The following is a 90,860-nucleotide window of genomic DNA, read 5'->3' as shown; positions in this document are numbered from 1 at the left end:
GTGCTTATGCGAGCTCAGGGGAGACAGCTCGCCATGATCTTGCGGTGCTGGAGAAGCGGGGGCTTCTGGTCCGTTCCGAGAGTGGCAAGCAGTTCGTCTGGCAGGCGACGCCGGACTTACTTGAGAAATTGCAGGGTGAAGCGTAGGCCGGTTTGCGTTCGCTCCCTGTATCTTGCAGGAACGAAACTTCGAGTTTTCTCCAAGTTCAAATTGAACTTGGAGAAAACTTGAAGTTGCCGTTAGACCAGCGCTGAAATGGTCGATTCTGCGTCCTTGACGCGAAGCTTTCCGGACATGAGCTGGGGGAGCAGTGCGTCGCGGGTGGCGGAGAGTGTGAGATTCTCAGCTAAATGCGCATGTTCCATTTCGGTGAGTGCCACCAGACGTTTACTGAGTCTCGCCTGATCACTTAGTTTCGGAAGCCGTACCCGAAGTTTGCCTAGTTCAGTACGAGAAAGTTCTGTTTGGCCAGTGCTTCCTTCTCCCATTTCGATGATGACGTCTTGCAGGCTCATTAGACCCAGACCGGCGACGGCAGGGTCAACTTTGGAATTATCGAAGCGGACGATCGTGACGTGCGAATCCACCGTTGTAATCGCCTCCGTGGTCCATCGAGCAACTCGACCGAGGGTACCTTGCCCTGTGGAGTTGATGAGGACGTCATTCGCCAGAAGAACCTTGTCTCTACGGACTTTGGCAGTTACTGTTCGTCGACTGGGGCCAAGGTCTACGCGTTGGCCGCGAATACACTTCTGATTCAAAACCATCATTGTGTCCGCGCCGTCGGCATACTTAGGAGTTACTCCGCGGCTGAGGAGTGAAGTGATGTCAGAAAGCAAAAATTCGTCGGATGCCTCGTGGACCGCTTGCTTGAACAAAGTCAGGGAAAGCTGCGCGGACGTCTCTCCGAGTTTGGTGTTGGCGGCGATCTTGTCGTCGAGGGCGCCCAGGACTTCTGCGATGGCTTGCTGCTGTTGAAGGTCCGGTAGCTCAATGGTAATACCCCGGAGAGACGTCAGAGGCTGTCCAATTCCCGGGGTCCCAACCGTAGATGCGCGCATCAATAACTCGCGTTCTCCCGGACCGCGGAAGTAGTACAACACATATTTTGGATCTGCTTTCGATGAATCGACGGTTAGTTTCATCATGCTGGACGAGAGCAACATACGGCGTTCCCCGACTAATCCAACTCGTCCGATTGCTCCTCTGTGCGGGAACACCAAGTCGCCTTCATTCAACATTGATGATGAAAGTTTTTCAGCGGTCTCATGTGAAACGAAAACCAAGTCCTCCTCATCGAGGTATGGGCTGGCCTTGATATTTTGCCCTCTAACAACCGCCACTCCGGATGTCGTGTAGAGGTCAGCTTTGAGATTCGAGCCGAAAGGACCGATTGCTATCGAACGTGCTGTTGGGGCGGCGATATCTTGAATTTTCACGATTTTACGTGTCATGAAACCCTCCCCAACTGCTCGCGCACTACTGCCGCCAGGCGCGCGGACTCGTCGAACTGGGTGAAGAGTTCGGCGGAGAGACGGGCGATCTTTTCCTCGATGGGCTCGCCGTCGTCCTCAACCTCGGCGGCACCTACGTAACGGCCCGGGGTGAGGGCGTAGTCGGCGGCCTTGATCTCTGCGAGGGTGGCGGACTTGCAGAAGCCTGGGATGTCTTCGTACTCCTTGGTCTCGGCAGGCTGGACCAGCGAGGTCTCGACAGGCTCGACCGGCGGCGTGCCGCGCCAGGCGTGGAAGGTGTCGGCAATCAACGCGATATCTTCATCCGAGAGGGCACGCTCGGCGCGGTCCACCATGTGCCCCAGGTTGCGGGCGTCAATGAACAGGACCTGGCCCGTGCGGTCAACGGAGCCAGCAGCTCCAGCAGACTTGTCCTTCGCGAAGAACCATGTGCACACGGGGATGCCGGTTGAGCGGAACAGCTGGGTGGGCAGGGCCACCATGCAGGAGACCAGATCTGCCTCGACCAGCTGTGCGCGGATTTCGCCCTCGCCGCCGGAGTTGGAAGACATGGACCCGTTGGCCATGACCACGCCGGCAGTGCCTCCGGGCGCCAGCTTCGAGATGATGTGCTGGATCCAGGCATAGTTCGCGTTGCCGGCCGGCGGGACACCGTACTTCCAGCGCGGGTCGGACTCGCTCCGTGCCCAGTCCTTGATGTTGAACGGCGGGTTCGCCATGATGAAATCGGCCTGCATATCCGGGTGCTGGTCGCGGGCAAACGTATCGCTCCAGCGTGAGGCCAGGTTGCCGTTCAAGCCGTGAATGGCCAGGTTCATCTTCGCCATCCGCCAGGTGCGCTCGTTGAGCTCCTGGCCGTAGACGGAAATCTCCGAACCCTCCTTATTGTGGGCCTCGAGGAACTTCTCCGCCTGCACAAACATGCCGCCGGAACCGCACGCGGGGTCATACACGCGGCCGTGGTCCGGCCGCAGCACCTCCACCAGCACACGCACCACGCCGGCCGGCGTGTAGAACTCGCCGCCGCGCTTGCCCTCGGCGCGGGCAAACTTCTCCAGGAAGTATTCGTACACCTCACCCAACAGGTCGCGCGCCTTCGTGGCGCCCTGGCCGGTGAACTTGGCCGAGTTGAACAGGTCCAGCAGCTCGCCCAGGCGTCGCTGGTCGATGTTGTCCTTGTTGAAGATCGTAGGCAGTGTGGCAGCCAACGACGGGTTCGCGCCCATCACGTAAACCATCGCATCATCAATCAGCTCACCAATGCTCTTGGCATGCTCATCGAGTGAAGCCTGAGTGCCCTTGGCGTTCTGCGCCAAATACTGCCAGCGGGCACGCGCCGGCACCCAGAACACGCCGCGGCCCGTGTACTCGTCGGTGTCGTCAATAAGCTGCCCGATCTGGTCCTCGTTCAGCCCCTCCGTCAGCAGCTCGGTGCGGATCTGCTCACGCCGTTCGTCAAAGGCGTCCGAGACGTACTTCAGGAACACCAGCCCCAAAATGACGTCCTTGTACTGGGAGGCATCCATGGACCCGCGCAGCTTGTCCGCGGCCTTCCAGAGAGTGTCCTTCAGTTCCTTCATGGTGGACGGGGCGGCGTCCACTTTCTTCTTCGGGGGCATGATTCAGCTTTCTTTACGTTAATTCGATCGTAGCGTCCACAACGAGGGAGCCGGCACTGACGCCGTCCCGCAGGAGCGCTGTGAGTTCAGTGAGCTGCTCCAGCCGGAGCCGGGCAGCAGCTTCTTCTTGTTCAAGCCGGGCCAGAACGGGGCGCAATTGCTGCGCCGTGGCATGCGGCACCAGGCGCAGCACCCAGCTCCGCCAATTCTTGGACCCGGCGGCATTGATGTCCGCGGCCAGCAATTCCGGCATCAGGCCACCGGGGTCGGCGCCGCTGATGCGCAGCACCCGTGCCGGATATTCGACGACGGATCCGCCTTCCACGTCCACCATCGCCGCCGGGGCGGGAGCCGTGGCGAAAACGACGTCGCCCGGCTCGCTCAGGCGGGCCTGCGGATGGTTGGCGGCCAGCACCAGCCGGTCGATGCGCCGCTCCGCGCCGGCGCCTGTTGCGGAAGTCTCCCCGAGCCCAAGTTCCGGCAGCCCCAAGACCCGGGCGCCGCCGTCGTCCGCGGCAGGAAGCCCAGATGCAAGGCGCACACCCTTGACGTAGCGCAGGTGCCCCCGGGCCAGCAGGTCCTCCACGGAGACGGTGGACGGGGAACCGTGCCCCAACGACACGCTCAGCGGCAGCACCGACGGGGTGGTTGCCGGGGAGTTGAGTTGGGCCAGCAACGCGTCCGCCCGCACCGCCTGTTCAGCGGCATCCGTGCCGGGGCCCCGCTCCGGCGCCGGCCCGACCAGCGCGCCGCGGCTGGCCAGCAGCCGGGGCGTGGGAACAACGCGGGCAAAGCGCATGGTGTGGGCGCGGATGGTGGCGGCCGACTCCATGGAAACGGCGAGGTCGCCCACCAGGTCCTGGACGGCGTCGGCGGTCAGGGCAGTTCCGGACAGGTCCGCCACCATGGTCCAGCGCTCGGCAATCGGCACCGAGGCGTGTGCGGGACCGAGCACCCACAGGGCCAGTGCCTGCCGCGTCTTCGCGGGGACCAGCCCGGGCGGGAGGCGCACAACGGCCCGCACGCGGCCCGAACGCAGCAGGTCCGAGCGCACCTCGGCGGCCTTCACATCGTCGAGGGCGTCCGTGAGCACCGACGCGGGCGCCATGACGACGCCGCGCTGCGAATCGTCCATCTGCAGCACGGTGTTGTCAATGTCCGCCAGGATGTCCGGCGCGGCCAGGTCCGGGGCGCCGGGCGGCGGGTAGGACGCCACATGGACGGCCGGCTCCCCGACCGTGAACTGGCCGGTGCCCGTCACCGTGAGGGCCCTGCGCCGCGCGCCGTGGACCAGCAGGCGGCGCAGGGCGGTCCGCGACGCCTGGTCCCGCCCGCTGCGCGTGACGAACACGGGGTCCGCGTCCTCCGGCAGCCTGTCCAGGACGGCCACGAGCAGGTCGCTGCCGCCAGCGGTGGGATCGACAAACACGGGCCATCCGGTGTCGCCGTGCCCGGCCAGTTCGACGGCGGCCCTCGCCGCCAGCTCGACGGCCGCTTCCGCGAGGGCCGTGTCCGCGTAGCCTCTCAAGCCCGCCCTAAAGCGCTCGCGCAGGAGCTGTTCCAAGGCGGCTGCGGGGGAGTAGGCGGCATCCACCAGCTGGTCGGCCCGGGCGGCCCATTCCTGGGCGTCCTGGCCCAGGCCCTCGATTTCCGAATAGAGGAAGTCGTCGTCGGGGTCCGCCTCGTCCGCGGCGTCGAGCAGTTCCCCGGGGCCGAGCGCGGCCAACGGGCCGCCCGCCAGCCGGCGCAGGGTGATCAGCGCGGTTTGGGCGGCAAAGGATGCCTCCGGGTCCGTCCGGGCCGAGTCGTGCCGGGCAAACGACGCCATGTCCGCCCGGGCATGCGGGTTGTTGCCGTGCTGCGTTGCCTCCAGCCAACCGCCCACCTCGCCGGCGTCGAACAGCTGCTGGCCGCGGTTCACCTGGACCGGGTCCGGGAACGGGGTGGGCGTGTCCCTGCTGCGGCTGCGCCACATGGACACCACGGGTCGCTTCACACGGGTGAGGGCGGCAATTTCCGCCAGCGAGATGCGCAGGGTCGTGGCCGGTTCGCTCATGTGCCCTCCTTTTCATCCGCAGTATCGGTGCTTGTACAGCTTATGCCGTCATCCACAGTCTGTGAACAACATGTTGATAAGTCCCATTATCAGTTGTTATTTAAAATCTGGTCCACCAACGGGCCTAGCGTGTTCCTGTCAGCAAGGAACAGCATCCGAAACATTGGGGGAACCGTCATGGACAGCACAATCGAAGGCACAGAGCCGGGCCACGAGCTCGTCTTCAGCACCTACGGCCACGTGCTGGGCCTGGCCAACGGAGTGCTGTTCGGCGCTGGCCAGCCGGCACGCCGGCCCCAGGTGGCTGTTGCCGCACCGAAGGCGCGACTTGGCTGCCCGGACGGCGGGTCGGGGCAAGGTCCCGGCGACGATGCCCCGGTTGTTGACCCGCCGCTGCCGCAGGGTGGCCGTTCATTGGGGGACGGCCACCCTGCACCAACACACCTCTTGCCGAGGCTCCACGCTGGGGCGCCGGACGAGACCGGTGCTTGCACTTTCGAAGAACTGCAGGCCCCGTCACTGGGGGCCGGGCAGCACCACCCATCATCGCGCACCGATTCGTAGGGGAATTGCCATGACAGAAAAAACCAGCCCGCAAGCGGCGGGCCCCGTGCCTCCCGCGAAAGGGGAGTCCGTTCCGGCTGAGACGATGACGCCCAAGAGCGGCCCCGCCTCTAAGGGAAGCCCCGCACCCAAGGGAGCGGGCCCCAAGGGAGGACCGGCACCCAAGGGAAGTCCGACCAGGAAAACTGGCCCCGCACCAAAGGGGACCACCCGGCGCACGTGGAAGACGAAGGCGCTCGTGCTCGGTGCGGCCGCCGTCGTACTTCTGGGTGCGGGCACCTGGTTTGGCAGCAGCCTCCCGGACCCCACCGCCAGCGATGCCTATGTGCAACTTGCGCAGGACAAGGCCGGCGTGGATGAGGCGTTGAATAACTCAAGGTCCGCCTACCGCCAGCTCGATGGCCAGTTTGCAGCCTTGCAAAGCCAAATCAAGGGGCGCGAGGATGCGGTTGCGGAGCGTGAAAGTGCCGTGAGCGCTGCCGAAAAGAAGGTCGGGGAGGACCAGGCGGCAGTGAAGAAGCGCGAGGACGCCGTCTCCGGGGCCGAGAAGGAGAAGGCCAAAAACACCATTGGTGAAGGCACCTGGGCCGTCGGGCGCGACATCGCCCCCGGCACGTACGTGAGCACCTCGGCCGTCGATTCCGACTGCTACTGGGCCATTCTTGCCGGCGGCAGCAACGGCTCCGACATCATCGAAAACGACATCCCCGGCGGCGGGCGTCCATCCGTGACGCTCAGTGCCGGCCAGGACTTCAAGACCTCCCGTTGCGGGACCTGGACCAAGCAGTAGCCCGGTCCGAACCATTGCCGCCACCGCGGCAGCCAACATACCCTGACGCGGCCCACCCACCGCGTCCACGAAAGGAAACAACCATGACTCACACCATCAAGCCGGGGACCCCGTTCCTGCAGCCCGTACCACTGCCGGGCGTCACCGGCACCAAGTCCTTCGTCACCACCTGGGTCCTGTCCCTGCTGCTTGGCGGCCTGGGCGTCGACAGGTTCTACCTGGGCAAGGCCGGCACCGGGATCCTCAAGCTCGTCACCCTTGGCGGCCTGGGCATCTGGACGCTCGTGGACCTCATCATCACGCTCGCCGGGAAGCAGACGGACAAGCGGGGGCAGCTGCTGGCCGGCTATGCGAAGCACAAGGTTCTTGCCTGGATTGTCACCGCCGTGCTGCTGGTGGTGGGCGCCGTGTCCGGTGGCACCGCCGGATCCGGTGCCGGAACACCTGCCGCTGGACCTGTAGCACCGGTGGCGCCTGCCGCTGCTGCGCCCGCTGCCCCTGCGCCCGCTGCCGCTCCGGCCAAGAAAGAAGCCGCCCCGGTTGCCAAGAAGTGGACCACCGTGGCGACGCTGAGCGGCACGGCCGACAGCTCCAGCCAGGTCTTTGAGCTGACGGGTGGCGAGGCGCAGCTGCGTTACGACTTCAAGGGTGGAGCCGACACGGTGGTGGCCGCCGTTTACCTGGAGCCCGAAGGAAAGGACATTGCCAAGGACGGCGCGTTCCCCCTTGTCATGCTGAGCAAGCCGGACGCGAACGTGACGGCCCTCCACAAGTCAGCTGGCAAGTACTACCTCGACGTGCGTGCGGCCAACATCGATTCCTGGACCGTGACGGTCGAGGAAAAGCGCTAGCCGGGGACGGGGACGGGAAGGGACGCCGTTCTACCGGTGTCCCTTTCCGCGATCGGCGTCCGGAGCCGTGATGAGCCGACCGATACACGTGCCGGATCTCGATGCTCGATCACCGGAAGGGTCAGTCGCCGCGGAGCCTGTCCATGTCGCGGCGGTCCTTCTTGGTGGGGCGGCCGGTGCCGCGGTCGCGTTGCGGGAGGCCGAGCGCTGGCAGCACGGGGCGCGGGGGAGTGTGGTCGGTGAAGCAGTGGGATGCGGCCTCGGCGCCGACGCGCTTGTTGATCAGGCGGCGCACCTCCAGGATGCGTTCCCAGCCGGACTCGCGGACGCGGACGGTGTCGCCTGGTACCACTGTCTGGGCGGCCTTGGCATTGACGTCGTTGAGCTTCACATGCCCGGCACGGCAGGCCGCCGTCGCCACGGAGCGTGTCTTGTACACGCGGATGGACCACAGCCACGCATCAATACGGACCGAGGCCGGTGCGGTTTTTGGAATGCTCATGATGGCATCCACTTTAGCGCCGACGGCGTCCCGTTCTGCGCCGGGCGGGCCTGCGGTGGTGCGAATGGCGGCTCACTTGTTCACATTTGATTGCTTAAATCGTAATAGGAAAGCAGCTATTACTGTTTGTGGTTGCCGCTGGTCCTCTTCTGCGCCGCGGTCCTTACGACGGCGGCGCAGGTTTTGACTGGCCACCCCGACCCGCCCGGGCATCGCGCCAGCGGGCACTCAACGGCGATGTTCGCCGGAAACATCCCCGTTAAGTGCCCGTTCGAGGAGTCAGTCCTGGTGGCTGAAGGCGGCGTCGAAGGACAGCTCCGACGGCGCGAAGTTGAACTTCTTCAGGGCGGCCAGGGCTTCGGGCGCGCCCTGGAGCCTGTCCATGCCGGCGTCCTCCCACTCGACGGAGATCGGGCCGTCATAGCCGATCGCCGTCAGCGCGCGGAACGCCGATTCCCACGGCACGTCGCCGCGGCCGGCCGAGACGAAGTCCCAGCCGCGGCGGGGATCGCCCCAGGCCAGGTGCGAGCCCATGACCGTGTTGCGGCCCGTCAGGCGCAGCTTCGTGTCCTTGCAGTCCACGTGGTAGATCCGGTCCTTGAAGTCCCAGATGAAGGACACCGGGTCGATGCCCTGCCACATGAAGTGCGACGGGTCCCAGTTCAGCCCGAACGCCTCCCGGTGGCCGATGGCCTCCAGGGTGCGCACCGTGGTCCAGTAGTCATAGGCGATTTCGGACGGGTGCACCTCGTGGGCAAAGCGCACGCCGCATTCGTCAAAGACGTCCAGGATCGGGTTCCAGCGGTCGGCAAAGTCCTGGTAGCCGGCGTCGATCACGGCCGCCGGGACGGGCGGGAACATGGCCACGTACTGCCAGATCGAGGAGCCCGTGAAGCCGACCACTGTCTTCACGCCCAGGGCCTGGGCCAGGCGGGCCGTCAGCTTCATTTCCTCGGCCGCGCGCCGGCGAACACCCTCGGGCTCGCCGTCGTCCCACACCCTGGTGCCGACGATGGCCTGGTGGCGGAAGTCGATGGGATTGTCGCAGACGGCCTGGCCCTTGAGGTGGTTGGAGATGGCCCACACCTTCAGGCCGTACTTCTCCAGCAGGGCCAGCTTGCCCTCGACGTATCCGGGCTCGTCCCAGCGCCACGGGTCAAGATGGTCCCCGGAACAGGCGATTTCCAGGCCGTCGTAGCCCCATTCGGAGGCGAGGCGGGCCACTTCCTCGAACGGCAGGTCGGCCCACTGGCCGGTGAACAGGGTATACGGGCGGGGCATGGTTAACTCCTAGACGCGATGGATGAGGGTGCGGGTTCGGCAGGCTGGGTCTCGACGGGCTCGGTTTCGACAGGCTCAACCGGCGTTGTGGCGCCGCCGGCTGCGGACGAGGACTCAATGGCGGCCAGGACGCGTTGGACGCCCAGCCCCTCCTCGAACGACGGCGAGGGGTCGGTGCCGCCGTCAATGGCCAGCAGGAAATCGCGGATCTGGTGCGGGAAGCTGTGCTCCCACCCCAGCACGTGCCCCTGCGGCCACCAGCCGGAAACATACGGGTGTTCGGGCTCGGTGACCAGGATGCGCCGGAAGCCCTGGACCTCCACCGGTTCCGTGCCGTCGAGGAAATACAGCTCGTTCGGGTTTTCCAGGTTGAACGTTATTGACCCGGTTGTGCCATAAACCTCCAGCCGCAGCGCGTTCTTTTGCCCCAGCGCCACCCGCGACACTTCCACGCTGGCCATGGCGCCGCCGGCCAGGGACAGCCTGGCCCAGGCGGCGTCGTCGACCGTCACGGGTTCCGGACCATCCGGGCCGGGCCGTTCGGTGACGAAGGTGTGCAGCATGCCCGAGGCCGCCGTGACGGTGTCCCCGAGCAGGAACTGGACCTGGTCGACGGCGTGGGAGGCGATGTCCCCGAGCGCACCCGAGCCGGCAGATTCCTTGCGCAGCCGCCACGTCATGGGCGATTCGCCGTCCACCAGCCAGTCCTGCAGGTACGACGCGCGGACCTGGCGGACGGTGCCGAGCCTTCCGTTCGCGATGAGCCGGCGGGCCAGCGCAAGCGCGGGGAGCCTGCGGTAGTTGAAGCCCACCATGGAGCGCACCCCGGCTGCCCGGGCGGACCGGGCGGCGCGAACCATGGTCTCCGATTCGGCCAGGGAATTGGCCAACGGCTTCTCTACGAGGACGTGCTTGCCCGCGGCGAGGGCCGCCGTCGCAATTTTCGCGTGCAGCCAGCCGGGGGCACAAATGTCCACAATGTCGATGTCGTCCCGGGCAAGGACCTCCCGCCAGTCCGTCGCGGATTCCCGCCAGCCGTACTTGGCGGCAGCCGCGGCCACGGCCTGCGCGTTCCGGCCCACCATGACCGTTTGCTCGAATGCCGGGACGTCAAAGTGGCTGGCCACGGTGCGCCAGGCGTGGGAGTGGGCCTGGCCCATGAAGGCGTAGCCAATCACGGCCACGCCCAGCGGACGGGTGCCGGCCGGAACTTGGAGGGAGGTCATCGGGGGATTCCTAGAGGGTTGCCTGGGTGGGGTCCCAGTCAGCGGGAAGCGGTGCGGAGGCCGGGGCCGTGCTGTCAACGGTGACAAATTCGCCGCTGTCCACCGACTCGGCGATCGAGACCATGGCGTCCAGCACGTGGTAGGCAAGCTCGCCCGGTGCCCGGTGGGGGACGCCGGAACGGAGCGAACGGGCCAGGTCCAGCACGCCCATGCCGCGGCCGTTGGACGGGCCCTCGGCGGCAATCGTGGACCATTCCTCCTCGCCGCGCCTGCACAGGCGGATGTCGCCGTCGAAGTTGTTCGGGTCCGGCAGTGAAATGGTGCCCTCGGTGCCGGTGATTTCCACGAACCCCACACGGGCCCTGGGGGACTCAAAGCTAAAGACGCTGTGCGAGGAGGCGCCGGACTCGAACTGGGCGATGGCGCTCACATGGGTGGGGACCTCGACGTCGAACACTTCCCCGGCCTTGGGCCCGGAACCGATGGTGCGGGTGGGGAAGGCGGTGGAACCGACGGCGGCCACCTTGGCGATGGGGCCGAACGCCTGCACCAGCGCGGTGAGGTAGTACGGGGCCATGTCGAACAGCGGGCCCGCACCGGCCTGGAACAGGAAGGCCGGGTTCGGGTGCCAGGATTCGGGGCCGGGGGACTGGAACATGGTCAGCGCGGTCAGGGGGGTGCCGATTTCCCCGGCGTCGATGAGCCGGCGGGCGGTCTGCAGGCCGGCGCCGAGGAAGGTGTCCGGGGCGCAGCCGAGCCGGACCCCCGCAGCCCGGGCTTCCTTGAGCAGGGCCAGGCCGCTTTCGCGGTCCAGCGAGAACGGCTTTTCCGTCCATACGTGCTTGCCTGCGCGCACGGCCGCCGTGGCGACCTCAACGTGGGCCGCGGGGATGGTCAGGTTGACCACGATCTCGACGTCGGGGTGGCCCAATGCCGCATCCACCCCGCCGGAGGCCGCGATGCCGTATTCGGCGGCCCGTGCGGCGGCGGCTTCCTCGAAGAGGTCGGCGACGACCAGGACCACGACGTCCGGGAAGGTGGTCAGGTGGTCCAGGTACTGCTTGCTGATGTTGCCGGCGCCGATGACGGCGACGCCGACCGGCCCGCTTTTGGTGGCAGTCATGGCGTTCAGGCCTTTCCGCGGTTGAGGAAGGCAAGGCTTTGGGCGATGCCGTCAAAGATGTCCCCGGCGTAGTCATCAAACTCCACGACGCCGACCTCCAGTGATTTTGCCGCGTCAATGACGTCCCAGACGGGTACCTCGCCCTGGCCTGCCGGCAGTTGGGCCTTGGTGTCCATGGTGAGGGGGCCGTCCTTGATGTGGATGAACTTCACGCGATCGCCGAGGCGGGCCAGCACGTCCACGGCATTGGCGCCGCCCACCGAAACCCAGTAGGTGTCCACTTCCAGGACCACCTCCGGGTCCAGCAGCGTTTCAAGGTACTCCAGGGCCGTGGTGCCGTTTATCCTGGACTCCAGCTCCCAGGAGTGGTTGTGGTAGCCGACGCGGATGCCGTATTCGGCGCCCTTCTTCGCCGCGGCGTTCAGGGCCGCGGCCGTCTTTTGGATGTCCTCGGCGTTCTGCCACTGCTCGGCCGGAATGAACGGATCGATGACCGTGGTGATGCCGAGCGTCCGGGCGGCGCGGAAAATCCCGTCCTGGTCGTCCTTGAGCAAGGGCGCGTGGCCGGACGGGGCGGTGATGCCGTTCTCGGCAAATGCGGCGGCCAGTGCGTCGGCGGTGGCCACAAAGTTGTACGGCTCCACCTTCGTGAAGCCAAGTTCCGCCACGCGGGCAATGGTGCCGGGCAGGTCCTCCTCGAGGGGTTTGCGCACGGTGTACAGCTGCAGTGAATACGTCACGGAGGGTCTCCTCGAAAGGTGCAATTGGTTGTTCTTCTCCAAGCTAGGGGAACTTTTGACGGCCGTCAAGCAAAAGTTGGGAAGAAATTCCCCAACTTGGAATTTCGTCGGATAGAAGTGTGACAGAAGGGGGCCAGTGTGTTATTTGTTGTGGATGCCGCACTCACCAGCCCTGCCCACCCCAGCCACCGCCGGCGGTGCCCCGGGCGCCGGCACCTCCCGGGCGGGCGACGTCTTCCAGCTCCTGCGCGACGGCCACGCCAGGACCCGGGCGGAACTGACGGAAATCACGGGGTTGGCCCGCTCCACGGTTGCGGCGCGCATTGACGCCCTGGCCGGCTCCGGCCTGATCGGGCCCGCCGGCGAGGCGGTCTCCTCAGGGGGGCGCCCGCCGTCGCGCTTTGCCTTCCAACCCACGGCCCGCGTGGTCCTGGCCATCGACGTCGGCGCCACGCACGTGCTCATCGGGCTCACCGACCTCAGCGGCAAGATCCTCGCCGAGCTGCGCGAATCCATCGACATCTCCACCGGCCCGGTCCCCGTGCTGGACGCCGTGCTGGAGCATTCCGGGCAGCTGCTCGCCCAGTCCGGCCGGCACGAACGCGAACTGGTGGGCATCGGCATCGGCCTGCCCGGGCCAGTGGAACATTCCACCGGACGGCCCGCGAGCCCGCCCATCATGCCCGGCTGGGACGGCTTTGACGTTCCTGCCTACGTCCAGCGGCGGTTCAAGACCAACGTGCTGGTGGACAACGATGTGAACATCATGGCCCTCGGCGAACGGGCCACCTATTGGCCCGACGCTGAAAACCTGCTCTTCGTCAAGGTCGCCACCGGCATCGGAGCCGGCATCATCAGCGGCGGGCTGTTGCAGCGCGGGGCCGACGGGACGGCCGGGGACATCGGGCATATCGGCGTCCCCCGCGGCGGCGACGTGCTGTGCCGGTGCGGCAACCACGGCTGCCTGGAAGCCCTGGCGTCCGGACCTGCCGTGGCAGCCTCGCTGGCAGCCGCAGGCGTCCCGGCGGCCACCGGCGAGGACGTCCTGGAGCTGGCCCGGCGCGGAAACCTCGCGGCCATCGCGGCCATGCGCCAGGCCGGCCGGGACGTGGGCGACGTGCTGGCGGCCTGCGTCAACCTGCTCAACCCGTCGGTCATTGTCATCGGCGGCGGGCTCTCCTCGGCCGGGGAGTACCTCATGGCCGGCGTGCGGGAAATCGTGTACCAGCGGTCCCTGCCGCTCGCCACGGCGCGGCTGCGCATTGTCCAGTCCATGGCCGCCGACCACGCCGGCGTGTTGGGCGCCGGGCGCCTGGTGATTGACCACGTGCTCGCCCCGTCCGGCGTCGAACGCCTGCTGGCGCAACAGCAGCCGTCATGAGCGGGTCCGGCCCGGCGGGAAAGGTGACCATTGCGGGCCTGGCCCAGCGCCTTGGCATGTCCAAGGCCTCCGTTTCCTACGCGCTGAACGGCCAGCCCGGGGTCAGCGAACCGACCCGCGCCCGCGTCCTGGCGCTCGCCGCGGAGCTGGGCTGGTATCCAAGCTCCAGCGCCCGGGCGCTCTCGCAGTCGCGCAGCGAGGCCGTCGGGATCGTGCTGGCGCGGACCCCGGAGGAGGTGGGCTCCGAGTCGTTTTACATGAACGTCCTGGCCGGGATCGAGGCCGTCCTCAGCGAGCACGACATGAACCTGATGCTGCGGATGGTCACCCCCGCCCCGCCCCCGGAGCCGCGCCGCGACCTGGACGTCTACCGGCGGTGGGCGGGGGAGCGGCGCGTGGACGGGGTCATCGTCTTCGACCGCTTTGCCGACGATCCCCGCCCCCAGCTGCTGGCGGGGCTGAGCCTGCCGCACGTGCTGGTGGGCGCCGCCGAGGACGCCGGCCCCACGCCGTTTGGCGCCAACACCACGGTGGACCAGGGCGCGGATGCGGCCACCGTGGTGGAGGCGTTCCACGCGCGCGGCCACCGGCACATCGCCTACGTCTCCGGCCCGCCGGGGCTCACGCACGAGGCGGCCCGCCGTGCCGGCATCCATTCCCATGCCAGCCGGCTGGGCATGACGGCCGTGTTCAGCACCTCGGACTACACCGCGGACGACGGCGGCAAGGCGACCACCGCCGTCGTCGCCGGCCTTGCGCCGGGGGCCCCTGAGTTTCCCACCGCCATCGCGTACGGCAACGACCTCATGGCCATTGGCGGGCTCCGGGCGCTCAAGCGGCTCGGGATTGCCGTCCCGGGCCAGGTTTCCATCCTGAGCTGGGACGATTCGATCCTGTGCCAGCTCAGTTCGCCGGCGGTCGCCGCGCTGGCCCGGAACACCATGGAGCTGGGGCGTCGTTCGGCCGCCCTGCTGCTGGAAACCATCGCCGGGCACCAGACCGCGAACGTGGCGATGGCCGCCGGGGTGCTGCACGGGCGGGAAAGCCTCGCCAACGCCGCCCTTTGAACCCCGCAGCTTCATAACAAAGCGGTAACAATCCGATTTTGCTGAACCGGTTCAGTTAGGCTGGTCACAGGAAATACGTCTGCCCGGACACACTTAAATCCCTGAATTTTCAAGGTTTTTCGCCAATATTGCAGCCATGTAGGGCGTCCTCTGTTGGGAGATCTGATGGATGTAGTTCAATAGGCCGAAAATTAACCTTCAACTTTTGATTGACGCTCGGCATAAGTTCGTCTAGCTTTGGATTCACGATGAGAAACGGGTCCGCCCGAGACACCTAGGAACCAACTTTTCGGGTATCCCACGACAATGACAAGGAAGTCGCGAAAGTGAAAATTCGTACTTTTGCCGCAGCAGCGGCAATCGCAGCCCTGGCGGTCACCGCCACCGGCTGCAGTGGTGGCACCACCAATTCCGGCTCCACGGGCGGCTCAGGGACCACGCTGACGTACTGGGCCAGCAACCAGGGGACCAGCCTTGAAAATGACAAGGAAGTGCTCACCCCGGAGCTGAAAAAATTCCAGGATGAGACAGGCATCAAGGTCAACCTGGAAGTCATCGGCTGGAACGACCTGCAGACCCGCATCCAGACGGCAGTCACCTCCGGCCAGGCTCCCGACGTGCTGAACATCGGCAACACCTGGGCCGCCTCGCTGCAGTCCACCGGCGCGTTCATGCCGTTCGACTCCGCCGCGTTTACCGCGATCGGCGGCAAGGACAAGTTCGTCAAGACCGCCATGGACACCGGCGGCGTTCCGGGGCAGGACCCCACCTCGGTGCCCCTGTATGGTCTGGCCTACGGCCTGTACTACAACAAGGCCATGTTCAAGGATGCCGGCTTGACCCCTCCCACCACCTGGGAGGAAATGGTCACCGACGCCAAGAAGCTGACCACCGGCTCCGTCCACGGCATGACCCTGGCCGCCGGCAGCTACACGGAAAACTCACACTTTGCCTTCATCAACGCGGCGCAGAACGGCGCGGAGTTCTTTGACGCATCCGGCAAGCCGACCTTCACTTCCGACGGCGTCGTCAACGGCATTGCCCGCTACCTGGACCTCATGCAGACGGACAAGGTGGTGGATCCCGGCAACGCCCAGTACGACAACGGCACCAAGGCCATCAACGACTTTGCCAACGGCAAGGCTGCCATGGTCCTGAGCCAGAACAACGCGAACAGTTCCATCGCCTCCCAGGGCATGAAGGACAACCAGTTCGGCGTGGTGGCTTTCCCGGCCCCCGCGGGTGGCAAGGACATCGCCACGATGGTTGCAGGCATCAACATGTCCATCTTCAAGAACACGAAGAACAAGGACGCGGCACTGAAGTTCGTGAAGTTCATGACCAGCAAGGACACGCAAAACACGCTCGACAAGTCCTTTGCCGCACTTCCCGTCCTGGCCGGTGTCACCCCGACCTTCACCACGGACTCCGCCTTGGCCAAGACGTTCGAGGACATTTACGCGAACAAGTCCAAGCCCCTCCCGCTGGTTTCTGCCGAGGACCAGTTTGAAAGCACCGTGGGCAAGGCCATGAACCAAATGTTCGCCACGGTCGCCTCCGGCGGCACCGTTTCCAAGGCTGACATCAAGGCGGCGCTGACCACGGCCCAGCAGGCAGTGGAAGCCGCCGGCTGATCCCCCACGCACCTGGTCCGGCCCGCAGCCGGGACGGACCAGGGGCATCCGGGCCCGTGGGCCCATCCAGCGGTGACGAAGGGGCGGGGCCCGCATCGCCGGCCCCGCCCCTTCCCCATTTCCACACTTCCGAAGAAAGGTGAGTGCCGCAGTGTCTGCAACCACCACCACCCGCAAGTCCGGAGCCGCCGACAAGGCGGCCAGGGGCGGGAAACGCAAAACCCGCAAGGCCGGCTGGTGGCTGCCGTACGCGCTGCTGGCCCCCGCCGTCGTCTTCGAACTGGTCATCCATGTCATCCCGATGGCCACCGGCATTTGGATGAGCTTTCTCAAGCTCACCAAGATGTACATCTCCAACTGGGGCAATGCACCCGTCACGGGACTGAAGAACTACCAGATCGCACTCGATTTCAACTCCGCGATCGGCGCCGGGCTGCTCAAGTCCTTCCTGATCACGGCCGCCTTCACCATCCTGGTGGTCGGCATCTCCTGGGGCCTGGGCATGGCGGCCGCGGTGGCCCTGCAAAAGTCCTTTTTTGGCCGCGGCTTCTTCCGCACCCTGTTCCTGATTCCCTACGCACTGCCCATGTACGCCGGCGTCATCGCGTGGAAGTTCATGCTGCAAAAGGACAACGGGGCCATCAACCACTTCTTCTTTGACAACCTTGGCCTGCCGGGTGCCAGGCCCTTCTGGCTGATCGGCGACAACGCCTTCTGGGCCGTTGTCATCGTGGCGATCTGGCGGCTGTGGCCGTTTGCCTTCCTCATGCTCATGGCCGGGCTGCAGTCGATCCCCAACGACGTCTACGAGGCCTCGGCCGTGGACGGCGCCAAGCCGCTGCGCCAGTGGTCGTCCATCACGCTGCCCATGCTGCGTCCGGTCAACATGGTGCTGCTGCTGGTGATGTTCCTGTGGACTTTCAACGACTTCAACACCCCGTTCGTTCTGTTCGGCGGTTCCCAGCCCCCGGCCGGCGACCTGATTTCCTTCCACATCTACAACGCCTCGTTCCTGACCTGGAACTTTGGTTCCGGTGCGGCGATGTCCGTCCTGCTTCTGCTGTTCCTGCTCATTGTCAGCGGAATCTACCTGCTCTTCATGAACCGGAGGAAAGACCGTGCGTGAAACCACCGGTGCCAAATCCTTCAGGATCGCCACCATCGCGATTCTGAGCATCTTCACCATCGTGCCCATCTGGGTCATGGTCATCTCCGGGCTCAAGCCGTTGAAGGATGTCCAGGGCGCGTTTTCCTGGTGGCCCAAGACCCTGACCATCCAGCCGTACATCGACATGTGGCAGACCGTTCCGCTGGGGAACTACTTCGTCAACTCGGTGATTGTCTCCAGCGTGGCCACGGTTTTGTCGCTGATCATCGCCATCTTTGCCTCCTACGCCATCTCCCGGTACAACTTCCGCGGACGCTCGGTGTTCTCCACCACGGTGCTTTCCACCCAGATGCTGCCCGGCGTGCTGTTCCTGCTGCCGCTGTTTTTGATCTTCGTGAACATCAACACGAACTTCGGTGTCCAGCTCGTGGGCACCCGCACCGGCCTGATCATCACCTACCTGACGTTCTCGCTGCCGTTTTCCATCTGGATGCTGGCCGGCTACTTCGACGGCATCCCGCGGGAGCTGGACGAGGCGGCCAAGGTGGACGGCTGCGGCCCCATGCGGGCCCTGATCACGGTCATCCTGCCCACCGCGCGGCCGGGCCTGGTCGCGGTGGCCATCTACAGCTTCATGACCAGCTGGGGCGAGGTGCTGTTCGCCTCCGTCATGACCACCGACGCCAACCGCACCCTGGCCGTGGGCCTGCAGCTCTACTCGACGCAGACCAACGTGTACTGGAACCAGATCATGGCAGCCTCGGTGGTGGTCTCCATCCCAATCGTCATCGGCTTCCTGCTCCTGCAGAAGAACTTCGTGGCGGGCCTGACGGCCGGCGCCGTCAAGTAGCCGCTGCCGCACCGCCGGACGACGACGGCGTGCCAAGCTGGCGGGGGCGTGGTAAATTTCACCCGTCCCGGACAGCTTGGCACGCCGTCGGCCGTGGACGCTAGACCGCGCAGCCGTCCGGACCGCACACCTCGGCGCCATCGGCGCTGGCGGCGGCCACCATGGTCAGCGGATTCGCTTCCTGCCATGCCTCGTTGAGGGCCTGGGCGAACAGTTCGGACGGCTGGGCGCCGGAGATCCCGTACTTCCTGTCAATCACAAAGAACGGCACGCCCTGGACGCCGAGCGCGCGGCCCTCGGCAAAGTCGTGGCGGACGTCGTCGGCGTATTTGCCGGTGTCCAGCGCCTCGTTGATGGCGGCGGCGTCCAGCCCTGCGGCGGTTCCGGTGCGGACCAGGAACTCGCGGGCGCCAATGTCCTCGCCGTGCTCAAAGTGGCCCGAAAGCAGGGCTTCCTTGACGGCGTCGGCCTTTCCGTTGGCCGCAGCCAGGTGGATGAGTTGGTGGGCGTTGAAGCTGTTGGCGACCACCACGTCGTTGAACTTGTAGTCCAGGCCCACGCCGGCAGCCTGCTCGGTCACATGGGCGAACATGCCCGCGACCTGGCCAGGGTCCATGCCCTTGCGCTCGGAAAGGTAGCTGATCTCGGTGCCGTCGTAGTGCTCCGGGAGGCTGGGGTCCAGCTGGTAGCTGCGCCACTGCACCTCCACGGAATCCTTGTGCGGGAACCCATCCAGGGCAGTTTCAAAGCGGCGCTTGCCGATGTAGCACCACGGGCAGGCGACGTCGGACCAGATTTCAATCTTCATAATTGCGGCAACGGGGAACGGGAGGCGGTTATTCCGGAGGGCCCGCCGCCCGGGGCATGACAAGGCCCGACCACCGGATGGGGTGGTCGGGCCTGTCGGTATTCTGGCTGGGCCGCCGGGACCCGGATTTCGGGCGGTCAGTGGCGACGTGTCCGGCAGGCCAGCCAAGACTTGTGAAACTATGCGGCGGCGAGCTCGCGCTTGCGGGCCGGCTCCTGCGCGGGGGTTTCGTGCAGGTAGTTGGCGTAGGCGGAGAGCGTCAGGAAGGTGGGGAACTCCTCGCCCAGGGCCACGGCCTCGAAGATTTCCAGCGCGTCGTCGAAGCGGTCGGCATCGAAGCGGGGCATCCTGGCGAATTCCTCCTCCAGCATTTCCTGCACCCAGTCGAAGGTGATGAGTTCGCCCTGGTCGGTGATGGCCTGGCTGTGGATCCACTGCCAGATCTGCGAGCGGGAGATTTCCGCGGTGGCGGCGTCCTCCATGAGGTTGTTCAGGGCGACGGCGCCGTGGCCGCGCAGCCAGGACTCGATGTACTGGATGCCCACCCAGATGTTGTCCCGGATGCCGTCCTCGGTGATGGTGCCCTGGGTGCCGGCCACGTCCAGCAGGGCGCGGTCGTCCACTTCGACATCCTCGCGCAGGCGGCTGATCTGGTTCGGGTTCCAGCCCAGCGTGTCGTCAAAGACCTCCATGGCCACGGGGACCAGGTCCGGGTGGGCCACCCAGGAGCCGTCGAAGCCGTCGCCGGCCTCGCGGGTCTTGTCCGCGCGGACCTTTTCCATGGCGTTGGCGTTGGCTTCCGGGTCGCGCCGGTTGGGCACGAAGGCGGACATGCCGCCGATGGCCATGGCGCCGCGGCGGTGGCAGGCCCGGACCAGCTGTTCGGTGTAGGCGCGCATGAACGGTGCCGTCATGGTGATCTGGTTGCGGTCCGGGAGCACAAAGCGCGGGCCGCGGGTGCGGAAGTTCTTGATGACGGAGAACAGGTAGTCCCAGCGCCCGGCGTTCAGGCCGGCGGCGTGGTCGCGCAGTTCGTAGAGGATCTCCTCCATTTCGAAGGCCGCGGTGATGGTTTCGATCAGGACGGTGGCGCGGATGGTGCCCTGCGGGATGCCCAGCAGGTCCTGGGCCTGGACGAAGATGTCGTTCCAGAGCCTGGCTTCGAGGTGGTTTTCAATCTTCGGCAGGTAAAAGTACGGCCCCTTGCCCTGGGCGATGAGCCGGTGGGCGTTGTGGAAGAAGTACAGGCCAAAGTCCACGATCCCGCCGGCCATCGGCTTTCCGTTGATGAGGAGGTGTTTTTCCGGCAGGTGCCAGCCGCGGGGGCGGACCACGATGGTCGGCATGTCCTCGGCCGGGTTTAGGCGGTACTCCTTTCCTTCGGGCGTGGTGAAGTCGATGCGGCGTTCCAGCGCGTCGATCAGGTTGACCTGGCCGCGGATCACATTGCCCCAGGTCGGCGTGGACGCGTCCTCCATGTCCGCCAGCCACACCTTGGCTCCGGAGTTGAGGGCGTTGATGGCCATCTTCGCATCGACCGGGCCGGTGATTTCCACGCGGCGGTCCTCCAGCCCGGGGGCCGGCGGGGCGACCCGCCAGCGAGGGTCCTCGCGGATGCCGGACGTTTCGCGCAGGTAGCGCGGGTCGCTGCCGCTGAGGATCTGGCGCCGGCGCACCTGGCGGGCCTGCAGCAGCTCCTGGCGGCGCGCCGTCGTCGCACGGTTCAGGGCCGCGATGAAGTCCAGGGCCTCCGGGGTCAGGATCTCATCCTGGCGGTGGATGGGCGGTGCCGTCAGGGTGATGCCGTTGATCGTGAATCCGTTCAGGCTGTTGGTTGAGTTCATGGTGTTTGCTCCAAGTCTGGTCCATCTGTGTTGCAGCTGTTGGACGAAAACCCGCCGTTTCGGGTCGGATCGGTCCACCAGCTGCAACACAGATGAGGGGGAAAGCTGTTAGTGGAACTGCTGGGCTTCGGTGGAGCCTGCCAGTGCGAGGGTGCCGCTGTTTGGGTTCAGCGCCGTCGCCACCAGGTCGAAGTAGCCGGTGCCCACTTCACGCTGGTGCTTGGTTGCGGTGTAGCCGCGTTCTTCTGCGCCGAATTCGCGCTCCTGCAGGTCGACGTAGGCGCTCATGCCGTTGCGGGCGTAACCGTGGGCAAGGTCAAACATCGAGTAGTTCAGGGCGTGGAAGCCAGCCAGGGTGATGAACTGGAACTTGAAGCCCATGGCGCCGAGCTCGCGTTGGAACTTGGCGATGGTGGCGTCGTCCAGGTGCTTTTTCCAGTTGAACGACGGCGAGCAGTTGTAGGCGAGCATCTGGTCGGGGAACTGCGCGTGGATGCCTTCGGCAAACTTCTTCGCATGTTCCAGGTCCGGGGTGCCGGTTTCCATCCAGATGAGGTCGGCGTGGGGTGCGTAGGCCAGGCCGCGGGTAATGCACGGTTCGATCCCGTTGCGCACATTGTAGAAACCTTCCGCGGTCCGCTCCCCGGTGAGGAACGGCTTGTCGCGGTCGTCAACGTCGGAGGTGATCAGGGTGGCGGCCTCGGCGTCCGTACGGGCAACAATAACAGACGGGACGCCGGCGACGTCGGCGGCGAGCCGGGCGGCGTTGAGCGTGCGCACGTGCTGGGCCGTGGGGATCAGGACCTTCCCGCCCAGGTGCCCGCACTTCTTTTCGCTGGCCAGCTGGTCTTCCCAGTGCACGCCGGCCGCACCCGAGGTGATCATCGACTTCATGAGCTCGTAGGCGTTCAGCGGCCCGCCAAAGCCGGCCTCGGCGTCGGCCACGATCGGCACCAGCCAGTCCTCCACGCTCTGCTTGCCTTCGGAAAACTCGATCTGGTCGGCACGGAGGAGGGCGTTGTTGATGCGGCGGACCACCTTGGGCACCGAGTCCACGGGGTACAGGGACTGGTCCGGGTAGGTGTTGCCGTTGGAATTGGCGTCGGCGGCGACCTGCCAGCCGGAGAGGTAGATGGCCTTCAGCCCGGCCTTGACCTGCTGGACGGCCTGGTTGCCGGTCAGGGCGCCGAGCGCGTTCGTGTAGCCTTCCGGACCGGCGTTGCGCAGCTGGTCCCAGAGCTTTTCCGAACCGCGGCGGGCCAGGGTGTGCTCCTCCTGGACCCGGCCGCGGAGCCGGACGACGTCGGAGGCCGGGTAGGAGCGCTCGATCCCCTCCCAGCGGGGGTTGGCCTCCCACTCGAGTTCGAGGGCCGCGGCTGCCTCAGCGTTGGTCTGTTCCGGCGTCTTTGCGGGTTCAAATGCTGCAGTCATGGGGAAAGCTCCTTTGCTGGAATCCTTGGTCCTTCTTCTTGAAATCAACTATTCAGGGCTTTGCAAGGGCTTTCCAGAGAAAAAGGGTGGAAAGATTTGCACTTCTTCCCGTATTCTCAAGAAATGAACAATGCGGGCTGGAATCTGGGCGATGGGGCCCCACGCGACGGCAAGGGGGACGGCGAAGTGGACCTGATAGCGCTGGGCCGCCGGGTCCGCCACCTGCGCAAGAAATTGGGCATGACGCTCGACGACCTCAGCGCCAAGGTGGGGTCCGCGCCGTCGCAGCTGTCCCTGATTGAAAACGGCAAGCGGGAACCCAAACTCAGCCTGCTCCAGCACCTGGCCGGGGCCCTCGGCGTCAGCCTGGACCAGCTGCTCGGGGCGGAGCCGCCCAGCCGCCGGGCGGCGCTGGAAATCGAGCTGGAACGGGCGCAGCGCGGGCCCCTGTACCAGTCGCTGGGACTGCCCACGGTCCGCGTCAGCTCCCGGCTTTCCATGGAAATCCTGGAGTCCCTGGTGGGGCTGCAGCACGAGCTGGAACGCCGGCTGGATGAACAGTCCGCAACGCCCGAGGAGGCGCGGCGGGCCAACTCCGAACTGCGCGGGGAGATGAAGGCCCGCAACAACTACTACCCGGAGATTGAGCGCCAGGCCCAGGACCTGCTGGACAAGGTGGGGCATGACCGGGGCCCGCTGTCCCACCACGTGGCGGCGGACATTGCCGAGCACCTGGGCTTTGACCTGCACTATGTGGGGGATTTGCCGCATTCCACCCGCTCCGTGACGGACCTGAAGAACCACCGGATTTACCTCACGCACGGCCAGCGCTCCGACCACGACCCCCGCTCCGTGCTGCTCCAGGCGCTGGGCCACTATGTCCTGGGGCACCAGACGCCGCGCGACTATGCGGATTTCCTGCGCCAGCGCGTCTACACGAACTACTTTGCCGCCTCCCTGCTGATGCCCGAGCACGCCACGGTGGACTTCCTGAAGGAAGCGAAGGCCGCCAAGGAGCTGGCCATCGAGGACATCCGGGACGCGTTCGCCGTGTCCTACGAGACGGCCGCGCACCGCTTCACCAACCTGGCCACTGAGCACCTGGGCATCACCACGCACTTCCAGAAGGTGCATGAGTCCGGGATCATCCACAAGGCCTACGAGAACGACGGCGTGAACTTCCCCGCCGACCACACCGGCGCCATCGAGGGGCAGGCCGTGTGCCGGTTCTGGACGTCACGGGCCGTCTTTGACGTGCCGGACAAGTTCCGGGCCTTCAACCAGTACACGGACACCGCGGTGGGCACCTATTGGTGCACGGCCCGCACGGAACGGCACTCCTCGGGGGAGTACTCGTTGAGCATCGGCGTCCCCTACGAGCACGTGAAATGGTTCCGCGGGCGTGACACCAAGGAGCGCTCGCAGTCCAAGTGCCCCGACCCGGACTGCTGCCGCCGCCCGCCCGCCGAGCTGTCCGCGCAGTGGGCCGGGAACGCCTGGCCGTCCACCCGTGCGAACTCGCACCTGTTGGCAGCGATGCCGCAGGGTGCGTTCCCGGGCGTGGACGAGACCGAGGTGTACACCTTCCTGGCCGCGCACCAGGGAGCGTGACCGGCTCCGGCTCCTGCGCGCCGTTGGCTGCCAACCCTGCGCGGCACCGGGACCCGACGCCGGCCCGGGCGTCGGGGAATGGTTGCCGAATGGTCGCCCGACGTTCACCCCGCGGGCGCCAAGGCGGCATGGTGTGCGACGTACCGTGGAGGTGTCAGTCAGCAGCACAGGCTCCCTGCAGTGAGGAATTCCTTCGTGACCGAGATCCAGTACCCCGTTGTTTTGACCGTGCAGGGCCCTGACGCCGACGATGCGGCCGTTGTTGATTCCAACGTGTCCGTGGTGAACGCCATGTTCGAGGCGCTGCTCAACTCCGGGGAGATGGCCCCCAACGCCCTGTGCAGCTATTTCGTTGACTTTTACCTGACCCAGGCGCTCGACGGCGGATTCGCCCAGTACGTCATCATGTCCCCGGACCGCGAAGAACTCGACGCCTACATCCGCGAAGGGCTGGAGGGCATGGGCGCCGGGCAGCACCTGGAGCTCTTCAACCGGACCACGGCCTACTTCGACTCGCTGTCCGAAGCGGACTCCGAAGCCTACCTGGACGGCGACCTCGACGAGGACTACGACGTCGCCGACGTTCGCAGCGAGGGTGTCCAGCACATGGAAGCCCTCGACGGGGCCTTCGAGGACCTCCTGGACACCGAGGACCTCACGGCGCTCAGCGCCGCCTGGCTCAAGGGACAGGAAGGCCTGCTCCTCCTCGACGCGGACGGGCTTGCCGCCCACATCGCCGGGCGTGCGGCCCGGATCCCCAACCTGGCGCAGCGCCAGGCCGAGGCCGAGGAAGCCGGGCTGGAGAACATTCCCGAGTTTGAGGCCGTCATCCGGGAACTGTGCAGCACGGCCGGCTACGAGCTGGAAAAAGTCACCATGGGGGACCCCAACTTCGAGCACAAGGGTCAAACCGTCCCGGCCTGGCACTTTGGCACCGACCACGGCGACTTCATCATGGTCGAGGAGGAGGACGAGGCCTTCATGATCGATCCGAAGACCAGGGAAGTCATCGCCACCGTTGAATTTGACGACGAAGACGGGTTCGCCCAAGCCTAGGAACAGCCGCCCGCAACGGGCCCGCACCCTTGACCGCCGCCCCGATCCGCAGCATGCTGGCAACTATCGGCCGGCAGCGGACCGGGGACGGAAAGGGTGCCATGAACGTCAATTGCCACCGCTTCAACGGCAGGGCGGCCATAGTCACGGGCGCCAGCAGGGGGATCGGCCTGGCCATCGCCCGGAGGCTGGCCACGGAAGGGGCCCGCGTGGCGATCACCGCCCGCGGCGCGGACCAGCTCGCGGACGCCGCGGCCACTTTCCCGGCCGGCAGCGTGGTCACCTTTGCCGGGCACGCGGACGACCCGGCGCACCGCGCGGAGGTGATGGACGGCGTCGAACGTGAACTGGGCGGGCTGGACATCCTGGTCAACAACGCTGGCATCAACCCCGCCTACGGTCCGCTGGAAACCGTCGACATGGACGCGGCGCGCAAGATTTTCGAGCTCAACGTGCTCGCCACGCTGGCCTGGACCCGGGCCGTGCTGGACCGCCCGGGACTGGGATTCCGGGAGCGCCGCGGCAACGTAGTGAACGTGTCCTCCGCCAGCGGCGTGGTCCCGGCGGCGGGCATCGGCCTGTACGGCATCAGCAAGTCCGCCGTCTCCCACCTCACGCGCACGCTGGCCCTTGAACTGGCGCCGGCGGTGCGCGTGAACGCCGTGGCGCCGGCCGTGGTCAAGACGCGCTTTGCCCGGGCCCTGTATGAGGGGCGCGAGGCGGAAGTGGCCGCCACGTATCCCCTGAAGCGCCTGGGCACGCCCGACGACGTTGCCTCCGCCGTCGCCTTCCTCGCCTCCCCGGACGCGGACTGGGTCACCGGCCAGGTGCTCACGCTCGATGGCGGCCTGCTCGTCGCCGGCGGAATAGGCCAGGACCGGCAGTGATGGGGCAGCACGCGGGGCCGTCCCGGCCGGCCGGCCCGGGGCCCGCCGAAGCCGAGGAGCTGCGCCTGCGCACCCGCGAGTTCATCCGCGGCACCGTCATCCCGGCGGAGCCGCGTCCCGGGCAGGCCCTGAACCTGACAGTGCGCCGGGAGCTCGGGGAGGCCGCCAAGGCCGCCGGCGTCTACGCCCCGCACGCGCCCCGCGAATTTGGCGGGCAGGGGCTGCCCTTGGAACATTGGTCCCCCATATTCCAGGAGGCAGGGTATTCCCCGATCGGCCCGGCCGCGCTGAACTGCATGGCGCCGGACGAAGGCAACATGCACATGCTCAACCTGCTTGGCACGGCCGAACAAAAGCGCCGCTATCTGGCGCCGCTGGCGGCCGGGCAGATCAGTTCCTGCTTTGCCATGACCGAGCCGCACCCGGGGGCCGGGTCCGACCCGGGCGCACTGGCCACGACCGCCGTGCACGACGGCCGCCACTGGACCATCACCGGCCACAAGCGCTTCACCAGCGGCGCCACCTTTGCCGGCTTCGCAATCGTCATGGCCCGCACGCCGGAAACCGTAACCGCTGGTGCCGGCACCCCGGATACCGGGCCGGCCGGTGCCGGGAAGGACGCGGCGCCCGCCGGCGCCACCATGTTCCTGGTGCCCATGGACTCGCCGGGGGTCCGCGTCGGCGCGGCCATCCACACCATGGACAAGTACCTGCCCGGCGGCCACCCGCACGTGCACTTCGACGGCGTCCGCGTGCCGGACAACGCCGTGCTGGGCAGGGTGGGCCTGGGCTTCCGGCATGCCCAGCTGCGGCTTGGCCCGGCGCGGCTGACCCACTGCATGCGCTGGCTGGGGCTGGCCCGCCGGGCCCTTGACATTGCCTTGGACCGCGCCAACACCCGCGAGATCTTTGGTGGACCCATTTCAGGGCTGGGCATTGCGCAGGAGCTGATCGCCTCCTCCGTGATCGACCTTGAAACCTCCGACGCCATCATCGGCCGGTGCGCCGTGCTGCTCGGCACCGATCCGCAGGCCGGGGCCGCACTGTCCTCCGTGGCCAAGGTGCACTGTTCCGAGGCCGTCTACCGGGTCATCGACCGGGCCGTGCAGCTGTGTGGGGGAGACGGGGTCTCCGACGGGCTCCCCCTGGCCCAGTACCTGAACGAGGTCCGCCCCTTCAGGATTTACGACGGCGCCACCGAGACGCACAAATGGGCCATCGCGCGCCGGGCCTCCGCGGCCAGGCGCCGCGAGGTGGAGGGCGGCGAACCGTTCCAGGGCGCGGCCCGCATTGACGCCGGGGACTTCCCGTGACCGGCGGCGGGGACGTGGCCCGGACGGCGGCCGAGGCGGAGCGGATGGAAGTGCCGCCGCTGCTGGTGGTGGACCGGCTGGAGGAATACCTGGACGCCTCCGGGATCGGCACCGGGCCCCTGCACTGGCACCGCATTGGCGACGGACAGTCCAACGTGACGTTCCGCATCAAAAGGCGGGGTGCCGACGTCGTCCTCCGGCGCGGGCCCCGGCCGCCGCTGCCGCCGTCCACCCACGACATGGTCCGGGAGGCGCACCTCCAGCAGCTGCTGGCGCCGTGGGGCATTCCGGTGCCGAAAATCCTCGCCGTCTGCGCGGACACGCACGTCCTGGGCGGGCCGTTTTACCTCATGAAGTTTCTGGACGGCGACGTGGTCACGGACACGGTTCCGGCGCACCTGGACGGTCGCGGGCAGCGGCGCGCCACCAGCGAGGCCGTCGCGGACATGCTGGTGCGGCTGCATTCGGTGGATGGCGGCAAGGGCGCGCTTGCCGGGATCGGGCGGCCGGAGGGATACCTGCGGCGGCAGGTGGCGCGCTTTGCCGGGCTGTGGGACGCCGGGGCCGTCCGGGACCTGCCGCAGGTTGCGGAGCTGGCGCAGTGGCTGGAGGCGAACCGGCCCGCCACGCAGCGCACCGCCCTGGTCCATGGCGACTACCGGGTGGGGAACCTGATGTTCCGCCGCTCCGGGCCCGTGCGCGTGCAGGCCGTGCTGGACTGGGAGATGGCGACGCTCGGCGACCCCCTGGCCGACCTGGGCTACCTGACCGCCACATACGCGCAGGCCGGATCACCCGGGACGCTGATGGAACTGACCTCGGTGACGGCGCAGCCCGGGTACCTCACGCGGGAGGAGCTGGTGGAACGGTACAACCAGCATTTCGGGCTGGACCTGTCCGCGTTGCCCTGGTATCAGGCGCTGGCGCTGTGGAAGGCCGCGATCTTCTGTGAGGCGATCTACGCCCGTTGGCAGCAGGGCGGGAGGGACGACGGCGGGCCCTCCCTGGGTGCCGTGCTGGAGGAGGGCGTGCCGCGCCTTTTGGAGGCAGCCGCCGGGTTCGCGCAGCGGCTGCCGTAGGGCGTCAGCTGCCGCCCTGGGCCAGGCTTTGGAGCACGTATTCGAGCTGTTGGGCCGTCATGGCGCCGGGGTGGCGGACCAGCAGTGTCCCGTCGGCCCCAATCACCGCGGTGAACGGCAGCCCGGGCACCTGGTACGCGCCAGAGGCAGTGCCGGCGGTGTCGCTGAGCAGGGGGTAGCTGATGCCGTATTGGGCGGCGAAGGCGGCGGCCCTGGCGGGGTTGTCGGCGACGTCGATGCCGACAAAGTTCACGTTTTTGCCCAGGTCCTTGAAGGACTGTTCCATGGCGGGCATTTCCGTGGTGCACGCCGTGCAGGTGCTGGCCCAGAAATTGAGCACCGTCACCTTGCCCTTGAGCGCGCCCAGCGACGTGCTGCTGTGCGGGTGGGACAGTTGCGGCAGCGTGAAGCCCGGCGCGGCGGCGTTGAGGGAGGCTGCCGTCCGGCCGGCCTGGGCCGCAGGGGAGGGACCGCCAACGTGGATCGCGGCGGCATGGGACAGCAGGTCCACCGCGGCCTGGGCCATCGCGTGGCCGTAGAGATCGGTGTTGGCGGATGAGGTGCCAAACTGCCCCAGGGCGGCCTCCTTCCCGGACGGGTCGATGAAGAAGAGTTCCGTGCCGTGGACCACGTCCCGTGTCTTGGGGTTGAGCTCAATCGGCACGCCGTAGTTCGCGGCCGTTTTGGCCAGCTGGTCCGGGCTGCCGGTGGCAAAAACCCAGTTGGACGCGCCGGCCAGGCCATGGCCGTCCGTCCATTCCTTCACGGCCGCCGTCGACGGGTAGTAGGGGTTGGCATTGACGGATAGGAACACCACGTCCTTGGCATGTGGGCCCAGGTCCTTGTTGGCGGCCACCACGTCCTGGGCGAGCAGGGTGCACAGGTCCTGGCACCGGTCGTCGTTGAAGGACAGCACCACTGACTTGCCGCGGTAGTGGGACAGCGTGACGTGCCTGCCGTCCTGGTCGGTCAGCGAGAGGGCCGGGGCCGTGGGCAGCGGCCGGGCCTGCGGGTCCAGCTGGAGCAGGGTGGAGGCGGCCGCATTGATGCCGGGCTCGACGGCGGCCGCCCCCTGGGCTGCCGGGGCGGCGGGCGGGGTGTTTGGCACCAGGCCCGCGAGCAGCAGGACCACCACCACGGCCATCAGGAGCATCAGGCCGCCCACGCCCCACAGGACCGCCCTGCCGCGGGTGCGTGGCGCGGCGGCCGGTGTTGGTGTTTCAGGCATGGGGGTTTCCTTCCGAAGGTTCCGCCCCGCGGGCTTCCCGGGGGCTGGTCCAGTTTTTGCGGGCGACGGCGGCGACGGCGGCGAGGACTGCCGCGAGCAGGAGCAGGGCCATGAGGGCCATGTGGCCCGCGATGAATGAGGTCACGTCCCCCTGCACGGCGGAGACGGTGCCGAAGGGGCCGGCGGCCAGGGAAAAGTGGAGCAGCTCGGCCGTCCAGTAGTAGGCGAGGTAGAGCCCTGACACGGCGAGCACCGTCCCGGAGACGACGGGCAGGAAGCGCCCGGCCTGCCGGAAACGGCGCATCAGCCCGGCCCCCGCGACCGCCGTCGCCACGGCGGCACCGGTGACAAACAATCCCATGCCCAAGGCATAGGCAAGGTAGCAGCCCAGGCCGGCCCAAAAACCCAGCCGGGTGAACGAGCCGCCCACGGCGGCCAGGAACAGGGGGAGGGCGCAGCTGAGGGAACCGATGGCGTAGGCGATGCCGAACATGAACGTCGCAGCGAACGTCCGTCCGCCCGGTGCCAGCCGGGGCGCGGGCAGCCGGAGGTAAAGGGGGCGCCCGCAAAGCGTTGAAATGCCCAGGGCCGCCATCAGTGCGCCCGCCGCCACCATGAACCACGGCAGCCATCCCGAGGCCAGTGCGGCACCGGAGACCAGGACCAGCCCGAGCGTGCCAAAGACAGCCGTGAAGCCGCACGTGACCCCGGCGCCGGAGACCAGGCCGCGGGCGGCCCGGGCCGCGCGGCCGGTGCCGCCGCCGTCGGGCCTGCCGGTGAACAGGGCCAGGTAGGCCGGAAGCAGCGGGAACCCGCACGGGTTGACGGCGGCCACCAGGCCCAGGGTGAAGGCGTAGCTGGTGGCGGCCGCGACCGCCAGCGGGCTCACTGCGGCCCCTTGTCCCGGGAGGCCAGGCCCTGCAGGTAGCTGTTGTAGTCCTCCAGGTCCACGTCCCCCACGCGGGCGGCCCGGCGCTCGGCGGCCGCCGTCTTGCGCGCATCGGAGCGCTGCCACTTGGAGACCAGGACGCCGAGCACCAGCAGCGTGGGGAATTCGGTAAAGCCCCAGGCGATCCCGCCGCCCGTGCCCTGGTCCGCCAGCGGCATGATGTTCCAGCCCGGCATGGGCGTGGCATAAAAGTGCACCAGCAGCGTGGTGGACATCATGACCACCACGCCGAAGAACGCGTGGAACGGGGTGGTGGCGGCCAGTTCCAGCACCGGGACGACCTCCCCGGAGATGCCGCGCAGCCCCCGGCCGGTCTGGCGCGGGGAGGGGTCCACACCCAGAATTCCCCAAAAGTACAGGAAGCCGATCATCAGGAAGTGGATCAACATGATGTTGTGCCCCCACCAGGTGCCCATCAGGTAGTCGAAGGCGGGGGTGAAATAGAGCCCGTACAGGCTCATGACGAACAGCGCGAACGTCACCACGGGATGGGTGAGGATGGAGGCCGGCACCGAATGGAGGACGCGCAGCAGGCCGCGGCGCACCGTGCCGCGGCGGCCGTGGCCGGCCGGCAGCACCCGCAGCAGCAGGGTGATGGGGGCGCCGAGCACCAAAAAGACCGGGCAGAGCATGTTCAACGCCATGTGCTGGACCATGTGGATGCTGAAGAGCTCCATGCCGTAGCCGTCAATGCCGGTGCCCGTGACAAACAGGATGCTCGCCACGCCGACAAGCCACATCAGGGTGCGCCCCACCGGCCATGCCACCCCGCGGCGGCGCAGCACCAGCAGTCCGGCGCCGTAGCCGAGCAGCAGGACCACGGCCAGGACGGGCAGCACGGGGATCGGCTGCGGATGCCAGGCCAGCACGTTCGCCACGGTGGGTGGGGCGGTGGGCATCCACATGGGCCCGGCCATGACTGCGTGGGGGTTTCCCATGCCGGGCATGGGCGGCATGCCGGACAGCAGCTGCACGCTCAAAGCCCCGCTATCATCAGCTCGGCCGCGGAGGGTTCCCCGGCAGCCCGGGCGAAGACTTCAAAGCCGGTCTTGACCGCCTCGCGTTCCGTGGGGGAAAGCGTGCCCAGGAGCGTGGCGATCTCCGTGCGGCGGGCTTCCGTCACGGTGCTGTGGACGTTCCTGCCGTGTTCGGTGAGTGACATGATGACCTCCCGGCGGCTGGCCGTCCCCACCTGCCGGGTGATCAATCCGGCCGTCACCATCCTGTCGGCGAAGCGGCTGAAGCTTGATTGGTTGGCGCCGAGCCTGCCGGCCAGGTCCCCCATGCGGAGCGGGCCAAAGTCGGAAAGCACCACCAGCACCCTGAACTGGGGCAGCGTCACGGTGTCCATGACGGTGGCCAGGGACCGGGCAATCACGCCCAACAGCGCCCGTGAGGCCGTCAACGTTTCAGCGATCGCGTCTCCGGGGGCGGAAGGAGGGGTGCTAGCATGCATAATTGCAGTATGACATATATTGTACGACCGCATGAAATTTAATCGCATGAAATTTAGGCGTGAGCCATGAAGTGAGGATTCCCTGCATGTCCAACGGCATCGGCACACCCCGACGCACCCTTTCAGCTGCCTGGCGGACCATTTGGCGGCCCGCTTCGGAAGGCGGCTACCAGTTGATCAGCGTGGCACTGGTGGTGGGTGCAGGGGCCGGGTTCGCCGCCGTCGCGTTTCGCTGGATGATCTCCGCGGCCACCCTGTTTTTTTCCGGGCACCTTGACTATTCGGCGGTCCAGGGCCACCCGGCACATCCGTGGCTGCCTTGGCTGGGCCCGTTTTTTGTCGTCCTCGCCCCCGCCGCGGGCGGGCTGGTCTACGGGCCGCTGGTCCAGCGCTTCGCGCCGGAGGCCCGCGGCCACGGCGTCCCCGAGGTCATGTATGCCGTCAGCCGGCACGGCGGGCGGATCAAGGGCCAGGTGGCCGTGGTCAAGGCCCTGGCCTCGGCCATCTGCATCGGGTCCGGGGGGTCCGTTGGCCGTGAAGGGCCGATCGTGCAGATCGGCTCGGCCCTGGGATCCTGGCTGGCCCGGGTGTTCCGGATGCCGGATGCCAGGGTGCGCACCCTGGTGGCCTGTGGCGCAGCGGGAGGCATTGCGGCGACCTTCAACGCCCCCATTGCGGGGGTCTTTTTTGCCCTGGAGCTGCTGCTGGCGGACTTCGAGGCCGGCTCCTTCGGCGCGGTGGTGCTGGCCTCCGTGGCCGCCTCCGTGGTGGGGCGGACGTTCCTGGGCGACAAGGCCTTCCTGCAGCTTCCGCCCTTCCATCTGGGCGGCGGCTGGGAGTACCCGCTGTTTCTGCTGCTGGGGCTGCTGGCGGCCCTGGCCGGGGTGGGGTTCACCCGGGTGCTGTACGGGATCGAGGACGCGTGCGACTTCGCGGCACGCCGCATCCCCAACTGGCTCCGGCCCGCCGTTGGCGGGCTGTTGCTGGGGCTGCTCCTGCTGGCCCTGCCGCAGATGTACGGGGTGGGGTACCCCGTGTTGCAGGCCGGCGTGGACGGCCGCTATGCGGTGGGCTTTTTGCTGCTGCTGTTGGTGGGCAAGATCGTGGCCACGAGCCTGACCATAGGGATCGGCGGCTCGGGCGGCGTGTTTGCCCCGTCCCTGTTCATCGGCGCCATGCTGGGTGCCGCATTCGGGGAAGTTGTGGGGATCATCGATCCGGCGCTCCACGGCCAGGTGGGGACGTTCGCGCTCGTGGGCATGGGCGCGGTCTTCGCCGGGGCCGCGCGCGCCCCGATCACCGCCGTCATCATCATGGTTGAGATGACCGGCGAGTATTCGATCATCCTGCCGATCATGTTCGCCATTGTGGTCTCCGCCGGGGTGTCCAAGCTCCTGTCCCCGGACACCATCTACACCCTCAAACTCAGCCGCCGCGGCGTGGACCTCACCCGGCACCCCGGGACCGAACTCATGCAGGCCACCCGCGTGGACTCCGTGATGGATGCCGGCCGCCGGTCCCTGGACGGCAACCTCAGCGCGGCCCAGGGCTCGCACCTGCTCCTGGCCTCCGGCAGGCACAGCCTGCCCGTCACGGACGACGCCGGCCGGCTGGCCGGCGTCGTCACCCTCCAATTGCTGTCCGAAGCGCTGGCGGGAAGCGAGGACCGACAGGGGCCGGCGCTGTCCGCGCTCGCCGAGCACGTTGCCACGGCGGCCCCTGCGGCCACCCTGGACTCCGTGGTTGATCTGGTGCTGGACTCCCCGGCAGGCGGCGGGCTGCCCGTCGTTGATGGCGGGGTCCTGAAAGGCTGGCTCAGCCAGGAAGCCGTCCTGCGGCTCCTGGCGCGGGCCGGGGCCTGAACCGGGCTGATGCCGGGGTCGGGCCCATGCCGTCGTCACGCGGCAGGCGCCCCGCGGCGGCGACTTCCCGCGGCGGCGTCCGGCCCTATGCGCCCGTCTGCGCCTTGGTGCGCCGCTGCAGGGCGGCCAGCACCGCCACCAGCACAACGATGGCCGCGGCCCAGCCGAGGCTGACCGGTGCGGTGCCCCAATCCAGTCCGCCCCGGGCATGGGAGACGCCCATCCAGTCGGCGAACGACGCCCCGAGTGGCCGGGTGACAATGTAGGCAGCCCAAAAGGCGGGGATGGCCTTCAGCCCGAACTTCCAGTACGCAAGCGCCGGAACGGCAATGGCCACGGCAAAAAGCACGCCGGAGCCCAGGTAGCCCAGCTGCAGGGTGACGGCGGTGAGGTCGCCGGCAGCCGTGCCCAGGGCGAAGGTGGCCAGCACGGCAGCCCAGTAGAACATTTCGCGCCGGGGCGAGTGGATGCTGTGGATGGACAGCGTTTTTTCCGTGCGGTGCCACAGGAAAAACACCGCCGCCAGAACCACGGCGTAGAAGATTGTCGAGGCCACGTAGGGGATGCCCAGGCCCACGTGCAACACGTCGGCGGCCATGGTGCCGAAAACGCTGACCATGGCCACGGCCAGCCAGTACACCCACGGGATGTACCGCTTGACGGAGAACTGCAGTGCCAGGGCGGCCGCGAAGCACACGGCGCCGATCCCCACGGCGATGACGGGATCGATCGTGTGGGCGAGGTAGTCGCTGGTGGTCTCACCCATGCCGGTGGTCAGCACCTTGATGACCCAAAACAACGCCGTCACTTCAGGGACCTTGGAGACCAGGCTGCGGACCCCCCGGTCCGTCGCGGCGGGCAGGGTTGTATTCGGTGAAAAATCCTCAGGCATGCCATGCATTCTCCAACCGTCGGCTGGGAGGTTGCCGGGAAGGGCTGCCGGAACATAAGTAAAACCAGTTTTAGTGCACGCATAAAACCGTTTTTCAAACACTGTGAGCTGGCGCACGATAGTGGAAGAAAAGCGATCCACACCATCGTCGCAGCCGGTCGGGCTGCAGATACAGGAGGCAGGCAATGAGCCGGCAAGTCCCAGACCTTACGCCCCGGGTGGTCACGCTCGGCACCGCCGGCGGCCCCCGCTGGTGGACGGGCGAAAACGCCGGGAAGCGCTCGGGGATCGCGACCGCCGTCGTGGTCGGGGAGGCCACCTACCTCGTGGATGCGGGGCACGGGGTGGGCCGGCAGATGATGCTGGCCAACCTTCCCGTCAGTTCCCTGCGCGGCATCTTCGTCACACACCTGCACTCGGACCACACCATCGACCTGGGCTCCCTGGCCATCTTCGGCCTGTTCACCTTCGGGGCCGGACAGCACAAGATCCACCTGGTGGGACCCGGCGACCGCGGCGCACTGCCCCCGGTCTCCGCCCGGGCCACGGTGCCGCCGTCGCCCGTGTTCCCGGACAACCCGACGCCGGGCATCACCGGCATGTTCAACCACCTGATGGCCGCCTACGCCACCGACCTCAACGACAGGATCCTGGACAGCCTGCGCCCGTCGCCCTTTGACTACTTTGTGCCGCAGGACATCGCCATCCCGGCGGAGGCCGGCTATTCGCCCAACGGCAACCCCACGCCGCAGGGGATGGAACCGTTTGAAATTTATTCGGACGAGCTGGTCACGGTCACGGCAACGCTCGTGGAGCACCCGCCGATCGCCCCGGCCTTCGCCTTCCGCTTCGACACCGCGGCCGGCTCCGTGACGATCTCCGGGGACACCGCGCCGTGCGAAAACCTGGTCCGGCTGGCGCGCGGCACCGACCTGCTGCTGCACGAGGCCATCGACTTTGACTGGGTCAACAAGACCTACGGCGGTTCCTCCGACGGGACAGGCCGGGCATCCGGGGACCACCACCGCAAGTCCCACACCAGCGCCGCGGAGGCCGTGGAGCTGGCAACCCGGGCAGGGGCCGGGGCCTTGGCCCTGCACCACCTGGTTCCCGGGACCACACCGCTGTCCGTCTGGCAGCAGGCAGGGGCCGATTTCGCCGGGGACTATTACGTCCCCGACGACCTTGACTCCATCCCCTTTGGCCACAGCGCCCCCGCCACGCGCACAATGGAAGAAATGGTTTCCGCGAGATGACTATGACAAGCAACAAGACCAACCCCCGCCAGGGACATGCCGTGCGGGAAGACAGCCTGAACACCTCCGCCATGCGGCGGATCCTGGCATCAAGCTTTATCGGCAGCGCCATTGAGTTTTACGACTTCGTGCTCTATGCGATGGCGGCCAGCCTGGTGTTCAACAAGGTCTTCTTCGCCAACATCCCGCCCGCCGTGGGGTTGTTCGCCTCCTTCGGCACCCTGGCCGTGGGGTACGCCGCCCGCCCGCTGGGCGGGGCCATCTTCGGCCACTTCGGCGACAGGCTCGGCCGGAAGGGCTGCCTGATTGTCTCCATGGTGATGATGGGCCTGGGCACCGCATCCATCGGGCTGCTGCCCACGACGGCGCAGATCGGACTCGCTGCGCCCATCCTGCTGGTGGTGCTGCGCCTGATCCAGGGCATCGCCGTCGGCGGGGAATGGGGTGGCGCCATGCTGGTTGCCCTGGAACACGCCCCGTCCAAGCGCCGCGGCTTTGCCGCCAGCTTCGCCAACATGGGCGGGCCCGCCGGCGCCGTCATGGCCACGCTGATGGTCTCGGCCTTCTCGGTCATGCCCCGGGCACAGTTCCTGGCATGGGGCTGGCGCGTGCCGTTCCTGGTCAGCCTGGCGCTCGTGGCCGTGGGCCTGGTGATCCGGTTGAAGGTGGCCGAGACGCCGCTGTTCCTGGAACTGGAGAAAACGGCGGAAAAGAAGCGCGTGCCGCTGCTGGAGGTCTTCACCAAGTACCCCAAGAACCTGATCCTGGGCACACTGGCGGGCATGAGCTCCTACACCGTGCAGGGCCTGATGACGGTCTGGGCCATTGCCTACGCGGTGGACCACGGTGTCAGCCAGACCGGCGTGCTGAACGTCAAGGCCGTCGGCGCCATGCTCACGATCGTGGGCATCTGGTTCGCCGCCCGGCTCAGCGACAGGTTCGGCCGCCGACCCGTCATGCTCGCCGGCATGATTGCCGGCGCCGTGCTGGCCTTCCCGATCCTCTGGCTCCTGCAGACACACACCCTGCTGGGCTTCGCGATCGGCCTGTTCCTGGCCAACGGCATCATCCAGGGCGTCATCTTCGGCCCGTTCGGCGCGTACGTGGCGGAGCTGTTCCCCACCCGCATCCGCTACACCGGCGCCTCGCTGACCTACCAGTCCTCCTCCACGCTGGGCGCCGGCTTCACGCCCCTGATCGCCAGCAGCCTGGTCCTGCTGGCCGGCGGCTCGCTGTGGCTGGTGGGCGTGGCCTGGGCCCTGGCCTTCGTGGTGGCGGCCGTGTGCGTCATGGCCACCAAGGAAGGCCGCACCGCGGACCTCAGCGGCGACATGCGCTGACCCATTCACCCGGGTGCGATCTCCCCTGACGACGGCGGCGGGTGGCCTTCCAGCGGAAGGCCGCCCGCCGCCGTCGTCCGTGCCCCGCGACGTCCGCCCTCCCCACGGACGCTCGGTTGCAACCGGGGGTGTTTTTGCGGACGCTCCCGCGCAACCGGGGGTGTTTTTGCGGACGCTCGGTTGGTGGTGCAGGGCCGGGCGCGGCCCCGGGTCTCGACGCGCTCGCAGGGCTCGCTGCCCGGCCGGCGGGGTGTGCCGGGTCTTTACGGGCTGACCGGCGGGGTGTAGGCGGCGCAGTAGTCGATGAGTGCCTGGAGCTTCCGGCCGGGCTGTTGCTTGGCAGGGAAGGCAAAGCAGATGTCGCTGTGGCCGATGGGACCCTCGATGGGCAGGGGGATGACCGGCAGGCCCTCATAGCTGGCGTTGTGCGGCGGGCGCTGGACCAACACCGTGTAGCCCAGGCCACGGGCCACCATGCCGCGGACGGCCTCATAGCTGGTGGACCGCCAGGCAATTTTCGGGTCCAGGCCGGACGCACGCAGGTTCGGCAGCTGGTTTTCACGCACTGTGGGGATGTCCAGCAGGACCATGTCGTCATCGGCCAGCTCCGCCAGCCGGACGGCGGAACGCCCTGCCAGGCGGTGTGTGGCACCCACCAGTACATAGGGCCGGCCGCCCCTGACAACCTTGTACTGGGCCCCGTCGATGACGTGCCGCGTGTGGGTCAGGACGGCGTCGAGCCTGCCCTCGAGCATGTCCAGCTGGAGACGTCGCGGCGGGCCTTCAGTAATGGACAGGACCAGGTGCGGGTTGGCTGCGGCGAAACCGGCCGTAATGGGCGGCACCCAAAAGGCCGCCAGCGTGCTGTAGCAGCCGATGTCCAGCGGCCCGGCCAGCATGTCGGGGGACTCGGCCGTGGTGGCCTGGAGCTCGTCGGCCTGGCGCAGCAGCATCCGGGCCTCGGAAAGGAACCTGCGCCCCGCGCTGGTCAGCGTGATGCCCTTCGCCTTCTGCCGGACCGCCAGCTGGACGCCGAGGGCCTTTTCCAGCTCCGTCAAGGCCAGCGACAGCCCGGCCTGGGAGACGTGGGTTGCCTCTGCGGCCGCCCGGATCGAGCCGTGGTCGGCGATGGCGACAAAATGGAGCACCTGCCGGAGGGTGTAACGGAACATGGTCGAATCCTATCCGCACCGCAGGGCCCGTACACGGCGCCAACGTCCCCTGGAACCGCCGAAACACCCGTCCGCCCTGGCGACGTTCAGCTCACAGGCTTGCGTGAGTTGACGCACACAATTATGCTTAGTGTGCACTATTAGAACTGCATGTTCAAATAGCGAATTAACGATTTTTGGTGGCGCAGCCGCCGCCACCTTGCAGCGAGGAGATTCTTGTGCAGTTCCACCACCATGGATACGTATCCGGTGACCCGAGGGTCAAGCCGGCCGCCGGTGTCGGCATTGACCGCCCCGAGGAGCTTCCGGATGAGGTGGACGTGCTGATCGTGGGCTCGGGGCCGGCCGGCATGCTCACCGCAGCCCAGCTCTCCCAGTTCCCGGACATCACCACGCGCCTCGTGGAGCGTCGCGGTGGCCGGCTGGAGCTCGGCCAGGCCGACGGCATCCAGGCCCGCAGCGTCGAGACCTTCCAGGCGTTCGGCTTTGCCGAGCACATCACCGCAGAGGCCTACTGGCTCACGGAAATGAACTTCTGGCGCCCGGACGAAAAGGAACCGACCCGGATTGTGCGCGGCGGCCGCGCCGTCGACGACACGACCGGCATCAGCGAATTCCCGCACCTGATCGTCAACCAGGCCCGCGTGCTCGACTACTTTGCCGAGGTCGCCAAAAACTCGCCCACCCGCCTGGTCCCCGACTTCGGCTGGGAATTCCAGGGCCTGGAGGTCACCGGCGAGGGCGACTACCCCGTCAAGGTCACGCTGGTGCGCAGCGCCGGCGAGGACGAGGGCACCGAGCGCATCGTCCACGCCAAGTACGTCGTTGGCTGCGACGGGGCCCGCAGCAAGGTCCGCTCGGCGATCGGCTGCACCATGGGCGGCGACCAGGCCAACCATGCCTGGGGCGTCATGGACGTGCTGGCCCAGACCGACTTCCCGGACATCCGCACCAAGTGCGCCATCCAGTCGCACGACGGCGGATCCATCCTGTTGATCCCCCGCGAGGGCGGCTACCTCTTCCGCATGTACGTGGACCTGGGCGAGGTGCCCGAGGGCGACCGCGGCGCCGTGCGCAAGACCAGCATCGAGCAGATCATCGCGAAGGCCAACGAGATCATGCGCCCGTACACCGTGGATGTGCGCAGCGTTGCCTGGCACAGCGTCTACGAAGTGGGCCACCGCCTCACCGACCGGTTCGACGACGTCCTGGCGCAGGACCGCGGCACGCGCAGCCCCCGCGTCTTCATCACCGGCGACGCCTGCCACACGCACAGCGCCAAGGCCGGCCAGGGCATGAACGTCTCCATGCAGGACGGCTTCAACCTCGGCTGGAAGCTCGGCCACGTCCTTGAAGGACGCAGCCCCGCCGCGCTGCTGGACACCTACTCCACCGAGCGCCAGGTGGTGGCGAAGAACCTCATCGACTTTGACAAGGAATGGTCCACCATGATGGCCAAGAAGCCCGAGGAGTTCGCCGACCCGTCGGAGCTGGAGGACTTCTACGTGGCCACCGCCGAGTTCCCGGCAGGGTTCATGACGCAGTACACGAGCTCGATGCTCACGGCCTCACACGCCCGCCAGGAGCTGGCCACCGGGTTCCCGCTCGGCAAGCGTTTCAAGTCCGCACGCGTCTCCCGCGTCTGCGACACCAACCCCCTGCACCTGGGCCACCTGGCCACGGCCGACGGCCGCTGGCGCATCTACGTCTTCGCCGACCAGGCCCAGCCCGGGGCCGCCTCGCCCACCACGGACCTGGCGCAGTGGCTCGCAAACGCCCCGGAATCGCCGCTGGCGGCCACTCCCGAAGGGCTCGACGCCGACGCCTGGTTTGATGCGAAGGTCATCTACCAGCAGAAGCACGAGGACATCGACATCAACGCCGTGCCCGACGTGTTCAAGCCCGTGGTGGGGCCGTTCCGGCTCACCAACCTTGAAAAGGTGTTCGGCATTGTGGAAGGCGATGACATCTTTGATGTGCGCGGGCTGTCCCGCGACGGCGTTGTCGTCGTCGTCCGCCCGGACCAGTACGTGGCGGACATCCTGCCGCTGACCGCCACTGCGGAGCTGGGCGAGTTCTTCGCACAGATCCACTCGGGCGCCCGCGTGTAACAGCGTTTCGCAGCAAAGGTACGGCCCCGCAGTGATGCCACTGCGGGGCCGTACCTTTGCCGCCTGCGCCCCCGGCTGGTTACGGGCGGTTCCGGGCGGCGCCCCGACAAGGCGGGCGGGCACGCATTGCCTTATTTGGTGCCCGCCCGCTCATGTTCGGCACGGCCGGCGGCGTCCAGGGCGGCGAACGTTTCCCCGTCCAGCCGCAGGGCGGCCGCGCCAAGGTTTTCTTCCAAGTGCGCCGGGGATGACGTACCGGGGATCGGAAGCATGGCGGGGGAGCGCTGGAGCAGCCAGGCCAGGGCCACCTGGGATGGCGTGGCACCCAGCCGCTGCGCCGCCTCCTCGACAGCACCGCCGGCCCCGGCCAGCATTCCTGCCGAGATCGGGGCCCACGGGATGAAGGCAATGCCGTGTGCCTCCGCGTAGTCCAGCACATCCTCGGAGGACCTGTCGGTGAGGTTGTAGCGGTTTTGCACGCTGGCCACGGTGAAGTACCCGGCCGCGGTTTCCAGCTCCGCGACGGACACCTGGGAGAGGCCCAGGGCCCTGACCTTGCCTTCGTCCTGGAGGGCGCGCAGGGTCCCGAACTGCTCCTCCACCGGCACCTTGGGGTCGATGCGGTGCAGCTGGAACAGGTCCAGGGTGTCCACCTTGAGCTTGCGCAGGCTCAGCTCCACCTGCTGGCGGAGGTACTCGGCACGGCCCAGCGGAACCCACTTGTGCGGCGCAGGTCGGGCCTGGCCGGCCTTGGTGGCAATGTGCAGCCCCGCCGGATAGGGGTGGAGTGCCTCGGCGATGATGCGCTCGGAGACGTCCGGGCCGTAGGAGTCGGCGGTGTCGATGAAGTCGACGCCCAGCTCCACGGCCCTGCGGAGCGTGGCGACTGCCGCCGCATGGTCGGCGGGCTCGCCCCAGATGCCGTCGCCGGTGATCCGCATGGCACCGTAGCCCAGCCGCTGGACAGTCCCGAGGTCCTTGATGTCGATGGTGGCCGCCACGGCGGCCTGTGTGTTTTGGCTCATATTCGGGGCAACCGGCGCCGGACGGGCAATATTCCGGCAGCGGCCCTTAAAGCTGCGCAATGCCGTCACGTGGACCCTGCGCCACGTGGGAAGTGGCGCAGGGCCGGCAGCGCGCGGTGCGCCGCCCCGGGGCTACCCGAGGTCCACGACGTCGAACTCGAGCAGGTCCATGCCGCTGGCCACCGGGGCCTGGGCGGAGTGGTCGTGGCCGGAGCGCTGGGCGCGCCAGTTCTCAAAGTCTTCACGGGTGGCCCATTGCGTGTAGACGAAGTAGCGGTCCTCCCCGGCGACGGGGCGCAGGAGCTGGAACCCCTCGAACCCGGGGGCGCCGTCCACCGAGTGCTTGCGCGCGGCGAAGCGCGACTCGAGTTCGGATCCGGCCTCGACCGGGACCTTCAAGGCGTTGATGACAACAATGGACACTTCTGCTCCTTCCGGGCCCGGAATGCCCGGGCCGAGTGTCCTTCCACGCTACCGCAGCGCACTCGGGAACAGCGCTGCCCCCGGCCGGGGACGGCGCTGTTGTGGCGGCAGCCCGTTGTTTACGCGTACGGATCCGCGATGCCGATGTACTGCGTGGTGGTGTATTCGGCAATGCCCTCGGAACCGCCTTCACGGCCCAGGCCCGAGTGCTTGACGCCGCCAAACGGTGCAGCGGCGTTGGAGATGACGCCGGCGTTGAAGCCCACCATGCCGAATTCCAGCTGCTCGCTGACCCGCAGCAGCCGCGAGAAGTCACGCGTGTAGACGTAGGCGGCCAGGCCGTATTCGGTGGAGTTGGCGATCCGGATGGCGTCGGCCTCGTCCTTGAACGTGGTCACCGGGGCCACGGGGCCGAAGATCTCCTGCCCCAGGATGGCGGCGTCGTTGGGCACGTTGCCCAGGACGGTGGGCTGGTAGAAGTACCCGTCACCGGCCACGACGTCGCCGCCGGTCAGGACTGTGGCGCCGTCCGCGACGGCCGCGGTCACCAGCGCGTGGATGCCTTCGCGTGCCTTCTGCTCGATCATGGGCCCGACGTCGGTGCCGGCCTCCGTGCCGCGGCCCACCGTGAGTGCGCCGATGCGTTCGGCGAGCTTGGCGGTGAATTCCCCGGCCACGGATTCGTGCACCAGGAAGCGGTTGGCGGCCGTGCAGGCCTCGCCCATGTTGCGCATCTTCGCCGCCATGGCGCCGTCGACGGCCGCCTCAAGGTCGGCATCCCCGAATACGATGAACGGGGCGTTGCCGCCCAATTCCATGGAGGTGCGCAGCACGTTGTGGGTGGCGTCGGCCATGAGCTGCTTGCCCACGGCCGTGGAGCCGGTAAAGGAAATCTTGCGCAGGCGCGAATCCTTCAGCAGCGGCCCCGAGATCGCCGCGGCGCTGGAGCCGGAAACCACGTTCAGGACGCCGTCGGGCAGCCCGGCCTCCTGCATGACCTGCGCGAACAGCTGGGCCGTGAGCGGGGTCAGCTTCGCGGGCTTGAGCACCATGGTGCAGCCGGCGGCGACGGCGGGGCCCACCTTGCGGGTGGCCATGGCCAGGGGGAAGTTCCAGGGCGTGATGAGCAGGCAAGGGCCCACGGGCTTGTGCTGGACCAGGATCTTGTTTTTGCCTTCCGGCGTGGTCACGTAGCGGCCGTAGTCTCGCACGGCCTCCTCCGAGTACCAGCGCAGGAATTCGGCGCCGTAGGCCACTTCGCCGCGGGCCTCGCCCAGCGGCTTGCCCATCTCCAGGGTCATCAGCAGGGCAAAGTCCTCGGCCCGCTCGGTGACGAGCTCGAAGGCCTTGCGCAGGATCTCCCCGCGCACCCGCGGGGCCGTGCGGGCCCAGCCGGCCTGTGCTGCCGACGCCGCATCGAGGGCTGCGAGGGCATCCTCGCTCCCGCCGTCGGCGATGGAAGCGAGGACCTTTCCGGTGGCGGGGTCGTGGACGTCCAGGGTCTTGCCGCTGGCGGAAGCCTGCCACTGGCCGTTGATGAGCAGCCCGGTCGGGACGGACGCGAGCAGCCCTGCTTCGCGGTCAACTGTGATGGTCATGCGTGAGCTCCTTGAAGATTGTGTGTGTGGGGCGGGAGTTGACGCTGGTCGAGCTTGTCGAGACCTTGGTTTCCACAAGCGGGGGTTTCCACAAGCGGGGGTTTCGACAAGCGGGGTTTCGACGGGCTCAACCAGCGCTGGTCAGTAGCTGGCGGTGGGTCCGGTGCCGGCCGCCGGGACATAGCCGGCGGCGAGGGCTTCGCTGCCGCGCGCCAGCATGGCCACGTCGGCGCCCACCAGGATGAAGTCCACGCCGGCGGCCAGGTAGCGGCGCGCGGTGGCCTCGGCAAAGGCGTTCACGCCCACCGGCTTGCCGGCCGCCTTGGCCGCCTTGATGCAATGCTCGACGGCGGCCACGACGTCAGGGTGTTCCTGCGCTCCCAATACGCCCATGGAGGCGGCGAGATCGGAGGGGCCGATGAAGACGGCGTCGATCCCGTCCACGGCGAGAATCTCCGACACGTTGTCCACGGCCTCGCGGGACTCGATCTGGACGATCACGGTGATGGTCTCCGAGGCCCGGGCCAGATAGTCCGGGATGCGGTTCCACCGGGCCGAGCGGGCCAGCGCCGAGCCGACGCCCCGGACGCCGCGCGGCGGGTAGTGGGCGGCGGAGACGGCGGCAGCAGCGTCGTCGGCCGTGTGGACCATGGGGATCAGCAGCGACTGCACGCCCAGGTCAAGGTACTGCTTGATCAACACGGTGTCGTTGACGGGCGGGCGCACGACGGCGGTGACGGGGTAGCCGTTGACCGCCTGCAGCTGCGCGAGGATGCCTTCGAGCCCGTTGGGGCTGTGTTCGGCGTCGATGAGCAGCCAGTCCAGCCCGGCGCCGGCACAGATCTCGGCCACCAGCGGGCTGCCGGAGCACACCCACATGCCGGCCAGCGGCCGCCCGGCCCCGGCCAGGGCGTCCTTGAACGACGGGTCCGGCGTTACACGAACTGGCATGTGATGGTCCCCAGCTTTCCATAGTCGGCAAAGACGGTGTCGCCCTCGTTGACCCACATGGGGCGGGTGAAGGAGCCGGCGAGGATGAGCTCGCCGCCCTTGAGCGAGTCGCCGTGCGGGGCGATCTTGTTGGCCAGCCAGGACACGCCCGTCGCCGGATGGTTCAGCACGCCGGCCGCCACCCCGGTCTCCTCGATGGCCTGGTTCTTGAACAGGATGGCCGAGACCCAGCGCAGGTCCAGGGCGTCCGGCTTCACCGGGGTGCCGCCCACCACCATGGCGCCCATGGCGGCGTTGTCGCTGATGGTGTCCACAATGGTCCGGCCCTCCATTTCGATCCTTGAGTCGAGGATTTCCAGCGCCGGCACCACGTATTCGGTGGCGCGCAGCACGTCAAAGAGCGTGGCGTCGGGGCCGCTGATGTCCTCCTTGAGCAGGAACGCCAGCTCCACCTCGATGCGCGGGTGTGAATACTGCTTCCACTCAACCGTGCAGCCGTTTTCCAGGATCATGTCCTTGAAGATGATCCCGTAGTCCGGCTCCGTGATGCCCGTGGCGTACTGCATGGCCTTGGACGTCAGGCCGATCTTGTGGCCGCCCAGCACCCGCCCCTGCGCTTCGCAGCGCTCCCTCCACAGCTTTTGCACCCGGTAGGAATCCTCCACCGTCATCTCCGGGTACCGCGCCGTCAGCCGGGGAACGGGCACGCGGCTCTTTCCGGCATCGACCAGTTCATCGGCAATGGCGGCAATGGTGTCATCGTCAAGCATGTATGTCTCCTCTAACGTTTTAAAGGCCGAGCGGTGCGTGCCGGGAGCCGGCGGGGCAAATGCCCCGCCGGCGACGGCACGCATGGGCTAGAGCTGGGTGCCCATCTTGAAGCCGATCTCCTCGGCCGGGTCGCCGTTCATCGCGTCGCCCGGGCCGCGGGTGTAGGAGAAGCCGTCAGCGCCGACCGTGACCGCCATTTCGGACGCGTCGGTGCGCTTGATGACGGGCTGCGGCTTGCCGTCCAGGTCCAGCACCAGGGAGGCCTCCGTGTACCAGCTAGGGACGACGGGGTTGCCCCACCAGTCGCGGCGCTGGTTGTCGTGCACGTCCCAGGTGACGGTGGGGTTGTCCGGGTCGCCGGTGTAGTAGTCCTGCGTGTAGATCTCGATGCGGTGGTCGTCCGGGTCCAGGATGTACAGGTAGAAGGCGTTGGAGACGCCGTGGCGGCCGGGGCCGCGCTCGATCCGGTCGGAGATGCGCAGGGCGCCCATCTTGTCGCAGATGGCGATGATGTTCGCCTTTTCGTGCGTGGCGAAGGCAATGTGGTGCATGCGGGGGCCGTCGCCGCCGGTCAGGGCGGTGTCGTGGACGGTCTGCTTGCGGTGCATCCAGGCGGCGTAGGTGACGCCGTCGGAGTCCTTGATGTCCTCGGAGACGCGGAAGCCCAGGTCCTCGAGGTACTTGCGGCCGCGGGGGACGTCCGGGGTGACCTGGTTGAAGTGGTCCAGGCGGACCAGTTCGCCGGCGGAGTAGAGGTCGTAGCGGCGGGTGAGGCGTTCCACGTGGGTGGTTTCGTAGAAGAATTCGTAGGGGAAGCCCAGCGGGTCCTCCACGCGGACGGCGTCGCCGATGCCCTTGACGAAGCCGTCCTTGCGGCGCTCGGTGCGGCAGCCCAGCTCCTTGTAGTAGGCCTCGGCGGCATCCACCTCGGCCGGGGACTTGACCCGGAAGGCGGCGGCGGCAATGGCGGCCACCGGGCCCTGGCGCAGCACCAGGTTGTGGTGGATGAACTCCTCCAGGGAGCGCAGGTAGATGGTGTTCCCGTCTTCCTCGGTCACGTGCAGGCCCAGCACGTCGACGTAGAACTCGCGGGACTTGGCCAGGTCGGTGACCACCATTTCCATGTAGGCGCAGCGGACAATGTCCGGGGCCGGGATGGACGGGGTGGGGATGAAGTCGGTCATGGTGTTCTCTCCTTCGAGCGGTTGGGGTGGGGGTTAGGCGTCGATCACTTCGGCGGCGTCCTCGGCCTTGCCGAAGACGGGGTTGTGGACGGCGCCGAGATTGATGTGGACGGCCTGCTGGTCCGTGTAGAAATCGATGGAGCGGTAGCCGCCCTCGTGGCCCAGGCCGGAGGCCTTCACGCCGCCGAACGGGGTGCGCAGGTCGCGGACGTTGTTGGAGTTCAGCCACACCATGCCCGCTTCAACGTCCTGGGCGAAGTTGTGTGCCCGCTTGAGGTCGTTCGTCCAGATGTAGGCGGCCAGTCCGTACTTGGTGTTGTTGGCCAGCTCAAGGGCCTCCTCGTCCGTGTCGAACGGGGTGATGGCGACGACCGGGCCGAAGATCTCCTCCTGGAAGATCCGGGCATCCGGGGCGACGTCGGCAAAGACGGTGGGCTGGATGAAGTTGCCTTCCGGGAACTCCGCGGGGCGGCCGCCGCCGGCGGTCAGGCGGGCTTCGGTCTTGCCGATCTCCACGTAGGACATGACCTTCTCGAAGTGCTCGGGGTGGACCAGCGCGCCGACCTCGGTGGCGTCGTCGTGGGGCAGGCCAACCTTCACGCGCTTGGCCTGGGCGGAGTAGCGCTCCACGAATTCGTCGTAGATGCTGCGTTCGACCAGGATGCGCGAGCCGGCGGTGCAGCGTTCGCCGTTGAGGGAGAAGACGCCGAAGATCGTCGCGTCGATGGCGGCTTCCAGGTCGGCGTCGGCGAAGACGACGGCGGGGGACTTGCCGCCCAGCTCCATCGACAGGCCCTTCAGGTAGGGTGCGGCGTTGCCGAAGATGATCTGGCCGGTGCGGGACTCGCCGGTGAAGGAGATGAGCGGGACATCCGGGTGCTTGACCAGTGAGTCGCCGGCGTAGCCTTCCTCACCGAAGCCGTGCACGATGTTGAACACGCCTGCCGGCAGGCCGGCCTCCTCGAAGATGCCGGGCCACAGGGACGCGGAAAGCGGGGTGAACTCGGCCGGCTTGAGTACCACGGTGTTGCCGGTGGCCAGCGCCGGGCCCAGCTTCCAGGACTCCAGCATGAAGGGGGTGTTCCACGGCGTGATGAGGCCGGCGACGCCAATCGGCTTGCGGTTGACGTAGTTGGCCTGCCGGCCCGGAACCTTGAAGGCGTCGTCGTGCTGGGCCACGATCAGGTCGGCAAAGAAGCGGAAGTTCTCCGCTGCGCGGCGGGCCTGCCCGAGTGCCTGCGTGATGGGCAGGCCGGTATCGAAGCATTCGAACTCGGCCAGTTCCCGGCCGCGGGTCTCGACGATGTCCGCGATCTTGTGCAGCACGCGGGAGCGGTCGCGGGGCAGCATGCCCGGCCAGGGGCCGTTCTCGAAGGCGTCCTTGGCGGCGGCAACCGCGGCGGCGACGTCGGCGACCTTGCCGGAGGCGGCCTTGATGTAGGGCTTGTTCGTGACCGGATCCAGCACGTCGAAGGTGTCGCCGTCGATCGAGTCGACGAGCTTGCCGCCAATGTAGTGCTGCAGGTGTGTGGGCAGGTTGTCCGGGATGTAGTGCTCAGCCATGGGAAAATTCCTTTTCTTCAGGTGTTCTGTGGGATTTTAGTAAGTGGGGGACAGCGGCATGCGGGCCTGCTGTTCTGGTGTGCCGCGGGCCAGGTAGGCGTCCAGGGTGGCCGCGCGGTGGGCGCGGGCGGCGCGTTCCACCGTGTCGGCATCGGCCCCGTTTTCCAGCAGTTTCAGCAGGGCCTCGTGTTCGGCAACGGATTCCTTGGCCCGGCCGGGAACGTAGTTGAACGTGGAGGACCGCAGCGCCTGCAGCCGGTTCCAGCCGCGGTGGACCATGTCCAGGATGTGCGGGTTGGGGCAGTTTTCAAACAGGACGCTGTGGAATTCCAGGTTCAACGCCGTGAAGCGGACCGGGTCAAAATGTTCCAGGCACTCGCGCATGGCCGCGTTGACGCCCCGGGCCCGGGCGATGTCCTCCGGGCCGATCAGCGGTGCCGAGAGTGCCGTGGCGGCGCCTTCCACAATGCTGAGCGTCTGCATCGTGTACAGGTACTCGGTGGGATCGATCCCGGCCACCGTGGCCCCCACGTTGCGCTCGAAGGTGATAAAGCCTTCAGCCTCGAGCCGGCGGACGGCCTCGCGGACCGGCACCACGGAGAACCCGAGGTCCTCGGCCAGCTTGGCCAGCACCAGCCGGTAGCCGGGCGTGTACCCGCCGCCAAGGATCTTCTCCTTGATGGCGGCGTACGCCCGCTCCGACTTGCTGGCTGTCTCGGGGCTCATTACTGCGCCGCGGGATTCGGATGCGTGGCGGCCCAGTCGTTGAACTTCGCCTTCCACGCCGCGTTCATCGGGTACAGGCCCTCCACGCTGTTGCCTTCGGAGACCATTTCGGCGATGAAGGTTTCCTGGTGCTCCTGGACGATGGCGTCGTCGGCCACTTCCTCCGCCAACGACGGCGGAATCACCAGGACGCCGTCCGAGTCGCCGACGATGATGTCGCCGGGCTGCACGGTGGCGCCGCCGCAGGAGATGGTCAGGTCGGTGTCCCACGGGATGTGCTTGCGGCCCAGGACGGCGGGGTGCGCTCCGGTGAAGAAGGTGGGCATGTCCAGGGCGGCGACGGCGGCAACGTCGCGGACCCCGCCGTCGGTCACGATGGCGGCGGCGCCATTGATCTGTGCACGCAGGGCCAGGATGTCCCCGACGGTGCCGGTGCCGGGCTCGCCGCGGGCCTCCATGACCAGGACTTCGCCGTCGTTGAGCGTGTTGATGATGCGCTTCTGGGCGTTGTAGCCGCCGCCGTGCGTCTTGAACAGGTCTTCGCGGTTGGGCACGTAGCGAAGGGTGCGGGCCGTGCCGGCGATCCGCAGTTCGGGGCGGGTGGACTTCAGTCCGTCGATGCTGACGTTGTTCAGCCCGCGCTTGCGCAGCTGGGCGCTGAGCGTGGCGGTGCCCACGCTGGTCAGCTTGCGCTTGAGGTCGGCGCTGAGGCCCTTCGGCGTCAGGCCGGCAGCCTCGGCCGAGCCCCAGGCGTCTTCGCGATCGGCGTCGGAGACCTTGGGCTGGTTGCCGAAAGCGGCGAATTCCGCGGTGCCCTGTGTGACGGTGGTGCGCAGGCGCCCGGTGGACAAGCCGGCTGCGGGGGCGTCAACCTCAACTTCGATGACGTCGCCGGGGACGGCGACCGAGGAACCGGCGGGGGTGCCGGTGAGGATGACGTCGCCCGGTTCCAGCGTCATGAGCTGGGAAAGGTCCGCGACGATTTGGCTGAACGGGAAGATCAGGCCGGCCGTGGTGTCGTCCTGGACGGGTTCGCCGTTGAGCCAGGTGCGCACGCGCAGGCCGGCCGGGTCGACGTCGGCGGCCGGGATGAGGGCCGGGCCGAAGGGCGTGAAGCCGTCGCCGGACTTGGAGCGGACGTTGGAGCCCTTGTCCGCGTACTTGATGTCGTAGATGCCCAGGTCGTTGCTGGCGGTGACGTACCCGACGTGGGACCAGGCCTCCTCGGGGCTGACGCGGCGGGCGGCCGTGCCGATGACCAGGGCGATCTCACCCTCATAGGCCATCAGCTCGCAGCCGGCGGGGCGCTCAATGTCGGAGCCGCTCAGGCTCAGGGACGACGACGCCTTGAGGAAGTACGAGGGGTTTGCCGGGGTGCGCCCGCGCTGGTCCGCCCGGGACTGGTACGCCAGATGGACGGCGATGACCTTGCCGGCCTGCTTGAGCGTGTCTGCTGTGACTTGTTCCACGGAACACTCCTGGGATGGAAGTTGACGGCTTGCCGCGGCCGGTGGACCGGCCGCCAATATCAAGTACGATATCGTATACGATCACCATATCCGTGTTGCGACGGTCACGTCAAGCCCTTGGGCGGGGTGAATTTCCGGCCGCGGGCTGGCACCTACTGGAGCTGAGCCTCGATGACGTGGGCGCTGGCGGCGAGCCGGGCGCCGATGGATGCGGGGTCGGTGCTGGGGCCGAGGGAGATGGCGCAGATGGCGGCCGGCATGCCGCCGGGAATGTGGATGGGGGCGGCGATGGCGGCGACTCCGGGCAGGACCTCGTCGTGGCTCGTGGCGAATCCGGCGGCCCTGGCGGCGCGGGCTTCCGGGCGGTAGGGCAGGCCCGGTGCCAGCCGCTCCCAAGTGTCCTCGCTGATGGCGGACTGGATGGCGATGCCGGGCGCGCCGGAACTAAAGGAGTGGCGCGTGCCCGGACGCTGGGCCAGGGTGGCCCCCGAATGGCGCGGCTCCACGGTCAGGAGGGTGACCGACGCGCGGTGGTCCCAGACCGCGATGAAGGTGGTCATGTCCAGTTCATTGGCCAGTTCCGTCAGTTCCGGCAGGGCCGCCGTCTGCAGGTTGCGATTGACGCCGCGGGCCAGTGCCGCCAGCCCCGGTCCGGCCTGGACGCGCCCGGCGTCGTCCCGCATCAGCAGCGAGTGGTCCTCCAGGGTGCGCAGGATCCGGTAGGCGATGGAGCGGTGCACGCCCAGTGCGGCGGACAGCTCGGCAATGGTCATGGGAGACTGGGCTTCGGCCAGGATTTCCAGCGCGCGGATGCCGCGCGACAAGGTTTGTGAATGCGCCGGGGTTTTGGCCGGGGTGCCGTCTGCTGAAGCTGAGCTCACTATGCCGTCCTAATCAGTGGCCGGCGGCGGGCTGCCGGCGCTTGTGGTTGCTGCCACATTTCACATTCATCCTATATTGGAACTTCTGATTCAGATAACGAACAAGAAGTGGCCCGTGGCCGGGGGTGCTGCCCCTGCGCCAAGCAGCATTGGTTAGGCGGTTGTTGTGGTTCTGAAGCCGCAGTTGGCGCTGGCTGATTCGGGGGAGTTGTGGCTGCGGGCGGCGAGGCGGTAGCGGTTGCAGTAGGAGTCGTGGCAGAGGTAGGAGCCGCCGCGCATGACGCGGCCGCGGCCGATGGTGGGCCCGGGCGGGTCGGTCAGGGTGCCCTGGCCGTGGCAGGTTTTGTAGTACTTGGGCAGGAACCAGTCGGCGCACCATTCCCAGACGTTGCCGCTCGTTTGGAAGAGCCCGTACCCGTTGGGTGCGAAGCTGCGCACGGGGGCGGTGGTAAGGAAACCGTCGTCGCCGGTGTTTTCGGTGGGGAAGGCGCCCTGCCAAATGTTGCAATGATGGACTCTGGTGCCGTCCGCGGCCAGTCCGTGGAGTTCGTTGCCCCAGGGGTAGCGGGCCTGGGGCAGGCCGCCGCGGGCCGCGTATTCCCACTGGGCCTCGGTGGGCAGGGACCGCCCGGCCCACGCGCAGTAGGCCAGTGCGTCGGTGTGGGAGACCTGCACCACGGGGTGGTCCGGGATGTCGTGCCAGGTGGATTTCGGCCCGGCGGGGTGGGCCCAGTCGGCGCCGCGGATGTTGAGCCACCATGGTGTGCCGGCGGCCGTGCCCAGGATGTCGCGTTGGTCTGCCTGGACGGCGAGGTGGAACACGGCGGAGGTGCCGTAGGCTTCGGAGTCGGTGCGGTAGCCGGTGGCGTTGATGAAGGCGGCGAACCGGGCGTTGGTGACGGTGGTGGCGTCGATGCGGAAGGCGGAGATGCTGACCTGGTGGACGGGCGTCTCGCCGTCGGCCGGGTAGCCCTCGTCGAAGGGGTCGCCCATGGCGAACGTCCCCGCCGGGACCAGGACGTCGTCGTGGACCGATTCCGGGCCGGCGGCCCGCGCGGCGGGAACGGGTGCCGGCAGGACGCCATGCGTTTCCGGCACGGCCTGCCCGCGGCCCGGACTGCAGCAGCTTGGCATTTCCATCTGGGACCTCGCGCTTCCCTTGTTCCTATGTCTTCATGCGATGGGACGTACCTGGACCGATTTGTTCGTAAAAACCGTAAAATCGGCGGGCCATCCGGCGGCTCGGCGGTGAGGGCCGCAGGGCCGAAAACCGGCCGGGCCACGTGTAGCGTACCGTGAAATCCCTGGGCGTTCTCAGTAGGCCAGTGCCCTGGACAGGCTGAGGGCCAGTAACTTGACCAGTTCCTTCGACCTGGCTTCATCGGGGTCGGCCAGGTGCTGCATGCTGATGCCGTCGATTCCCGAGATGAAGAGCCGGGTGACCTGTTCCAGGTTGGACGGAATCGGCTCGACGGCGGCCACGGCGGCATCGGTGAACAGCGCCATGGTGGAGCTGATCCAGCCGTTGTACATCGACTGGTTCATGGCCAGGGCCTGCGGCTGGCCGCCGTCGTCGACCCGGAAGCGGCGCAGCAACAGCTCAAAAGTGGTGACCTGCTCGTGAGGGTTCTGGACCATGCGGTCCCAAACACGCAGGGCATGCGCTTCCATGACGTGCGCCAGCCCGGCCGTGGAGGCTGGCACGGGCGGAAGTGCCATCGCGTAGTCACGGCTGAGGTAGTTGTAGACCTCCTGCAGCAACTCGTCCTTGTTGCGAAAGCAGTAGTGCAGCGATGCAAGCGGAGCATTGGCCTCCGCCGCAATGCGGCGCGTCGTGGCCGCCGCAACACCATGGTTGGCTATCACCCGCGCGGCCGAGCGGACAAACTCGCTGCGCCGGTCGTCGGCTGAAATGCGCGCCATGCTTTCCCCTTCCCAGCCGGCCGGTCCGGCAACGGCGATTCCGCTGCGCGGCCAGATCCCTGCAGCGTAGCCGGGACAGTGCCCGGACAGTGTTGCAGGTCTCTCCAAATCTCTGCCCTCAGGCTATACAAAAAATAATACGCCCAGATCTAGTCAATTGATCAAGTCATCTGACATACTCTTAGAAAGTTAGCTGGATCACAGAGAGGTGATTGCGTGTCGACACCATGGGAAGCCCCAAGCCAGACCCCTGACCTGGTCCTGTTTGGCGGTACCGTCCTGACCGGGGAACTGCCGGCCGGCCCGGATCGTGCTGCGCAGGTCCACGGTGCCTCTGCCCTGGCCATAACCGGGGGAGTGGTCACGGCCGTGGGCGGGGACGGACTCCGTCACCTCGCCGGGCCGGCCACACGCCTGGTGGACCTGCGCGGCGGCACAGTGCTTCCAGGCATCAACGATGCACACCTTCATTTGGTGGGCACTGCCATGACGCTCTTTGGCCATGTCAAGATCGGTGCAGCAGCCGCGGCCAACTGGGACCAAGTTGTCGGCATCCTGGGCAACAGCCCGGTTCCACCTGACGGGTGGATCCGTGCCCACGGATGGGATTCAGCGACCCTCGGGCCTGGTGGGGCGCAGGCCCTGGCGCAATGCCGCCAGGACGTTCCAGTGGTCGCCTTTGACCAGACGGGACACCAGCTGCTCGCCAACGCGGCCGCCCTGCGCCGGGCTGGCATCACGGACGCCACCCACGATCCTGACGGCGGAGTGATTGAACGCCATGCCGACGGTTCGCCCACCGGCTTGCTGCAGGACGGGGCGGCCGTCCTGATGAACTCCGTACTGCCGGATGTGCCACGCACTGTCCTGCACTCGGCACTGCTGAAAACGCAGGCCCTCCTTCACGCCCGGGGCATCACGTCGCTGACAGAGCCCGGCTTGGGGCCCGGAAGCCCTGGACTGTTCGACGGTTCGGGCACCACCGGAGCCCTCGAGCTGCTTGGCGACATGGCCGCTGCCGATGAGCTAAGTCTCCGGGTTGCCGTCCTGATGCTCTTCGCGGGGACGGGCGGGGTGAGCGCGGCCGCCGTAAGGCGAGGCCTTTCCTCGGGGCTTGCCGGCACCTATCTGAGCCGGGGAATCGACCCGCGGCGACTCGCGGTCGCCGGCGTCAAGGTTTTCTCCGACGGCATCCCGCGCAGCAACACCGCCTGGATGCATGAACCGTACGGCGCCAAATGCACACACGGCCACCTCGTCGTCGCCGGGGACACTGACGAGGAGCGGGTCGCCGAGCTGGGCAGGATTTTGGCGCTGATTGACGACGCCGGGCTCCAGGCCGGCATCCATGCCACCGGCGACGCCGCGACCGAAACCGCGGTTGAACTCCTGTCAGGCCTCGCGCCGGGCCGGGGCCCGGAACGCCGGCACTACATCATCCACGGAGCCTTCAGCGGAAACGAAACCTTGCACACCATGGCAAGACGGGGCATCGGCTACAGCACCAACCCCTTGATCCGTGCCACGGCGGGGGACCTGATGCGCGGCGTCATGGGGGAAGAGCGTTTTGCCCGGCATCAGCCGCTGCGCTCGGCCCTCTCCGCCGGAGCCGCCGTGAACCTTGCCTCCGATTCCCCCGTCACGTCCACGGACTGGCGCCGGACAATCATCGCCGCCGTCCGGAGGGCCACCCCAAGCCGGGCGGGCGCGGCCAATGACCCTGAACGCATCACTTCCCTCGAGGCACTGGCAGCCATGACGTCGCTTCCAGCCTGGCAGGACCATGCCGAAACGTACAAGGGCACACTCCGCCCCGGCATGGTGGCAGACCTTTGCGTCCTCGACGGGCCCTGGCCCGACGAGAACAGGATCGAGGAACTCATGGAGCGCCAAGTGGTGCTCACCGCCGTCGGCGGACAAATCGTCCATGACCTGTCCGGCTGGCCGGCATAGGCCTTCCCAACATCACTTTGCAGCACCACCACTGGCATTCCCACCACTTCAAGGAGCACCATGAAACTACGATTCCCCTTTGCACTCGCCGGGCTGCTTGCCCTGGCCCTGGCCGGGTGCGGCTCACCGTCAAACGCCTCCGGTCCGGACAGCAACGGCATGACCACGTTGAAGGTCGGCACCATCGGACTGAGCTCCGACGCAGCCCTGAAGATCGGCATCGAAAAGGGCTTTTTCAAGGCCGAAAAGCTCACCATCGAGGATTCCACGATAGCCAACCCGCCGGCTGGCATCGCGGCCGCCCAGAGCGGGCAGCTGGACCTGGCGTATTCGCCGTCGATCCCGCTGCTGAACGCCCTCAGCCAGCATGTCCCCTTGAAGGTCGTCGCCGCCGCCGACGGGTACGCTCCGGCCGACCAGCAGCCGCCCAACCTGGCCGAGGTCGATGACACCGGCCTGTTTGTGGCCAAGGGCAGCCCCATTACCAGTCCCAAGGACCTGGTCGGCAAGACGATCGCCGTCCCCGCGCGCAAGGCACAGCTGGAGGTCACCATCTCCAAAGTCATCAAGGACGCCGGCGGCGACCCGTCCACCGTGAAGTGGACCGTGCTGGACTTCTCCTCGGCGCTGCAGTCCCTGAACTCGGGCCGCGTGGATGCGGCCGGCCTCGTCTCGCCGTTCACCGGAAAGGCCCAGTCGGCCGGGGACGTGAGGCTGTCATCGCCCGGCGTCGCCTTCTTCAAGGAGGGTGCCGTGGGCCTTTATGTCTCGGGTGCAAGCACAACGACAAAGGAAACCGCAGCCTTGCAAGCCTTTGCGCGCGGCATCAACAAGGCCAACGCCTACTGCAACGCCCACCTGGCCGAGTGCCAGCAGGTCGGCGCAAATCTGACGAAGGTTCCGCTGTCGGACATCCAAAGCGGCGCCCACACCTTCTGGCCGACCTCCGTCAGCATCACGGACATCCAGCGGGTCAATACGCAACTTGCCCAGCTTGGGTACCTGGGTGCCCCGGTAAACCTCGACGGCGTCCTGTTCAAATAGTCAGCACCGCTTCCCTTGCTAAGGACAACACCATGAAGCCACACCAGTTGGGACGGGGAGCACTTGGGCTCCTTGGTTCGATCGTGCTCTGGCAGCTGATCGCCGGCACGCACTTGGCCGGGGCCGCGCTCCCGTCGCCGCTCGCCACGTTCGCAGCACTAGGTGCCGACGTCTCCGGCGGCGCGTTCTGGTCCGCCGTCGGACAGACGGTTGGCGTGGCCCTGCTCGGCCTGATCGCCTCCGCCCTCGCCGGCATCGTGCTCGGCGTCCTGGTCGGCAGTTTTCCCGCGGCCCGCTACTCCACATTGGCGCTGCTGGAATTTCTCAAGCCGGTGCCGCCGATCGTCATCCTTCCGTTGGTGGTGCTCATTCTGGGCCCCACGGCAAAGATGGCCTGGCTGCTCACGTTCTTTGGCTGCCTCATCCCGATCATCACGCAGACCATGGCCGGCGTCCACGACACCGACCCGGTGGCGCGCGACACGGCCCGTTCCTACGGGCTGGGCCGCGTCGAGATCCTGTGGCGCGTCGTGCTGCCCAGTGCGATGCCGTTCATCGGCACCGCCCTGCGGGTGGCCGCACCGGTGGCCCTGATTGTTGCCGTCGTCGCCGGACTGCTGGGAGGTGGACCGGGGCTGGGCAAGAACCTCTACGTGGCGCAGTCCGCCGGCGACTATGCGTCCCTGTACGCCTACGTGCTGGTTTTGGGCATCTTGGGCCTGCTCTTCATCGGGCTGTCCCGCCTCGGCGAACGCCGCCTGCTGCACTGGCACCCCTCCTACCGTGAAGAGATGGTGTGACCATGCGCAAGACCTTGTACCTGGTGCTTGGCATCGGCACTCCGGTGATCCTCATCCTGGCCTGGTTCGCCGTATCCGCCGGTTCCACGGATACCTTCTTCCCGCCGCTGAGCTACATCCTGGAACGGTTTCAGGCCCTGTGGTTGTTCGCCCATTTTCAGTCGGACATCCTGGTCAGCCTGCTGAACCTCGTCATCGGCTTCGCCCTGGCGAGCGTCATCGGGGTCGGACTGGGATTCGTGCTGGCCATGCTGCCGAAGGTCGGGGAATATCTTGACCCGGTCATCCACTTCTTCCGCAGCATTCCCCCGGTGGCGCTTGTGCCGATTTTCGTCGCACTGATCGGCTTCGGCGTGGAGATGCGAGTCACCAGCATTGCCATGGCTGCCGTTTTTCCGACCCTGATCGCGACGGTGGACGGCTTGCGCGGCGTGGATTCAACGCTCAAGGATGTCAGCGCCGTCTACCGCCTCAGCACGCGGGAAAAGGTCCTGGGCGTCTACCTGCCCGCGGCCGGTCCGCACATTGCCTCCGGCATGCAGGTCAGCCTGCAGACCGCCTTCGTCGTCATGATCGCCAGCGAAATGCTCGGGCCCGCCCAGGGCATCGGCGCCATGACACTCCTGGCCCAGCAAAGCTTCATGATTGCGGACATGTGGTCCGGGATCCTGCTGCTGGGCGTCATCGGATTTGCCGCCAACATGATCTTCGAATTGGGCCGGCGCCGCCTGCTGGCTTGGTATATCGGTTCACGACAACTCGCAAAGGCCTCATGATGCTTTCAGCCTTACCCTCTTCCGTCCGCACCAGCCCGGCACAGACGTGTGCCCCCGACCAAGGAAAAGCCATGTCCCACGAAGCAGCCACGACAGCGAAACGGCCGGCGGCCTTGCCGCGCCTGGACGTGAAGTCCCTGGCCAAGTCCTACGGCACCGGCAGCAAGGCCAAGGTCATCATCGAGGACCTGACCTTTACCGTGGAAACCGGCGAGGTTGTCTGCATCGTCGGCCCTTCCGGCGTCGGCAAGACCACCCTGCTCAAATGCCTGGCCGGCCTGCAGACCGCCACCAGCGGCAGCGCGGCCATTGACGGCAGGGTCATTGACGGGCCGCCGCGGGAAATGGCGCTGGTCTTCCAGGACTACAACCGTTCCCTCATGCCATGGCTGACGGTGCGCAAGAACCTGCTGCTGCCGCTGCGGCATCTGAAGCTGCCGGCCGCCGAGCTGCGGGAACGCTGCGACAGCGCCCTGGAAGCTGTGGGCCTTACACATGCTGAGCACCAGTATCCGTGGCAGCTTTCCGGCGGCATGCAGCAGCGTGTGGCCATCGCCCGTGCCCTGGCCTACCGCCCCGAGATCCTGGTCATGGACGAACCCTTCGCCTCCGTGGACGCACAGACCCGCTTTGACCTTGAAGACCTGTGCCTGAAAATCCGCGACGACTTCAACATGACAATCCTCGTGGTGACACACGACATCGACGAGGCGGTTTACCTCTCCGACAGGGTGGTGGTCCTTGGTTCCAAGCCCGCGCGCGTGCTCAAAACCATCGACCTGGACCTGCCCAGGCCCCGGGACCAGATCACCACCCGCTCCCTGCCCGGGTTTGCCCAGCAGCGCACCGAGGTGCTGTCCCTGATCAAGAGGCCGGCATGAGCCAGGCTTCAGGCGCAGGGCGCCGACCCAACGTCGTCGTCTTCATTGCCGACCAGCTCCGGGCCGACCACCTCGGCTTTGCCGGCAATCCGGTGGTCAAGACCCCCCACCTTGACCGCCTTGCTGCGGCGAGCGTGGTCTTCACCGAGGCCACCGTGGCCAACCCCACCTGCATGCCCAACAGGGCCAGCCTGTTGACCGGCCGTTGGCCTTCGGCACACGGCACACGCTGCAACGGCATCACGATGGATCCGAATGCCAGCACCATGGTGCGGAACATGGCCCTGGATGGCTACAACACGGCCGCCGTCGGCAAGCTGCACCACCAAAACATGGGGTGGCCGTTCGAGGACGACCAACGGGCGGAGATCGAGGCGACCGACCCGCTGCTGCTGAGCCTGAACCATCGCGATGCCGCCGAGTTTGACCGGGAACCGGGCTGGGACAGGTGGGAAAACCGGTCCGACCATGAGGCCGGCTTCCTGCGGCTGCCCAAGGATTACTACGGCTACCAGCACGTGGACCTGGTGGTGGGCCACGGCGACAATCCCGGCGGGCACTACCGCCACTGGGCCGCCGGGCGTGGTTGGGACCCGCGCCGGCTGGGCGGCGCGGGAAACGCCGTGACGGTGTACCCGGGCTGGGAACAGGTGTATGAAACGGCCGTCCCCGTCGAAGCGCACCCGAGCAGCTATGTGGCGGACAAGGCCATCGAACGCATCGAGGCCCTGGCCGGGGAGGACGAGCCCTTCTTCCTGTTTGTGTCGTTTCCCGACCCGCACCACCCCTTCTCACCGCCGGCAGGGTATGCGGACCTCTACAGTCCGGAGGACATCCCGCTGCCCGCGGGCTTCCACCAGGACCACAGCAAGTCGCCCGAACACATCAGGGCACTTATCGACCACCGGGGAACTCCGGGCAGCGATTCAACCATGACGTGGTCCGTGACCGAGGACCAGTACCGGCATGCGGCCGCGGCCCAGTATGGCTTGATCACGCTCATGGACGAGCAGATCGGCCGGGTGCTGGGCGCCCTTAGCGCACAGGGGCTCGACGACGACACGGTCGTCCTGTTCACGAGCGACCACGGTGACCTTCTGGGAGATCACGGGCTGATGCTCAAACACTTCACCCACTACCGGGCAGTGACCAACGTCCCCCTGACCATCCGGGTTCCCGGCACGGCACCGCGCTCCACCGCCGCACTTGTCAGCACCGCCGACCTGGCGCCGACCCTGCTGGAGCTGACCGGGACGGCGGCGTTCCGCGGACTTCAGGGACAGTCCTTGGTGCCGCTGCTGGAGGGCAGCGTGGACGCCGTCCGTGAGGCATTGATCATTGAGGAGGACCAGCCATTCGGGCTGCCGGGGCTTCCGGCGCCGGTGCGCATCCGCTCGGTCCTGACGCGGCGCGCGCGCCTGACCCGGTACTTCGGGACGGCCGCCGCCACCGAGCTCTACGACCTCCTGTCCGACCCGGACGAGCTGGACAACCTGGCCGACGACACCGGCCACGCCCAGCTTTTGGGCCAGCTGACGGAGCTGATGCTGGAGGAAACGATGGCCCTGGGCGTCATGGGGACCAGGCCGACGGCGTCGGCCTGAGCGCGCAAACCAGGTGTGGTCCTCAGCGTGGCGGAGCCGAAAATGCGCAAGGGCGGCACGGCGCAGGCCGTGCCGCCCGGGGCAGTTGTGCCGCTCAGTCTTCCAGATCCGGGGCACCGCCGTAGCCGATGCCGAGGTAGACGTCGGGACGCGACTTCTTCAGCCGCAGGCCCCAGAGCAGTCCTGCGACGCCGGGCACCACCACGATCGCCGGGAGGATGACGGAAAGCGGGGAGAACTTGGTGGAGCCGATCAGCACGTTGAAATTGACCACGATCAGCACAAACACGGTGCCCAGCGTGAGGGCCGACAGGGCAGGTGCGACGAGCCGGGTCCATGTGGAGTATTCGCCCCTGTGCTTGCGGAAGTATCCGATGACGGACACCGAGATCATCACGAGCAGCAGCACCAGGCCGAACGCGCCGGTGTTCGTCAGCCACGTGAAGAACGTCAGCACGGGGTAGAGCGGACCAAGGTCGGAACCGGTGCCGGCGATCGCAAAGATGGCCAGCAGGACCAGCGCCAGTGCGGACTGGGTCAGGGAGCCGGCCACGGGGGCGTGGCGGGAGTTGACCCGGGCGAGTGCGCGCGGGATCACGCGCTCACGCCCGAGCGAGAACGTGTAGCGGGCCACGGCGTTGTGGAAGGCGATGAGGGCGGCCAGCAGGCTGGTCACGAACAGGACCTGGGCAATGTCCGAGACGATGACCGCGCCATGGGCCGTGAGGAAGTTGAAGAGCAGGTCCGGGCCCTGCTTCTGGGATTCGCCGATGATGTGGCTTGGCCCGGTGCCGATCACCATGGCCCACGAGGACACGGCGTAGAACACCGAGATGACGCCGACGGCGATGTAGGTGGCCCGTGCGATCGAGCGTTTCGGGTCCTTTGCCTCCTCGCTGTAGATGGCAGCCGACTCGAAGCCCATGAAGGCGGCCATGCTGAACGACAGGGCGGCGCCGATGCTGGCCGTGAACAGGTCCGACGGCGCCAGGCCGGCGCCGCTGACACCTTCGGGGCTGACGGCGAAGGAGATCACGTCAAAGACGATGACCGCCAGGAATTCGCCGGCCACCAGCACGCCGATCACCTTGGCTGAGAGGTCCACCTTGTTCACGCCGAGCCAGCCGACGATCACGAAGCCGACAAGCGCGGCCGCCCACCAGGGAAGGTTGGTGCCGAGCTTGCCGTTGATGAAGGACGCAAGGGCGAAGCCGAACAGGCCATAGATGCCCACCTGCATGGCGTTGTAGGAGACCAGTGCCACCCATGACGCGCCAACGCCCGTGGCACGGCCCAGCCCTTGGGAAATGTAGGCGTAAAACGCCCCGGCGTTGCGGATGTGCGAACTCATGGCTGCATAGCCGACGGCGAACAGTGCCAGGCAGACGCCCAGCAAAACGAAGGACAGCGGGACGCCGAGGTTGGCACTGACCGCAAAGTTGCTCGGCACCCCGCCCCCAATCACCGTCAGCGGGGCCGAGGCGGCGATGATCATGAAGACGAGTGCGGGCACACCGAGCGTGCGCTTGCTCAGCCCCGTGCCGGGCCCCTTGTCGGCGACGTTGCCGGTGGGGGGAAGTGTTCGTTCGTGTGACATTAAAACCTCCAGTGGGAGAATAAAGATATCTCGAGTGTGTCAGTTGTCACAGGCACCCGTTTGTTGTTCACGGCATTGCGCTTGACTTCCCGTGCAGGGTTGTTCGGCACGCACGCCCCGCCGGGGAATGCCGGCTGCAATGGCCCGGGGCAGGCCAAGGGACCGCAGCCACAGTGTGGCTGCGGTCCCGTCGCTGGGGCGGTCCGGAGCTTGTGCCTAGCCGTTGATGACCTGGGGGACGCCGAGGGCCTTGAGGCCTTCAACGCCGAATTCGAGGCCGTAGCCGGACTGCTTGGCGCCGCCGAAGGGGATGCGGGGGTCCACGGCGCCGTGCTTGTTGATCCACACGGTGCCGGACTGGATGCGTGCGGCGACCTCGCGGGCCGCGTCCAGGTCCGCGGACCAGACGGAGGCGCCCAGGCCCACGTCCAGGCTGTTGGCCATGGACACGGCGTCGTCGATGGTGTCGTAGCGGATGATCGGCAGTGCGGGGCCGAACTGTTCCTGGGCCACGAGCGGGTTGTCGTTGTCGATGTCGGCCACGAGCGTGGTCGGGTAGAAGTAGCCGGGCTGGTCGGGGTCGGGGTTGCCCCCGAGCAGCACACGGGCGCCGGAGTCCTTGGCGGCCTGGACCAGGGCGCTGACGATGTCGAACTGGGCCTTGTTCTGCAGGGGCCCGAGCACGTTGGCCTCGTCCAGGCCCACGCCCATGGGCATGGCCGCGGCGACGTCGGTCAGGGCCTGGCAGAGGTCGTCGTAGATGTCGGTGTGGACGTAGAGGCGCTTGAGCGCGGCGCAGGTCTGGCCGGTGTTGATGAACGCGCCCCAGAACAGGTCCTCGGCGATGGCCTTGGGGTCCGCGTCGGGGAGCACGATCCCGGCGTCGTTGCCGCCCAGTTCCAGGGTGAGGCGCTTGATGGTGTCGGCGGAGGAGCGGATGATGGCCTTGCCCGTGGCGGTGGAGCCGGTGAACATGACCTTGCCGACGGCGGGGTGTTCGGCCAGCCGGGCGCCGACGTCGCGGCCGCCGGAGATGACGTGCAGGACGTCTGTGGGCAGTTCGGCGTTGATCACCCGGGCCAGGGCGAGCACGCTCAGGGGCGTGTATTCGGAGGGCTTGACCACCACGGTGTTGCCCATGCGCAGGGCCGGGGCGATTTGCCAGACGGTGATCATCATGGGCCAGTTCCACGGCCCGATCGCGCCGACGACGCCGATGGGGCGGTAGTGGATCTGTGCGTGTGTTTCGCCGTCGTCCACGACGGTCTCGGCCTCCAGCGCGGTGGCGGCGGTGGCGCGCAGCCACGCGGCGCAGGCGCCGACCTCGAAGCGGGCGTTGGGGCCGTTGAGGGGCTTGCCCTGCTCACGGGAGAGCAGCCGGGCGAGTTCCTCGGCGTGGCGTTCGACGGCGTCGGCCGCCTTGAGCAGCGCGGCGCTGCGCGCCTCGTGGCCCAGGGCCGCCCAGGCCGGCTGCGCGGCCGCGGCCGCCGCAACGGCCCGGTCCAGGTCCGCCACGGTGTGGACCGGGGCCTGGCCCACGGCCTCGCCCGTGGCCGGGTCCAGGATGGTGCGGGTCTCGCCGCCGGCCGGTGCAATGGCGGTCAGGATGTCGGTTTGCGTTTCCATGAATGCTCCACTTCGAGTCTGGGGCCCAGGGGCGGCGGGGCCGTGCCGTGTCATCCCCAGTCTCGCCCGGGCCGCCGGGGAAGTCTTGTCTATGCGTGAACGCCGGTTGACCGTGGGCGAACAAGCCGGCCGTGGCGGCCCGTCCCGGCCGGCAGGCCCCGGGGGTGCCTACGCCGCGACGGGGGCTGCGCGCCGGTAGCTGCTGGGCGGCTCTCCAAAGGCGGCACGGAAAATGCGGCTGAAGTGCGCCGCGTCCACGAAACCCCAGCGGGCCGCGATGGCGCTGACCGAACGGTGCCCCTGGAGGGGGTCGCGCAGTTCGCGCCGGCAGTTTTCCAGCCGGCGCGTGCGGATCCACTGCGCCACCGTGGTGCCCGCTTCCTGGAATACATTGTGCAGGTGGCGGGTGGAGATGAAGTGCGCGGCCGCAATGCCGGCGGGGGACAGGAGGGGGTCGCCGAGGTTGGCCTCGATGAACCGGCGGATCCGTCCCAGCAGTTCCTCGTGCGGGTTGCCGGCGCCCCCGGGGCGGCGGTCCAGCTCCGCGGCGAGCAGGGTGCCCAGCAGGTCAATGGTGTTGTGGGCCAGCCGGTGGCCGCTGGGGCCGGAGAGGATGTCCAGGTTGTCCGCGAGCTCCGTCATGAAGGGGCTGATCATCCGCCCGAGCCCCTCGTCGCCGGCCATGCGAACGGCCGTGAGCGTGCCGACGGCACCGGACGGCAGGTCGAGGACGTCGTGCGGGAACATGAGCACCAGGGTGCGGAAGTCGGATTCGAAAGCGAGCGTGTAGGGGCGGTGGGTGTCGTAGACGGCCAGGTCGCCGGGGCGCAGCACCGCCTCGCGCCGGTCCTGGACGAGGATCCCCGTGCCGGAAAGCTGCAGGTTGAGCTTGTAGTACAGCCTGTCCGTGCTGGCGATGAGCGACGGCGTGCGGTGGACGCTGTGCCCGGAGGCCGTGACCTCGACGATGGCCAGCTCATCCAGCAGCCTCGAGCGCAGCTGTCCGCGGAAGTGGCCGGGGTCCCCGGAACGGACATGCAGCGGAACAAACGATTCCGAGACGAGGTCGTGCCAGGCGGCGAAGGAATCGGCGACGGCGGTTTGGACGGCGTCGGCGGTGTCGAGGGCGGAATTCATGGGAGTCCTTCGTGGCAGGTAGTGCTTGTCATCATGGTACGGGTCCATGTGGCCCCTGTCACTTATTTTCGACATCGGGCGAAAAACCTTTCGCCGGCCGGCCGGTCAACCAGTCGCGTCGGGTATCGGCATTTCTTGGACGGCGCCGGTGGCGGGGTCCGTGTGCGAGCCGTCACTTATGGCGGCTTTGACCCTTCGCAACCGCCGTAAGTGACGGGTCGAATGCTGCCTGATCGCATTCGGCGGACCCGCGTCGGCGCTCAGGTGAACTGCACCACGAAGCGGCGCTGCCAGGGGGTCTCCACCGCCCGCCGGTTGTAGTGGGCCCGGACATAGGCGACGGCATCGGCTGCGGGCAGGCCGTCCAGCACGGCCAGGCAGGCCAGCGCCGTCCCGGTGCGTCCCTGCCCTCCCAGGCAGGCAACCTCCACCCGCTCCGATGCTGCGCGGTCCCACGCCTCATGCAGGGCATCGACGGTCCCGGCGCGGTCCGTGGGCAGCCAAAGGTCATGCCAGCGCAGCCACCGGCTCTCCCAGGCGACCTGCGGGGGCCGGTGTCCCAAGAGGTAGAGCGCAAAATCCGGTTGGAGGCCATCCGGGAGGGGCCGCAACAGGGACCGGCCCCGGACAAGCCGGCCCGAGGGAAGCCGCAGCACGCCCATCCCGTGCTCGTCCCAGCTGCCGCTCACGCGCGCAGGAGCAGCAGGTAGGCGTCCAGGGCCTCGCTCAATTGGGCCGGCAGGTGCTCCCCGGGGGACATGGCTGCGACGATCTGCGCCCCCAGCAGCATGCTCATGAGCTGGTTGACGATGTCCTCGTCGCCGGCCGCGGCGGTGACCTCGCCGCGGCCCCGCGCCTGGTGCAGGTGTTTTTCCATGGTGGCGCGCCACTGGTTCATGGAGGTTTCGTGCAGCTGTGCCTTGGCGGGGTCGGTGAGGGCCTTTTGCCAGAACGGGATGACGATGCGGGCCTCGTTGATGCGGTCCTCGTCCAGGGGCAGCACTTCCTGGCAGAAGGCGCGCAGCGCCTCAAGCCCCACCTTGCCGGCCGAGGTGCCGGCAATGCGTTCATTGGTGCGGTTGAAGACGTGGCCAAAGGCGAAGGTGAGCAGCGCGTCCTTGGTCGGGAAGTAGGGCTTGAGCGCCCCGTTGGCAAAGCCGGCCTCCAGCGCCACTTCCCGCATGGTGGCGCCCTCGATGCCGTGCCGGGCAATGATCCGCCAGGTGGCGTCGACCAGCTCAAGCCGGCGTTGGTCGTGGTCGACGATCTTGGGCACTGAAGTTCTCCTGGCGGGCGGTTGCGGCAAACAAAACGGGGCTGGCCCCTTGTGATGCATCTTACGTGTGCGTATTATCTACAACCATAGAATAAAACGGGCCCGCCGCCCGCCCTTCCACGGAAAGAGAAGCCATGACAGCCGCCACCGACGTCGGGACTGCCCCCCTCGCACTGGCCACCGCCGCCGAAATCACCGCCGTCCGGGACATTCTCCGGGCCGCCGGGCTGCTGGGGGAGTCCGCGCGCATCGCCTACCTCGGCCTGCTGGACCCGCCGCGCGGCGCCACCGAAACCAACCGCCGCTTCCGGGTGTTCCTGCACGACCTCTCCGGCGCAGCGCCCAGGGACGCGGTGGTCTCCGTGACCCGCGGAACGGTGGAATCCGCCGTCGAACTTGACACGGCCGCCACCGGCGAGCTGCCCGTGCTTGAGGAGGAGTTCGAGGTGGTGGAGTCCATCCTGGCCGGGGACCCCGACTGGCTGGCGGCCCTGGCGGCCCGGAACCTCGACATCGCCACGGTGCGCGTTGCACCGCTCTCCGCCGGCGTTTTTGAGTACCCGGAGGAAAAGGGGCGCCGCATCCTGCGCGGCCTGGCGTTTGTCCAGGACTTTGCCGAGGACAGCCCGTGGGCCCACCCCGTGGACGGCCTGGTGGCCTACGTCGACGTCACCAACAAGAGCGTCGACGCCGTGCTGGACTTTGGCGTGGTCCCGGTGCCTGCCGAGCACGGCAACTACACCGACCCGGGGCTGACCGGCCCGCTGCGTGAAACGCAAAAGCCCATCAGCATCACCCAGCCCGAGGGCCCCAGCTTCACGGTCACCGGCGGCAACCACATCGAATGGGAGAAGTGGAGCCTGGAAGTGGGCTTCGACGCCCGCGAAGGCGTGGTCCTGCACAACCTGGCCTTCGACGACGGCGGCCGGCGCCGCTCCATCATCAAACGCGCCTCGATCGCCGAGATGGTGGTGCCCTACGGCGACCCGTCCCCCGTGCGGTCCTGGCAGAACTACTTTGACACCGGCGAATACCTCGTGGGCCAGTACGCCAACTCCCTGGAACTGGGCTGCGACTGCCTGGGCGAGATCACGTACCTGAGCCCGGTCCTCTCCGACGCCTTCGGCAATCCCCGGGAAATCCGCAACGGCATCTGCATGCACGAGGAGGACTGGTCCATTCTCTCCAAGCACTCGGACCTGTGGACCGGGATCGACTACACGCGCCGCAACCGCCGCCTGGTGGTCTCCTTCTTCACCACCATCGGCAACTACGACTACGGCTTCTACTGGTACCTCTACCTGGACGGCACCATCGAGTTCGAGGCCAAGGCCACCGGCGTCGTCTTCACCAGCGCCTACCCGGGCAAGGGCTACCCTTACGCCTCCGAACTGGCCCCCGGCCTGGGCGCGCCGTACCACCAGCACCTTTTCGGGGCCCGGCTGGACATGGCCCTCGACGGGCTGGCCAACCGCGTCGAGGAGGAGGACGTGGTGCGCGTGCCCATGGGAGAGGGCAACGAGCGCGGCAACGCGTTCACCCGCAGGCGCACCGTCCTGGCCAGGGAGTCCGACGCCGTCCGCGAGGCCGACATGCGGGCGGGCCGGACGTGGGTGGTGACCAACCCGACGTCCCTGAACCGGCTCGGCGAGCCCGTGGGCTACAAGCTGCACCCGCAGGGCCAGCCCATGCTGCTGGCCGACCCGGAATCCTCCGTGGCCCGGCGCGCCGCCTTTGCCACGAAGGACCTGTGGGTCACGCAGTACGCGGAAGGCGAGCGCTACCCGACCGGCGACTTCGTGAACCAGCACGGCGGCGGCGCCGGGCTGCCCGCTTATGTTGCCGCGGACCGCGAGCTGGACGGGCAGGACATTGTCCTCTGGCACACCTTCGGCCTGACCCACTTCCCGCGCGTGGAGGACTGGCCGATCATGCCCGTCGACTCGGTGGGCTTCAAGCTGCGCCCCGAGGGCTTTTTCGACCGCAGCCCCGTGCTGGACGTGCCCGCGAGCACGCCGGGCGGGCACCACGCCGGGGCCGGCGGCGATGACCACTGCCACTGCTAAGACGGCGCGGCGTGCCGTCGCGGCGCACCGGTGGGCCGGGTTTCCTGCCCGCCTGTGCGCCGCCGTCGCCCTGGCCTCCGTGGGCGCGCACCTGTGGATGGGGTGGGAGCACCGCGCCATGCCGTGGGAAAGCGCGCTCATGGTCCTGATGGCTGCCGCCTGCCTGCCGTGCGCCGTCTCCGTGTGGCGGCGCGGCCACGACCGCGGCGTACGGCTGCTGTTCGGCATGTCCCTGCTCATGGTTGCCGTGCACGCGGTCCTGCTCCTGGCGCCCGGTTCCCTGGCCGGCCACGGCGGCATGGCGATGGGCTCCATGGCGATGGGCCCCATGGCGACGGGCCCCACGGCGTCGATGGGCGCCGGCGGTCCCATGTCCGGCTCGGTGCCCCAGTCGGCGTCGATGCTGGGGATCATCGCCCTCGAGCTGGCCGTGGCCATGGCGGCAGCCTGGATCATGCGGCGCTCGCGGGGATGCCCGGCTCACACGAGCGGCCAGGGGTAGCGCATGCCGGTGGCGTCGTCCGGCAGCACGCCTGCGCGCAGCAGCCGCCGCGCGCGGCGGCCGAGGGCGGCAAGTTCGCCGTCGGCAAGCAGGCCGGCCAGCCCGGCGAGCCCCCCGGCGGGTTCCTCGATGTCCGCGAGCAGCGCCTCGATGTCCGCCAGCAGCGCCGCCGGGATGGGATCACCGGCGAAGTCCCAGATCACGGTGCGCAGCTTGTTCCCCGCGGCGAAGCACAGCCCGTTGTCGATGCCCCAGATGTGCCCGTCCGGGCCGCGCAGCACATGCCCGCCCTTGCGGTCGGTGTTGTTGGCGAGGCAGTCAAACACGGCAATCCGTGCCAGGTCCGCATGGGTCTCGGGCGCGTCCGCGAACAGCGAGAAGTAATGCTGGCCGGCGTCGGCCTCAATGAACCACTGCAGGGAACCGATCCCCAGCGGAGGGTCCCCGCGCACCACCGTTGGCGGCACGATCCCCCACCCCAGGTAGTCGCTGAGCAGGTAGGCCGCGCGCTCGCGCCGGTACAGCCCCGGTTCAAAATCGGCCAGGGGGCGCTCCCCGGCTTCCGGCTTGTAGATCGCCAGGGCCGAATCCCCGTCGCGGGAGAGCTGCACCAGGAACGTGGCATTGCTGCTGTTCACCACCCGCCCCACCAGGTCAACGTCCCCGCCTTCCAGCAGCGCCAGTTCCCGCCCGGACACGGTGTTCCCGTCCGTCATGGCGGTCCCAGCGCGCCAAGCGGCTCCAGCGTCGAATTGACCGTGAGCACGGCCGGGGCACGCCCCTCCGCGAGGGCGACGGCCGAGACCGATCCGGGGTCGATGCCGATTCGCTGGAAAAGGTCCAGCGGCGTGCCCAGGAAGTGGGCCACGGCGGCCTTGATCGGGTCCGCGTGGGAGACACAGACGACGGCGCCGCCCGGGTGGGCGCGGCACAGGCGTTCCAGTGTGCCCACCATTCGCCCCTGCATCTCCCTGAAGCTTTCCCCCTCCGGAAAGCGGAAGGCCGACGGCGTGTGCTGGACGGCCTGCCATTCCGGCAGCCGGGCCAGTTGGGCCAACTCGGCACCGGTCCAGGTTCCAAAGTCGCATTCGGTCAGCCCGGCGTCCACCACCACCTCCAGCCCCCGGCGGCCGGCGGTGGGCGCCGCCGTCTCGCGGGCACGCTCCAAGGGTGAGGAAAGGACGGCGTCGAGCGTCAGTCCGGCAAGCCGCTCCGCCAGGCGTTCGGCCTGGACATGGCCGTTGCCGGAGAGGTGCAGGCCGGGTGCGCGGCCGGGCAGCACCTTGCCCGTGGTCGGCGTTTCGCCGTGGCGCACCAGCAGGAGCAGGGTGCCTGCCGGTGCCGGGGCTGTCAAGGCACTCATCAGGACTAAGCGTAGCGGCAGGGGTCCCGCCGGAGCCTGCGAGGGATGTGGGGAGCCGCGGAGTGATGGCGGCGCGGGCCCGGGCGTCGGGGCCAGCGCCACTTTCCGCCCGACGAACCCCGCCGGAGTCTCGATTCGGTGGTGGGAGGGGGTCTACGGTGGAGGTGTGAGTGATCGTCCAGACATCTCCACCGTTGGTGAACTGCGGGCCGCCGGGCACGTGCTCAAGGAGCTGCGCCAGGAGCTGCGCGAAAACCTGCTCGCCGCCCTCGCGGCGGGCCGGGATCCCTGGCCGGGCATCCACGGCCTGGACGAGACCGTCCTGCCGCAGCTGGAACGGGCCCTGCTCGCCGGCCACGACGTGGTGCTCCTGGGCGAGCGCGGGCAGGGCAAGACCCGGATCCTGCGCACCCTGTCCGGGCTGCTGGACGAATGGTCGCCCATCATTGAGGGCTCGGAACTGAACGAACACCCTTATGAGCCGATTACCGCCGGATCCTGGGCCCGGGTACGTGCGGAAGGGGACAGCCTGCCGGTGGCCTGGCGCCATCGCAGCGAACGCTACGTGGAGAAGCTCGCCACTCCGGACACGTCCGTGGCCGACCTCATCGGCGACGTCGACCCCATGCGCGTGGCGGAGGGCCGGCGGCTGGGGGACCCGGAAACCATCCACTACGGACTGGTCCCGCGCGCCAACCGCGGCATTGTGGGCATCAACGAACTGCCCGACCTGGCCGAGCGCATCCAGGTGGCGCTGCTGAACGTGATGGAGGAACGCGACATCCAGATCCGCGGCTACGTGCTCCGCCTGCCGCTGGACGTGCTGGTGGTGGCCTCCGCCAACCCCGAGGATTACACGAACCGCGGGCGGATCATCACACCGCTGAAGGACCGCTTCGGCGCCGAGATCCGCACCCACTACCCGTTGGAGCTTGATGACGAGGTGGCCGTCATCAAGCAGGAGGGGAAGCTGGTGGCAGACGTGCCGCCCGTGCTCCTGGAAATCCTGGCCCGCTACACCCGGGCGCTGCGGCAGTCCCCGGCCATCAACCAAAGTTCCGGCGTTTCGGCGAGGTTCGGCATTGCCGGCGCCGAGACCGTCGCCGCGGCGGCGCTGCGCCGGGCCGCAGTCCGCGGGGAGGCAATACCGGTGGCCCGCATCGTCGACCTGGAAAGCGCGGTGGACGTCCTCTCCGGCAAGCTGGAGTTTGAATCCGGCGAGGAGGGGCGCGAGCGGGACATCCTGGACCACCTGCTGCGCACAGCCACCGCCGAAGCCGTCCGTGAGCACTACCGCGGCATCGACTTCGGCCCGCTGGTGGCCGCGTTCGACGGGCAGGTGACAGTGACCACGGGGGAGGACGTCACGGCGCGCGAGTTCCTGGACAACCTGCCCGGCCTGGAGGGTTCCGGGCTGTACGAGACGATCGGCAGCCACCTCAAGGCCGGCAATGACGGGCAGCGGGCCGCCGCCATTGAGCTGGCACTGGAAGGGCTCTTCCTGGCCCGGCGGATCTCCAAGGAGTCCGGCGGCGGGGAGACGGTTTACGGGTAAGGAGGCCCCATGGCCACCCACCAACACAGTTCCCGGTACGGCCGCTACACCGGCGGCCCCGATCCGCTGGCGCCACCGGTGGACCTCGCCGAAGCACTCGACGCCGTGGCGGAGGACGTCATGGCGGGTTATTCCCCGCGGCGTGCCTTGCGAGAGTACCTGCGGCGCGGGAGCCGGAACAGGCCGGGGCTGGACCAGCTCGCCGGCCGCGTCCAGCAGCGCCGCCGTGAACTGCTCAACCGGCACCGGCTCGACGGCACCCTGGAAGAGGTGCGCAGGCTGCTCGACGACGCCGTCCTCGCCGAACGCAAGCAGCTGGCCCGCGACGCCGCCATGGACGACACGGACCGGGCGTTCCGGGAAATGCAGCTGGAAAACCTGCCCCCGTCCACGGCGGCCGCCGTCAACGAGCTCGCCTCCTACGACTGGCAGTCCGGTGAGGCCCAGGAGGCCTACGAGCGGATCAAGGACCTGCTGGGCCGCGAGCTCCTGGACCAGCGGTTCGCCGGGATGAAGCAGGCGCTGGAAGGTGCCACGGCCGAGGACCGCGAGGCCGTGGAGGAGATGCTGCGCGAGCTCAACGAACTGCTTGAGGCGCACCGGCGCGGGGAGGACACTGCGGAGGACTTTCAGGGGTTCATGGCCCGGCACGGCGGCTTCTTCCCGGAAAACCCGCAATCCGTGGACGAGCTCATTGACGTGCTGGCCCGGCGGGCGGCCGCCGCCCAGCGGCTCATGCAGTCCATGTCCGCCGAACAGCGCGAGGAGCTCATGAGGCTTTCCGCCCAGGCCTTCGGCTCCCCGGCACTCATGTCCCAGCTGGATGCCCTTGATGCCAACCTCCAGGCCCTGCGGCCGGGGGAGGACTGGTCCGGCTCCGAACAATTCCAGGGCCGGGAAGGGCTGGGGCTGGGCGACGGCACCGGCGTGCTCCAGGACCTGGCCGAGCTTGACGGGCTGGCCGAACAGCTCGCCCAGTCCTACCACGGCTCAACCCTGGACGACCTTGACCTGGACGCGCTGGCCCGCCAGCTCGGCCCGGACGCAGCAGTGTCGGCCCGCACCCTGGCGGACATCGAGCGGGCCATGCAGGACGGCGGCTACCTGCGGCGCGGGGCAGACGGCGACCTGCGTCTCTCGCCCCAGGCCATGCGGCGGCTGGGGAAGTCGCTGCTGCGCGACACCGCCCGCCAGCTCTCCCACCGGACGGGGGCACGGGACACACGGGCGGCCGGCGCCGCGGGGGAGCCCGCCGGCTCCAGCCGCGCCTGGCAGTTCGGCGACGCCGAGCCGTGGGACGTCACGCGCACCCTCACCAACGCCATCACCCGAACCGCGGCCGACGGCGGCAACCCGGCCGACGGCCTGCACCTGGCGGTGGGCGACATCGAAGTCGCGGAGACGGAGGCGCGCACGCGGGCCGCCGTCGTGCTGCTGGCCGACGTGTCCTTCTCCATGGCCGCCGAGGGGCGGTGGGTGCCCATGAAACGCACCGCCCTGGCCCTGCACCACCTTGTCTCCACCCGCTTCCGCGGCGACCGGCTGCAGCTGGTCACCTTCGGCCTGCGCGCCCAGTCCATGGACATCGAGGCGCTCACCGCACTGCCGGCGGACCGGGAACAAGGGACCAACCTGCACCACGGGCTGCTGCTGGCCGGGCGTTTTTTCCACCAGCACCGGTCCCTGCAGCCGGTCCTGCTTGTGGTGACCGACGGCGAACCCACCGCGCACCTGATGCCGGACGGCGAGCCGTGGTTTTCCTGGCCCCCGGACGGGCAGACCATCGCCGCCACGGTCGCCGAGCTCGACCGCCTGGGCCGGGCGGGCACGCAGGTGACGTTCTTCCGCCTCGGCGACGACCCCGGCCTGGAGCGGTTCGTGGCCGGTATGGCCCGGCGGATTGGCGGGCGCGTGGTGGCGCCCGACGCCGGCGACCTTGGTGCCGCCGTCCTCGGCGAATACCTGCGCACGCATCTCCACGGCGACGACGGCGGCATCAGCCTGTCCCTGTAGCCAACCCCGTCCGTCGCCCCGGCCGGCCACAACGAACGACGGCGGCACCCACGCAAGGTGGGTGCCGCCGTCGTACGGGGTGTGAAGCCTAGGCCTGCACGGGGGCCACGCCTGCCACAGGCACGCGCTTGTCGAAGATGGTGGCGCCGACCTCCTGCCCGGCCTGGTTGGTGATGCTGAGGTCGATCCCGGAACGGTCCTTGAGCATCAGGACCGCCGCCAGCCCGATCAGCGTGGTCAGCAGCAGGTAGCTGGAGATGGCGACGCTGGTGCCGGTGGTCTGCAGCAGCCACTGGGCGATCATGGGGGAGAACGCCCCGCCCAGGATGGCGCCGATGGCGTAGGAGATGGAGACACCGGAGAAGCGGACCGAGGCCGGGAAGATTTCGCTGTACCAGGCAGCCTGCGGGCCGTAGGTGAGGCCCAGGCCGAAGGTGAGCAGCAGCAGCGCCAGGTACAGGGCCCAAAGCTGGCCGGTGTTGATCAGCAGGAACAGCGGGAACACGGTCAGGGCCATGGCGACATAGCCGACCACGTAGGTGCGCTTGCGCCCGATCCTGTCCGCCATGCCGCCGGCCAGCACCGTGAAGATGAGCCACATTGCGGCGGCAAAGGTCATGGCGATCAGCACGGGGGTCTTGCCCAGGCCAACGACGCCGTCGGGGTTGGTGGCGTAGCTGGGAATGAAGCCGCCCGTGGCCATGTAGCCGGCGGCGTTGTTGCCAACGAAGACCAGGGCCGCGAGGATGACCAGGAGCCAGTGCTTGCGGAACAGCTCCACGACGGGCACCTTGGGCTGCTTCTTCTTTTCGGCGATTTCCAGGAAGACGGGGCTTTCCTCCACCGCGCGGCGCACGAAGTAGCCCACGGCGATCAGGACGAAGCTGAGCAGGAACGGAATGCGCCAGCCCCAGGCCAGGAACGCATCGCCCGGGGCAATGACGCCGGTCATCAGGGCCGTGACACCGGAGGCCAGCAGCAGGCCCAGCGGAACGCCGAGCTGCGGGAACGAGCCGGCCCGGCCGCGCTTGGTGGCGGGCGCGTGTTCGACGGCCATCAGGACGGCGCCGCCCCATTCCCCGCCTGCCGAGACACCCTGGAGGATGCGCAGGAGGAGCAGCAGGACCGGTGCCAGCACGCCGACCGAGTCAAAGGTGGGCAGCAGGCCGATCAGCATGGTGCTCAGGCCCATCAGCAAAAGCGTCAGCACCAGCATGGCGCGGCGGCCGATCCTGTCGCCAAAGTGGCCGGCCAGGAAGGCGCCGAGCGGGCGGAACAGGAAGCTGATGCCCACGGAGGCGAAGGCGAGCAGCAGGCCGATCTTGGCGCCGGCGGGTTCAAAGAACAGGTGGGCGAACACCAGGCCCGCGGCCGTGGCATAGATGAAATAGTCGTACCACTCGACGGTGGTGCCGATGAGGGTCGCAAACGCGACGCGCCGCTGTGTGCGCCGTGTGTCGACTACTGGTGTGTTGCTCATGGTGGTGTCCTTGATTCTGGTCAGGGCGCCCGGCCTGCCCGGCGCGCAGGTGCGCATGGGCCGGCGGTGCGGTGCTGAGGGATGTAACTAGTGTCACAGCAAATCTTCCGTGAGTAAACTTATGAAACCAGCCATAATAATTCGGTTAAATGAAAGAAGGTGTGGTGGCCAGGTTCACCTTTCGCCAGCTGGAGCTGTTTGTTGCGCTCACGGACTTTCCGACCCTCAGCGAGGCGGCCGCGTCCCTGCACTTCTCCGAATCCGCGCTGTCCCAGGCCATTACGCGGCTGGAGGGCTCCGTGGGTGAACAGTTGTGTATCCGCCGCAAGTCCAAGGGCCTGCACCTGACCCCTGCGGGAGAGTACTTTGCCGTCAGGGCCCGGGAACTGCTCGGCGGTGCCGAGGACCTGCTGGCCGAAATGAGCGGCGCGTCGGGGGAACTGAAGGGGCCGGTGAAGCTGGGGTGCTTTGCCAGCTTCGCCGCGAGTGTGCTGCCGGCCATCCTGGACGGATTTCCCAGGCAGCATCCCGGGGTCTCCGTGGAGGTGGTGGTGGGGACGCACGACGAGCTGCTGCCCGCGCTGCAAAACGGCCGGCTGGACCTGGCCATCGTCTACGACATGGAACTGCCCACGGGGTTCGCACGGCAGACCATCTACGAGACCGAGCTGCAGGCGGTGCTGCCCATTGACCATCCCCTGGCGCGGCAGGACACGGTGGACCTGGCCCAGCTGGCCGACGAACCGCTGATCATGTACGACGCCAGCCCCAGCACGGCCAACACCCACCGGGCCTTTGCCGAACGCGGGCTCCGGCCCAGAATCGTGGCGAACATGCCGCAGATCATCCTGGTCCAGGCGCTGGTGGGCCGCGGCCTGGGCTACGGACTGCTCATGGCCCGCCCCAATTGGGCACCCGTCAGCCTGGAGGGCCGTCCCGTGGCGGTGCGCCCGCTCATGCCGCCGTCGAGTCAGACCACCATGGCGGGCATCTGGCCCGGCAACCTCACCTTGAACCCGCGGGCCCGCGCCCTGCTGGATTACGCCGTGGAGACGCTCGGCACACCGTGGCGGACGGCGGGCCCCACGCCCGGTGGGGCACCCGGACCGGCCCCGGGCCAAGCTCCCGACCCGGGGCCGGTCCAAGGTCCGCGCGGGTGACGGTGCTACGCTCCACAAAAGGCCGTGGTTGGGAGGTTGCGTGGCGTTACTGAAATTTACGGACTGGTGGGACAGGTTCTTCGCCATCGGCATCATCCTCAAGGGCCTTGACGGCGTCCTGGAGCTGGTGGGCGGGGTGCTCCTGCTTTTCGTGGCCCCGGCCCAGATCAACCGGCTGGCCGTCCTGGTCACCCAGCCGGAGCTGACGGAGGATCCCAACGACTTCCTGGCCACGCACATCCTGCATGGCGCCGAGGGCCTGACCAGCCACGTCGTCCTCTTCACTGCGCTGTACCTGCTGGCCCACGGCATCGTCAAGGTGGTCCTGGTGACGGCCCTGTTGATGGACGCGCTGTGGGCCTACCCGTGGATGATCGTGGTGCTGGCCATCTTCATCCTGTACCAGCTCTACCAGCTCACCCGCACCCCGTCGATCGGGCTCCTGTCGCTGACCGTGTTCGATATCCTGATCGTGGTGCTGACCTGGCATGAGTACCTCAGGCACCGCAGACGCAGAAAAGGGATGGCATGAGATTTCTGGTGGTGGGGGCCGGCGCGACCGGCGGCTACTTTGGCGCACGCCTTGCCCAGGCCGGGCGCGACGTGACGTTCCTGGTCCGCGAGGGCCGGGCCGCGGTGCTGCGCGAGCGGGGCCTGCGGATCACGGGGCTGGGCCAGGACCAGCGGATCGAACCGCAGCTCGTGGCGGCAGGGCAGCTGGGCGGGCCGTTCGACGTCGTCGTCGTCACCGTCAAGGCGGCCGGACTCCCCGCCGCGATCGCCGACCTGGCCCCGGCGGTGGGCCCGGACACCGCCATCGTCCCGTTCCTCAACGGCATGGCGCACCTCGATGCGCTCACGGCGGCCTTTGGCGCGGACAAGGTGCTGGGCAGCGTGGTCAAGGTGCTGGCCACCCTGGACGACGACGGCGGCATCCGCCAGCTGGGGCCCCTCGCCGAGTGGTCCGTGGGTGAGTTGCACGGCGGGCCGACGGACCGGGTCCGGCGGATCCTGGCCGGGATCGACGTCCCTGGCTACACTGCCCGGGCCGTGCCGGACGCGCTCGCGGCCATGTGGCACAAATGGGTGTTCATCGCCACGGCCGGCGTGGTGACGTGCCTGATGCGCGGGCCCGTCGGCGACGTCGTCTCCGTACCGGGCGGCACGGAGTTTGTATACGCAGCCCTGGCCGAGGCCGTTGCCGTCTCCACCGAGGCCGGTTTCCCCGTGCCCGACCGCGTCACTGCCGAGGCACTCGCGTTCCTGGCCCAGCCGGGTTCCGCCTTCACCTCTTCCCTGTACCGGGACATGACGGCCGGTCTGCCCAACGAGGCCGAACACATCCTGGGCGATTTTGCCCGCCGGGCCCACGTCCTGGGCCTGGAGGTCCCGCTCCTTGACCTGGCGCTGATGCAGCTGCGCGTGCACGAGGCCGGACGACTGTAAGGTCCGCGGAGCGTCACGGCTCCTGCAGGGTGAGCCCGATCCGGCCGTCGGGCAGCACCTCGGCGGAGACCTCCGACAGGCTGCCCACCACATAGCGGGCGTCAAGCCCGCCCGCTTCGGAGGTGCCGGCCACCGCCAGCGTCACGGCGCCGGCCGCGCGGCCGGAGGCCAGGCCGGCTGGGGCGTCCTCCACCACCAGGGTGCGCCGGATGTCGGCACCGAGCCGGGCAGCGCCGAGCAGGAACGGCTCCGGGTGCGGCTTGCCGCTGGTGACCTGGTCGGCCGTGACCAGGTGGGCCGGGGCGGCCAGCCCGGCTGCGGCCATGCGCGCCTCGGCCAGGCCGCGGGTGCAGGAGGTGACGATGGTCCACGCCCCGGCGGGGAGCGACGCCAGCAGTTCCGCGGCGCCGGGCTTGTACACGATCCCTTCCGTGTCCGCGGTTTCCAGGGCCTTGATCAGCTCGAAGCCCTCCGCCTGGCGGTCCGCCTCCAGGTGCCGTTCGACGAGCGCCTGCGCCGGCACGCCATGGCTGCCGTAGGAAAAACCCGCCAGCCCCATCAGTTCGCCCCAGTGCCGCCACGCCCGTTCGGTGGCCCCCGTGGAATCGATCAGGGTCCCGTCCAGGTCAAACAACAGCGCCTCAACCGTGAACTGCCGCACTTTTCCCGCCTCCGGGGACGGGCCGCCGTGGTCTGTCATGCCTCCACCCTATCCGTCCCGCCGTTTGCAGGTGGGTCGCGGTGGTTGCAGCTTTCGGGGCGTTTTCTGCATCCGGTACGGGCTATTTGCTGAAGGCGGTCAGCACGATCTTTCCCCCGCCGTGGCCGGACATGCTGTCCTCGAACGCCGCGGCGGCTTGTTCCATCGGGTAGCTGGCCGCGACGTCAACGGCCAGTGTGCCGGCGTCGGCGAGCGCGCTGAGCCGGTCCAGTCCGGGGCCGTCGGGGCGGACCCAGACGTAACGGCCGCCGTGGCTGGAAACGGAGGCGTCGGCAATGGAGGCGTGGCGGCCGCCGGGTTTAAGCACGGCCAGTGTCGCCTCCAGGGCGGCGCCGGCAAAGTCCGCCACGGCGTCCACGCCGTCGGGGGCCAGGGCCCGGACGCGGTCCGCCAGCCCGTCGCCGTATTCCACCGGTTCGGCGCCAAGTTCACGCAGCCGCGCATGGTTTTTGGCGGAGGCCGTGGCTAGGGGCCGGGCCCCGGCGTGCACGGCCAGCTGGATGGCCATGCGGCCCACCCCGCCGGCGCCGTTGTGGATGAGGAGGACGTCTCCCGCCCCGATCTGGAGCGCGTCCAGCGTGCGAAGCGCGGTGAGCCCGGTCAGGGGCAGTCCGGCAGCCTGTTCCCAGCCCAGCGACGCCGGTTTCCGGGCGACAGCCGCGGCGGGCAGGGCCACGAATTCGGCGAAGGTGCCGCCGTGCACGGTGTCGCGGCGCCCATACGAATACACCTCGTCGCCCACCGCGAACTCCGGCGTGTCCAGGCCGACGGCCTCCACCACCCCGGCCACGTCCCAGCCCGGAACCACCGGGAACTCCACGTCCATGATGGGGTCCAGGTAGCCGGCCATGACCTTCCAGTCCACGGGGTTGACGGCCGCCGCCTTGACCCGGATGAGCACGGATCCGGGGGACACCTTCGGGGCGGGCAGGTTGGTTTGTTCGAGGACTTCGGTGCCGCCGTAGCGCGCGTAGCTCATGGCCTTCATCTGGTTCTCCAACTTTCGGGTCCGGTTCTGTCTTGTGCCGGCCCCGGTGCGCTTATGCGCCGGACCGGGGCCGGGTTCAGCGCATCTTGTCAACTGGCGCCAAACCCGCAGCGGGTCCGGCGCATACTAAAAGCAGCCCGCCGATATGCGCAAAACACCTTGCCGGCACTGCGCATAAACTTCGGGCCTCCAGCTTATGCGCACCACGCACCGGCGGGCCCGGTGGGCAAGCCGCAGGCACCGGAACGTGGCCGGCGTTCGCGTATGCCCGCTGTTATGCGCCGAATCCGCCCGGCAGTATTGCGCATATGGCGGGTCCGCTTCGCTTATGCGCCGGACCGGGGCCGGGTCCGGCGCATCTTGTCCACTGGCGCCAAACCCGCAGCGGGTCCGGCGCATAATAAAAGCCGCCCGCCGCGCACAACGGTACGCTGTGGACCATGACACCGCAGCGGTACGCCTATGGCCCCGGGCCTGACCAATGGGCCGAGCTGTATCTGCCCAAGCTGCCGCGCCAGGCCGGCGTGGCCGTGGTGGTCCACGGCGGCTACTGGCGCAGCGCCTACGACGCCGGGCTGGGCGCCCCGCTGGCCCACGACCTGGCCGGGCACGGGGTTGCGGCCTGGAACCTGGAATACCGGCGCATGGGCAACGGCGGCGGCTGGCCCGAAACGTTCCTGGACGTGGCGGCCGGCATCGACGCCTTGGTGCCGGCCGCCGCGGACCACGGCCTGGACCTTGCGCGCGTGGTCATCGTGGGCCATTCGGCCGGCGGGCAGCTGGCCGTGTGGGCGGCCGGACGCGCCGCCTTCCCGGCCACGGCGGTGGGTGCCGGGCCCGCGGTGGCGGTGTGCGGCGTCGTGAGCCAGTCGGGGCTGCTCAACCTGGCCCGGGCGCAGGAACTGGGGCTGAGCAACAACGCGGTGACGGCCCTGCTGGGCCCGGACGTCTCCCGTGCCGACCCCCTGGCTGCCGTCCCCCTGCCCGTCCCGGTGTACGCCGTCCACGCGGAGAACGACGACGACGTCCCCGCCTCCCAAAGCCACAGTTACGTTGACGCCGCGGTGGCGGCCGGCGGAAAGGCGGAGTTCATCCCCGTGCCGGGCGACCACTTCAGCCTGATCGACCCGGCCGGCAACGCCTGGGCGGTGTGCCGGGAACTGGTGCTGGGGCTGCTGGCACGGGCGTAGTGTGTGTTCCAACCGCTTTGTGAAGGGGAACGGCCATGCCACAGAACACCCGGAAGATTGAAGCCGGCATTGAGACGGATTTCAGCGACAAGATGAGCTACGGCAGCTACCTGGCGCTGGACACCCTGCTCAGCGCCCAGCAGCCGGTCAGCAGCCACCACGACGAAATGCTGTTCATCATCCAGCACCAGACCTCCGAGCTCTGGCTGAAGCTGATGCTGCACGAACTGCGGGCCGTGCGCATCCAGCTTGCCGCGGACAACCTGCGCCCGGCCATGAAGGGCGTGGCCCGGATCAAGCACATCCAGCGGTCGCTGACCGAACAGTGGAGCATCCTGGCCACCCTGACGCCCAGCGAATACGCCCAGTTCCGCGGGGACCTGGGATCGGCATCGGGGTTCCAGTCGTACCAGTACCGTGCCGTGGAGTTCATGCTGGGCAACAAGAACGCCGGCATGCTGAAGGTCTTTGAGGCGAACCCGCCGGCGCGGGCCATGCTGGCGGAGATCCTGCGGCAAACCAGCATCTACGACGAATTCCTGGCCCTGCTCCTGCGCCGCGGCCTGGCGATCCCCCCGGAACTGCTGAAGCGGGACCTGACCAAGGCGCACGTGTTCAACCCCGCAGTGGTGGATGCCGTCCGCGTGGTCTACGAACAGCCGGACGAGTACTGGGACCTGTACGAGGCCTGCGAGGAACTGGTGGACCTGGAGGACAACTTCCAGCTGTGGCGCTTCCGGCACGTGGCCACGGTCAAGCGGATCATCGGGATGAAGGCCGGGACGGGCGGCTCCTCCGGCGTCGGCTTCCTGCAGCGGGCCCTGGACCTGACGTTTTTCCCCGAGCTGTACGCGGTCCGGACCCAGATCGGCACCTGACGCCGCCGCACCCACTGCCTGTCTGGTCTGGCGCCGGCGCGCCGTGTGCCTATGCTGGAGTGGCCGGACCCGCAGCCCTTCCCGGACCGCCCGCACCGGCACATGGCCACGGATGCATTGACGCGAAGGATGAGGACTCATGGCGCATTGGCAGGAAACATTGACGGTGTGGGGCCCCGCCTGGGCGGCCATCCGCGGGCTGGACGATCCGGCCGCGGAACAAATCCTCGCGTGGCCCGTTGGCGGCGGCGCGGCACCCCAGGGCGGCACGGTGCACCTGGTGACCGAGGATGTTGCTGCGGCGCGCGGGTTCGCCGCCGGGGCGCACCTGAGGGAAACCGGCACCGCCGTCCTGCTCTCGGCGCTGACCGACGACCTTGACCTGGTCCCGCACATGCCACCGAACACCAACCTGGCAGAGGTGCCGCTGGAGAACTACGACGCCGTTGAGGTCGCCTTGTTCGACCGGCCGGTGGCCGGCGGGCGCGTCAAGGTGGCGGAGGGGCTGGCCGTCCTGGGCGGGCTGCATGTGGACCCCGAAGGCGCAGGCATGGAAGCGGCGCTGGAGGCCGTCATGATCGCCTCCCTGGGGGACGAAGCCTTCCTGCATGGCGCCGACGTGCTCTACCTGGTGGCCGGCGATGAACAGGCCGCGCGCCTGGCCGCTGCCGGCGGCTGGGCCAAGGTGGCGGACATCCTCAGCTTCACGCCCTGACGGCCGGCCGGGCCGGGCGGGCAGCAGCTCCCACGGTGCGGACCGGCGTCGCAGGTCATCTTTCGTGGCGCAGGATTGCCACGTTAGGCTGATTTTGCACGCAAGCGAAGTCCACGCAAGGAGACTACAAATGCAGTACTGGTGGGCCAGCCATGGCCGCAACTATGAACAAGCCATCACGGAGGGGACGTTATGGAATTGTCCCGGGCCCGGCGGCGTCCTCCCGGGTGACAGGGTCCACCTGAAGGAAATGCGCCGCGGCGACGTGGTGTTCAACTACTTTGGTCCGTACGTCCGGGCCGTGAGCGTCGTCACTGAAGAATGGCAGGAAGCACCCCGGCCCGGCGGTTATGAGGAACAGCTGGGCGAAGGCGCCGACGGCTGGCTGGTGCGCACCACCCCGCTGGCAGAAGGCCTTCGGGTGCACCGGGACCGCGCAGCCGAGCTCGTCGCCGTCCGCAACCCGGGGCCGCTGAACGCTGCCGGCAAACCCCGCCAGAGGTACATTACGGCCCTGTCGGAAGAGGAAGGGCAGGCGCTGCTGGAGGAGTGCGGCGTGACCGCGCCGCAGTCGTCCGCGGGGAGCCTGCGCGGGCTGCCCGGCAGCGTCTGGGGTGCCGACGAGCCGGACGAACAAACACTCACCACCATCAGGCTCGAACAGGGCTACCTGCGCAAGAACCTGCTGCGCGGGCGGCTGAAGGCGCCGTGCGCCATCTGCGGCGAGGAACTGCCTGCGCGGCTGCTCATCGCCGGGTACATCAAGCCGAGGCCGAACACTTCCGAAGCGGAACGCCTGGATTTTGCCGCCAGTGCCATGCTCACCTGTGCCCTGGGCTGTGACGCCCTGTACGAGTGGGGCTACGTGGTGGTGGACGCGGGCGGGACCATCCGCGCCGGCCAGCCGGCCGAGACGGAACGGATCGCGAATGCCGTGAAAGCCCTGGTGCGCCGCCACTGTGCCGCCTTCAATGAGCACACGGCGGCGTGCTTTGCCGAGAACGAAAGGCTCATGCTGGCGCACCAGCCCTGAGGCGGCCAGCCGCGCGGGCGCCCGGCGGGCCCGGCCCGGCCTCCCCGCCCGCGCGGCCCGGCCGGTGCGGCCCCGGACGGGGCATGACAGAATTGGGGATGGCCCGGGTGCTGACGGGCCCAGTGATAATACAGCCGGCCGCCCCTCCCGCAGGTGGTGGCTGGGCGAACCACTTGCCTACGGATATGAGACTGCCTGCCATGCCCCCGCTGCAAAACAATGCCGCCACGCCCGAAACCAGCCCCGGTGCTGCGGGCGAACCTTCCGCCCGGCCGCGCTTTGCCGACGTCGGAAGCCGCTACTACGGCATCCTGCTGGCCAGCATGGCCGTCATCGTGATCCTCTCCAACATTGGCGCGTCCAAGGGCGTGCAGTTTGGCCCGATCGTGACCGACGGCGGCTTCTTCCTGTTCCCGTTCGCCTACATCCTTGGCGACGTGATCAGCGAGATCTACGGCTTCAAGATGGCGCGCAAGGCCATTTTCACCACCTTTGCCCTGTCAGTTTTCGCGTCGCTGAGCTACTGGGTGATCATCGCCCTGCCCGGCTTCACGGACGACTACGGCATCGCAAAGCAGCACGCCCTCGTGGAGGCGCTGGGCCCGGTGCCGCAGATCGTGCTGGCCAGCCTGCTCGCGTTCCTGGCCGGGCAGACCATCAACTCGCTCATCATGGTCCGGCTCAAGGCCCGCCAGGGGGAGCGGAAGCTGTGGATGCGGCTCATGGGTTCCAGCGGGGTGGGCGAATTCATCGACACGCTCATCTTCTGCACCATTGCCGCGCCGGTGATCGGCATCGTGGGCTTTGGCATGTTCGCCAACTACGTGGTGGTGGGGTTCCTGTACAAGGTGGGCGTGCAGTACCTGCTGGTCCCGGTCACCACGCTGGTGATCGGCTGGTTCAAGCGGCACGAACCGACGTACGCCGCCTAGCCCGGGCGGAGGCAGCCGCCGGAGGCGCTGCGGGTGCCGGCGACACAATTAATTGACGCTTCAACTTAATTTATGAAATGCTTTCATTGAAGCTTCAATCAATTGATGCCTGCTGCCTGTTCCCCAAGGCCGTCCCACGACCCCGAAACGGTGAAGAATTCCATGAACAACCCCGCACTGACCACTACCGCCCGCACCGTCCTGCGCATTGTTGTCGGCTTCCTTTTTGCCGCCCACGGCTGGCAGAAATACGCCCAGTTCACCATTGCCGGCACCCAGGGCTCCTTTGCCCAGATGGGCGTCCCGGCCGCGGACCTGGTGGCCCCCGTCGTTGCCACGCTGGAACTCGTCGGCGGCATTGCCCTGATCCTGGGCATCCTGTCCCGGCCCTTTGCCGCACTGCTGTGCCTGGAAATGATCGGCGCCTTCGTCCTGGTCCATGCCACGGCCGGCGTGTTCGTGGACAAGGGCGGCTTTGAGCTGGTGCTGCTGCTGGCTGCAGCGGCGGCGGCAGTCGCGCTGGTCGGTCCCGGCCGGGTGTCGGCCGACCATGCACTGTTTGGCCGCACCGCTTCCAAGCTGCGCGTGCTGGCCTAGCCGCTACCGCGCCGGATAGTACCGGCGCAGCGTCTCGGCCTTGAATTCGAAGAACGTGCCGGCCTCAATGGCCAGCCGGGCGTCGTCCACCATTTTCACCACAAAGCGTTCGTTGTGGATGGAGACGAGCGTGGCCGCAACCATCTCCTTGGCCTTGAACAGGTGGTGGATGTAGGCGCGCGTGTAGTTGGCGCACGCATAGCAGTCGCAGCCCTCCACCAGCGGCGTGAAGTCGCGCTTGTACTTGGCGCCGGAGACGTTGAAGCGCCCGTCCGGGGTGTAAAAAGCGGAGGTGCGGGCCACGCGGGTGGGCGAAACGCAGTCGAAGGTGTCGGCGCCGTTTTCGATGGCCGTGAAGATGTCGTCCGGCTCGGAGATGCCCAGCAGGTGCCGCGGCTTGTCCTCGGGCAGCTCCTCAGCGCACCAGCGCACGATGGTGCCGAGGTTTTCCTTCTCCAGCGCCCCGCCGATCCCGTAGCCGTCAAAATTCATTCCGCCCAGGTCGCGGGAGGCCTTGCGGCGCAGGTCCTCGTACTGGGCGCCCTGGATGACGCCAAACAGGGCCTGGTAGGGCTTGCCGGCCCGTTCTTGGGTGAGCCGGAAGTGCTCGGTGAGGCAGCGCTGCGCCCACAGCCGGGTGCGCTCCAGCGACATCTCCTGGTAGCTGCGCGAGTTCAGCAGCGTGGTGAGCTCGTCGAAGGCAAACATGATGTCCGCGCCGATCTGGTGCTGGACCTGCATCGACACCTCGGGCGTGAAGCGGTGCATGTCCCCGTTCAGGTGCGACTTGAACCAGACGCCGTCGTCGTCAATGTGCGCCAGCCGCTCCTTGCCCACGGCCACGGAATCGTCCGCGCCGGCGTGCGGGGACGCGGCGGCGGCGTCCATGTTGATGACCTTCTTGAAGCCGGAGCCCAGGCTCATGACCTGGAAGCCGCCGCTGTCCGTGAACGTGGGGCCCCGCCAGTTCATGAACTTCCCCAGCCCGCCCGCGGCGTCGAGCAGGTCCGCGCCCGGCTGCAGGTAGAGGTGGTAGGCGTTGGCCAGCAGCGCCTGGGCGCCGAGCTCGGCCATGGATTCCGGCAGCACCGACTTCACCGTCGCCTTGGTGCCCACCGCGATGAACGCCGGCGTCCTGATGGTCCCGTGCGGGGTGGTGATCACACCGGTCCTGCCCTGGAATTCTCCCCCCTGACGTTCGACGGCGGCGGCCGGCGGCGTGCAGGCCCCGCCCAGGCGGGTGGCCACCTGGAAGCCGAATTCGGCCTGTGACGCCGGCCGGCCGGGAATCCCGTGCGGCTGGGCGGGGTTGGTGGTGAGCAGGTCCGCGGCGGGGTCGGGGGAGGGCATGCCCTCCATTTTGCCAGTGTCTGCCGTCCGCCCGGTCCCATGGCCTGCAAAGGGCCCACGCGCCCGAGGGCCCCGGCGGGAGGGTGAGAGTGGTGGGAGGGTGCGGGGATTATCCCGAACTTCGATCGGCGTGTGGGTTGCGACACGCAAAAATTATTTCGCACATACCTACCGGTCGGTCATTAGGAGTCCTTACCATGAACGAGTCAAGAACATTCGAGGACTGCAGAGCCCAAAGGAGCCGCTCATGTCCGCAACGAACATCACTCACGATTCCCCCACCCGGGGACCGGCGAAACCCCTGCCGTACGTCATCAGCGGCATCCTTCTGGCGGCGGCCATCGTCGTGCCGCTCCTGGTACCCCTCTACGCGAAGGCCGATCCGCACCTGTGGGGGATCCCCTACTTTTACTGGTACCAGATGATGTGGGTGCCCATCTGCGCCATCCTTATCGGCATCTCCTACTGGTTGATGACCGCCGAGGACCGGCGCCGCCGTGTTGCCGCCAGGCAGCCGGATCACAGGGGCAGGCACGACGCCGGGGGCGGGGCCCTGTGAGCGCCGCACCCGCCGCACTGGCCGGCGTCCTGGCCACCGCCCCGGCGCCCACCCGCGGCGTCGACGTGACGGCACTGCTCGTCGTCGTCATTCTTTTTGTCCTGGTGGGCGTCATGGGATTCTATGCCGCCCGCTGGCGCGGCGGCGGCACGGACGGGCTGCACTCGCTGGATGAATGGGGCCTGGGCGGGCGGAAGTTCGGCTCCTGGATCACCTGGTTCCTGCTCGGCGGCGACCTGTACACGGCCTACACCTTCGTGGCGGTGCCCGCGGCCATGTGGGCGGCCGGCTCGGTGAGCGGCTTCTTCGCGGTCCCGTACACCATTGTGCTCTACCCGATCGTGTTCGTCCTGATGGCCCGGCTGTGGTCGGTGTCCAAGCGCCACGGCTTCGTCACCACGGCCGACTTTGTGGGCGGGCGCTACGGCAGCAAGCCGCTGTCGCTGGCCATTGCCCTGACCGGCATCATCGCCACCATGCCCTACATTGCGCTGCAGCTGGTGGGCATCAAGTCGGTGCTGACGGTGCTGGGCGTGGGGAGCGCCGACAACTGGTTCCTCAACGACCTGCCGCTCATCGTCGCGTTTGTGGTGCTGGCCGCGTACACCTACACCTCGGGCCTGCGCGCCCCGGCCATGATTGCCGTGGTCAAGGATGTGCTGATCTACCTGGCCGTCATCGTGGCCATCATCTACCTGCCGCAAAAGTTCGGCGGCTGGGAGCACATCTTCGGGGCGGCCCAGGAAAAGATGACCACCGTGAACCCGGCCACCGGCAAGGTGCCCGGGCCGTTCATTCCGGGCGCAAACAGCTACGGGGCCTACGCCACGCTGGCGCTCGGCTCGGCCATGGCCCTGTTCATGTACCCGCACTCCATCACCGGCGTGCTGGCCACCAAGAGCCGCAACACCATCCGCAAGAACGCCGCCGTGCTGCCGCTGTACTCGCTGGTGCTCGGCTTCCTGGCGCTGCTGGGCTACATTGCCATTGCCGCCGGGACGAAGCCGGTGGAGCTCAACGGCAAGACCATCAACCCGCAGCTGGTGGTCCCGCAGCTGTTCCTGGACAACTTCCCGTCCTGGTTTGCCGGGGTGGCGCTGGCAGCCATTGCCGTCGGGGCACTGGTCCCCGCGGCCATCATGTCCATCGCCGCCGCGAACCTGTTCACCCGGAACATCTACAAGGACTTCTTCGTCAAGGACGCCACCCCGAAGCAGGAGGCCAAGGTCTCCAAGCTGGTGTCCCTGGTGGTCAAGTTCGGGGCCCTGATCTTTGTCATCGGCCTGGATTCCTCCGCCGCGATCAACATGCAGCTGCTGGGCGGCATCTGGATCCTGCAGACGTTCCCGGCGATCGTGGCGGGGCTGTACACGCGGTGGTTCCACAAGTGGGCGCTGCTGGCCGGTTGGGCCGCGGGCATCATTTACGGCACCTGGGCTGCGTACAGCGTGGTCAACCCCGTGACGCACGCCCACTTCGGCGGCTCCATTGCCGCCATCCCGGGCACCGACACGAAGGTCTACATCGCCATCACGGCGTTTGTGCTCAATGCGGTGGTGGCGGCGGTGCTGACCCTGATCCTGCGGGCGGCGAAGGTGCCCGACGGCAAGGACATCACCAGGGCCTCCGACTTCGGCGCGAACGAGGACGACCCCGAGGTGACGGCCTTTGCGTCCACGTCCGTGGAGACGCCGGGCCCGGTGATCTAGCCGCCGCGGCACAGCACAAGGCGGCACAACACAAGGCAGGACAACACAAGGCAGGACAAAACCAAGGTGGGGTGCGACGGCGGTCGGGGGCCGCCGTCGCACCCCACCTTGGTGTTGTGGCCGGGGGACTACGCGTCCGGGTAGTGGGTCTCCATGAACGTGTCCCACTGGGTGCTGATTTTTTCCAGGTCGGCGGCGCCGAGCCCGAATGTGGAGGCGATGACCTGGGCGCCAGGGTGCTCGCGCAGGCCCGGGACGCGCGCCTGCTGGGCCAGGATGAGCAGCCCGTCGCCGTGTTCGGCGTAGTCCGCCACGGTCAGGCCCAGCTGCGTGTCCGTCCGGTACCAGACCTTGCCGCTGAGCGTGTCGCCCGTGGTCAGCGTGATCCCGTAGGGCTCGCCGGGGTCCGGGAGCCAGCCGGTGTCAATGCCCAGGGCGTCCCACAGGTGGGTGTGTGCGGCGCTGGTGCCATCCACGTAGACGGTGCGCCGGGGCGTGTGCGGATGCCGGGCCAGCTTGAACTTGAGCTGCTGGAGGAAGATGCTCCAGCCCTCGGTGATGTCGGTGTCGTACCTGGCCCATTCGCCGGTGGCCGTCCCGCGGTTCAGGGTCACCAGGGTGCCGTCCTGGTGGGGCGTGAGGATGAAGGCGTCGCCCCGGCCCAGGTCCAGGCGGAGGTGGTCGGGGCTTTCGGTGACATTGTCGTAGTAGATCTGGCGGATCTCGTCGTCCAGGCCCTCCATCTCCCACCCGTGCCACTGGGCGATCCTGGCCGGTTCACGCAGCATGAGCCACACCTGTTCTGCGTCGGCGTTGACAAGGACTGAGAGCTGGGCAGTGTCCATGAAACGTAATCTACGCCGCTTCGCCGGAACCGGCTAGGGTCCCTACCGGCCCAGGCCGGCGTAGAAAACCGCCTGGCGGACCAGGGCGCCGCGTCCGCCCACGAATTCCGCCTGCACGCCGGGGCTGAGCGCCTCCTCCGGCGTCATCCAGGTCAACTCCAGTGCATCCTGGCGGGGCTCGCATTCGCCCGAGACGGGGATGACGTACACCATGGCGACGGCGTGCTGGCGTTCGTCCGTGTAGCCGGTCTCCGACGGCGAGGGCAGGTACTCGGCCACGGTGAACGGGACCGGGCTGACGGGCAGCTGCGGGAACGCCAGCGGGCCCAGGTCCTTTTCAATGTGGCGGACCAGCGCGGCCCGGATGGTCTCGCGGTACAGTACGCGCCCGGAGACCAGGGTGCGGACCATGCTGCCGTTCTCGTCGGCCTGCAGCAGCAGGCCCACCTCGCTGACGTAGCCGAGGGGGTCCAGGCGCACCGGCACCACCTCCACGTACACCATGGGAAGCCGGTTCCTGGCCTCGTACAGGTCCTCGTTGGACAGCCAGCCGGGATTGGGGTCGGGGGTGCGCACGCTCATGTATCAGTTCTACCCCATGAACGCCCCGGCACGCCCCGGTCGGGGTTCAACCGGCCGCGGCCGCGAAGACCTGCAGCGTGCCCCCGCAGGGCGTTTGCACGTCCAGCGTGCCGCGGCCCTGCGCGGCCGGCACCCCCGCGGCGGCGAGGCGGGCACCCAGGGCGGCCAGGCCGCCGTCGTACTCCAGGGCCAGCCCGGCGCCGGACGCCCCGGCGGGGAGCAGGGCCACAAGGCCGCCGTTTTTGGCCCGGAACACGGCGGAGCCCACCGGGCGGGGCGGGAGCGGGCGGGCGCCGATGTCCGCCAGCACCTTCCGGGCGGCGTCCACGTCCGGCGTGTGCCAGAGCTGGACCACGGCCAGGGCGCCGGGCCGTCGGGATGCGAGGTCGGTGACGGGGTCGGCGAGGAAGCTGAACCCGTCCGGCGCCGTGACGCGTGCGGCCGGGCCGTGGTCCGAGTCGACCAGTTCGGCGTGCGTGCCGTCCGCAAGCGTGCGGCGGACAAAGATGTTCCGGTCCCGCAGCTCGAAGCCCGGGGCCGTGGTGCCGTCCTGCGGGCTGTCCCGTTCGGCCCTGTGCAGGCCCACCTTGCCGTCGCCGCAGTCAAGGACCCGCCAGCCGCCGTGGTTTTCCGTGCAGGCCAGGCCCAGGGCCGTGAGCAGGGCGGCGTATTCGTCGAGCCGGGAGGTGAAGAGGACGGGGCGGACGCGCAGCATTTTTTCTCCAACGTTGGTGGTTTTCAAAAGGCTACCAACGTTAGGGTGTAGCCATGATCGAGCTGCCCGAACTCCTGCTCCCGGACGCCGCGGCGTGGCGGGCGTGGCTGGCAGACAACCATGCGTCGTCGGCCGGGGTCAGGCTGGTGCTGCACAAAAAGGGCGGCACCGTCACCGCGCTGGACTATGCGGCGGCACTGGACGAAGCCCTGTGCTTTGGCTGGATTGACGGCGTCATTGGCAGGCGCGACGCCGGCAGCTACCTCACGCGGTTCACGCCGCGCACGCGGGCGAGCAAGTGGTCCGGCAACAATGTGCGCAACATTGAGCGGCTTGCGGCCGCGGGGCGGCTGGAGCCCGCCGGGCAGGCCGCCGTCGACGCCGCCCGGGCCGACGGCCGCTGGGAGGCCGCGTATGCGGGGCAGTCCGTGGCCGAGGTGCCCGCCGACCTGGCGGCGGCCATTGCTGCGGATCCGCAGGCACAGGCCATGTTCGAGGTGCTCACCGCCGTGAACCGCTACGCGCTGATTTACCGGACCGCCACGGTGAAGACGCCGGCCGCGCGGGCCGCGAAGATTGCCCGCTTTGTGGCGATGCTGGCCGCCGGCGAGACGCCGCACCCGCAAAAGCGCCGCCCCCGGGCAACTGGGTCGCAGTAGTTGCAGAAATCGGCCAAAAATTCGGCCGAAAA

The 90,860-nt window shown here is 68.0% G+C and carries 82 protein-coding genes; 39 read left to right on the top strand and 43 right to left on the bottom strand.

Annotated elements, in window-relative coordinates:
- Window positions 1-239: 239 nt before the first annotated feature.
- Genes G6035_RS10280 through G6035_RS10270 form a run of 3 tightly spaced genes read right to left on the bottom strand, consistent with a single transcriptional unit; the run spans window position 240 to window position 5,150 of the window.
- Window positions 240-1,454: a restriction endonuclease subunit S gene (locus G6035_RS10280; protein WP_176616989.1), complete on the bottom strand. Its 1,215-nt coding sequence runs from the start codon at window positions 1,452-1,454 to the stop codon at window positions 240-242.
- A complete protein-coding gene (locus G6035_RS10275; RefSeq protein ID WP_176616988.1) occupies window positions 1,451-3,094 on the bottom strand; it encodes a class I SAM-dependent DNA methyltransferase in 1,644 nt (547 codons plus the stop codon). Before G6035_RS10275 ends, G6035_RS10280 begins: the two co-directional genes overlap by 4 nt.
- Window positions 3,095-3,107: 13 nt before the next feature.
- Entirely contained in the window at window positions 3,108-5,150 is a 2,043-nt protein-coding gene (locus G6035_RS10270; RefSeq protein WP_176616987.1) for a hypothetical protein, read from the bottom strand.
- A 177-nt stretch (window positions 5,151-5,327) separates the two neighbouring features.
- Here G6035_RS10270 and G6035_RS10265 point away from each other — a divergent pair, with 177 nt between their 5' ends.
- The 3 genes from G6035_RS10265 (at window position 5,328) to G6035_RS10255 (ending at window position 7,355) form a co-directional block, all read left to right on the top strand.
- Window positions 5,328-5,714, top strand: a complete 387-nt coding sequence (locus G6035_RS10265; RefSeq protein WP_176616986.1) for a hypothetical protein — start codon at window positions 5,328-5,330, stop codon at window positions 5,712-5,714.
- A gap of 238 nt (window positions 5,715-5,952) precedes the next feature.
- Window positions 5,953-6,504 carry a hypothetical protein gene (locus G6035_RS10260; RefSeq protein ID WP_176616985.1) on the top strand — a complete coding sequence of 184 codons (552 nt, stop codon included), beginning with the start codon at window positions 5,953-5,955 and terminating at the stop codon, window positions 6,502-6,504.
- 83 nt (window positions 6,505-6,587) lie between these two features.
- Window positions 6,588-7,355, top strand: coding sequence for a TM2 domain-containing protein (locus tag G6035_RS10255; RefSeq protein WP_176616984.1), 768 nt, complete (start codon window positions 6,588-6,590; stop codon window positions 7,353-7,355).
- A 121-nt stretch (window positions 7,356-7,476) separates the two neighbouring features.
- Here the strand turns inward: G6035_RS10255 and G6035_RS10250 are convergent, their stop codons facing one another.
- The 5 genes from G6035_RS10250 to G6035_RS10230 form a co-directional block, all read right to left on the bottom strand.
- Entirely contained in the window at window positions 7,477-7,857 is a 381-nt protein-coding gene (locus tag G6035_RS10250; RefSeq protein ID WP_176616983.1) for an RNA-binding S4 domain-containing protein, read from the bottom strand.
- Window positions 7,858-8,136: 279 nt separating this feature from the next.
- Window positions 8,137-9,138, bottom strand: coding sequence for a sugar phosphate isomerase/epimerase (locus tag G6035_RS10245; RefSeq protein ID WP_176616982.1), 1,002 nt, complete (start codon window positions 9,136-9,138; stop codon window positions 8,137-8,139).
- Between the two features lie 2 nt (window positions 9,139-9,140).
- Entirely contained in the window at window positions 9,141-10,364 is a 1,224-nt protein-coding gene (locus G6035_RS10240; RefSeq protein WP_176616981.1) for a Gfo/Idh/MocA family protein, read from the bottom strand.
- Window positions 10,365-10,374: 10 nt separating this feature from the next.
- Window positions 10,375-11,487 carry a Gfo/Idh/MocA family protein gene (locus tag G6035_RS10235; protein ID WP_176616980.1) on the bottom strand — a complete coding sequence of 371 codons (1,113 nt, stop codon included), beginning with the start codon at window positions 11,485-11,487 and terminating at the stop codon, window positions 10,375-10,377.
- Window positions 11,488-11,492: 5 nt separating this feature from the next.
- Window positions 11,493-12,227, bottom strand: coding sequence for a sugar phosphate isomerase/epimerase (locus G6035_RS10230; RefSeq protein WP_176616979.1), 735 nt, complete (start codon window positions 12,225-12,227; stop codon window positions 11,493-11,495).
- A 154-nt stretch (window positions 12,228-12,381) separates the two neighbouring features.
- On the opposite strand from G6035_RS10230, the gene G6035_RS10225 reads away from it, so the two are divergent.
- From G6035_RS10225 to G6035_RS10205, 5 genes are all read left to right on the top strand, one after another.
- Complete coding sequence (locus G6035_RS10225) at window positions 12,382-13,608, top strand: ROK family protein (RefSeq protein ID WP_176616978.1); 1,227 nt, start codon at window positions 12,382-12,384, stop codon at window positions 13,606-13,608.
- Entirely contained in the window at window positions 13,605-14,675 is a 1,071-nt protein-coding gene (locus tag G6035_RS10220) for a LacI family DNA-binding transcriptional regulator (RefSeq protein ID WP_176616977.1), read from the top strand. Before G6035_RS10225 ends, G6035_RS10220 begins: the two co-directional genes overlap by 4 nt.
- A 326-nt stretch (window positions 14,676-15,001) precedes the next feature.
- Window positions 15,002-16,309, top strand: a complete 1,308-nt coding sequence (locus G6035_RS10215; RefSeq protein ID WP_176616976.1) for a sugar ABC transporter substrate-binding protein — start codon at window positions 15,002-15,004, stop codon at window positions 16,307-16,309.
- A 151-nt stretch (window positions 16,310-16,460) separates the two neighbouring features.
- Window positions 16,461-17,435: a carbohydrate ABC transporter permease gene (locus tag G6035_RS20600; RefSeq protein WP_256882339.1), complete on the top strand. Its 975-nt coding sequence runs from the start codon at window positions 16,461-16,463 to the stop codon at window positions 17,433-17,435.
- On the top strand, window positions 17,428-18,267 hold the full coding sequence (locus G6035_RS10205; protein WP_176616975.1) for a carbohydrate ABC transporter permease: 840 nt from the start codon (window positions 17,428-17,430) through the stop codon (window positions 18,265-18,267). The genes G6035_RS20600 and G6035_RS10205 overlap by 8 nt, the downstream gene beginning before the upstream one ends.
- A 100-nt stretch (window positions 18,268-18,367) precedes the next feature.
- Here G6035_RS10205 and G6035_RS10200 read toward each other — a convergent pair whose 3' ends face one another.
- From G6035_RS10200 to aceA, 3 genes are all read right to left on the bottom strand, one after another.
- Window positions 18,368-19,075 carry a DsbA family oxidoreductase gene (locus G6035_RS10200; protein ID WP_176616974.1) on the bottom strand — a complete coding sequence of 236 codons (708 nt, stop codon included), beginning with the start codon at window positions 19,073-19,075 and terminating at the stop codon, window positions 18,368-18,370.
- Window positions 19,076-19,254: 179 nt separating this feature from the next.
- Window positions 19,255-20,919 carry a malate synthase A gene (gene aceB / locus G6035_RS10195; protein WP_176616973.1) on the bottom strand — a complete coding sequence of 555 codons (1,665 nt, stop codon included), beginning with the start codon at window positions 20,917-20,919 and terminating at the stop codon, window positions 19,255-19,257.
- 108 nt (window positions 20,920-21,027) lie between these two features.
- Entirely contained in the window at window positions 21,028-22,350 is a 1,323-nt protein-coding gene (gene aceA / locus G6035_RS10190; RefSeq protein ID WP_176616972.1) for an isocitrate lyase, read from the bottom strand.
- Between the two features lie 96 nt (window positions 22,351-22,446).
- Here aceA and G6035_RS10185 point away from each other — a divergent pair, with 96 nt between their 5' ends.
- From G6035_RS10185 to G6035_RS10165, 5 genes are all read left to right on the top strand, one after another.
- Window positions 22,447-23,961: a helix-turn-helix domain-containing protein gene (locus tag G6035_RS10185; RefSeq protein WP_371130958.1), complete on the top strand. Its 1,515-nt coding sequence runs from the start codon at window positions 22,447-22,449 to the stop codon at window positions 23,959-23,961.
- 195 nt (window positions 23,962-24,156) lie between these two features.
- Window positions 24,157-25,017, top strand: coding sequence for a hypothetical protein (locus tag G6035_RS10180; RefSeq protein WP_176616970.1), 861 nt, complete (start codon window positions 24,157-24,159; stop codon window positions 25,015-25,017).
- A gap of 53 nt (window positions 25,018-25,070) precedes the next feature.
- Window positions 25,071-25,904, top strand: coding sequence for an SDR family oxidoreductase (locus tag G6035_RS10175; protein ID WP_371130957.1), 834 nt, complete (start codon window positions 25,071-25,073; stop codon window positions 25,902-25,904).
- Complete coding sequence (locus G6035_RS10170) at window positions 25,904-27,217, top strand: acyl-CoA dehydrogenase family protein (protein WP_176616997.1); 1,314 nt, start codon at window positions 25,904-25,906, stop codon at window positions 27,215-27,217. The genes G6035_RS10175 and G6035_RS10170 overlap by 1 nt, the downstream gene beginning before the upstream one ends.
- Complete coding sequence (locus G6035_RS10165) at window positions 27,214-28,296, top strand: phosphotransferase family protein (RefSeq protein ID WP_371130956.1); 1,083 nt, start codon at window positions 27,214-27,216, stop codon at window positions 28,294-28,296. Before G6035_RS10170 ends, G6035_RS10165 begins: the two co-directional genes overlap by 4 nt.
- Before the next feature lie 4 nt (window positions 28,297-28,300).
- On the opposite strand, the gene G6035_RS10160 is transcribed toward G6035_RS10165, so the two are convergent.
- Genes G6035_RS10160 through G6035_RS10145 form a run of 4 tightly spaced genes read right to left on the bottom strand, consistent with a single transcriptional unit; the run spans window position 28,301 to window position 31,929 of the window.
- Window positions 28,301-29,524, bottom strand: coding sequence for a redoxin domain-containing protein (locus tag G6035_RS10160; RefSeq protein WP_176616969.1), 1,224 nt, complete (start codon window positions 29,522-29,524; stop codon window positions 28,301-28,303).
- Window positions 29,517-30,413, bottom strand: a complete 897-nt coding sequence (locus G6035_RS10155) for a cytochrome c biogenesis protein CcdA (protein WP_176616968.1) — start codon at window positions 30,411-30,413, stop codon at window positions 29,517-29,519. Before G6035_RS10155 ends, G6035_RS10160 begins: the two co-directional genes overlap by 8 nt.
- The gene (locus G6035_RS10150) at window positions 30,410-31,447 is read right to left on the bottom strand and encodes a cytochrome c oxidase assembly protein (protein ID WP_371130960.1); all 1,038 of its coding nucleotides are present in this window, start codon (window positions 31,445-31,447) and stop codon (window positions 30,410-30,412) included. Before G6035_RS10150 ends, G6035_RS10155 begins: the two co-directional genes overlap by 4 nt.
- Before the next feature lie 2 nt (window positions 31,448-31,449).
- Window positions 31,450-31,929, bottom strand: coding sequence for a MarR family winged helix-turn-helix transcriptional regulator (locus G6035_RS10145; protein WP_176616967.1), 480 nt, complete (start codon window positions 31,927-31,929; stop codon window positions 31,450-31,452).
- A gap of 86 nt (window positions 31,930-32,015) precedes the next feature.
- Between G6035_RS10145 and G6035_RS10140 the strand changes: the two genes are divergently transcribed.
- Window positions 32,016-33,791 (top strand): chloride channel protein, encoded by a 1,776-nt coding sequence (locus tag G6035_RS10140; RefSeq protein WP_176616966.1) that lies wholly within the window; start codon window positions 32,016-32,018, stop codon window positions 33,789-33,791.
- An 85-nt stretch (window positions 33,792-33,876) separates the two neighbouring features.
- On the opposite strand, the gene G6035_RS10135 is transcribed toward G6035_RS10140, so the two are convergent.
- Complete coding sequence (locus G6035_RS10135; protein ID WP_176616965.1) at window positions 33,877-34,683, bottom strand: hypothetical protein; 807 nt, start codon at window positions 34,681-34,683, stop codon at window positions 33,877-33,879.
- 185 nt (window positions 34,684-34,868) lie between these two features.
- Between G6035_RS10135 and G6035_RS10130 the strand changes: the two genes are divergently transcribed.
- Both G6035_RS10130 and G6035_RS10125 read left to right on the top strand, forming a co-directional pair.
- Window positions 34,869-35,939, top strand: a complete 1,071-nt coding sequence (locus tag G6035_RS10130; protein ID WP_176616964.1) for an MBL fold metallo-hydrolase — start codon at window positions 34,869-34,871, stop codon at window positions 35,937-35,939.
- Complete coding sequence (locus G6035_RS10125; protein WP_256127883.1) at window positions 35,936-37,279, top strand: MFS transporter; 1,344 nt, start codon at window positions 35,936-35,938, stop codon at window positions 37,277-37,279. Before G6035_RS10130 ends, G6035_RS10125 begins: the two co-directional genes overlap by 4 nt.
- Before the next feature lie 263 nt (window positions 37,280-37,542).
- Here G6035_RS10125 and G6035_RS10120 read toward each other — a convergent pair whose 3' ends face one another.
- Window positions 37,543-38,451 carry a LysR substrate-binding domain-containing protein gene (locus G6035_RS10120; protein ID WP_176616963.1) on the bottom strand — a complete coding sequence of 303 codons (909 nt, stop codon included), beginning with the start codon at window positions 38,449-38,451 and terminating at the stop codon, window positions 37,543-37,545.
- Between the two features lie 218 nt (window positions 38,452-38,669).
- Between G6035_RS10120 and G6035_RS10115 the strand changes: the two genes are divergently transcribed.
- Window positions 38,670-40,562 (top strand): FAD-binding monooxygenase, encoded by a 1,893-nt coding sequence (locus G6035_RS10115; protein WP_176616962.1) that lies wholly within the window; start codon window positions 38,670-38,672, stop codon window positions 40,560-40,562.
- A gap of 131 nt (window positions 40,563-40,693) precedes the next feature.
- Here the strand turns inward: G6035_RS10115 and G6035_RS10110 are convergent, their stop codons facing one another.
- The 12 genes from G6035_RS10110 to G6035_RS10055 all read right to left on the bottom strand — a co-directional run bounded on the left by G6035_RS10110 (window position 40,694) and on the right by G6035_RS10055 (window position 53,076).
- On the bottom strand, window positions 40,694-41,587 hold the full coding sequence (locus tag G6035_RS10110) for an aldo/keto reductase (protein WP_176616961.1): 894 nt from the start codon (window positions 41,585-41,587) through the stop codon (window positions 40,694-40,696).
- Between the two features lie 132 nt (window positions 41,588-41,719).
- A complete protein-coding gene (locus G6035_RS10105) occupies window positions 41,720-42,010 on the bottom strand; it encodes an antibiotic biosynthesis monooxygenase (RefSeq protein WP_176616960.1) in 291 nt (96 codons plus the stop codon).
- Window positions 42,011-42,129: 119 nt separating this feature from the next.
- The gene (locus tag G6035_RS10100; protein WP_176616959.1) at window positions 42,130-43,608 is read right to left on the bottom strand and encodes an NAD-dependent succinate-semialdehyde dehydrogenase; all 1,479 of its coding nucleotides are present in this window, start codon (window positions 43,606-43,608) and stop codon (window positions 42,130-42,132) included.
- Between the two features lie 141 nt (window positions 43,609-43,749).
- Window positions 43,750-44,559: an HpcH/HpaI aldolase/citrate lyase family protein gene (locus G6035_RS10095; protein ID WP_176616958.1), complete on the bottom strand. Its 810-nt coding sequence runs from the start codon at window positions 44,557-44,559 to the stop codon at window positions 43,750-43,752.
- Complete coding sequence (hpaH, locus tag G6035_RS10090; protein WP_176616957.1) at window positions 44,544-45,329, bottom strand: 2-oxo-hept-4-ene-1,7-dioate hydratase; 786 nt, start codon at window positions 45,327-45,329, stop codon at window positions 44,544-44,546. Before hpaH ends, G6035_RS10095 begins: the two co-directional genes overlap by 16 nt.
- An 87-nt stretch (window positions 45,330-45,416) precedes the next feature.
- A complete protein-coding gene (gene hpaD, locus G6035_RS10085; protein ID WP_176616956.1) occupies window positions 45,417-46,514 on the bottom strand; it encodes a 3,4-dihydroxyphenylacetate 2,3-dioxygenase in 1,098 nt (365 codons plus the stop codon).
- Between the two features lie 33 nt (window positions 46,515-46,547).
- Window positions 46,548-48,077 carry an aldehyde dehydrogenase gene (locus G6035_RS10080; RefSeq protein ID WP_176616955.1) on the bottom strand — a complete coding sequence of 510 codons (1,530 nt, stop codon included), beginning with the start codon at window positions 48,075-48,077 and terminating at the stop codon, window positions 46,548-46,550.
- Between the two features lie 36 nt (window positions 48,078-48,113).
- The gene (locus G6035_RS10075; RefSeq protein ID WP_176616954.1) at window positions 48,114-48,803 is read right to left on the bottom strand and encodes a GntR family transcriptional regulator; all 690 of its coding nucleotides are present in this window, start codon (window positions 48,801-48,803) and stop codon (window positions 48,114-48,116) included.
- Window positions 48,803-50,272, bottom strand: a complete 1,470-nt coding sequence (locus G6035_RS10070; protein ID WP_176616953.1) for a fumarylacetoacetate hydrolase family protein — start codon at window positions 50,270-50,272, stop codon at window positions 48,803-48,805. Before G6035_RS10070 ends, G6035_RS10075 begins: the two co-directional genes overlap by 1 nt.
- 152 nt (window positions 50,273-50,424) lie before the next feature.
- Window positions 50,425-51,156 (bottom strand): helix-turn-helix domain-containing protein, encoded by a 732-nt coding sequence (locus G6035_RS10065; RefSeq protein WP_176616994.1) that lies wholly within the window; start codon window positions 51,154-51,156, stop codon window positions 50,425-50,427.
- A 150-nt stretch (window positions 51,157-51,306) separates the two neighbouring features.
- Window positions 51,307-52,287 carry a formylglycine-generating enzyme family protein gene (locus G6035_RS10060; RefSeq protein WP_371130959.1) on the bottom strand — a complete coding sequence of 327 codons (981 nt, stop codon included), beginning with the start codon at window positions 52,285-52,287 and terminating at the stop codon, window positions 51,307-51,309.
- A gap of 180 nt (window positions 52,288-52,467) precedes the next feature.
- Window positions 52,468-53,076 (bottom strand): TetR/AcrR family transcriptional regulator, encoded by a 609-nt coding sequence (locus G6035_RS10055; RefSeq protein WP_176616951.1) that lies wholly within the window; start codon window positions 53,074-53,076, stop codon window positions 52,468-52,470.
- Window positions 53,077-53,292: 216 nt separating this feature from the next.
- Between G6035_RS10055 and G6035_RS10050 the strand changes: the two genes are divergently transcribed.
- The 6 genes from G6035_RS10050 to G6035_RS10025 all read left to right on the top strand — a co-directional run bounded on the left by G6035_RS10050 (window position 53,293) and on the right by G6035_RS10025 (window position 60,134).
- Window positions 53,293-55,029, top strand: a complete 1,737-nt coding sequence (locus tag G6035_RS10050; protein WP_371130955.1) for an amidohydrolase — start codon at window positions 53,293-53,295, stop codon at window positions 55,027-55,029.
- Window positions 55,030-55,089: 60 nt separating this feature from the next.
- Complete coding sequence (locus G6035_RS10045) at window positions 55,090-56,073, top strand: ABC transporter substrate-binding protein (RefSeq protein ID WP_176616950.1); 984 nt, start codon at window positions 55,090-55,092, stop codon at window positions 56,071-56,073.
- Window positions 56,074-56,105: 32 nt separating this feature from the next.
- Entirely contained in the window at window positions 56,106-56,873 is a 768-nt protein-coding gene (locus G6035_RS10040; RefSeq protein WP_176616949.1) for an ABC transporter permease, read from the top strand.
- A gap of 2 nt (window positions 56,874-56,875) precedes the next feature.
- Window positions 56,876-57,649: an ABC transporter permease gene (locus G6035_RS10035; RefSeq protein ID WP_176616948.1), complete on the top strand. Its 774-nt coding sequence runs from the start codon at window positions 56,876-56,878 to the stop codon at window positions 57,647-57,649.
- Between the two features lie 71 nt (window positions 57,650-57,720).
- Window positions 57,721-58,530, top strand: coding sequence for an ABC transporter ATP-binding protein (locus G6035_RS10030; protein ID WP_176616947.1), 810 nt, complete (start codon window positions 57,721-57,723; stop codon window positions 58,528-58,530).
- Window positions 58,527-60,134 carry a sulfatase gene (locus tag G6035_RS10025; RefSeq protein WP_176616946.1) on the top strand — a complete coding sequence of 536 codons (1,608 nt, stop codon included), beginning with the start codon at window positions 58,527-58,529 and terminating at the stop codon, window positions 60,132-60,134. The genes G6035_RS10030 and G6035_RS10025 overlap by 4 nt, the downstream gene beginning before the upstream one ends.
- 94 nt (window positions 60,135-60,228) lie before the next feature.
- On the opposite strand, the gene G6035_RS10020 is transcribed toward G6035_RS10025, so the two are convergent.
- The 5 genes from G6035_RS10020 to G6035_RS10000 all read right to left on the bottom strand — a co-directional run bounded on the left by G6035_RS10020 (window position 60,229) and on the right by G6035_RS10000 (window position 65,770).
- Window positions 60,229-61,731 (bottom strand): APC family permease, encoded by a 1,503-nt coding sequence (locus tag G6035_RS10020; protein WP_176616945.1) that lies wholly within the window; start codon window positions 61,729-61,731, stop codon window positions 60,229-60,231.
- Window positions 61,732-61,947: 216 nt separating this feature from the next.
- Window positions 61,948-63,357, bottom strand: a complete 1,410-nt coding sequence (locus tag G6035_RS10015) for an aldehyde dehydrogenase family protein (protein WP_176616944.1) — start codon at window positions 63,355-63,357, stop codon at window positions 61,948-61,950.
- A 168-nt stretch (window positions 63,358-63,525) separates the two neighbouring features.
- Window positions 63,526-64,494 (bottom strand): helix-turn-helix domain-containing protein, encoded by a 969-nt coding sequence (locus G6035_RS10010; protein WP_176616943.1) that lies wholly within the window; start codon window positions 64,492-64,494, stop codon window positions 63,526-63,528.
- 260 nt (window positions 64,495-64,754) lie between these two features.
- On the bottom strand, window positions 64,755-65,183 hold the full coding sequence (locus G6035_RS10005; protein ID WP_371130954.1) for a protein-tyrosine phosphatase family protein: 429 nt from the start codon (window positions 65,181-65,183) through the stop codon (window positions 64,755-64,757).
- On the bottom strand, window positions 65,180-65,770 hold the full coding sequence (locus tag G6035_RS10000; RefSeq protein WP_176616942.1) for a TetR/AcrR family transcriptional regulator: 591 nt from the start codon (window positions 65,768-65,770) through the stop codon (window positions 65,180-65,182). The genes G6035_RS10005 and G6035_RS10000 overlap by 4 nt, the downstream gene beginning before the upstream one ends.
- A 134-nt stretch (window positions 65,771-65,904) precedes the next feature.
- On the opposite strand from G6035_RS10000, the gene G6035_RS09995 reads away from it, so the two are divergent.
- Complete coding sequence (locus G6035_RS09995; RefSeq protein ID WP_176616941.1) at window positions 65,905-67,836, top strand: primary-amine oxidase; 1,932 nt, start codon at window positions 65,905-65,907, stop codon at window positions 67,834-67,836.
- Window positions 67,817-68,338 carry a hypothetical protein gene (locus G6035_RS09990; RefSeq protein ID WP_176616940.1) on the top strand — a complete coding sequence of 174 codons (522 nt, stop codon included), beginning with the start codon at window positions 67,817-67,819 and terminating at the stop codon, window positions 68,336-68,338. Before G6035_RS09995 ends, G6035_RS09990 begins: the two co-directional genes overlap by 20 nt.
- Here G6035_RS09990 and G6035_RS09985 read toward each other — a convergent pair.
- Window positions 68,317-69,054, bottom strand: a complete 738-nt coding sequence (locus G6035_RS09985) for an SCO1664 family protein (protein WP_176616939.1) — start codon at window positions 69,052-69,054, stop codon at window positions 68,317-68,319. The genes G6035_RS09990 and G6035_RS09985 overlap by 22 nt on opposite strands.
- Entirely contained in the window at window positions 69,051-69,701 is a 651-nt protein-coding gene (locus tag G6035_RS09980; RefSeq protein WP_176616938.1) for an MSMEG_4193 family putative phosphomutase, read from the bottom strand. Before G6035_RS09980 ends, G6035_RS09985 begins: the two co-directional genes overlap by 4 nt.
- Before the next feature lie 166 nt (window positions 69,702-69,867).
- On the opposite strand from G6035_RS09980, the gene G6035_RS09975 reads away from it, so the two are divergent.
- On the top strand, window positions 69,868-71,256 hold the full coding sequence (locus G6035_RS09975) for a sigma 54-interacting transcriptional regulator (RefSeq protein WP_176616937.1): 1,389 nt from the start codon (window positions 69,868-69,870) through the stop codon (window positions 71,254-71,256).
- Window positions 71,257-71,265: 9 nt separating this feature from the next.
- The gene (locus tag G6035_RS09970; RefSeq protein ID WP_176616936.1) at window positions 71,266-73,269 is read left to right on the top strand and encodes a VWA domain-containing protein; all 2,004 of its coding nucleotides are present in this window, start codon (window positions 71,266-71,268) and stop codon (window positions 73,267-73,269) included.
- Window positions 73,270-73,357: 88 nt separating this feature from the next.
- On the opposite strand, the gene G6035_RS09965 is transcribed toward G6035_RS09970, so the two are convergent.
- Window positions 73,358-74,749, bottom strand: a complete 1,392-nt coding sequence (locus G6035_RS09965) for an MFS transporter (protein WP_176616935.1) — start codon at window positions 74,747-74,749, stop codon at window positions 73,358-73,360.
- Between the two features lie 149 nt (window positions 74,750-74,898).
- Between G6035_RS09965 and G6035_RS09960 the strand changes: the two genes are divergently transcribed.
- Genes G6035_RS09960 through G6035_RS09950 form a run of 3 tightly spaced genes read left to right on the top strand, consistent with a single transcriptional unit; the run spans window position 74,899 to window position 77,355 of the window.
- Window positions 74,899-75,909, top strand: coding sequence for a LysR family transcriptional regulator (locus tag G6035_RS09960; RefSeq protein ID WP_218063092.1), 1,011 nt, complete (start codon window positions 74,899-74,901; stop codon window positions 75,907-75,909).
- A 40-nt stretch (window positions 75,910-75,949) separates the two neighbouring features.
- Window positions 75,950-76,441 (top strand): DUF2127 domain-containing protein, encoded by a 492-nt coding sequence (locus tag G6035_RS09955; RefSeq protein WP_176616934.1) that lies wholly within the window; start codon window positions 75,950-75,952, stop codon window positions 76,439-76,441.
- Window positions 76,438-77,355 carry a ketopantoate reductase family protein gene (locus G6035_RS09950; protein ID WP_176616933.1) on the top strand — a complete coding sequence of 306 codons (918 nt, stop codon included), beginning with the start codon at window positions 76,438-76,440 and terminating at the stop codon, window positions 77,353-77,355. Before G6035_RS09955 ends, G6035_RS09950 begins: the two co-directional genes overlap by 4 nt.
- Window positions 77,356-77,368: 13 nt before the next feature.
- Here G6035_RS09950 and G6035_RS09945 read toward each other — a convergent pair whose 3' ends face one another.
- Both G6035_RS09945 and G6035_RS09940 read right to left on the bottom strand, forming a co-directional pair.
- The gene (locus tag G6035_RS09945) at window positions 77,369-78,055 is read right to left on the bottom strand and encodes an HAD-IA family hydrolase (RefSeq protein ID WP_176616932.1); all 687 of its coding nucleotides are present in this window, start codon (window positions 78,053-78,055) and stop codon (window positions 77,369-77,371) included.
- 82 nt (window positions 78,056-78,137) lie between these two features.
- Window positions 78,138-79,064 (bottom strand): NADP-dependent oxidoreductase, encoded by a 927-nt coding sequence (locus G6035_RS09940; RefSeq protein ID WP_176616931.1) that lies wholly within the window; start codon window positions 79,062-79,064, stop codon window positions 78,138-78,140.
- Between the two features lie 440 nt (window positions 79,065-79,504).
- Here G6035_RS09940 and G6035_RS09935 point away from each other — a divergent pair, with 440 nt between their 5' ends.
- The 6 genes from G6035_RS09935 to G6035_RS09910 all read left to right on the top strand — a co-directional run bounded on the left by G6035_RS09935 (window position 79,505) and on the right by G6035_RS09910 (window position 84,409).
- Complete coding sequence (locus G6035_RS09935) at window positions 79,505-80,254, top strand: alpha/beta hydrolase (protein ID WP_176616930.1); 750 nt, start codon at window positions 79,505-79,507, stop codon at window positions 80,252-80,254.
- A gap of 35 nt (window positions 80,255-80,289) precedes the next feature.
- The gene (gene kynA / locus G6035_RS09930; protein WP_176616929.1) at window positions 80,290-81,132 is read left to right on the top strand and encodes a tryptophan 2,3-dioxygenase; all 843 of its coding nucleotides are present in this window, start codon (window positions 80,290-80,292) and stop codon (window positions 81,130-81,132) included.
- A gap of 139 nt (window positions 81,133-81,271) precedes the next feature.
- Window positions 81,272-81,847: a hypothetical protein gene (locus G6035_RS09925; RefSeq protein ID WP_176616928.1), complete on the top strand. Its 576-nt coding sequence runs from the start codon at window positions 81,272-81,274 to the stop codon at window positions 81,845-81,847.
- Window positions 81,848-81,977: 130 nt separating this feature from the next.
- Complete coding sequence (locus G6035_RS09920) at window positions 81,978-82,880, top strand: hypothetical protein (protein ID WP_176616927.1); 903 nt, start codon at window positions 81,978-81,980, stop codon at window positions 82,878-82,880.
- A 200-nt stretch (window positions 82,881-83,080) separates the two neighbouring features.
- Window positions 83,081-83,812, top strand: a complete 732-nt coding sequence (locus G6035_RS09915) for a queuosine precursor transporter (RefSeq protein WP_176616926.1) — start codon at window positions 83,081-83,083, stop codon at window positions 83,810-83,812.
- A 162-nt stretch (window positions 83,813-83,974) separates the two neighbouring features.
- Complete coding sequence (locus tag G6035_RS09910; RefSeq protein WP_176616925.1) at window positions 83,975-84,409, top strand: DoxX family protein; 435 nt, start codon at window positions 83,975-83,977, stop codon at window positions 84,407-84,409.
- Window positions 84,410-84,412: 3 nt separating this feature from the next.
- On the opposite strand, the gene tgt is transcribed toward G6035_RS09910, so the two are convergent.
- Entirely contained in the window at window positions 84,413-85,759 is a 1,347-nt protein-coding gene (tgt, locus tag G6035_RS09905; RefSeq protein ID WP_176616924.1) for a tRNA guanosine(34) transglycosylase Tgt, read from the bottom strand.
- 247 nt (window positions 85,760-86,006) lie between these two features.
- On the opposite strand from tgt, the gene G6035_RS09900 reads away from it, so the two are divergent.
- Entirely contained in the window at window positions 86,007-86,318 is a 312-nt protein-coding gene (locus G6035_RS09900; protein ID WP_176616923.1) for a DUF3311 domain-containing protein, read from the top strand.
- Entirely contained in the window at window positions 86,315-88,027 is a 1,713-nt protein-coding gene (gene mctP / locus G6035_RS09895; RefSeq protein ID WP_309145212.1) for a monocarboxylate uptake permease MctP, read from the top strand. Before G6035_RS09900 ends, mctP begins: the two co-directional genes overlap by 4 nt.
- Window positions 88,028-88,155: 128 nt before the next feature.
- Here mctP and G6035_RS09890 read toward each other — a convergent pair whose 3' ends face one another.
- The 3 genes from G6035_RS09890 to G6035_RS09880 are packed head-to-tail and all read right to left on the bottom strand — an operon-like array spanning window position 88,156 to window position 90,169.
- Window positions 88,156-88,872: an SRPBCC domain-containing protein gene (locus tag G6035_RS09890; RefSeq protein ID WP_176616922.1), complete on the bottom strand. Its 717-nt coding sequence runs from the start codon at window positions 88,870-88,872 to the stop codon at window positions 88,156-88,158.
- A gap of 42 nt (window positions 88,873-88,914) precedes the next feature.
- Window positions 88,915-89,454, bottom strand: a complete 540-nt coding sequence (locus tag G6035_RS09885; RefSeq protein ID WP_176616921.1) for an NUDIX hydrolase family protein — start codon at window positions 89,452-89,454, stop codon at window positions 88,915-88,917.
- Between the two features lie 46 nt (window positions 89,455-89,500).
- A complete protein-coding gene (locus G6035_RS09880) occupies window positions 89,501-90,169 on the bottom strand; it encodes a VOC family protein (protein ID WP_176616920.1) in 669 nt (222 codons plus the stop codon).
- 53 nt (window positions 90,170-90,222) lie between these two features.
- Here G6035_RS09880 and G6035_RS09875 point away from each other — a divergent pair, with 53 nt between their 5' ends.
- Window positions 90,223-90,828, top strand: a complete 606-nt coding sequence (locus G6035_RS09875) for a YdeI family protein (RefSeq protein ID WP_176616919.1) — start codon at window positions 90,223-90,225, stop codon at window positions 90,826-90,828.
- The last annotated feature ends 32 nt before the right edge of the window (window positions 90,829-90,860 follow it).

It is taken from the genome of Arthrobacter sp. SDTb3-6 (assembly GCF_013376095.1).
In the GTDB taxonomy this organism is placed as follows: domain Bacteria; phylum Actinomycetota; class Actinomycetes; order Actinomycetales; family Micrococcaceae; genus Specibacter.
The sequence above is the reverse complement of the archived record's forward strand: the minus strand, read 5'-3'. Positions and strand labels throughout refer to the sequence as shown.

Excerpts from the sequence above, each read along its gene's own strand:
- G6035_RS10280 (WP_176616989.1), bottom strand. The coding sequence starts at position 1,454 with ATGACACGTAAAATCGTGAAAATTCAAGATATCGCCGCCCCAACAGCA.
- G6035_RS10275 (WP_176616988.1), bottom strand. The coding sequence starts at position 3,094 with ATGCCCCCGAAGAAGAAAGTGGACGCCGCCCCGTCCACCATGAAGGAA.
- G6035_RS10270 (WP_176616987.1), bottom strand. The coding sequence starts at position 5,150 with ATGAGCGAACCGGCCACGACCCTGCGCATCTCGCTGGCGGAAATTGCC.
- G6035_RS10265 (WP_176616986.1), top strand. The coding sequence starts at position 5,328 with ATGGACAGCACAATCGAAGGCACAGAGCCGGGCCACGAGCTCGTCTTC.
- G6035_RS10255 (WP_176616984.1), top strand. The coding sequence starts at position 6,588 with ATGACTCACACCATCAAGCCGGGGACCCCGTTCCTGCAGCCCGTACCA.
- G6035_RS10250 (WP_176616983.1), bottom strand. The coding sequence starts at position 7,857 with ATGAGCATTCCAAAAACCGCACCGGCCTCGGTCCGTATTGATGCGTGG.
- G6035_RS10245 (WP_176616982.1), bottom strand. The coding sequence starts at position 9,138 with ATGCCCCGCCCGTATACCCTGTTCACCGGCCAGTGGGCCGACCTGCCG.
- G6035_RS10240 (WP_176616981.1), bottom strand. The coding sequence starts at position 10,364 with ATGACCTCCCTCCAAGTTCCGGCCGGCACCCGTCCGCTGGGCGTGGCC.
- G6035_RS10235 (WP_176616980.1), bottom strand. The coding sequence starts at position 11,487 with ATGACTGCCACCAAAAGCGGGCCGGTCGGCGTCGCCGTCATCGGCGCC.
- G6035_RS10225 (WP_176616978.1), top strand. The coding sequence starts at position 12,382 with ATGCCGCACTCACCAGCCCTGCCCACCCCAGCCACCGCCGGCGGTGCC.
- G6035_RS10220 (WP_176616977.1), top strand. The coding sequence starts at position 13,605 with ATGAGCGGGTCCGGCCCGGCGGGAAAGGTGACCATTGCGGGCCTGGCC.
- G6035_RS10200 (WP_176616974.1), bottom strand. The coding sequence starts at position 19,075 with ATGAAGATTGAAATCTGGTCCGACGTCGCCTGCCCGTGGTGCTACATC.
- aceB (WP_176616973.1), bottom strand. The coding sequence starts at position 20,919 with ATGAACTCAACCAACAGCCTGAACGGATTCACGATCAACGGCATCACC.
- aceA (WP_176616972.1), bottom strand. The coding sequence starts at position 22,350 with ATGACTGCAGCATTTGAACCCGCAAAGACGCCGGAACAGACCAACGCT.
- G6035_RS10175 (WP_371130957.1), top strand. The coding sequence starts at position 25,071 with ATGCTGGCAACTATCGGCCGGCAGCGGACCGGGGACGGAAAGGGTGCC.
- G6035_RS10170 (WP_176616997.1), top strand. The coding sequence starts at position 25,904 with ATGGGGCAGCACGCGGGGCCGTCCCGGCCGGCCGGCCCGGGGCCCGCC.
- G6035_RS10160 (WP_176616969.1), bottom strand. The coding sequence starts at position 29,524 with ATGCCTGAAACACCAACACCGGCCGCCGCGCCACGCACCCGCGGCAGG.
- G6035_RS10145 (WP_176616967.1), bottom strand. The coding sequence starts at position 31,929 with ATGCATGCTAGCACCCCTCCTTCCGCCCCCGGAGACGCGATCGCTGAA.
- G6035_RS10140 (WP_176616966.1), top strand. The coding sequence starts at position 32,016 with ATGTCCAACGGCATCGGCACACCCCGACGCACCCTTTCAGCTGCCTGG.
- G6035_RS10135 (WP_176616965.1), bottom strand. The coding sequence starts at position 34,683 with ATGCCTGAGGATTTTTCACCGAATACAACCCTGCCCGCCGCGACGGAC.
- G6035_RS10130 (WP_176616964.1), top strand. The coding sequence starts at position 34,869 with ATGAGCCGGCAAGTCCCAGACCTTACGCCCCGGGTGGTCACGCTCGGC.
- G6035_RS10125 (WP_256127883.1), top strand. The coding sequence starts at position 35,936 with ATGACTATGACAAGCAACAAGACCAACCCCCGCCAGGGACATGCCGTG.
- G6035_RS10120 (WP_176616963.1), bottom strand. The coding sequence starts at position 38,451 with ATGTTCCGTTACACCCTCCGGCAGGTGCTCCATTTTGTCGCCATCGCC.
- G6035_RS10110 (WP_176616961.1), bottom strand. The coding sequence starts at position 41,587 with ATGAGCCAAAACACACAGGCCGCCGTGGCGGCCACCATCGACATCAAG.
- G6035_RS10100 (WP_176616959.1), bottom strand. The coding sequence starts at position 43,608 with ATGACCATCACAGTTGACCGCGAAGCAGGGCTGCTCGCGTCCGTCCCG.
- G6035_RS10095 (WP_176616958.1), bottom strand. The coding sequence starts at position 44,559 with ATGCCAGTTCGTGTAACGCCGGACCCGTCGTTCAAGGACGCCCTGGCC.
- hpaH (WP_176616957.1), bottom strand. The coding sequence starts at position 45,329 with ATGCTTGACGATGACACCATTGCCGCCATTGCCGATGAACTGGTCGAT.
- hpaD (WP_176616956.1), bottom strand. The coding sequence starts at position 46,514 with ATGACCGACTTCATCCCCACCCCGTCCATCCCGGCCCCGGACATTGTC.
- G6035_RS10080 (WP_176616955.1), bottom strand. The coding sequence starts at position 48,077 with ATGGCTGAGCACTACATCCCGGACAACCTGCCCACACACCTGCAGCAC.
- G6035_RS10075 (WP_176616954.1), bottom strand. The coding sequence starts at position 48,803 with ATGAGCCCCGAGACAGCCAGCAAGTCGGAGCGGGCGTACGCCGCCATC.
- G6035_RS10060 (WP_371130959.1), bottom strand. The coding sequence starts at position 52,287 with ATGCCAAGCTGCTGCAGTCCGGGCCGCGGGCAGGCCGTGCCGGAAACG.
- G6035_RS10055 (WP_176616951.1), bottom strand. The coding sequence starts at position 53,076 with ATGGCGCGCATTTCAGCCGACGACCGGCGCAGCGAGTTTGTCCGCTCG.
- G6035_RS10045 (WP_176616950.1), top strand. The coding sequence starts at position 55,090 with ATGAAACTACGATTCCCCTTTGCACTCGCCGGGCTGCTTGCCCTGGCC.
- G6035_RS10040 (WP_176616949.1), top strand. The coding sequence starts at position 56,106 with ATGAAGCCACACCAGTTGGGACGGGGAGCACTTGGGCTCCTTGGTTCG.
- G6035_RS10035 (WP_176616948.1), top strand. The coding sequence starts at position 56,876 with ATGCGCAAGACCTTGTACCTGGTGCTTGGCATCGGCACTCCGGTGATC.
- G6035_RS10030 (WP_176616947.1), top strand. The coding sequence starts at position 57,721 with ATGTCCCACGAAGCAGCCACGACAGCGAAACGGCCGGCGGCCTTGCCG.
- G6035_RS10025 (WP_176616946.1), top strand. The coding sequence starts at position 58,527 with ATGAGCCAGGCTTCAGGCGCAGGGCGCCGACCCAACGTCGTCGTCTTC.
- G6035_RS10020 (WP_176616945.1), bottom strand. The coding sequence starts at position 61,731 with ATGTCACACGAACGAACACTTCCCCCCACCGGCAACGTCGCCGACAAG.
- G6035_RS10015 (WP_176616944.1), bottom strand. The coding sequence starts at position 63,357 with ATGGAAACGCAAACCGACATCCTGACCGCCATTGCACCGGCCGGCGGC.
- G6035_RS10010 (WP_176616943.1), bottom strand. The coding sequence starts at position 64,494 with ATGAATTCCGCCCTCGACACCGCCGACGCCGTCCAAACCGCCGTCGCC.
- G6035_RS09995 (WP_176616941.1), top strand. The coding sequence starts at position 65,905 with ATGACAGCCGCCACCGACGTCGGGACTGCCCCCCTCGCACTGGCCACC.
- G6035_RS09990 (WP_176616940.1), top strand. The coding sequence starts at position 67,817 with ATGACCACTGCCACTGCTAAGACGGCGCGGCGTGCCGTCGCGGCGCAC.
- G6035_RS09985 (WP_176616939.1), bottom strand. The coding sequence starts at position 69,054 with ATGACGGACGGGAACACCGTGTCCGGGCGGGAACTGGCGCTGCTGGAA.
- G6035_RS09980 (WP_176616938.1), bottom strand. The coding sequence starts at position 69,701 with ATGAGTGCCTTGACAGCCCCGGCACCGGCAGGCACCCTGCTCCTGCTG.
- G6035_RS09970 (WP_176616936.1), top strand. The coding sequence starts at position 71,266 with ATGGCCACCCACCAACACAGTTCCCGGTACGGCCGCTACACCGGCGGC.
- G6035_RS09965 (WP_176616935.1), bottom strand. The coding sequence starts at position 74,749 with ATGAGCAACACACCAGTAGTCGACACACGGCGCACACAGCGGCGCGTC.
- G6035_RS09960 (WP_218063092.1), top strand. The coding sequence starts at position 74,899 with ATGAAAGAAGGTGTGGTGGCCAGGTTCACCTTTCGCCAGCTGGAGCTG.
- G6035_RS09950 (WP_176616933.1), top strand. The coding sequence starts at position 76,438 with ATGAGATTTCTGGTGGTGGGGGCCGGCGCGACCGGCGGCTACTTTGGC.
- G6035_RS09945 (WP_176616932.1), bottom strand. The coding sequence starts at position 78,055 with ATGACAGACCACGGCGGCCCGTCCCCGGAGGCGGGAAAAGTGCGGCAG.
- G6035_RS09940 (WP_176616931.1), bottom strand. The coding sequence starts at position 79,064 with ATGAAGGCCATGAGCTACGCGCGCTACGGCGGCACCGAAGTCCTCGAA.
- G6035_RS09935 (WP_176616930.1), top strand. The coding sequence starts at position 79,505 with ATGACACCGCAGCGGTACGCCTATGGCCCCGGGCCTGACCAATGGGCC.
- kynA (WP_176616929.1), top strand. The coding sequence starts at position 80,290 with ATGCCACAGAACACCCGGAAGATTGAAGCCGGCATTGAGACGGATTTC.
- G6035_RS09925 (WP_176616928.1), top strand. The coding sequence starts at position 81,272 with ATGGCGCATTGGCAGGAAACATTGACGGTGTGGGGCCCCGCCTGGGCG.
- G6035_RS09920 (WP_176616927.1), top strand. The coding sequence starts at position 81,978 with ATGCAGTACTGGTGGGCCAGCCATGGCCGCAACTATGAACAAGCCATC.
- G6035_RS09915 (WP_176616926.1), top strand. The coding sequence starts at position 83,081 with ATGCCCCCGCTGCAAAACAATGCCGCCACGCCCGAAACCAGCCCCGGT.
- G6035_RS09910 (WP_176616925.1), top strand. The coding sequence starts at position 83,975 with ATGAACAACCCCGCACTGACCACTACCGCCCGCACCGTCCTGCGCATT.
- tgt (WP_176616924.1), bottom strand. The coding sequence starts at position 85,759 with ATGCCCTCCCCCGACCCCGCCGCGGACCTGCTCACCACCAACCCCGCC.
- G6035_RS09900 (WP_176616923.1), top strand. The coding sequence starts at position 86,007 with ATGTCCGCAACGAACATCACTCACGATTCCCCCACCCGGGGACCGGCG.
- G6035_RS09890 (WP_176616922.1), bottom strand. The coding sequence starts at position 88,872 with ATGGACACTGCCCAGCTCTCAGTCCTTGTCAACGCCGACGCAGAACAG.
- G6035_RS09885 (WP_176616921.1), bottom strand. The coding sequence starts at position 89,454 with ATGAGCGTGCGCACCCCCGACCCCAATCCCGGCTGGCTGTCCAACGAG.
- G6035_RS09880 (WP_176616920.1), bottom strand. The coding sequence starts at position 90,169 with ATGCTGCGCGTCCGCCCCGTCCTCTTCACCTCCCGGCTCGACGAATAC.
- G6035_RS09875 (WP_176616919.1), top strand. The coding sequence starts at position 90,223 with ATGATCGAGCTGCCCGAACTCCTGCTCCCGGACGCCGCGGCGTGGCGG.